Raw genomic sequence first — 115,343 nt, 5'->3', positions numbered from 1 at the left:
AGCGCACATCTCGGCCCGTTCAAAACGCTTGCTCGCGAGACAGAACCAAACCATATGCGCCCGATTTCTATGTTGATCAGTAAGATTTCTTGAACAAAAACAAAATGGTAAAAATCGGACTTGGTCGGCGTTTCATCCTTCTGCAGTCTGCGGCTTTTCGCTTGGAAGTCCGATGAACTTCTCTATGGTTATTGCGATTTACGCCTCAATTTAGAAGGATCTTGGAATTCCGTTGCTGTTTCCTGGCAAGCCGGGTGCTTACGATAGCCTCATGGAGTTGACAGATCGCGAAGGCAACATAGCGTGATGCCAATCAAGTGTTTAACATAACAAACGGCGATCTATTCCGTTTAAATGAATTATGGCCGAAGATCGCTAACTACTTCGGCTTGGGGCCGGCGCCTCCGCTGCAGATGTCACTGGACATTGTCATGATGAACAAGGAGCAGCTTTGGAACAAAATGGTCGAGGATCTAAGGCTTGCTCTCGTAAACGCAATGATCATCCCATATACCTAATGCCGGCCTTATATTAGGCCGGCTTCTTATATATTTCGTACGTTATCAAGCAGCAGGTTTGCGAGAACGACATTCCCCCGTACTTTTTCCCTAAATGCGAATCCCCCAACCACTCCTCGGCTCCCTTTGTCGAATATTCCGACATAAATCACTGGTCGACATCGGAGTATGGGACCATAGCATTAAATTCCTTCGTTGAACATTATATCTGCAAGCAAGCTATTACGCTATCCTGCCCCCTTTCATTGAATAATTTATCATTCCATTTCTTACGAATAATCCCTTCTCTTAATGCCTTATCTCATACTTTTAATCGTGAAACCAGCTTGGTTTAAAGGTTGGTAATATTCTTCAATCGTTCGTTTAGGAGAAATGAATCAACCTATACATGAATAATATCCAAATTATATACAAAATATAAAAAGGTTAAAGGTTTAGCCTTTAGTAAATATAATGAAGGAGACTTTTTAAATGACACAAAAACAACAATATCAGCAAGCTATCAATGCGGCTCAACAAGCCAAACAGGCCATACAATCTGCCCAAGCTAATGATAATCCACAACTATTCCAACAAGCACAGCAACAGCTTGAAGAAGCTCAACAACAACTTCAAGAAGTTCAACAGTCTTGGTTCTAATCTCATGCGTAATGTAACGTTATGGCATCAGAATAAATAAAATCATGTTGAAGAGAATAAAGAAGAGGGATTAGTGAAAAACATTAGCATTGTCATAGACTTCTTGGAGCCATTCACGATATTCATGTCGGGGATTTTTTTTCGTGTCTATCCTAATATTTGACTTAAAAATATGCCTTGCTATTGGTCTATGCAGGCAAAAGCAAATTTGATTTCATTTCGACGTTTTTTCCTCTATTCGTACAAGAACCATATAAGATTCCTCGTCTATCTCACTGAATTCTACTGATGGCCTGACTCTGTTTTACCTTCTTCTACCAAACCATGGGCTATTACAAAAAAATATAGATCATCTCATATGCCGTTTATTTAATTTAGAAAGTTAAAGGGAATCCTTCTCTTTTTGGACTCCCTTTAGAAAAAATGTGCATTTATTTGGCTTTGGTAAGGCAGCTCGTGTTTCACACTTTCATCGCATTAATTAATAGGCCTAACTCATTTGCTCGCTGCAGCCCTGTCTGTTTAGTTTCCCGAGTTCGCCTCGTTAACCGGCTGCTGTACTTGAACCTTGTCCCCAATTTCAATGGTCAGCAAATCCTCACCTACTAAAACAGCTCCTTCATATGTTTTTTTTGTTCTTTCGAGCAAATCAGCTTTTTCTTCTGTTAATCCTCCCAATAATACAATATGTGAGTACACGGCAAGTTTTGGTTGTATTTGGCTAAAGACTTTACCTGCTTCCTCCGGTGTAGTGTGAAGATCAAGTATATTGGCTATTGATTCTGATTCATTATCTGGTTTTGCCGCTGCAACCTCATGAATAACCACATCAGCACCTTTGGCAAATTTAATTAGATTTTCATTATAGCGGGTGTCACCTGAGATAACTACTGAATGTCCTTTGTAATTAACCCGATAACCGAAAGCAGGCTCAATTGATTTATGGTCTACTTTGAAGGCTATTACTTCAATTCCGTTTTTCTTATAGACAATGCCCTCCTTGATATCATTTGCCGTAATACTTGCTCCTTCAACGTTGCCATTTCCAGAGTCATCCCTTGCATCCAAATCGGCTTTAAATGCTTTATTCATATGTAACATCATTTTCTCGGTTCCCTTAGGACCCCAAATGTTAAATGCTTGCTCTCTTTTCCCTCCTGTCGGTAAAGAACCTGTAAGCCATACGTCCGGTATGCCGATTGTATGATCCGAATGCAAATGAGTAAGAAATAACTTATCAACACTGCCTGGTAACATATTCGCTTTATATAATTGTAAAGCAGTTCCGCGCCCAGCATCAAAGAGGAGTTTTTCATCACCAATTTCTACAAGAGTAGCTGGACCGGAGCGGGAGGTACTTAATAGAGGGGAACCTGTTCCTAATAGAGTTACTTTAAAGTCCGGTTGCTTTACAGCAGTTTGGCCAAAAGAAGGTAGAAATATTGATATTGATAGAATTATGGAAACTACCAACAATAAACCAAAAGAAGTATTCCTTATTCTTTTCTTCACTAACAAAAACCTCCTGTCAGATAATTTGACTTTCCAAAAGGAAAACCTATTCGTTTTTAATATAAAACATCGTTTCGAAAATAAATGCACAAACTAAATATTACAATATTTATAATATTCAGTCAATAATGCCCAATTAATATTATGGATGTTGTTTCAATCTTCCATCAAGACTAGAGGTCTCAATTCGGGAAAGGTGCTGAAAATAATCTTAGTGAATATTGGATCAATGGTTCATACTAATTAAAAAATATCTGTTAAAGAAGGAGTTTATATGCCAAACAAAAAAAATAAAAACCAGGTTGATAAATTAAACAACGACGTAATGGAAGTGGATACAGATGTCAATGAAGATCCTAATCGGGAAAAATTATTAGATGAATCAGTTGATGCTTTTCTAAAATCGAAAGAAGGACGGGAATATTAGGGGCGAATTGTGGTCGCTAATTTCTTGTTTAAGAAATGCTTTTATTCTAATTCAAACGGGCCCCTCATGAAGCTTTTGAGCGGCCCTTTTTATATCTTAGTGCACTAAAGCTCCCCATTAGTTGAAAATGACGATACAATGTTAGTGGAATAATTATATTCGAAAAAAGGAGGTTCGTTTCTATGAATATTTTAATTTTGGGTGCAACTGGACGAGTTGGGGGTCAATTAGTTACTTATGGTCTGCAGGACAGGCACCATGTTACTGTTTTAGTTCGCACTCCAGAGAAGATTGGAATAAACAATGCCAATTTAACCATTATTCAAGGTAATGTTTTAAATAAAGATGATATCGTACGTGCCATGCATGGAATTGATGTAGTGATTAGTGCACTGAATACTGATGGGACAACCACTTTATCAGCAAGTATGCCACTAATTATCGAAGCAATGGAAAATGAAGGTATTCAACGAATTATAACCATTGGAACGGCAGGTATCCTGCAAAGTAGAACAACCCCACAATCACTGCGTTATCAGTCAAGTGAATCAAGGCAGAAGTCTACCCGTGCAGCGAAAGAACATCATGTAGTTTTCGACTTGCTAAAACAATCAACACTTCAATGGACGATTGTCTGCCCAACGTATTTGCCGGATGGAGAAAGAGTTGGTACATATCGTGTAGAAGGTGATTTTTTGCCGCAGGATGGCGTTAAAATATCAGTTCCGGATACAGCAGAATTTGCATTTAGCCAAATAAAAAGTAACGATTATTTAAAATCACGTGTAGGCATCGCCTACTAAGAATTCCAATAAGCATTAATCCCCTTCGAAAAAGTTTGTTGAACCGAATAGAAAGCCGGTTCAATTTTCGTAAATGAACACTGTCAGGTGAACCATTGCCAAGAATATTTTCCGGTTTCTTTTGTGCGAAGATTTTGCCTGTACCTTGTTCATGGACTTTCTATTCCAATGTCTATATTTCCTCTCCAAAAATAGCCACATTCTGCCGATCAGGAGCAAACACTTTCCCGTTCCATTTCAATACGGTCTGTACAAATCCCAGTGAGTCGGCATTGTACCTACCTGCGATCCTCTGATACGCTTCGAGCTCATATATGCCATCCCTATTGTAATCAACCGGATATAAACCAGATAAAGGATTGACCCATCCTTCTATAGGGGCCTTCAATACACCATCCTTGTTATAAATTTCAGATAAATATTCCTTATCCTTATAAGTAAGGTCAATAATGTACCTTTCTTTTAGGTAATGGCTGATCACCTTTACTTTGTATCGGTTTTCATAATTAACATCGAATTTAAAGGTTTCGCTGAATGTATCTGAATTAAAAATGGTCATGAGTTGACCGTTAAGGTAGGAAAAAACATACGCATAAATGGAACCGCCGCTTCCTCCTGTATCAATGACCACTAAAATGTCATCCCTCTTATTACCTGTAAAATCACCAAGAAAAAGCGTTGGATTATATCCTGCGTTATTTTTCATGGGAACTTGTTCATATTGATTAGTCCTCCCATTTTGGATAACCAAAGTTATATTCCTCCAAAAGGGGCTATCAGGGGTTTTGATTGCAGTAAGAAAAACATTGTCCCTTGTCCCGTCCCCATCAATATCTCCTTGTTTTGAGGTCACTATGACTGATCTGTTGGAGTTCATTTGTCTTGAAAGAACGGTTTCGAGGTTCAATTGCATGTCTTGCAGTTCCTGCTTTGAAGGATAAGGATTTTGAAACGACAAGGCGTTATCAATCGTTTGCAGTGCTTCATTTGTTAAACCGGCCCTACTTTGGGCCTCAGCCAAACAGTACCAATAATAAGGGTGATTCGTTTCTTGTATTTTTGTGTAATAGTAATGAATCGCTTTTCTGATGTCATACGTATCCAACTTCATCCCACCTGCCTCTTTATTATCCATAAAGAATTATATGCGGGAATTTTGTGAATAGCCTTGAGTGCATATCTATTGCTGGTAACAACAATATTGCCCTTTTCAAATATAGCGTCATAATTATGAAGGATTTCAGGCATACTACCTTTTTATAAACATATTCGCTTGCATATATTTATTTAATTTGCTATGATAACTGACGAACGTTCGTTAAATTATGAGGTGATATTATTGAAAAGTAATGAAATTAAGGAAGCCGCTCTAAAATATTTCACGATTCATGGTTATGAAGGAGCGTCGCTTTCTCAAATAGCTGAAGAAGTCGGCATGAAAAAGCAATCCATTTACGCTCATTTTAAAGGCAAGGATGATCTTTTTCTCCAAGTTTTACGTGATGCGAAAGAGACGGAGCTATCTTCGAAACACCAATATTTCAATAAAGTGGATTCAAAAAATCCTGAAAAAGATTTATACGGATTCCTTCAATTGGTCATTGACCTTTTCCAAAAAAATGAGCATATAAAGTTTTGGCTGCGTATGTCCTTTTTTCCGCCAGCGCATCTTGAAAAAGAAATCGGGCAGGAAGTGATAGATATCGAGGAAAAGGTGCAGGCGATCCTGGAATGTAAATTCCAGGATTGGATCAATGCAAAATTAATCGTCGAAGACGAAGCCATAACGCCGACCTATGCATTCTTAGGAGTCGTGGATTCCATTTTGCTTGAACTTGTATACGGCAATGATGAGAAACGGCTTAAGGATAAATTAGCAGCCTCTTGGAAAGTGTTTTGGAGGGGTATTTCACAAAAATGATTCACAAAGAAAGTGGTGTTAAAACATGAATAAACCAATTAAAGAACAAAAGGCGGTATTAATTATTCTTCTAAGCAATATATTCATTGCTTTTCTGGGAATTGGACTGATCATTCCCGTTATGCCGTCATTTATGAATATCATGCATTTATCAGGAAGCACGATGGGCTATCTGGTTGCCGTTTTTGCAGTTTCACAGCTTGTTATGTCTCCATTCGCAGGTCGTTGGGTTGACCGTTACGGCAGAAAGAAAATCATCATCATCGGCTTATTCCTTTTTGGTGTTTCAGAATTAATCTTCGGTGTAGGGACAAACGTGTCGGCGTTTTATTTATCAAGGATCCTAGGCGGAATCAGTGCTGCTTTTATCATGCCAGGTGTTACTGCATATGTTGCGGATATTACATCCGTTCAAGAAAGGCCAAAAGCAATGGGCTATATTTCAGCCGCCATTAGCTTGGGCTTCATAATAGGACCAGGAATCGGTGGCTTTGTTGCAGAATATGGTATACGCTTGCCCTTCTTCCTTGCAGCGGCCATTGCTTTTATAGCATGCCTTTCATCAATATTCATTTTAAAAGAGCCCATGACAAAGGAACAGCTTGCAAAAGTTTCTGCTAATGCAAAGCAAACAAACTTTATGGGCGATTTAAAAAAATCACTGAATCCGGTTTATTTTATTGCGTTCATCATTGTATTTGTACTCGCTTTTGGTTTATCAGCCTATGAAACTGTTTTTAGCCTATTTTCTGATCATAAATTCGGCTTCACGCCGAAGGATATTGCAATTATCATTACAATAAGCTCTATTTTTGGAGTTGTTGTGCAAGTCTTCATGTTTGGAAAACTGGTAGATATTCTCGGCGAAAAGAAGCTTATCCAATTATGTTTAATCGTCGGTGCCATTTTTGCGGTAGCATCCACTATGATTTCCAGCTTTTTGGCAGTACTAGTGGTAACTTGCTTCATCTTCCTTGCATTTGACCTGCTTCGTCCGGCATTGACGACATTTTTATCAAAAGCGGCCGGTAAAGAACAAGGATTCGTTGCTGGAATGAACTCCACCTATACGAGCTTAGGGAATATCGCCGGGCCATCCATGGGAGGATTGCTTTTTGACGTAAACATCCATTACCCTTACCTTTTCGCTGCCGTCATTATCGTCATTGGGCTTGGTATTACAGTTATTTGGAAAGAAAACCGATTGACAGAAAGCCTGGCGAATAATTAAGGTCCCGGATTGTTATTCTCCTCCTATCTGGAAAATTCTCAAACTTTAAAAATGATATTCTACTAAAAACCCCCCTTGTCCATATTGGGCAAGGGGGGTTTTATTAATCTTTAAGAACGTGATTCTTACTACCATTTTATTTTTGCTCATGATAACCGCTCCAAATTGATTTTGAATTTATACCGATCAGCCCGGAAGACAGATCTGACAACCCCAAGTAGTTGATTGATGAGACTTTCCATGGTAATACAAGTAACGTTCCCAAGGCTACCGGTGCTGACTTCGATGTCATCCTTGGAAACATGACCTTTCTCCTTCATATCTGAAGGGATGTATAGATGCTTTTTAACCATTGAAAAAGAGTGGAAGGCACATCGTTATTTGATATGCCTTCCACTCTTTTTTTGCCTGAAGAATCATGGCGGACTCTTCTCTTTTATTTACTGGCCAAGCTGCATGGAGACATACTTCACTTCTAAATATTCATCCATGCCGTAGTGTCCCCCTTCCCTGCCTATACCGCTTTCCTTCATGCCTCCAAATGGTGCTTGGGCTGTGGATGGGGCACTGTCATTAATACCGACAATCCCATATTCAAGACCATCCGAATAGGCAACTGCCCTATTTAATGACTCGGTATACACATAAGCTGCCAAGCCAAAATTCGTGTTATTGGCTCGATCTATAGCTTCTTGATCGGTTTTGAATGTACTGACTGGCGCAATTGGCCCAAACGTTTCTTCCTGCATGCACAGCATATCATCCGTTACATTGGAAAGTATGGCCGGTGCTATAAAATGCCCTTGTTTTTCATCGACTTTTGAGGTGTGGATGATTGCCCCCTTATTTGCAGCATCCTCCAATTGAAGCTGAACTTTTTTAACTGCGGCTCCATCTATCAATGGACCAAGATCGGTTCCTTCCATTCCATTTCCAACCTTCAAAGTTAAAACGGCTTCTTTAAAAGCTTGTAAAAACGGCTGTTCAATTGTCTCATGGACGAATATCCTGTTCGCACAAATACATGTTTGTCCAGCATTCCTGAATTTCGATTGAATCAAACCATTAACTGCTTCTTCGATATTCGCATCCTCTGAAATGATGAACGGGGCCAATCCACCGAGTTCAAGCGAGACTTTTTTTACTGTTTCTGCCGCCTTTTTCATTAGATTTTTCCCTACAGGAGTGGAGCCGGTAAATGTGATCTTCTTAACACGTGAATCATTCATCCACACGTCTGATACATCTCCCGGTTTTTGTGTAGTTACAATATTTATCACACCAGCCGGAATTCCTGCTTCATGAGCACTTTCAACCAATAGCAAAGCGGTCAAAGGCGTTTGTTCCGCGGGTTTGATGACCACGGTACATCCCGCTGCAAGGGCTGGCGCCACTTTTCTCGTGATCATGGCAGCAGGAAAATTCCACGGGGTAATGGCAGCAACGACACCGACTGCCTGCTTTTGCACTAAAATACGCTTTGATGCAACGGAAGCTGGTATGATTTCCCCATAGTTGCGCTTTGCTTCTTCAGCGAACCATTTCACGAAGCTTGAGGCATATTTCATTTCACCTTTTGCTTCTGCCAACGGCTTACCTTGTTCCAGTGTCATGATCGTTGCGATTTCATCCAACCTGTTCTCAATGATCGTGTACCACTTCTCAAGTAATTCCGCCCTATGGTATGCACTGGCTTTCGACCAAGTCAGAAAAGCAGCTTGAGCTGCATCAACAGCAGCCTCAGCCTCTTTTTCGTTAGCATCCGGAACATAGCCCACAGGCTCCAATGTTGCTGGATTTTCCACTACAAAATGATTTTCTGTATGAATAGGTGCGCCGTTTATATAAATTGGCCATTTTTTCACTACTTTTTTCATGATGCTTTAATCTCCTCTTCTTCTCCATGATCTGTAAAAGTCTTATCATTCTCTCCTTTGAAAAAGTCCTTGCCATATAATAGGGCACATAATAGAATTCCTGCTGCAAACGCCATGCCAGCACCTTTTATAACAAGGATGGCAGCAACGACACCTGCAATTCCAAGGTCGCGTTGGCTCTTCGCCTGCATCACGCCAACTCGTACGCTAACATATCCTTGAACCAAAAGCGTCAAGGCCAAGGCGACACCGAGAATTGGTTCCACCAGGCTGACTACCGGCAATAAGAATAACCCTGTATTCGTACCCCAACGGAACGAGCCGGCACCGCCGAAGAAAGAATTCATGGCTTTCTTGCCATTCTTGAACCGTTCCACAACCACGACCTGCATGGCTGCCCACAACGGACCGCACATTGTTATATCAGGTCCGATAAAACTCATGATCACATTTCGGCCGCCAAAAATTAAATGAGCTCTGTTTGGGTTATAGTCCACTTTTTCATCTTCCCTGACCTCATCGGATTCAGAAAGCAGCGCTTTTGTTTTGAGCACATCCCCGAATACGACTAAATAAGTAGCAAAAACAGCTGGAATCGCACTTAAAAAGAAGGTCAAGGCAGGAAAACCTAAACCGAAAACAGTATAGTCTGACCAAAGCGTAGCAAAATCCGGACTGCTGAATCCCCATTGGATATCAGGCCATTTCGCTTCTCCAAAAATTGGGGCTACAAAGACTGCGAGCAAAATTGCCGGCAATATCCCTAAATTGCCTATGAATACCCAAACTTTATTTCGCATTTTCAATTTTCCAAAACTTTTCGAAAAAAGCAGATAAAAGGCAAAGCCGATACAAATGCTTATTGTATAAGGAAATAAATCAAACTTGCCACCCACTTCAAAAATGGAAACGACAGCACCAATACCCGCTCCTAAAATAATGCCTGATTTGATTGCATTCGGCACTAATCGCACGACCTTACTGGCAAGTCCGGTCATTCCCAGCAATATCGATAAAATACCTAATGTTAATTGAAACGCAACGAGTGCATAAACCCGATCAGGCCCCTCCGTAAATTGCCCGACGAACAATACTAGCAATGGAACCGCAGGTGTAATCCAACCTGGTATAACCGGGTCCCCGAGTAAATGATGCGCCAAGTATAATAATCCATTCAAGATAACGACGGCTAGAGCCACATCAAAAGGCATACCGAGGTGGTCTGCAAGCAGTGTTATCGCTCCAAGGTCCACTGCACACATCAATAATCCTTGAACGTAGTCAGGCCACTCAAAACGATAATGGACAAATGGGAGTCTAATCTTAAAAGGTCCCGCAGGTATATACGATGTCTCTTCTCCGTAGCGACGGTTTTTCCATTTCATATTGTTTCCTCCACTTAAGAACCATAGGCTGAACGGTATATTTTTTCGATATCCCGAACGTTTAATGCACGGGGATTATTGCGGAGTAAACGGACTTGTTTGATGGCCTCGGCAGCCATTTCACTTAAAGCCGATTCAGGAATCTCAAATTCACTTAGTGACTGTGGTATATCAACATAACGACATATTCTGGTCATCGCTTCTATAGCTTTATCCGCTGCCTCATCCTCATTTAAATGATTGACTTTCTCTCCAAGTGCTTCAGCAATGTCGCGGAACCTTTCCAAACATGCAATTTTATTCCACTTCATGACAAATGGCAGTAACAATGAATTGCTGACCCCATGTGATAAATGGAAGCGGCCTCCAAGCGGATAAGCTAAGGCATGAACAGCTCCAACACCGGCATTTCCAAAAGCTAACCCTGCCATTAGGCTTCCGGTGATCATGGCTTCCCGTGCTTCCAGATTATCCGGCGCAGCATAAGCCTTTGGTAAATGTACAGCGAGTAACTTCATGGCCCCAATTGCCAAGGCATCTGTAACGGGCGAAGCAAATTTGGAAATATAGGCCTCGACCGCATGAACTAGTGCATCCACTCCGCTCGCAGCAGTCACACTTGGCGGGCAAGTCAGCGTCATGACGGGTGATACAATCGCTACATCCGGTAAAAGATACGAACTTACAATTCCCTTCTTTACCTGTTCTTTTTTGTCCGATAAAATCGAAATATTCGTCACTTCTGACCCGGTCCCTGCCGTCGTCGGTATGGCTATTAAAGGTAGGCCTGGAACTTCAATCAAGTTCGTACCAAAATAGGTCTCGATGCTACCCGAATTCGTAGCCATGACGGAAGAGGCTTTCGCAATATCCATCGCACTTCCTCCGCCTACCGCAATCAGTCCATCATGATTTCCATCCCTGATTGACCGTACACAAAGCTCAACGATTTCAATTTCAGGTTCTGGATTCACATCCGAAAAAATACCATATGCTGATGGAAGTAAATCCTCAACCTTTTGCACAACCCCGGCACCCACTAAAACTTTATCTGTAACTATCAACGGATTCTTCATCCCTAATCGCGTAACCTCATCAGTCAGCTGCTGCAAAGAATCTGCTCCTGTCACCAATTTGTTAGCCATAGAAAATATAGAAATATTCATGGTTATCTCCCCTTTCATGTTTTTACTAATGCAGGAATCATGCCAAAGTGAAAACGCTTAATTTATAAGGGGGATAACCTTTTTATCATAGATAACAGCATAACTAATGAGTAGAAATCAAATCAAAAAAACTAATTCGATTCGTTTTCTAATCGAATGTGAAATTTTTTCATTTTTTGCACCAAAGCGCTTTGACTGATATCCAAAGAGATGGCCGCAGCCCTTGTGGTCCCATATTTTTTCATCGCATTCAGGATCAGTGAATGTTCCAGCTCGGAAACGGCCTCCTTCAAAGAATGTTTTGTAGTTTTTCTTGATAAGACCGGCTGGATGAAAGATGGTAAATTAGGTAAATCAATCGTATCATCATAAGTCGTGACGACCAGTCGCTCCGCAAGACTCGCAAGCTCACGTATATTACCAGGCCACGAATAGTTCGTCAGCCATTCATAGCATTCCGGTGTCATCTTTTTCTTTTCATTATATTTTTCATTGAATTTTTTCAAATACATTTCTAAAAGTGGTATCGTTTCTTCCTTTCGCTGTCGTAAAGGAGGGACTTCAAAGGAAACGATATTAAGCCGGTAATAAAGATCTTCGCGGAAAGATCCTTCTTGCACGAGGGAGGCCAGATCGCGATGGGTGGCTGTAATTAACCTGACATCGACCTCTTTCATTTCGGTGGAACCCACTCTCATGAACTTGTTTTCTTCTACCACTTTCAAAAGTTTCACTTGTAACTCTAAAGGTAAATCCCCAATTTCGTCCAAAAATAACGTGCCACCATTCACTTTCTCAAAAATCCCCATTTTCCCATTCTTAAGGGATCCGGTAAATGCCCCTGGTTCATATCCAAAAAGTTCAGATTCCACCAAGTTCGCTGGGATGGCTCCGCAATTTAATTCAAGGAAAATTTTTTCCTTCCTGGAGCTTTTGGCATGTATGTACTTGGCGATTAAACTCTTCCCTACTCCCGTTTCCCCCTGTAACAAGATCTTCGCATCCGTTTTAGCTACTTTATCAGCCAGTTTGAATAAAGGCGTTGTAGAAGGACCAATGATAATTTCCTGTAAATTCACCTGTTCCGAGCCAGGCAATAATTGAGAAATAGGTTGGAAAGATAATTTTTGGCTGTCAATCGTATACTTCATCCGGATTAATTCAGTAATATCCCTAACACTATTTATGACAAATATGACTTCATTCTGTGGCGATAGAATAGGTGTGGCCGATACGATAATCTTTCTTCCATTTCGAATTCTTTGTGTCAAAGTAACTTGATTCTTCGTTCGAATAGAATCCAATGAAGCTGAAACGGATATCATACCTTGCTCAATTAAATAACTCATCGGTTTTCCGATGATTTCCTCTTCTCTTATTCCAGTAATACGCTGATAAGCTTGATTGATAAATAATGTCGTTCCATCACCATCCGTGATATACACGCCATCATACAGGGCATTAAATACAACCCTGCATAAATCACTCTCAAAGAATGCTTGAAACTGTTCATATGGTATTGAGTAATTCCGCAAATTCTGCAGCGGTGCATTCACAGTAATGAAATGAGAAATAGGCTTCGTTAAATCACTCTGCTGCACTGCCGCAGATAAAGCCTCTATTGTCAAAAACCCGATGAAATTTTCTGAATCATCCAAAACTTCCGCTTCAGTGCTTCCGATGGGGAAACATGATATTGCTTCCTCCACTGTCATATCGGAATAAAACTTAGTCATCAATATCCACTCCCTGACTGGTCTTTACTATTTGATAGAGCACTTCCTCCTTGATTGAAGACTTTTTGAAAGTTCTGGCGGCTCCCTAGTCTTTTCAAATTAAAGAAGGCAATGAACTTATTAACTTATATTGTGAGCATTATGTAATGTTCATTTCTTTTTAATGATACTATGTACTACAACCAAAGGCACCAACATTAAGTGATACAGCGGTAAGAACAGAACTAATTCAATACTTTCGATTAAAAGCGATAAAAAAGCCTTATGTTATATAAGAAATAAGCTTGTAAAATGTCTGAATACCTTGACTCTAAGTTATATAAGCTTAGAATCAACAACATCTTTACCTTCTTTTAGAAGACTTAAAAGGTTTCTCGACAGTTTGAAAAAAACCTAATCCGCATTTGGATTAGGTTTCCGACTGTAGACAAACTCGATGAAAACTCAGTTTTGCCTGCAGTTTTTTAATTGAAAAAAGTTGCAGCTGATTTCAGAAATCCGCTCCCTTTCCGCCGACTGTCTGCCAAGCCTTATCAAAGCAAGCGCCTATGGGGTCTCGCCTAGCCAGTATTTCGGCAGGAGTGTCGCAAATCTCTTCAATCCAATGAGGATTACAGTAAAAAACATTCTCTCTATTCGGACTCCAAACCCCATTTTGTCGCCAAACTGAATCTTAATCCGTATTTGGATTAGTTTTTTTGGTTTGATTAAAGAAAGTAATTTGCTTCTTTCTAATCATATGCTTAATTTGGAAACCAGCCGACCGGTTTTACATCGAGATTAATGTTGATTTGTTTAATTTCTTGGTATTCGTCCAAGCCGTATTTTCCTAAACTGCGTCCAATCCCGCTCTGTTTGTAACCGCCCCATGGCGCCTCTACATATGTTGGATGATAATCATTTACCCATGTGATGCCTGCCCGTACCTTCTTGATCACACGTAATCCTTTTGCCCCATCGTTAGTGAAGACGCCGCCTGCAAGTCCGTAGTCTGTATCATTTGCCAGATTAATAGCTTCTTCTTCATCTTTGAACTTTTGAATGACAACGACTGGACCGAAGATTTCCTCTTGGACGATGCGCATGTCAGGTGTTACATCGGTGAAGACAGTCGGTGCAATGAAATATCCTTTGTCAAGACCGTCATCAACAAGACGGTAACCGCCTGCTGCAAGCGTCGCACCTTCCTGTTTCCCGATTTCAATATAGTTCAAAATGCTATTCATTTGCGCTTCACTGACAATGGCCCCCATGTTGCTGTCTTCTGCAAGTCCAGGTCCAACCTTGATTTTATTTGCGCGTTCAACATAGCGTTTTACATATTCATCATAAATACTTTCTTCAACTAGAATTCGGCTGCCTGATGAACAAACTTGGCCGGCACCAAAGAAGATGCCAAATAATCCATAATCGACGGCTGTCTCTAAATCTGCATCTGCAAAAACGATATTAGGTGATTTACCGCCTAGCTCAAGGGAAATTTTCTTTAAGTTGCCCGCGGCCGCCTTCATGATTGAGCGGCCAACATCCGTACTTCCTGTAAATGAAACAATGTCAACATCGTTGCTTTCCGCAATGGTTTGACCGACAACAGTGCCGCGGCCCATCACCATATTAGCCACACCTTTTGGGATGCCTACTTCCTCCAGGATTTCGAATAATTTCATTGCTGTTACAGGTGTCACTTCAGCCGGTTTATATACAATGGTGTTACCTGCCGCAAGGGCCGGTGCGATTTTCCAGACACTCATTAGAAGAGGGAAATTCCAAGGGACAATCAAACCGGCTACACCCACTGGCTCACGAACAACCATCGCTTGCACGGGAGCGGGAACTTGATAGGTTTCCCCTTCTGGATGAAGGACCAAACCAGCGTAGTAACGGAAACACGCGGCGGCATCGGCAATATCGAAACCTGCCTCTGCTTTAAGTTTCCCGTTGTCCATTGTTTCAAGAATCGTTAACTCTTCGGCACGTTCATCAATTTTATCAGCGATTTTATATAAGTAGGAAGCACGCTCCTGTGCTGTTAGGCCTGACCAGATCCCACTTTCAAAGGCTGCCTTCGCTACTGAGATTGCCCTTTCTGTATCTTCTTTGGTGGCACGTGGAGCTTTTGCAATGATTTCCTGTGTTGCAGGATTGATTACCGGGATTACTTCATTTGAAGATGAGGCCTGCCACTTACCGCCGATGTAATTTTTAAGCTCTAATACTGCCGTTTCTAAAATTGTCATGTTTCATTCCTCCGGTTTTCATTATTTTTTTATTAATCTGTACGGAATTTAATCGTTACAATTTTAAGACCAGTCTTTCGTCCTTCGCACGTGAGCAGCATGTCAGGATTGACTTCCGTGTTTGACGGTTTTCTTCGCTAAGGAAATAATCACGGTGATCCACTTCACCTTCTGCAACATCCACCTCACAACTTCCGCACCCGCCAACTTTACAAGAATAAGGCGCATCGATTCCTTCCCTTAAAAGCGCATCAAGCAGTGTTTCACCCTCATGAACGCGGATGGACCGATCGCTGTCTGTAAGGTCGACGATGAAAGGATCTCGCGCCCCATCATTTTTTGTCGCAAATAATTCGAAGTGGATCGCATGTTCCGGATAACCATAGGAACTGGCAGCTTTTCGATACTCTTGCACCATCTCGATTGGTCCGCAAAAATAGACATGCGTGCCAATGCGATGATCCATCATTGTCTCGGGCATCATTCTGCGTTTGTCTTCTGCCTGCGAAAAATAAAAGGTGCATTGATCAGGGTATTTGGCTTTCAGCAGATCATAAAAAGCACATAACTCCGGAGTGCGTGCTGCATAATGGAGTTCGAAGGTTTGCCCTTCGGCGGCCATGTCTTCCATCATTGCCAGAAATGGGGTTATGCCGATTCCAGCTGCATAAAAAGCATGATGCTTAGCTCGAAAGCTGAGAGGGAAATTGTTTTTTGGAAAACTTACTTCCAACCTGGAATCTACCTTTACATGATCATGCCAGAAAGCCGAACCTCCGCGTGATGCCTCATCGCGCCGAATGGAAATTGTATATTTATTGCGGTCCCTTGGATTGCTGATAAGGGAGTACTCTCTCTCGTAAATAGTCTTATCCCCAGCCGGCATGTAAGTAGTCAAATGCGAACCGCCTGTAAATGCAGGCAACGGCTTTCCATCAACTGGAATCAACTCGAACTGTTTAACGAATGGAGTTTCTTGAATGATCTTGTTTACTTTCATTTGAATATTTCCTACTACTCGCATGAGGATCAGCTCCCTACTTCTTCTTTTCCGATCGGGATGAATGGGTAACCAATATAACCTTCCCGTACGATTGAATAAAAAGGACCTATTTCAAGACTGGCTCTGCAATGGTCACATTCTGCAATTTCTGCTTCTTCTTCGACTTCCGACACTTCGAAACATTTCATGCAATATACGTATCGTCGTTTAGGCCCGATAATCACCGTCTGGATCTCAGCTTCAGATAGACCAGCCTCCACTCCGAGCGAGAAGATCATTACGGCATTGTTCCATGCAGCCGCAATATAAAATTGGGTGCCCATCTTTTGTGACAAGATGACTCTCTTAATCTCCTCTTTATCTTCCATTCCGTTAATCGATAGGCATTCAACAGGCACTGTACCTGCGATTTCAGAAGTGAAACTTTTCGCCTGATCATATCCGGCTTGATCGGAAATGACGACAAACTTTCTTCGATCATTCCGGGGGGTAAATTTATTTACGATCGTAATGGATTTATCAAACAATACTGGACTATTGTACAAGGTCCTATCCTCCTACTCATTGTTTTTCTTCGCTTTTTTGTTTTCATCAATACTCCTCAAATATTCGACCGATTGTGGAAGGAATGGGGCAATTCCTTTGTATTCAGCCATTGGTCCGGGAATATCCTGCAGTACGCTATATGTCAGATCAAACCACTCCTTGCGCAATGCCAAATCCTCTAGTGGCAGGAATTGAGTATTCAATACGAATAGAATGGCATTGCTTCGTGGCATGCGATAGAATTTTTGTTCTTCAACACGCAAACGAACAAGTTTACCTGCATTTTCCGGAGTTATTTCAGAACGTTGCGGTCCCCAGACATCCATCGTTTCATAGTTGACATCCCAACGGTCTGCCATCAGATTCCAGTTGATGCGTGTCCATGGCTTTCCTGGCTCGATGGATAATAAAAACTTACGAACGCGCTCTGCCAGTTCATCGCCTTTCCGCGATACAAATGGAACAGGTGCATGGATTTCATCAAAGGACATGCCTTTATTCCAGTTAGCCGAGAAGAGTGCGGCGTATGAAACTTGCCCCACTTCCAAATAGAAATTACTATCGCGGTGGACCATTAAAACAAAATCATTATGGAAGTGGCGGCCTATATAATCAAGCGGCTCATTTGGAAGCGTGCTGGCATCGCCATACACGAATGAATCGGTTTCCCCGAAAATGTGGTTCTTGAAAGTCCAGTTGTCCCCATCTTTACTGACCTCGAAATGCTCCGGATAGCGATCAGCTGCCATATCAATCAGCATTTCCAATACTTCCCATTGCATTTCCATTGTGTGTGGAAAAGATTGAAACCTAATATGCGGCTGTTCTTGAAGGAGACGACGCTTCGTTTCTACTTGGAGTTTGTATTCTGGTGTAACTTCAATACAGTTAATGTTTGAGAGTCTTTTCAAATCGTTTGAATAGCGATAGTTACCTGAAGTGAATGGAAATGGGAATGTATCTAAATCAGTTGTTTTGAAATCTAAACTTTGTGTAAACATTGAACAATCTCCTCTCGTACCCTAGATTCTTTAAAGTGAGTTTTTTTCTATTTAGCTTCCTTTAATTCCACGGATGGACGCTCCATGTCAACTTCAAAACGGAAAATGTATTTAGATGAAACATAATAAGTGACTAAAGCAACAAAGTATGTTGGAATTCCGGCAGCCGTATAAAGGAAAAAGTCACTTGCTTCAAAAGTCAATGGATTATAGAGTGCCCAGTAAACGATCGTTCCAATGACCACCGTGAGAACGGCAGACGGGTTAATGCCTTTCCAATAAGTATAAGAGCCTTGTGTGTCATACAAATCCCTTATTGAAATGCGTTGGCGCTTTACAAAAAAGTAATCTGCAACGACAATGCCGCCAAGTACAGCCATAATGAAGGAAATGACAGCAATGAATGAGCCAAATGCATCGTAGAACGTTGAGCTTAGAAGTAAGAATATAGTCGGTACGGTCGTTCCCATCGCAATCATCCATGATTTTTTCGGAAATACAGTTTTAAAGCTGACAGCTTGTGAGTACATAAGGAAAATGGCTGCCCCGACATTCCCTACCGAAAGTAAAATCAAGCCAATGAAGCCGCCCCAACTTCCTGCGATGGAAAACATCCAGTCAGAAGGATTAAGTGAACCAGCGACTAATGCAGCAAGGGCCCCAACTAAAGCAGCGATACAAACGATGATTCCATAGCTGTAGAATCCCGCTTTAAATGCGCCTCCTTCCGTTTTGGATAAACGGCTGTATTGGCCAAGATACGGAAGCCAGGAAAAGCCGAGACCGATATTTAATTCCAGGGCTGTCGCGAATGAACGAGAAGTCGTTTCAAAGGGTTCAGAAGGAAGTATATGGGCAACTTTCGTGAATCCCTGTCCAAACAAGACAATTGCGAGAAGGCCAAACATGAGAACCATAAAAACCGGTACGGCCACTGCGGTATATTTTTGAATCGCTACCGGTCCCCTCACGGTTACAAGAAATGCACAGATAAAGAGTAAAATCGAGAAAAACGGCGCCCCCATTGCTTGGCTTGAAAAAATGGCGGGCATACCCAACCAATTAGCAGCCTCTGCCAACGCCTGGCCGGACATAAAGAGCGCAATGGAAATGTAACCGAGAGTTAAAATAAGAAAAACAAAGAAAAAGATATTGGATCCTAAATACCCTAGTGAACTTCGAAACCCTACAAAAGTGTCTATGCCATAACGCGCAAAATAAAGGGTAATGGGAACAATCAACAGCATAGGGAAGGCGTTACCGAATAAAATCGCTGCAAGTGACTGCTTCGCGTCAAGCATTGTACCTGTATATCCGCCAGTCAACAGCCCAAAAGATGAGAGGCCAATAACAACTTGAACTAAAATTAAATCCCGTAGGTTAAAAATCCGGTCGTTTTTACTTGCCGGTAAGAACCCAAAGGCCACATCCTTTGAAATGGAGGAATTCTCTTTGCTCACACGCTTCTCTCCCAACTATTAAAATAATGATTGTATGGCTTGGAATAAGGCTGTCATTGTTCTTGGTGACCTAAACAACATTTCAGACAAATGAATAGATTAGGTAGGCGATGATTAAAATCATGAAAAAAATAGAACCTGTCGCATCACTCCATTTCATTTTTTCGATTTTCACGGCATCTTCCTGCTCATACGCATTGATCCGCTCATTCAAATCTGAATATAGATTTTTAATAAAGGGATCTTCAGAATTGATATTCTGTTGGAACTGATTCTCTTTATTCAAAATCGCTTCTCCCTCCTTTGCAATCATGCTTTCTAGTCCCTTCTCTTTACTTATTGCAATAACCATGCCAATCAGAAAACACCGTGCTAACAGGGTTTTCAAAAGGAAGAATATTCATTTTTGAAACTATTGAACAATTGTGAAATTTCTGTAATATAAAACTAGGAAGTTAAATGAAAGGCAGGTAGACATAAATGGATCACTTCACCTCTGCACTCTTGTCTATTTACGATCAGCTTATTGTGACAGATAAAAATGGCACCATCCTGAATTCGACAGGAACAGGGAATTCCTTATTCCATACAGTCAAATCCGCTAATGTCGGTGGTTCCATCAAGGATGTTGAACAAGATTTATTTTCTACTAGCTTGGCAGAAGAGATAATGGGCAAAAATGAGAAAAGATCTTTTATGCAGACCTCATGGCAGGGTCCAGAGCTGCTGATGACGGCATACCCGATTGAATCCGGTGCATGGGTCTGGGCTTACAAAGAAATTAAAGATTCCTATCCAGATACATCAAGGAGGCAATCGGGACCATTATTGGAATCGAAGAAGCCAACTTTTCCATTTGTGATCCGCAGTAAACCGATGCTTGATGTTCTGCATAAGATGCAAATGGTTTGTGATGTCAGCGCAACCGTCCTTTTATTGGGGGAATCCGGTGTAGGAAAGGAAATAGCCGCCAGGGCCATACATAATATGGGTAATAGAAGCGACGGACCATTTATTCCTGTCAATTGCGGCGCCATTCCGGAAAACCTGATTGAAAGCGAACTGTTTGGCTATGTAGAAGGGGCTTTTACCAGCGCACGGAAAGAAGGCGCCAAGGGAAAATTCACACTGGCCCATAAAGGTATCTTATTTTTGGATGAAGTGGGCGAGTTACCGCTTAACGTACAGGTAAAACTGCTTCGAGTCCTTCAGGAACGCGTTGTCACACCAATTGGAAGTACGACCTCACACCCTGTTGACATTCAAGTGATTGCCGCAACAAATAAATCGCTCGAAAAAATGGTGAAAAAAGGTGAATTCCGAGAAGACTTATATTATCGTCTTCATGTCGTGCCTATCCATCTTCCGCCGCTCAGGAATCGTGTGGATGAGATCCCCCACCTGGTTCAGTTTTTTTTACAAAAGTACAATACACTGTATAATCGAAAGGTAGCGTTCACCCCAGATGCAACCGACTTGCTTTGTATCTATCAATGGCCCGGTAACGTGCGCGAACTTGAAAATACAGTTGAGAGACTTGTAATTACTAGCGGAATACAGGAAGTGGATGTTGCTTTGGTTAAAGAGGTGCTTCCATTTAAAGGGCCCAAACCCCCTTCTCTACCTGTCATCGATTTCCTAATGCCTTTGCAGGAAGCAATTGACCTTGTGGAGGAACAACTCATCAACATGGCGATGGAACAATATAAATCATTGAAACTGGCTGCAAAGGTATTGGAAGTCAGCCAGCCGACGATGAGCAGGAAATATAAAAAATTACGAAATAAAATGGAAGAGGCACGCTTTTCCCCAGTGGATAAACGGGCCATTTTAGAAGAACAAATAAACCAGCGGCTTCGATCCATTGCCGTTGTAACCGCAGCTATCATTCCAGCTGAGGAGGTTATCAGTCTACAAAAAAATATGAACCGGCAAACTTCCTTTTCCCAGAAATTAAAACAAAAACTTACCATGATTCAAGAAAAGGAAGGCGTAATTGAATGGGTCTTTATATTTATCATGACGGAGGATGCACGTCTGATTCACCTCGTTGCAGACAAAGGCTTTGTAATTGAACCGGGGGAAGAATATATGGGTCCCCCGGAAATGGTCAATGTCGCTTACCAGGCGTTTAATGGTAAAGCAGGTGTTACCCCCATTTACGAAGACAGGTACGGTGAGTGGAAAACAAGCTTTGCGCCAATCATTGATGATGACGGCAATATCGTAGCTATTGTCGGATGTGATTACAGCAAAGCCTATTTCAATTCAGAAATGCAACGTCTCCGTAAGCAACTCAACATACATGTTTGATTTCAGAACTTGGGTAAAAAAAGAAAAGCTGATTACAGTAGCCGTTTTGAACGGGCTTCTGCAGTCAGCTTTTTCGTTATTATCAAACCATATATACATCATGAACGTTATGAAGGAATTAAAATGGCAGTAAGCTTATATAGGCATTATTGTATCCTGTTCCCCCTCAACCTCCCTTAAAAAGGAAACGGTTAAGAGGATTTGGCAGAGCATATGGATATTACAATGCTTTTAGGGAACAACCCAAAGACTTATTCCCATAATACAAATGAGTGCTATCAGCCTTTTTGCCATGAAATCTATATAATTTTCTCTTTGTTTTCTCTTTTTTTCACCAAAAAATAAGCAGTAATCAAGGCTGTAATAGGAATTATCAGGGCGACTCCTGTTCCAGCACAAAATATAGTGATCATTTCAGCACTGAATATTTTTGAGTTTACGATTTCTCCAACAGAATAGGATAAATCTTTAAACCATATAAGCAATGCCAAATAGCCTCCAAAGAAAGCAAAAAATAGTGTATTCGTAGATGTTCCTAAGATATCCCTTCCAATACTTAATCCAAATGCGAATAATTCTTTCTTACTAATGGATGGACGGTGATGATACATTTCTCGCATGGGAGATGCAATAGCCATGGCTGTATCGATAATCGCTCCAATAGTACTCATAATAATTACTGAAGCTCCAATTTTAACAAAATCTACCCCAATATAAAGGGAAAAGACGCTGAGCTCTTCTATTTCTTCTTCACCGAAACCTTGTATCATCGCATTTTCCGTCACAATGACAATAAAAAAGAGTACAATAACAATCGTGATAATAGTAGAAATGAATGCTGTTTTTGTTGTACTATTCACTTCGTTAATAAAAAATAAATTAATATAACTAATCACCGTACATGCAATCAATGTTACGATATACGGATCAATATTTGGATTAGTCATAAAAATGATGGTGAAAAGTAACACACCAAAGTTTAGGAACAAAGCAAAAAATGAACGTGCCCCTTTTTTTCCGCCAATCAAGATCATTAATATAAATAGTATAAACGCTAGCAACACTAATACATTCATTATCTTTCCCTCTTTCGATTAATGAAAAAAATAGAGACATATAGTCCGATTGGGATAGTTAACACGATTCCGATACCACCAGCTAGGGCACGGGCCAATTCCAATGTGAGGTTCATGGAAAGGGTAAATCCCAATGCAGAATCATTTTTCAAATACAAAATAATCATAGGAATGGAGCCACTTATATAGGCAAAAAACAAAATATTTGTCATGGTTCCCATTATGTCTTTTCCAATCTCTAATCCTGAAGTTTTAAGTGCTTTTACTGATATGTGGTTATTCTTTTCATACAACCCGAAAATCGAAGAAGACATGGTAATGGCTATATCCATGACAGCTCCTAAAGAACCGATAAATAACCCTGCCAAAAACACCATTTTATAAGGACGAGTGATAAATTGCATCTCTTCATATCGAAGGCCCTTTTCGGACGTTAACCACATAACAAGATAAGCAATGAGCAGAGATAAAAATGTCCCTAACAGTGTCGCAATAACGGCTGCATATGTTTTTTCATTAAAACCATTAACGAGTAAAAGGGAAAAAACCGTAAATAGTATGATGCTTATACTGCATATCAAAACCAAACCAATGTTTGATGTATTCAAATAAAAATCTAATGCATATGACAATAATATGGCATTGACTGCCAAACTAATAATTGAAAGCAGGCCTTGTTTTTTTCCAACGATAAGTAATGTCAAGATAAAAACCCATGCTACGATCAACACAAATTTATCCCGTTTTACGTCTTTTATGGTTCCAGTCAACTCTGAATTTCCTTTTGTCTTCGTATCAATCGAAACAAATAAATCATTTCCAACTCGATATTCTTGATCAAAAGCTCCGGATGAGGAATATTCATTCTTTAGATGAATAAGTTTTCCTTTTTCTTCTCCATTTTGTAATTCGGCTATTATACTCTGGGTAAATAGTCGATCTTCATTTTGATACATATCATTCAATTCAGTTGTATTTTCCAGATTTGTTTTAATGACTTTGGCTATTGGACGTTCATAGAATGAATAATTGTGATGAACAAAGAAAACAGACAAGACAAAACAAAGTGCTATGACGGCGTACAAAGAAACATGCTTGTTTCCCATTTTTTTAAATTTATTTACGATAACATTCAAAATAAAACCTCCAAATATCGGGTGGGCAAAAAAGGCAGGGAGGAGCCAGAATTGACTGACTCCACCCCGCCTTACTAGTATTTGATTTATTTATCTTATCATGAATGGATTTGGTTTGCGAAAACAAAGTCCGATTTACCTTCTTAACGTCTCCCCCGGTAAAATGGGAAGAAGCAAATTTCACAAAATACTTGTCAAGCCCCTCATTCCTATTTTTTCACTTCATTGTCAATATCATCAGTTGTGAAAAACTAAGGGCAGTACTACAATTCGTAAGTAGTATTGCCCTTAAATTCGTATAATAATCGTTTAATAAAATCGTGAATTTCAATAATACAATGAAAATCCTCTTCATTTAAATAGTGATGGGAAAAATGAAAATACCTAAATTCATTGCTTAGAGGGAAATTCCAAAGTTGGAGCAATGGAAGTAGTCATGCTCTAGATATCCACCATGCATCTCCCGCAAAAAAGGAGATACTAGATTTTATAATGACTACGATATTTATCACTTTTACTACCATCTTTTTCACTTTCTCCACCTAATTCATCATTAGAAAACGGTATTTCCTCTTCATTTTTTTTAACACAATACTTCAACGTTAAATCCTCCAGGCGCTTCTACGTAGAAAGTATATCTGTGTAAGTGTTGTGGAGGTTTTACCTTGAATCCATCATCCTTCAACAGCTGATTGATCCTGTCAACTTGTTCTTCATTTTCTTGTATGAATCCTACATGAAAAGTCTTGGGGTATTGTACATTGCTTCCTTTCATTAGTGTCAATATGGAACCATCATCATCTTTCATTGCGGCGAAACCATCTCCTCCACTTCCTGCACATGTCAATCCAAAATATGTTTCTAAAAACTCACGTGAAGCTGTAACATCATTAACTGTTAAATTTATGTGATTGATTTTCATTACTTCCCCCTATTCTTTTTTCCGTCTCCATCCGGTAAGATAGTTAGTCTTTCATATGCTTTCCCTCAGCATCATTAGAAAAGCGTTCCTGTTTAATAGAATTCTTATCACCCAATCTGCTGAAGCTTTTCCAGAAGGTAGTCGAGGCGGTAAAATTGTGAGGCACATCCTTGGACTACACCCATTTCCATTACTTGCTGAAGTCCCTCAACTGAAGCGAATCGAGAACGCATGATAAGTTTTGTCTTACCCTCGTGTTCAACAAACGTCAACGTTACCAGTGTAACTGGCATACCGTCGGCTGCGCTGCCTTCTTCATCTGCAAACATGTCCGTGAAGACAATCTTCTCCGGTACGATTATTTCTTGATAAACAGCTTTACCCCAAGATTCTTGGCCATAAAATTCACCTTGGGTTTCATCTGTGCACCGCATGCAATAATGCCATACACCGTCAGGCTTAAAATTAAACTCCCGATTTTCCGTTTGCCATCCACTCGGTCCCCACCATCCAGCCAAGTGCTCAGAATTTGAAAATGCTTTAAAAACATGTTCCCGCGGCCCGTCAAATATACGCTCCATGACAAGATCCCGCCCCTCTACGCTCGTTGTGATGTTATTAGTCACTTTGTTATCAGACATTTCAATTCCTCCTTCCTATTTTGTAAGATATTCCTTCTACTTCGTCACAATGTCAGTATTTTCCTCTCGATTCAGTAAATAATCATCCAAGTGACCGCAGCTACAAGAAAAAGGTCAACCAGTAAAGACTGGCTAACCTTTTAATACGAAGGAGCATCGATATAGCACTCTATTACAATATTTTTTCATTTTCAAAGTTAGTATTCGACTCCACTTTCTTAGCCAATTTAAATTTATAGAATAATATACAGGCTACCAAAAATCCTATTCCATAAAACAAACCAACTCGTTGGGTAGGGTCAAAGGCAAGGAATACTAAAATCAGCAAACAAAAGCCTAAACAAAACAACGGGACAAATGGGTAAAATGGTACTATGTATTGTAAGTCTTCCGTTTTACCACCTGCTTTAATAAATTTCTTTCTAAACATATATAGTGATAAAGCAATTCCCATCCATGAGATCGTTACGGAAATACCGGCTATGGACATAAGTATCACGAACACAGTATCCGCCGCAATGAAGCTAGTCAATAACGAGAGAAGCGAAAAGCATATCGTAAAAAGAAGGGCATTCAAAGGCACTTTCCTTTTGGACAATAGACCAAACACCTTTGGCGCCATCCCATCATGGGCCATCGACCAAAGCAACCTTGTAGATGCATAAAGACATGAATTCCCCACTGAAAGAATGGCTGTCAAAATAATGAAATTCATGATACCTGCTGCATAAGGAATCCCCGCAATCTTCATCAAAGTTACAAAAGGACTTTCCAATAAACCTAATTCCGAAGAAGGGAATATGGCGGAAAGGATGATAATGGACGAAATGTAAAAAACGATGATTCTAAATAATACGTTTCGAATGGCTTTAGGGATGTTTTCTTCAGGTTTTTCACTTTCACCTGCCGCTATTCCTATTAGTTCTGAGCCTTGATAAGAAAATATTACATTCATCATTGTTACAAAGATAATTGTAATGCCGCCTGCCGGAAAAAGACCGGAAGGAGCCAAATTCTCGAAGAATGGGGTCGGACGATCAGATAAAGAGACAAAACCAAAGATACCAGCGATTCCAATCAAGATAAACAAAATCACTGCAACGATTTTTATTCCAGCGAACCAATATTCCGCCTCTGCAAAACCTCTTGTCGTTAATGCATTCAATGTAAATAAAAGCACTATGAACGCAGCACACCAAATCCAGGTAGGACTATGGGGGAACCATTGTTTCATCAATATTCCTGCTGCCGTAAATTCAACTCCTGCAGTTGCGGCTGAACCTACGAAATACATCCATCCTAGAGAGAAACCGGCAGAAGGCCCAATATATTCGGTAGCATACTTTTGGAATGATCCTGTAACCGGCATATGAACGGCTAGCTCGCCCAGGCAAACCATGACCATATACAAAATAAGACCGCCGGCTAGGTAACCGACCAAGGCACCTCCTGGCCCCGCTTGGTTAATTGTATAGCCTGCATTTAAAAAAAGACCTGTACCAATTACGCCGCCAAGTGAAAGCATAAATAAATGGCGTCTTTTCATTGAGCGTTGCAGCTGATCATTATTCTCCAGTCCATACCCCATATAATCACGTCCTTATTTTATCTATTAAGCATATGCCTTCTCCCAAACCAACTTAGAACCTCAATGAAAGACAACTAAGCCCGCCATCTTGTTTTTGAAATTCTGACATTTCCACTTCAATCACTGTGTATCCCAAATCTTCAATTTTTTTCTTTGTACCCTCAAATCCTTTAGGGACAATAACGCAATCGTTCATTCTGACGCAGTTACCGGAATATTCTTCTTCCTGTTTTACGGTTATTTGATTGAAGCTAGTAAAAGCCTCGTGATTAATGAATTCCCCTGCCACTAATAAATTATTGTCTCCCAGGTAATTGACGCCCGTTTTTAAATGAAAGAATTTCTTAAGGGGAATGATGGTCGTGCCATAACCATATTTACCCATAATATCTTTGAACTGCAGAGCACCAGCTTCATTTGTTCTAGTTGAAAGACCAACATAGAAGTGATCTTCAACTTGCATTACATCTCCGCCATCTAACATACCTGGAGATTGAATATATTCGATTGTGTCATAAAAGTCCTTTAAAACTTCTTTCATTTCATTAATCTCACCATTCCGGCTTTCTGCACCAGGATTGGTTACAAGGGCACATTTTGGCGTCAACACCGCGGTATCTTCCACAAACGTGGAATCAGGGTATCTCTCATCCGATTCGAGAACGGTCACTTTCACACCGCAGCGTTTTAATGCTTCTACATAAGCCTCGTGTTGTACAAGCGCTTTTTCATAATCCGGGTTTCCTAAATCCGATGTTGTTAATCCATTTACAAAACTTTTTCCAATCTTTCTTACAATCGCGTGATTAAACATATATATTCCTCCTGAATAGGTAGCTTATTTTTTAAAAATTCGGTAAATTAACCTTTTTACTGTTCAAGCAGCTGCTTAACTATGACAAAAGCGAGAGAATAGGCAACCGAAAGCCTTTCTTAACTATAATGGGTGTCCCTTCTGAGCCCATGCTTTCTCAATTATTTTGATGACCGCATAATTTATCCGCTATTCCTACAAAATATCTTACTCCATACCCTAAAGCCTTCTCATCGATTTTAAATTTAGGATGGTGCAAGGGATAAGCTTTTCCAAACTCATTATCATGGACGCCTAGAAATTGCATGGAAGAGGGAACGATTTCGGAAAAAGCCGAAAAATCTTCTGTCCCAAACATAGGATCATCAACCTGGATGATATTATTTTCTTCAAAAATCCCCTCCATGACCGTTCTTGAAATATCAACGGCAGCTTTATCATTTACCACTGCTGGATACCCTAAATACCAAGTGACTTCACATTTTGCCCCATGCGCTTCTGAAATCCCCTTAACGATTTGCTCTAGATACTCCCTTGCTTTCACTCGGCTATCAGAGTCCAAGGAACGAATGGTTCCACCGATTTCTGCATATTCAGGTATGACATTGAGCGCACTTCCGGAATGGAACTGGGTGACTGAAATGACAGGTGTCCTAAGAGCTGAAATTTTTCTGGAAACGATATGTTGAATATTCGTCGTGATTTCTGCACCAATGATAAGCGGATCTACCGTTAATTCCGGAGTCGACGCATGACCGCCCTGACCAATAATTTTAATTTCAAAATCATCGGCTGCTGCACAAAATACCCCTTCCCTTAAACATATTGTTCCTGTTCGTTCATAAGGAGTAACATGCAGTGCGAATGCATAATCCACTCCTTCCATGACCCCTTTTTTCACCAATTCCTGAGCTCCTCCTGGCAGAACTTCTTCGGCGTGTTGGAAAATAAACCTGATTTCCCCATTAATTGCATCTTTTTTTCCAGAGAGGACTTTAGCAGCACCTAATAACATCGCAGCATGTGCATCATGTCCGCAAGCATGCATAACCCCAGGATTTTTTGATTTATATTCAATATCTGCTTCCTCTTCAATCGGGAGTGCATCAATATCTGCACGAAAGGAAATGGTATTCGATTTTCGGGGTGATTTTTTAGCTCCTTTGAGAACCGCTAAAACGCTCGTTTCGGTAGGTCTTGTCACTTCTAATCCTGTAAAGGTTTTTAATTTCCTATAGATGAATTCGGAAGTCTGGTGCTCCTGATACGAGAGCTCGGGATTTTCATGAAAATGACGCCTCCATGAAACCACTTCATCCACAACTGTCTCCTGTATTGTCTTCATCATAAATGCCTCCTCCATCCCATAGCGCCAATATTCTGATTTTTAATCTTTAAAAAGGGCCATACTGTATGCTTTGAGCAATGATCAAAAAGATAATCGCTATCGCAACCTGAATCAAAAGATAGGGAAATACCCATTTTACCCATTTCGTAAATGATATGCCTGCCACTGCCAGTCCAGCCAATAGCACTCCAGAAGTCGGAAATATCATATTCGATATCCCATCCCCTAATTGGAAAGCTAAAACTGCCGTTTGTCTTGTCACACCCATTATATCCGCTAATGGAGCCATGATCGGCATCGTCAATGCTGCTTGTCCACTTCCGGATGGAACAATGAAGTTAAGGAATAATTGGACAATGAACATTCCGATTGCATTTATGGCGGGAGGAAGCTGCTCAACCAATCCTGCAGCATAATATAAAATAGTATCAAGCAATCCGCCACTTGTAATGATGACCAAGATTGTCTGCGCAACGCCTATTATCAATGCCCCTGAAACCATATCGCCTGCTCCCGAAATAAAACCATTAGCCATCTTGGACGGAGTTAAGCCTCCAATTAGGCCCATTATGATCCCGCTTAATAAAAACAAGCCGCCAATTTCACTTATATACCATCCTAATTTAATAACTCCATATACTAATAGAATGAAATTCACCAATAAAATAATTAAAGCAGCGCAATGTCTTTTGCTCATCCTAAAGTTTTTATCAAGGTGTGCATGTTCTTCACGCCTGAATTTCCCATACTCCCCCAGTTCAGGGTTTCTTTTAACCTTCATGGCATGGAAATAGATGTACAATACTGTAACGACATAAAACACCGCAAGAAGAGCGATTCGTAATCCCATTCCTGAATACATGGGCAATTCAGCAATGCTTTGGGCAACTCCAACATTAAATGGGTTCGTAATGCCCGAAATGAATCCAGTCGCCAATGTTCCAAGGATGACGATCGCAAAACCAGTAAGTGCATCAAAGCCTAATGCAATCGTCATCGGAACAATGATTGCGATATAAACTAATGCATCTTCAGCAGACCCGATCAGTGTCCCTAACGATGCGAAGATTAATACCATCAACGGAATAAGCAATTTCTCTTTTGTTCCGAATCGGACAGCCACAAACTTAATGAAAGAATCCAGTGCCCCTGTTGCCTGCATGATTCCCAGTGCTCCGCCAAACAAAAAGACGAACAAGATTATTGACGCTCCTTCAATCATCCCTGCGTGAATACTGCTGAACATTTCCAATAATCCCACTGGTGTTGATTCAACGAATTCAAAAGAAGCAGGATCGACTACACTTCGGCCATCCTTTTCAATTCTCTCATATTGGCCAGCTGGTAAGATATATGTTAAAACCGTCACTATTACAATTACGATAAACATTAATACAAAAGGATTAATCCCATTTTCCGGTAACTGCGTTAGTTGGTTAAGTGGCTTATTATTCGGATTAAGCGGCTCGGAAGTGATTTGACCACCAGGCAGGTCATTCATATAAATACCCCCAGTTAAAGTTTTATACTTTTAATCCAGTTCTCCTGTCGGACCATCACTTCTCTACCAAACACTTAAACATACTCTTTATTAACTTTTCCAGCATAACCGGCGTATGGACGAAGGCGCTATCGATGTGAAGGCGCTCAGTACGCTGGTGTGCATCCTTGCCGAACGGACCCACATTAAGTACGGGTGCCTGAAGTTTTTGCATATCGGCAAAAGGAATGCTGTAAGTATCGCCCCAGACTGGTGTATTTTTTTCAAAAGCCGTCCAGCCATCGGACTCATCACTATATTGAACATAGCTTAAATCGCAAAGGCCATTAAAATAATGAATTTGGCTGACTTCACAATCAAGCAAGCTGGCAGTTTCCTTCATTAATTTCACAGATTTGATGATAAGCGGATCATCGGACGTATTGACGGCTGGATAATATGGCGGTGCAAACAACAATACAATGGCGGGTGAAAGCTCCTGACATTGTATCATCAATTTTTCAGCGATCCGCACTGATTTTTCCCGCTCATCCAAATCGGTGTTTCCTTTAACTTCACTCTTTATTTCCTCAACAAACCTCCCGCCAAATTTACCCTCGGCATATGAAAGTAACTTTTCATAGCGCAACACTTGTACTTCGCCTACACCTTCAATTTGTTCACGTAGACAAAGCTCTTTATAAGATTCATTGCATTTCATCGCTGCTTCGTTTGCAACCTGCTCGAATAGATCCATTATTTCTGCAGCTGTTCTTTTCATGATGAACACATTATAAAGCGCTGCTGCCCGATAAGGTGTCTGTGTTGAATATTGTAGTTTTAGATCTTTTTGCTGAAGCGATACTGGTAAAGGTGTTTCCTCGCCAAGGTCACTTTCCAGAAAAAGAGTGTTCCACTCCATGAGCTGCGTGAGGAACGAGGCTATATAGTTGGCCGTTATGCCCTTTAATGGCTCACCTACATGAGTTTCTTTCCCATAAAAAAGGGCAGCCGGCATGATTTTCCCCAAAGTTCCTGAATAAATATAATGTCTATTATCGCCCGGTTTCTGTGAAAAGGACGGTTCACTATTAAAAAACATTTTATAGGAAAGGTCATATTTATCACGTAAAGTCACAAGTTCTTTAACTGCAGCCCTCATTCCCGCAGAATTCACTTCCTCATCTGGAACCGTTAACAGCAGGAGATTGATCGGCCATTGTTCGATGCTTGCCTTTTCGATGATAGCCATATGAAGGGCAAGCCCCATTTTCATATCCATCGTTCCTCTGCCAAACAAGTACTTTCCTGATTCCAGATCAATGCGAGCTTCTTCCGGCAGTTCATCTTTCCTGTCATGAAGTTTTTTCGTGAGCTCCTCTGGTTGAAATGCAAGAGACTCAAGATCACCGTATTCTTCAGTATGAACCGTATCAAAATGGCTAATTAATACAACAGTCTCCTTGCTATCGGGATGTTTATAAAAGGCATTGACAAAATTCCTTCCTAAATCTGCCTCGTGAAGCGATAAGTATGCCGGATTCCTTTTAAAATAATCAAGCTCCCTTAATTTCTCTTGTACTTTATAAGGGAACATCCGCTCCCCTGGTGTAAGAGAACGGCTTTCCCAGCTAACAAGTTCACACAACAAAGCACGGAGCGTTTCTGGAGTACCCCATAGTAATTGACTCATTCCAATCCCCCTTCATCATTATTTGCACGCACCACCGGGCAGGTTAAACAGGTAGGACCGCCAGTGCCTTTGAAACTGATTTCAGTCCCTTTGTACTCATAAACTGTTGCTCCCGCATCAATAAGCCTTTGCTTCGTGTAAGCGTTCCCAGAAGATATCACGCAAACCCGCGGAGCGATGGCAAGCACATTACAACCCAAGTTCAAGTACTCATCAACCGGCACTTCGATAAGCTGAATGCCTCGTTCAATAAGCAGTTTTCTAAAAAAGACAGGCATAAGACGGGAATGAACTACCGCTAAATCATGGTCGACCATACTGATGAAAGACATAAGATGGAGACACTCTGCCTCTCCTTGATCATGCGGAAGCTGAACTACGATGAATTCATCCACAAGATGTGCGGTCATTTCCTTTAATTTCCGAATGGCTTCAGCGTTTGTACGATAACCATGTCCGACAACCAAGGTCTTATCATCAAGCCAAACGATATCACCCCCATCCGCGACCGCATCACCCGTTAAATACCCAATGATCGGGATGTTCTTTTCCTTACAAAATTCCTTGTATACATTCGCTTCAGGCTGCCTCGATTCTTTCCCGGACTTTAAAATGATGGCCCCTTGGCTTGTGAATTTGACCGGGTCATGCGCATATAAGGAATCAATGCCGACTACCGAAGATGCTGGCAAATAATCGATGTTTGGAACATATTTCTCCAAAATGGAAATAAAGTCACGATACTCCGTTAGCGCTTCGTTGAAATCTGGCTCTTCCAGAAAGTTGAAGTTCCGCCATGTTTGGCTTAAATGCTCTTGACTAATGAAAGCTTCTTTCGGATGTTTTACAATGACATGTTCCAATGGTTTGTACATGGACGAACAATAAGTCACTGCCTCCCCCTCCTTTTCCGCATATCGGAAAACGTTTCCGCTAATAGGAATTTTTTCTTTTATTATAAATTTAGTTTTGTTATAATGTCAATATGTTTTAAATTTTCAAATAAATTAATACTTCATTTAACTTGGATTGAAAGATAGGTGGTTTGTTTATGCAATCAATTGACCGTGCAATGAACGTTATAAAGGTGCTGGTATCCAATTCATCGGAAAACTGGCTGTCAATTACGGAACTTTCCCAAGAATGTGATCTTCCTGTCAGCTCCATGCATCGTTTGTTAAAAGCAATGTCCTTGCATGGATTAATTCAACAGGACGGGCAATCCAAACAATATGGTTTGGGGAATATTTGGCTCGAATATGGTTTACGTATGTATGACAAAATGGATTATATTAGCCAAATAAGGCCTGAACTGGAAAGGCTGATGAACAAAGTGGAAGAAAGCGTCTATCTTAGCCAACCAGTCGGGATGGAATCACTCGTAATCGAAAGAATCGACAGTGAAAAAAGCCAAATCCGGGTTTATGACCAGCTTGGCTCACGAGTACCTATGCATATCGGCGCTGCCAATAAAGCGATGCTCGCCTATATGCCATATAATCAAACAAAAAAAATCGTGGATACTCTTCTGCCACCTCAAGAAAGAGCAGCTTTTTGGGATATATTGCAAGAGACTAAAATGAAGGGACATGGAATCAGTCACAGTGAAAGAACAGAGGGAACATGTTCTGTTGCCGTGCCGATATTGAACCATTTTGGGGAAGTTCACGGTGCGGTGAGCATTGGTTTTGTCAGCTTTAACCTGACAGATGAAAGACTTGATTTCCTCATTAAGAATGTGATGGAAACTGGCAATAGGGTTTCTGCAAAATTGGGGTATAGGGGAACATGAAAATAAGAGAGCAGTGGAGGGTTATCGGATAAGCCGAAAAAGAAGATGAATCATTTCATCTTCTTTTCGTTTATATATCAATCGCTGCCGGTCACGAATAAATCTTCCCTGAAATAGGCGAGGACCTCGCCGGCCACCACTGGTTCGCCCTCCAATACCTCCAATGATTCTATTTTCCCGCTTACACCAATATCAATGATTTCCACACTTCCATCTGCCTTCTTAACCTGAAATAATTGTTCCCATTCGTAAAATCTGGAGTTTTTGGATATTGAAATTTTTTCAATCCTGCCATCACAAGGGCTAAGAATCACATCTACGTACATTTATATCATTCCTTCCTTCAGTATTCTTCAAAATGAAATGGGGTTTGTAAAACTAACTTGAGAAAGTTTTGGAACTCAGATATATCTTCTTGTTCAATGCCAAGGGTCGGAGCCCAGTATTGATCTAAATTAATATCATTGGCACAAAGCAGGATCATTCTTCCGCTTTTCATGGAAGTCACCATTGCTTTACCGAAAAACTGGGCCGAATATACAATGGTCACATCATATCGATAATCTTGTGACAATAAGCAATAATGATGAATGGCCTGGTTTTCTTTATTTTCGGAAAGAATATCAAAATTCAACGGATTGCCTCCTTTCTTGTAAGCCCTAAATTCGTTCAGAACCTGACCCACCCCCGAAGCTGGGATGCTTCTGCTATTTTGCGAATCCCTTCAATATATGCAGCCACTTTCATGTTCACGGAATATTTTTGGGAAGTATGGTAGACATTCAAAAAGCTGGCCGTTATCTTTTCCTTCAAACGTTCATCTACAAGCTCTTCCGTCCAGTAATAACCTTGGTTGTTCTGGCACCATTCAAAATACGAGACTATCACCCCTCCTGAATTCGCCAAAATATCCGGGACTAGCACTATACCTTTATCATCGAGAATTTTGATCGCTTCCTTTGTCGTCGGCCCATTTGCTGCTTCAATCAGGATTTCACATCTCAGTCGTTTTGCATTATCCTTATTCACAACTCCGCTAATAGCTGCGGGAATCAGCACATCACACTCTTTTTCCAATAATTCCTGATTGGATAATGAATCTTTGTATAAGTTCGAAACGACCCCAAAAGAGTCCCTGTTCTCCAAAAGGTAAGGAATGTCCAATCCATTCGGATCATATAAACCTCCAAGCTCATCCGCTATTCCGACAACTTTGGCCCCCATTTCATGTAAATACAATGCTAAATGACTGCCAACATTCCCGAATCCCTGGATGATTACCCGCATGCCTTCAATAGGAATCCCCTTTAAATCACATATCATTTGAAGTGTATATAATACTCCCTTGGAAGTGGCCTTTTCCCTGCCCTTCGATCCTCCTAATCTCAGAGGCTTTCCTGTAATGAAGCCTGGTGAATCGAATTCCCTGATGTGATCATATTCATCCAGCATCCAGGCCATGATTTGTGAATTCGTATACATATCAGGTGCCGGAATATCTTTTGTAGGGCCCACTATTTGACTTACTGCCCTGACATACCCTCTGCTTAATCGTTCAAGCTCAGATGAACTCATCTGTCTGGGATCACACACAATGCCGCCTTTTGCCCCTCCATATGGAAGATCGGTTATTCCGCATTTCAAGCTCATCCATCCGGCCAATGCCTTAACTTCTTCAGGAGTGACATCCGGGTGAAACCGAATCCCCCCTTTGGTAGGACCGGCTGCATCATTATGTTGAGCCCGATACCCTTGAAACATCCTTGTCTCGCCATTATCCATTTGAATAGGAATACAGACTTCCAGAAAACGCATTGGCGCTTTTAGAAAATCAAAAACCTGATCTGGATAGTCCAAAACTTCAATCGCTTCTTTTAAGATATCCTGGAATTCTTGCAGTGGATTATCCAATTGACGTTTTTCAATAACCTTAATTTCCGCTGTCATTTTAGCACCTCACTTTTATTCTTATTACTTATTAAGCAACTTTCATGCCAGCTTTGAGGATACAGTACGGATGGCAATACACCGCCATTTGAACACACATACAATCATCAGGATATATGTATTAATTCATAAGCAATTCAGGTTTGCATATGTAACAAGTGATGATTAAATACATAGAAAAAAACGCATCCTTTTAGGATGCGTCAGTCGGTGACAAACTGGATGACGCCTACTTTCGCTGTGATGAACTTAAAGAAGAAGGACAACTGGAGTTGGCAAAGGGGCCGAGGTCAACCATTCCCTATACCTGCTTCATTCAAATAAAAAACCAAAAAGGTTTTTGGAATGAAACGATTCCAAAACCTTTTTGGCTACAAACTGACTCATTCTTATCGGATGAGTTTTTACTTGCAAAGTCTCATAGCTGAATTTCTTCAACTTGGTATTGGGGCGGAGCCTTCCGGAATGCCTTTGTGATATATAATAGATAACAAAAACCAATAATGAACCAACTTGTCCCCATTATTAGGGAACTTGCCTCAAGGTTGATCCATAGAATGCCAATTGCTATAGCTCCAATTAAAGGCATTATTAAGTATTGAATACACCCCTTTATCGTTCGGTGCTTCTTTCCCCGAATGATAAAATGGCTGATCACTGACAGATTTACAAAGGTAAATGCCATTAATGCACCAAAGTTGATCAGTGACGTGGCTGTCACTAGATCAAAGAATAAAGCCGACATTGAAATGACTCCAACTATGAGTACATTAATGGCTGGTGTTTTCCACTTAGGATGAATAAATCCAATCCATTTTTCCGGAAACACTTTATCACGCCCCATAACATACAAAAGACGGGAAACGCTGGCATGCGATGCTAGTCCCGAGGCTAGCGTATTGACGAAAGTCGTACAAAGAAAAATGGATTGAAATAGCTTCCCACCTACATAAAGGGCGATTTCCGGTAATGCAGCATCCGGTTCCTTAAAACGGGAAATATCCGGGAAAAAGAGCTGAATAAAGAAAGATGCGGTAATGAAGATGATTCCACCCCAAAGTGCAGTTAAAAATATCGCTTTTGGAATCGTTTTTTTCGGATCCGGCGTTTCCTCAGATAGTGTCGTTACCGCATCAAATCCCAAAAAGGAAAAACAAAGGATCGTGGCCCCGGTAATTATTGCCGAAAAGTCCATTCCTTCATTTACAAAAGGCGTTATCGTAAACACTTCTCCTGTACCTTCGCCATCATTCAACCCTTGGACAACAAGAATGATGAACACTGCCATGATGGCAATCTGAATTAAAACAAATAGCGCATTAAAGTTAGCAAGTACATTGACGCTCCGGAGATTGAGTATGGTGACGATTGCTACGAATAATACTACCCAAATCCATGTAGGAACTCCTGGAAATAATGCTGTCAGATAAATTTTGGTTAACAATGCATTTACCATAGGTAAAAACAAATAGTCTAACAGCGAAGACCATCCTACAAGGAATCCTAAATGCGGGTTCATGGCCTTTTGCGTATAAGTGTAAGCAGAACCTGCAGCAGGAAAAACCTTTACAAGTTTTCCATAGCTTGCAGCTGTAAAAAGCATCCCCACCAATGCAACGATATAGGCAGTCGGCACATGGCCGCCCGTAATCCCAGATACAATGCCAAATGTATCAAATACGACCATGGGTGTCATATATGCTAACCCCATCATAACGATTTGCCATAATTTCAGTGATCTTTTCAATGTAACTTCATTTTCCACCTATCATTCCTCCTTGAAACCGCTTTCAAACTAGTAGGTTCAATTTCTTAACTAGAATAATCCCCATGCCTCCCTCTTTTTTAAAAGTTTTACCTGTTTACCTTTATGCAAATTCTGTGCCATATGATTAAGGTTTACTTCGAAAAACGAAATAAGCCAAAAACGCTACTTAATTCCTGTATTTTTAACGGTAAATGATTGATTCATAGATATGATGTCTTTCAGCAACTCTTATTTGGCGATTCAATTCCCCATAAATTATTCTTCTTTGCATACCCCAAGCCAATGTTTTTGGTTAAACCCCTCATAAAATCACTTACTGTAACTTGGCATGATAATTGCATAATAAATATTCTATAGGAATTCACCTATATGAGTTTCAAAACAATAATAGTTATAAGAAAATGGAGGAATAGAAAAAATGAAATATCCTTTATCCCCTGATGTAATGCCAGAGTTTTGTACCACCGGATCATTTATGCGCTTACCTTCTTCAAGAGAAAATGCCAAATTGGCAGTGATAGGTATGCCTTTTGATACAGCTGCTTCATTCAGGGTAGGAGCCCGGTTTGCTCCACAGGCAGTCCGCCAGGCATCGATGACGTTGTTTCCTTATCATCCCATTCACAAGGTATTTCCGTTTGACGAATGCAATGCAATTGATATTGGGGATGTTTCGGTGATTCCCCATAATATACATCGAAGCTATGAGTTAATTGAAAAAGCTATGGCAGACTTGATGAAAAACGGCATCATTCCAATAGGCATCGGAGGAGATCATTCAGTAACATTGGCTAATCTAAGAGCTGCCGCAAAAATACACGGTCCTGTTGCCCTTCTTCATTTTGATTCACATACAGATACTTGGGATACTTATTATGATGAAAAATACTGGCATGGTTCCCCGTTTATCCGTGCATATGAGGAAGGCTTGCTCCAAACAGATAAAGTTTTCCAGATTGGCATAAGAGGTACGCTCAATCATCCAGGAGATATAGATTCCAGTACGGATCTAGGCTACAATGTAATAACTACGCCCGAGCTGAAGAAAAGAGGAATCGAAGACGTCGTGAAGGAAGTCAAGAAAACCATTGGGGATACACCATGTTTCTTGACCTTTGATATTGATTTTGTCGATCCATCCTGTGCTCCTGGAACTGGCACCTTGGAGGTCGGCGGTCTAAATAGCTTTGAAACCCTGGAGATGATACGCTCACTGCATGGATTCAACTTTATTGGGTTCGACCTGGTGGAAGTCCTCCCACCGTACGATCCAACACAAATTACATCACTATTGGCAGCCACCATCATTCATGACTTTGCCAGTTTAGTAGCCTTACGACTAAAGGAAGAACAAAAAAAGGAGAATTCAGCCGAAAAAAGTTTATAGGAGCAAACACCGACAATTAATGTAGGGACATTTCAGGTCCAAACTGTAATCGTTCAAAAGGCATCTGCTATCAGTGAAAGCAGATGCCTTTTTTCTATGTAATCTTTATTCTTGTTCTGCTATTTCCACTATAAATCATTTCATATAACAAGTTCGTACTTCTATCGGTGTGGAAAAATAAAAAACACATCCCTCTGAAAATGGGATGTGTCATCATTTTATTCGTCTGCTTCTGCCCCAGGACGATTGGTTTGTGTTGGCAGGGTGTCCCAAAAGCTTGCATCAACAGTTTCAATTGAATCATCGGCAAGAGCTCTTACAGCTGCATCCAAAGTGGTTACTGTTTGCTTAATTAGATAGCCATTACTTTTTTGCCCAAGCGCTACTGACTCGACATTGTGGTCCGACATACCTCGCATCTCAAAGAGCAGTGTGGCAATATCATAACGGACGGCTGCACCATTACGGCCTATATTTTCTCCAGAACCGCCATCATACCTACCAATATGTCCCCAACCAGATGGTTCAATGGAGTTATATACGACAGCACCCAGTTTTTTTGACGCTTCTAACACTTCAGGCTTTACGTTAGCGTTTGTTGGATAAAGAATTGAACCTGAAACAAGTTCACCATATGTTTCGCTTAGCGTCCCTTGATGATGTAAATCTATCATGTAATCTATATCGTATTTCGCAAATACATTTTCGTGTAAAGCCTTTACCTCTACTTGCATCGAATCAGTTTTTTTATCATGCTCACGGTTTAAGTCGATCCCATTTGCATTTGCCCGTGTTAGATGTCGATCACCTTTTGCTAAATAGTCATCAAGAGGGAAATTAACATCTCCCATGGCCCCATCTGCATTTAGCATGGGAATGATCAGTATATTAACATTTTCCAAAATACCTTTAGTCTTGTTCGTGCCTAGATGTTTAATGAATTCGAGAGCACCCTCTGTAGTCAGTTGTTCATTTCCATGCTGTTGAGTTAAAAATAGTATTGTAGGATTCTTAGGATTTGAAATGTACTTCGCCAGGTAAATATCCCTCCCTTTTACCGTTTCCCCGATTACTTCCAGTGCCAGCCTTTCTTGTTTAGCGTCCTGCGTTTCAAGATAGCTTACCAGGCTTTCATATGTATGAAGATTTGAAGTTGTCACTTGACCATTTCCGGCACTTGGACCATTACCAACCGCTCCGACTGGTAGTGAAAAAGCCGTTACTGCACTTAACGTCATTAAACTAGATAATGAAACTGCTAGAACTTTCTTTTTTAAATTCAATAAAAACCCTCCTTATTAAATATGATAACCATAAAAAAATAACTATTAATACTATTCTGACATTTTTAACACTTTGTGTTAATAGTGAAAAATGACTATGTTTCCAAATAGTTTTCTTCTACACAATATAACTTGAAAGGAATTACTTCTACAAAGGCGATATTCAAAAAAACACTTTCTGGTTGCCGAAACCGATCATGAAGGAAAACCAGGCGGATTTCCGTCTGGTTACTTCAATCCAATCTATACTGGAAGTTGATAAAAATCATTTCCTCACTCAATTTTTGTTATTGCCTGCCCTCCGTCAGTGGAATTGACTCGTATTCTTCCGGATTGATTTTATATACAGAGCCATCAGTAACTCCATCAATAATTCCATATAACCCTCTTTCAACCGCTTTAATAAGGATGCCTTTTTTCTTTTGGCCAAAAGACTGTGTTTGACCTCTTACTTCAAAGAGTACTGTCCCACTTCCGTTTAAAGCAAAGGCACCTAAAGCCGTTCCAGGAAGGTTTTGGTTTTGCGGATATAAGGATATATTCCCATATGGGGAATTACCTTGTTCTTTCATAGCATTATATACCGCCACATTCAATTGTCTGGAAAAATCATAATTATAGTTTTTGGCATATTTGGCATAATCTTGTCCTGAAGGCGAGCTTGGATCAGGAACAAATTGAGCGGAAATCGAGTAGGTGACTAAATCATCCGTTCCATCAACTTCATAATAGGGAGCTTGGTGATGCAAGTCCACAAAAATCTCCACCTTTCCGAATTGCTTCAGTAGAGACTTGTAAACATCACGTGTTGTTTGTGATTCGGGTGTTATGAACCAACCAGGGGTGGATGATTTTCCAGGGAAGTCTTTAGCTTGGGGAATATAATTTAAATCAGGATTAAAGTCACGATTGACATCGAAACCAGGTTTGGACTCATAATCGAATGATTCATTTTTGTATGTCTAATAGTTCCAAGATGGATTCGCTCCTGCTAACTGTGGAAACTGCTTCGCGACCTCTGCCCATGTCATATCATTTCCCCGACGGTCCAATTCAGCAGCATCGGGATTCATTTTAGGCAAAGCGACCAGGGTAATTTCTTTACGAATTTTCTCCGCTTCAGGAGAATTGGTCCCCAAAAACTTCAAGACATTCAAGATGGCATCCGTACCAGTTTTCTCATTTCCATGGATCTCACTTTGAATTAAAACGACTTTCTCGCCTGTTCCCACGGTTGCTTTGTAGATTTCTCTATTTCTATTGGAATATCCAGCTACATCCACTTTTACTTTACCTTGGCTATCACTCGCAATTTGTTCCAGCTTTTTCCCTAGTTCAGTATGATCTGTAAAACCTGAAACCGAATAAGTTTGTTGAATGGGTGTTCCCGGGGATGTTTCATTGGCTGCAAATGTTGGTGTCGCAATACTCGCCGATAAAATGGCAACTCCTAGAGTCGAAATAACTTTCCTGTTTTTCATAATACAACAATCACTCCCTTAAAATATTTTTTATCTCATTATACAAAATGAAAAAGTAGAAATATGTTGGAATTTGATGTCGTATTATGGCTATTTTATGATGCGGGCACCTGCTTTAACTATAAGTTGGGTGCAAAAAATGCATATTTTCCCACAACAACGATCCCCGACATTGTTATCTCAGATCGTTGTTGCCGAATGCCTTTAACCATATATATATTGGCTATGCATTTAGTCGAATTGATGATTTGTACTATAACATCACATTACGTTATAATAAAAGAAAAAAATAAGAGAAAGGGGAAAATATGAAACTCAACACTCATAGTTCTACACCTTTATACATGCAATTAAAACAATCGATTATCGAAGATATTAACAAAGGAATATACTCTCCTGGCGAAAGATTACCAACCGAAACAGAATTATGTGACATATATGGGGTAAGTCGCATTACTGTTAGAAAAGCGGTTTTGGACTTAGTGGAAGAGGGTCTTCTAATACGCCAACAAGGAAAGGGAACATTTGTCCAATATCCTAAAGTAAAAAGGGAACTTTTTGCTGTTAATGGTCATGCTGAATATATGTCAGAACTAGGGAAGATACCTCAAACTAAAATCCTTTCATTTGGGATCATACCCGCACCGGCTAATATTTCTAAATCCTTGGAGATTACTCCTGAAAATGATGTTCTTGAATTACAACGGATCTTATACTATGATAAGCAACCTCTCACCTTAGAAATTTCTCATTATTCCTTAAAGGTCCTGCCTAATTTAAATCAACATGTCCATAACTCCGTTTCCATGTATGACATCATAAAGCATAAATATAATATAACTCCTGTTCATAACACGAAACTTTTAAATATGGTATTGGCAAATGCAGATGAAGCAAAATTTTTAGAGTGCGAAGTGGGAGATCCCCTTTTCAAAGTGGAGAAAGTGGCATACGACGCAAAGAAGCAGCCCATCCATTCCTCCTTCTTATATTATCCTGCCAATCGCGTGACCTTTACGATTGATAGTTCCATATCGCAAGAAAAAGGTAACGAATCCCCCTCCTAATCCGGGATCTCGTTACCTTTTTCCATCTATAAATCATGTTAAACCAGCATATGGTCAGGAATATATTCTTTACCATACCCAAAAGCTCCATAATCCTGACAGGTTTGGGAGGCAGCTAAAGCTCCTTTTTGTAATGCTTTATTTACATCTTGCCCTTGGACATACGATGAGAGAAAACCAGCAATAAATGAATCTCCCGCCCCCAATGTATCTATAACTTTAGTTTGGATAATAGCTTGTTCATATAATTGATTTTCAATTGATAAGAGTGCTCCCTTTTCCCCACGAGTAACACATACCACTTTTGAGCCGAACGAATGCACCTTTTGAATCAGTGCATGGCACTCTGCAGTGTTTAAATTACTTCCTGAAAAAAATGCATATGTCACATACGGACAAACTTTTTGTAAATAGTGATCCTTTTGATTTGTCGAAAAATCAAAAGAAATGTCAATGAGTTGGCTTAATTTTTGGAGGTTATGCTCTATATGGCTATAAACACTTGTATGTAGAAGGTCGTGTTGCCGAATATAATCCAGATCCTTGTCATTCAGTACAATTCCCAATCTGGATTGAATACCCCCTCTATTGGAACCAATAAATATTCGGTCCCCGTCCTTATCCAACGCGACCACTGCCATACCATTCTCTCCTACTGCTTGTCTTACTCTACTAATCTCTATCTTTTCCTTTTGCAATACCTCTAACACATGGTCTGCCGCCCCATCATTTCCTACAATGCCAATATATGAAGATTGCTCATCATTTAAACGATTATACATTACTGCCACGTTTAATGAATTGCCGCCGGGATATATCTTTCCTTGGTCTTTATAAAAATCCACTACATTATCTCCTACTCCAATTAACTTCATGCCGGTTCCTCCTGTTATCATTTTACACTTCCACTGGCAATTCCACGGATAAAATACTTCTGCATGAATAAAAATAAAATGACGATAGGCGCCGCTGAAATCGTTAATCCTGAAAGCAACACTCCCCAATCGGTTTGCAATGCATCTCGGAATTGCATTAAACCGGCAGGTATCGTACGTAAACTATCATCGTCTATAAAGATGATAGCGAACATGAATTCATTCCATGTATAGTAAGCTGTTAAAATTACCGTCGTTAATAAAATAGGCTTACTCATGGGAATGAAAATTCTAAAAAGGATTCCAAGGTTTGTGCATCCATCCAGCCGGGCAGCCTCTTCCAGTTCTTTCGGAATGGACAGGAAGTAGGCCCGAATCAACAAGATGGTTAGCGGAATTCTGTATGCTACATAAGGTAAGATTAACGCCCAATGGGTGTTATATATCCCTAGCTTCTGAATGATATTATACAAAGGGATCAGGCTTACTTGGGGAGATAGCATCAAACCGCCTAAGCATATGACCAAAATGAAAGCCTTTCCACGAAAATCAAAGCGAGATAATCCGTATGCACCTAACGCACTTACTAAAACCGTTAGAATACAAGTCATGCCAGTAACCATGACACTATTTAAAAAGTAGGAAGAAATCCCACTATTCCAAGCTGTAACATAATTTTCAAACAACCATGTATGAGGAAGTGACCAACTATGGTTGAAAATTTCCTCTGTGCTTTTGAAAGAACTGATGACCATCCATAATAAGGGATAAGCAACAACAAGAAAGTAGGCAATCAAACCTGCATAAACAAGCGCTATTCTCATATTATAGGCTTTTCTTTTCCTTACATACTTTAGATTTTCCCCAACTAATTCCGGTACTCTGATCGTTGATTTCGGCATCTCCATTATTAGTCCTCCTTTCCTGTTTTAAATATTTTCATTTGAACAAGAGAAATAAGTAACGTAATAATTAAGATAACCGTTGCAATGGCAGAAGCATAACCCATCATATCTTTTGAAAAAGCCGTTTTATATAAATAGGTACTCAGGACTTCCGAAGAAGTTCCCGGTCCCCCTCCGGTTAGGATATATGGCTCATTAAACACAGTAAAGGCACCTGTCAATGTTAATATTACGGCTACAAATGTCATTTCCTTGGTTACTGGAACCGTAATGTGAAAAAACGTCTTTATTTTATTCGCTCCATCCATTTCAGCTGCTTCATATAGTTCAGGTGAAATTTTTTGAATGGATACGATATATAACATGGCTATATAACCAATTGATTGCCACTGTGAGACAGCAATGACTGCATAGATTGCCGTTTCACTATCACCCAACCATGGCAGTGCTAAATTATTCAATCCAATCATTTTAAGAAACTGATTTAACAACCCTACTTCCGGGTTGTAAAAAAATGAAAACAGCAATGCGATGACTGTCATTGAAACGACGACTGGTAAAAAATAGACTGTTCGAAATATAGGTGAAAATTTACGGATTAATTTATCTTCTAAAACAGCTGCAACAATTAACCCTCCAAAAACCTGGAAAACAATTGAAATGACTGCATAAAGGATATTATTTTTTAAAGCTTCATAAAATACGGGATCTTTAAATAATGTAAAGTAGTTATCCATCCCTACAAATGCTTTATCTGGTGAAAATGTACTCCAATTATACATACTATCGCCAATATTCTGGAAAATGGGGATATAAACTAGCAATAAAAAAACTAAGGCTGGAAGAAGATATAGATAAGGTACAAATTTATCGAGTTTTATCATTAAAATATCACTCCCTTAATAAAACGGAAAAATGTTTTCCCTTATTTCCCCGCTTCAAATCTAACAGTATCAGCAGCTTTTTGAACATCACGCATAATTTGTTTAGGTGTTTTATCTCCATTTAACATCATTTGTGTTCCTGTTAAATAGGCATCTGCAATACGAGCATCAATGCTCATGTCAAACCATGGGGCCATTTCTTTTGCGTTTAATATACTTTGAACCGCTTCAAGCTGTTCTGGGGAAGAATTATTTTCATTCACCGTACCTTTAACTGCACTATACTTCCCCACATCAGTGACTAGTTTTTCCCCCATATTTTTAGTGGTTAGAAACTTTAAAAACTCCATCGCTTCTTTGGGATGCTTTGTCTTGGAAGAAATCATGAAGCCTTCAGGCGATCCCGTTAGATTTGTTTGATTACCCTTTCCGCCTTCTACCTCAGGAAAGTTAAACATTCCAAGTTCAAACTTAGTGGGTCCAAATAACATGATCTCTGCCGTTTCTGCATAAAACATAGGTGCTTTACCATTTGAAAATTGCTGCCTTGCATATTCATGATCTATTGAATTAGTATTCTTATTAAAATAAGGTAACAACTCTTGGAATTTCTCAAGCGCTTTTATGTAGTCGTCATCCTTGAATTTTCCGGTTTTTCGATTATAATCCATTGCCAGAACTTCCGGACTAACAAGACGTTGATTCAATGTGCCCACATAATGGGAAATTGTCCAAGTATCTTGACTGCCGAATTGAAGAGCTGTGTAGTTATTCTTTTTTAAAACTTTTAATACATCGATAAATTCATTCCAGGTTTTAGGTGGGTGTATGTTCAATCCTTCGAAGACATCCTTGTTATAGAAAAACATTTTCCCATCCATTGTTACGGGGACACCATATACCTTATTATTAAATGTATATGGTTTGACTTGGGATGGAACGAGTTGAGAAGACCATGTCGGGTCGTTTTTATAAAAAGAAGTTAAATCCAAAGCTTTATTGCCTCGCACAAACTGGCTTGCAAATTCATCACTCCATGAGAAATAAATATCAGGTGGATTATTTGTACCAGTCATTACTTTAATTTTGTCTTTATACGAATCGTTTAACACTGCTTCGGTTTTAATATGGATATCGGGGTTTTGTTTTTCAAATTCTTTTACAACTTCATTAAAGTAAGTTTTTTCAGGTTCCTTTGGCCACCTATGGAAAAATGTTAATGTAGTATTTCCAACATCTGATTCTGAAGATGTTCTTTCACCAGAACATCCCCCAAGCATTAAAGATAGACTTAAAAATGATGCGAATATGAGTTTTGTTTTTCTCATGAATACCCTCCTTTTTATAAATGCTTTTATCATCAGGAAATTATACTATAATGTTATAAAACATTATAGTATAATTCGTAAATAAAATATACAGAATATTAAGTTTTCTCTAACTGTCAGTATTCTACTTTCCACATATAACGCCTTTTGCTTAAGGGATGATTACGCGCTTCCGCTAATTCTTCTGCATATTGACGTAATACTCGATTTAAGATAAGCGGTGCAATATATCCTTTTACTTCTTCATCAATTCCATCAAGATCATACTGTTTTGCATCTAACACCGTTAGCTTTTTACCATACCGCTGAGAAAAAGATAATGCTCTTTCTTCCAACGGTCTTGTTTCATCCAATCCCAATAGAATGATAAACGGTACATTTTCGTCAATAATTTCGAATGGTCCATGGAAGTACTCACCAGCATGAATGGCATGTGAGTGTATCCATTGCATTTCCATTAAGATACAAATGCTGAAAGAATAGGCTGTCCCATAGTTTGAACCACTTGCCATTGTATAGATAACAGGTTCTTTTGCATGAGATTGCGCGAATACCCTGGCATGAGAAGCTTCTTGCTCCAGGGCTTTTTCATACACTGGCTGTAAGTTCTCTAAACTTGATACTAGTTTTCCAAACTTTTCATTGTTTTCCGCTATATGAAGTACACCAAAAACTAATTGATATAAAACACTGAGGTTTGTATCGAAGGCGTTTACACCGTTCCCCCAGTCATATTTAATATAAAGGTCCGCATTTTGGGCTAATGGTGATGCTGGTTCGTTCGTTAATGCCACTGTAAACGCACCTTTACTTTTTGCAAACTTAGCCGCTTCAGCTGTTTCAGGAGTTGTTCCAGACATAGAGCATAAAATTACTAAAGTTTCTTTCCCTAGTTGTTGCGGATTGCGATGTATAAACTCATTTGAACTATACAGATCGGAAGTTATATTTTTAGCTTCACGATCCAGTATATACTTAGCTGAATACATAATCGCAGAAGAGCCCCCACATGCTACCAAATAAATATTGTTAATTTTCCTCCCCTTTAATTGATCCAATACTGTTTTTACATTACTTTTTACATTAATAACCGATCTACTCATTTTCCCACTCCTTTAATATTTGATATACAACATCATGTAATGTTATATATTGTTATATTAAATCATCATCTTTCTTTAGTCAATGAATTTGTCAGAATATTTTATTTACTCCCTTCCTTGAAACAGTTATCTGCTGAATTGCCCATCAATTTTCATGACGTCCACTAGAACATCAAATATGATGCAACCCCTTCTTACTTTTTTCTAATTTTCCCAACCATTAATAATAACAATGGCAGAATAAAACAAATCGTTAAGGATAATGGTGTCCAAGCTGTAGCCATGAAGTTTTGATAATGCACGATATCGGGATGCGAAAAGATGGTAAAAGTGAGAATTAGAAAAGCTAATGGGAATAGAAGTATTTTGTAATTTTGCATACCCAGCAATTGAGCTAGTCCTAGGGCGAGTCCATAAAAGCATATGGTCAACTTAAAATACTCTGTAAAAACCCAAATGAAGGCCACAATGACCTCGACCCTTTCGAAAAAATTACCAATGCTTATCATCATTCCCAGTTTATAAGAAGGGTAAGTTAACCTTGCTGTATTATCAGCACCCAATACAAGGATACTGAAAACGATCACTAAGAATAGAACGCTGCCACCTAATATAGTCCCTAAATAAAAGTTTTTCTTTATTTCAGCCTTTTCATTTACATATGGGGTGATCATTAAAAAGAAAACAAGCTGAACATAAGGCAGTGCTAATGAGTGATATGATCCCCTCACTATCGGTTTCATGCCTTCTTCAAATACAGGTTGCATATTTTCGATTTTGATATCCGGGATAAGAAATACGAATAATATGAAAAGCAGCAGTACAAGCCAAGGAAAAAAGATTAATGCAGTCCTGCAGATAACTTCCAATCCTAGCCGTGCACCAAATAAGCTTGTTAATATAAACAAGATCATAATCATTTCCATAGGTGTCTCAACCAGAACCTGTGTTGAAAAAAAATTCCCAATTTCACTAAGTAACGCGGAAGAAAGGTAATATAAATAAAATAGGAATAGCAGGGCCGAGATTTTTCCGATCCATTTCCCAAATATTTTTTCATTAACTTCTATATAAGTCATGGATGGGTAGAGCGAGGCGAGCCGGATAAATAAGAAAACGAAACATAAACCGATGAGAGTAGCGATAATATAGGCAATCCAGCCATCCTGTTTTGCTAATGAAACAAGTACGGAAGGTAAAGTAAGTATCGCTCCTCCTATGGTGAATATGATGACCATTATAAGAAATTCACCAGAGCTGATTTTTCCTTTTTCGAGCATATCCGATACCCCCCTAGGATAAAATACGATCCATGAAATGAGCGAGTGGACTATATATTTTCGTTATCCAGTCTATAGGAGTAGGAATGGTAATATCCTTGATAATTAAAATACTCAACGTCATGCCAAGTAATAGTAATAAAATAAAAATGACAATTTCCTTCCAGCATTTTTTTTTAATAAGAGGAGGTATTTCGAAAAATGAAATAATAGCTCCAGTACACACTGTTCCAATAATTGCCCACATTGATCTTTACTCCTCGATTTCTTTTTGAAAGGATTCTGATATCGTTCCTAAATTGCGAATCTTTGCTTTAACGGTTACATTCACGTCTAAATTTGCGAATTCTTGCTCCCAATTTCCTTCTAAACGTTTCCATGCTTCAGGATCGGTTCTATGAATTTCTTCACCAAAACCGAAGATGTCACTTTGATACTTCTCTTGAAGCGTTTTTATCGATCCTTCTATTTTAGTTTTAATATCTTTTTCGTATCTTTTATTCAATTCTTCGATTTTTTCGGGTTTAGTTAAATCGATTGTGCATTCTACCTCACCTATACTCCCTTCTGTGGTGACATTTATATCAATTTTGGGATTTCCTTTTTCCATTTTCCCCTTGATTTTCGTTTTTGAACTAGTCGTGTTAACCGTAATTTGGTCACCTTCACATGGAATATTTACCGCAGTGGACTTAACATGATCTGTAATGTAACTAACACCTTTACTATCGTTCCTGTTTAACCAGCCGACAAGTTTATCCTTCTTGAATACTCCAAGATAATCCAAACGCAAGCCGGATTTCGGGGAAATATTTTGTGCATTCGTAACATTGCTTCCTGATTCGGGATCACCATAAACGTAAATCCCCGTTAGCATGGCCTGTCTACCTTTACTGACGATACTGCTGACCAGCTCATCCAAAGTGACCGTCCTTGTCGGTGCCCATCTTCTCTCTGAATTTTCCAAGGAGTCAAACACTTTATTTGCCGGTATTTTTTCAAGAGCCGTTTGCACATTAAGCGTATCATAAGCAGTAGAACCCTTCGCAACGGTCATATAGAAATCGGAACGTAACTCCTTTTGCCGGGAAAGAACATCCAGAGGTTTTGCAATTCCTGCCCTGGCCATTTCCTCACCAAAGACAATTTCACGAAGATGTGCGACATATAACCTTCTTGGTATATCAGTTGATAGGCTTCTAATTGCTTCAGCAATGGTTTTACCACTTTTCCTGAAGGTTACAACTTCCGTACGGCCGGACCTGGCATCACCTGCCAGCTCACTCGAATTTAGAACTTGGACGCTGACAAGATACCCATCTTCCGTTTTATCAATTCCCATGGCAGTAACGATGGCAAGTTCATTCAACTCAATGCTGCTCCAACAGCCGGATAAACAAATTATAGGTAACATTAAAAATACCTTTAGCATTTTTTTCATCGTAAAACCCTCATAATCCCATCAATTTTATCTAGGTGGTTTCGGAGAACTGACATCTCCTCTGTCTGTATCATTTTTACTGATCAATCGAGGCCGCTTTACTAATGACCAATGTGGCATACGAATGATGTTGTCTTTTTGATCTTGTAAAATGAATGGTGCATTTGGAGCTAAATATGGTAAACCAAAAGATCGTAAGCTATTTAAATGCAAGACCATCACGATCAGCCCCAAAATGATCCCGTATAATCCAAATGTAGCGGCAAGGATCATGAACAAGAAACGAAGCATCCGAAAAGCAATGGCCATACTATTGGATGGAAACACAAAACTACTGATGGCTGTTAATGCGACGATGATAACCATCGTTGCTGAAACGAACCCTGCTTCGACAGCAGCCTGCCCAATAACTAATGCACCAACGATGGAAATGGATGAACCGATTGCCCTAGGCATCCTCACACCTGCCTCACGCAAAATTTCAAACACTACCTCCATCAGCATCGCCTCCACAAAAGCAGGAAAAGGAACTCCCTCTCGTTGTGAGGCTAGACTTATGAGTAATGGAGTAGGAAGCATTTCTTGATGAAAAGTCGAGACAGCTACATAAAGTGACGGTGTAAGCAAAGCAAGGAAAAAGGATAAATACCGTAATACTCGAATTAATGTTGCAATGTCTGCCCGTTGATAATAGTCTTCACTCGACTGGAAAAAATGCACCATCAGTGCTGGAACGATAAGGACAAACGGCGTTCCGTCAACCAGTATCGCAATCCTTCCTTCTAAAATGGCAGCGGCTACAGCATCAGGACGTTCCGTATTATAAATGGTTGGAAATGGAGTGTATACTTCATCCTGAATAAGCTCTTCAATGTATCCACTCTCAAGAATCGCATCTATATTGATTCGATTTAACCGGCTTTGCAATTCTGAAACCGTTTTATCATTGGCAACACCTTTTAAATACATAATCGCAACGTCCGTTTGCGTTTTTTCTCCAATCTGCTTTGTTTCAAGCCATAGGCTAGGATCTTTTATTCTCCGTCGTATTAAAGCAGTATTTGTCCGCAGCGTTTCAGTAAACCCATCCTTTGGTCCTCTTACTACTGTTTGGGAGGAAGGTTCTTGAACCCCGCGATCGACCCAATTTCTTGAACCGAGTGCCATTCCTTTAGTGGAGCCGTCCAATAATAACATCGTGTCTCCCGATAAAACATGGTTAAAAAACTTTTGAAAATCAGTTATTTCAACTATTTCCCCTATAGGCAGAGTATGTGATTTTATCATTTCAAAACAATCAGGGACCTCCACGTCCAAGTCAGAGTTCCGAATTTCAACCATCAAAGTGTCGAGGATTAAATCTTGGATGGAAGCTGAATCCGTTAATCCATCTGTGTAAACGATGCCTAACTTAATTTCCCCATTTTTACCTGCTTGAAAATCCCTTATAATTATGTCTGAACTATTTCCTAACGTTTTCTTAATATGATCAAAATTATATTGAAGATCAGAGGATATAAGTTTGGTTTGATGATTCTTTGAGTCTTTACTTCTGTTTTGAGCATTTTGAACTGGATTTTGGCTTTGATTTTTAGTTTTGCTGGAGTTTGGATTTCCGCTTTGATTTAGCTCTTCTTGTTGTTTTTTATTTTTCACTGATTGTTTATCTTCAATTAACTTCCTCAATGGGATAGGAACTCGAGATTTCAATGCTAACCCCCTCATAACCATAAGCTAGTTAAAATTATGTTTTCACCTTGGCTGCAATTATATCCATCTAAGTAAAATAAATTGCAATTAATAAAGTGCTAAATCATTGTAGACATGATAATTTTTTTCTCCAACAATCACGCTCCATTCATCGATAATTTAAGTAAAGGTTGCTGAAGGTGGCTCGGATATTAACTTTCTGTACATAAACTATTTTCCAGAGAATTCAAAACACGATAAATACAAACCACTTTCCGCCATCTTTGCAAACTCTGACACTATTTGTCTTTTGGAGTCAGATCAGCAGGTATAATCCGGCATAAAAAAAGGATTATCTTAGCATCAATTGCAGGCAGTTTACGATGAAAATACTTAAGGTAATTTGGATGTTAATTTTCTTTTAATCCCAACTTTCTTGCCTATGGCGACAGTTGCCTCATCTAATCGTTTATAGGCATCCTGCAGTACAATCTAAATCAAATTCATTGAAAGTCATGTTTAAAAGTATCCTATGAGTAAATGCATAGATTGCCAATATTCGCATAATCTATTATCGGACTAAATTGACAGAAAATAGGATGGTTAGGGGCAAAAAAAGAAAAAACCCTGCAGACCTCCACAGAGTTTTTAAAAGCTTTCAACCAATTTTTGGATGGCAGGGCACCATTCCCTTAGATTAGGTGCATAGAACTTTTTTTCCTTTAACTTATTCAGATATATGTTTCATCCCAAGTTTCTTAAATACCTGGTTTCCTACTTAACTTTATGTTTTACCCCAATTTCCCCCACACTCTTGAAGTCGCAAAATTCCATCTCTGGTATATATATACGAAAAAAAGGCTACACCCAATAGATACCGTCTCCATCCAGAAAATTGTACATTTATGGATGTCAAAGGGCCGAATTTCAAGATTCCAATGTAATATATTCAGCTCCTTGTTCTTTCGCCCATTTATGTATATAACTGAGCAGATTATATCCAAGGCCACTAGGACGATGATTTACATCAGTAACCAAATCTTGTACATAAACATAGCGTTCATTATATGAATCTTCGCGCCAGCTAATACCTGCTAATGCTACGATGCTTGTATCATGATATAAAGCAAATAACTGTTTACCCTCCTTACGCATATCATTTAATAAATCTAGATAATCCTTTAAAGTCAAATCAGTACGTAACTGACTCAATATAGGATATGCCTGTAAAAATTGATGTTCAACAGTTAACTCTACTATATTTTCCACTGGTATTTTCATGCTAATACTCTCCTAACCTTTTTAAGTTTAATTGCTTCGCCGCCCTTTACGAACCCTGTTTATCTTCCTGACATATAAACCTGTCCAATTTGCTTACAAGGGCTTAAATGTTTTTCAATGATTGTGTGTCTAACAGTTTCCATTCCTTTCTCCATAAATTAGATATACCAATAAATCATATGCAAGGATCGTGCCATACCGAAGGAAATATACTACTTATAATACTAGTGCAATTAACATGCTTAAAAATTCATTCCTAACATTTGCACTAAACTCTAACCAATAACAAATCAGAAATTTAAAAACCTTCTCATGGACAGGAGTTCGAAGATTGTATAGTGAAGCTACATCAGGAAAAAGCCATAAAAAAATTGAGAAAAACGTAACGGGATGGATTGTTGAAGAAAGGCAATTGATTTCTGTGTGAATAACTTGAACATGAATAGCCAAAAATAAGGAGTATTAAGAAGGAGGGAACCAATAGGTGAATAATAATGCCTGGTAGTTTCAAAATTTCATCACATCAATTGATGATTTTAATCCTTTTGTACTCGGTAGGAACGGTTATTTTACATACCACTTCTCCTTTAGCTGGTTTTGCAAAACAGGATGCGTGGCTTGCTGCATTATTTGGAATTCATACCCGTATTAATATTACTGACTGTTTTTTTGATTTCCATCATTCCTCAAGCAAATATCCAAAACATTCAGCCGGTATTTGATGATGGAGCCAAACCTGTCATAAGGGCGACACTTTTTTATGTCAGTGTGTTCACGCTGTCCCCTGTTATGTTCTTAATGATTTTCCCTTCAAAAGTCAATGAAAGGAAAAAAGGGGGAAAAGCTTTTTATATTGGCACTTTGATCGGAGGAATCATTTTAATTCTGGTTATCATGTTGGATATCTTGGTTCTTGGTCCCGATACGACAGCAAGAAATATCGCTCCAAGTTATACGATGGCAAAAAAATAAATGTAGGGAATTTCCTAATGCGGATTGAAGCTATTATTGCCACGATTTGGATCTTTACAACCTATACCAGGACGGTTATGTATTTTTATGTATCGGTTGTTGTATTTTCAAACATATTTAATATAAAAGATTATCGCCCCTTTACTACAGCTTTAGGGATGATAATGGTTTTTTATTCATTGATTGTTTTTCCGACGGTCCCATCATCCGGGGAATTCAATAAGAATATATGGTTATTCTATGCATCGACTTATGGTCTGGTCATGCCTTTATTATTGTTTATTACGGCTAAATTTAAAGTCATCATTAAAAAGCTCCATCATAGCCAACAATGATAATACTTAAGTGAGTTGGGGAATTTAAAAAAGAACATCATAAAAATACCCTGAAAATTCAATTTTGCCGGATTCCATCTGGCTGAATTGGATATGATCGTAATGAATATTTACGAATGAGGTGAGTATATTGAAACATAAAATAATCATTATTTTTAGTCTGGTTTTTATTGTATTCATGACAGGTTTACTCATCTTTTACCTCAAAAAAGATGATTCTTCCCGATGGATGGTAGCTCTTGGGGGAATATTGGTTAGTGCTATACCCATTTCATTACTGTTTGTAAAAAATAATCCATTTAACATTCCAATCATCATCGGTTATTATGTTTTTGTTTTCTGTACGACATTTTTAGGGTCCATCGCAAATTTTTATGTTGATTTTAAATGGTGGGACTCTGGACTTCACTTCTACAAAGGTATTTTCGTTGGTTTTGTTGGGATTGCTCTTTATAAACTATACATCCCTCAAAAAGCGAGAAAAGATGTTTCAAGGTGGGTCATTTTCCTTTTTGTTCTCTCACTTTCAGTCACTTCCACTGTTTTTTGGGAAATATATGAGTTCGCAGGAGATCTCACTTTTACTCATACCATGCAGCGAGGCGGTAACAAAGATACCATGTACGATATACTTTTCGGTCTAACGGGCGGCCTGCTCATTTCCATTTATTCTAGTGTACAAAAATTAAAATTATGATGATTTGTTGAGGTAATCATATGAATCGTAAGCTAGTTATTTCATTAAGTTTGGTGTATGTACTTTTCATGGCAGCTTTATCTATTTATTACTTTACAGCCGATGAAACTTTCAAATCACTGGTTTCGATAGGCGGTGTAGTATGTGGGGCAATTCCCCTTTTACTGGCCCTATTTACCAAGCTTCAATTCAATTTGCCAATTATCATTTCCTATTTAATCTTCTTATTCGGTTCACAATTTTTAGGATCTATTTTAGGTTGGTATGGACTGGGGTGGTGGGACACATTTTTGCATTTACTAAGCGGTTCCCTCCTTGCTTTTACGGGAATTGCTTTATATGAACGATTGGTATACAGAGATGCAGGCAAAGAGATATCCCCTTGGTTCATCTTTTTGTTTACCCTCTCTTTCTCAGCACTTGGAGGCGTCATATGGGAGATTTACGAATTTAGTTCTGATCAATTATTCGGAATGACACTACAAGGCGGGGGAAATAAAGATACAATGATCGATTTAATCGCGGATACGATTGGAGGACTTATCATTGCAGTGTGGGCCGGTGTACGGACAAAGATTAAGTTAAAGAAACTATAAAAAAACATTCCAGTTGATTTCAGAAACCCGCTCCCTTTCCGCCGACTGGCTGCCAAGCCTCCTCGACGCAAACGTCTCCGGGGTCTCGGCTAGCCAGTTATTCGGCAGGAGTGTCGCAAATTTCTTCAATCCATTGAGGATTACGGTAAAAAACAGGAAGGGTAATCTAGTTTTTTCTAAACAAACGTTTCAGTTGATTGGAATGTAAGGTACGAGACTCCTGCGGGAAAAGCGTGGCCAAGGGAGACCCCGCAGGCGAGCGCCGAGGAGGCTCCCGGACCGCCCGCGGAAAGCGAGTGCCTGGAATGGAAATCAAAGGTCAGAATTACTAACCCTCAAAAAAACGTTCCAGTTGATTTCAGAAACCCGCTTCCTTTCCGACTGTCTGTCAAGCCTCCTCAGCGCCAAAAGTCTCCGGGTTCTCGGTCAATCCAGTGGGGGGAACAGTAAAAAGTAAGCATTCCCTCGATAAAATCGTGAAAGGGGTCCGGGATGAGACCGTACCCCTTTCATAGACAAACTGAAACGACCATCTTATCGATGGTCGTTTTCATGTTCATTTAAATATGATGGAAATTATTTTTTCCGTCGTCATCGCACTGTCCACCACATATGTTCCAGGTCTTAATCCGTTGGCCTTGCCTTTCTTTTCAACCGCGTCGGAAAACTCATTGGCATTTTTAATGACTTTTGCCTTTTGCAGGGTTTTACCCACATCGATACTTGTCGAGCCTTTAGACACAGTAAGAACTGTGCGGTATATGATTTTTTCCGTTGGTTCTTTTACCGTTTCTTTTTCCGCCTCCGCCTTATCTTTAACAGACTGTGCTTCAGCAATCTGATCTTCCCATTCTTTTTCGGAATGGATGACATACCCTTCTGAAGCCAGAGACTCTTTCATTTCATCTTCCGATAGTTTCTCGGATGTGCTGGTCGCTTCACCTTGACCAAAGAAGTACACTGCTCCGCATAAGCCTGCTGCAACAACAAGGCCTCCGGCAAAGCTGCGCATTGATTTAGATGTCATTGGCCACATTTCTCCTTTCATTCGTCGTTTTCATGTAAGGAGTAAGCATCCGTTCTATTTCTTCTTCCGGCTGTTTTGTCTTCAGTGCGATGCTTTCAAATGAATAGCCTCGCTTATGTAGGTCGAGTACCTCACGTAACATGTTTCGCTTTTCGGAAGACATTGCTAGAATGCCTGCCTCTTGCACCGTAATTTCAGCATCTATCTCGATGTTCCTGATTTTTTCCTGTAATACATTCATTTCATCTCCAAAAGTGCTGGCAATCTGTTCCAATTGACTGTCCACTTTTACAGAATCCTTTTTAATAAACGATAAAATGAACAGTAATACTGCTGCAGCAAACAAAATGACCAGAGCCCATTCCATCATTCTATGTCCCTCCTTAATCTTTGAATCTAATATCTCGCTTTCTAATTATATATGGATTTGTTCCAAAACTCGATTTAAAAGTACTAAATGCCACAATAGTCACGAATTTATGACAATAAAAGGCGCGAAAAGGCCATCCATAATTATTAATAATCAAAAAACGAAAAATACAGCTTCCATTTAAGGACCATTTTACCATAATCCATTCATCATTTATACCAATGTTAGCATATTAAGGCAACATACTGTAATAACGCTGTCTAACTAGGTAATTTAAACGTATAAATGGCATTCTTATTCACATCACTGCTTGTACTTTCCCTTTAAAAAAGTCCAAGGGTTATATTAAATGACAAACACGTTTCCGAACGATAAGATATATATTATTAGGTTCCTTTTCCTGTTTCATTTACTAGGTACGAATTTTCAGTGCCATTGATTTATTGGATACATGCAAGATAATAAGGAGGTAGCAATGAATATCAAAATAAATAATATACCGGGTTTCATGCAAGACGATATTGAACAACTTCAATCAAAATTGTCCCCCTTGTTGAAGAAAAATATGAAATACGGTTTTTTTTCGACGGTGATGATAGGCTTTTCCATCATTAATCTTTTTTTTCTATTATTTAAGAACGGCTCTTTACCCATCTCGAAAATCGCACTCGGAATCTATGCATTGGTGGGAGCTGTGGGATTTGCCTTATTAAAAGAAAATAAACACAACCAAAGAGAAATAGTGAAAATGAGTCAAAAATATATGTTGGAGAGAATCAAACAAAGCAGCTATTTAACAGATGCCCGAAAAAGTAATTACTTTAAAAGAGTTAATGAGCATCCGCTTACTGCCATGAATGTTTTTTTTGAGTTTCTTGCTGAAGAACAACAATGGAAGAACAAATCCTCACATCCGGAATAATATCTGTTGAAATAAGCAATAAAATTAGCACTAAAAAACAACTCAACCAGTGTGATCCGGTAAACTGCCGAATCACACTGGTTGGTTGCTAGACTATTGAATTCAAAAAATGTCTGGATCACGTTTCTTTTTTTAAGTACATTCAAATTGTCAACTCAGTTGTTAGTTCTGGAGCTTTTCATCAATGAGTTCATGAAAATAGACTGCAGCATGCTCAGTTGGAGAAAAGATACCATTTGTAAATGCCTCGGAACTTAATCCTTTTTGCAATTTTTCCACCAGTTCAAAATCTTCCTGCCGTACTTGATCAACAAATTTAAAATATTCTTCTTTTTCTATGGTTGGTTTTTCATCCAGGGAGTAATCACGATAAATACCTAACGACGTCACAGCATCAACAGGAATTACTTGAATGGTATTCACATTCCCGTCTCCTGGATAAACGTTAATCATCATATTTGGCCATACCCAATAAAATCGCGCTTGGTCCCCTTCGCCATTCTTGCTTGCTGTCATATATTGATAGGTGAATTTGTCGTGTGTCGTTGTGCAAAAGTTTGATAAATCAAAGGATTTTGCAAAGCCAGGATGAGCAATGGAACAATGATCACATTCAAGGTAATTGTCAACAACGGCTTTCCAATTAGCTTTTACTACACGGCGGGTTTCCCTGACTAGTTTCAGTGAATCAAAGAAAGGATACTCTTTCATTTCCTCTAAGAATTCCTGATATGCTTCTGCCATAGAAGGTGCATTTTTGTCAAGATTGACAAAAATCATGGCATTCTGAACTTCTAAGCGAATGGATTTCATACAGCTGTGTATTCCCAGTTCATTCGTTTTAAAATTAGGTGCTCTATGCACACTTCCGTCTAATTTGAACGTCCATCCATGGTATCCGCATTGTAAAATTTTCTTATTTCCTTTATCGGAGTTTTCTACTTTCATTCCGCGATGGGGGCAAATATTGTAGAAAGCACGCAGTTCACCATCGGTACCGTGAGAAACGATAATAGGCTCTCCGGCGATATCTAATGTCATGAAATCACCTACCTTTTCGACTTGGCTTGCATGCCCGGCCAATATCCAACTCTTTCTGAAGATTTTTTTACTTTCTTCATTGAATACCTCTGGATCGACATACCGTGAATAAGGCAGTGTAGGGCTGAACTGTACATTTTCTTTCGTGGACATATTGAAATCCCCTCCTGTTTTTGATCTAATTTAATAGTTTAAAAAACGTTTAGTACAATTTTAGTTATACCCGATCCATATAGACTGTCTTGACTTCTGTATAGAATTCAACTGCACTCTTCCCTTGTTCACGGCTGCCTGCACTTGAATTTTTACATCCGCCAAATGGCATTTGCGGTTCGGTTCCTGCTGTTTCCGAATTGACATGAACAAGACCCACTTCAACGTCTTCAATAAACCGTTGAGCCGAAGTTAAATTATTCGTACAAATGGCTGCGCTCAATCCATACTCTGTATCATTTGCCATCTTAACTGCTTCCTCATAATTTCCGGCCTTAAAAAGGGCGATGACTGGTCCAAAGACTTCTTCACGTGCAATGCGGGCATGTTGAGGAACATTTTCAAAGATAGCTGGCCTGACATAAAAACCATTCGCCAATTCCTCTTCTGCCGGAATCTCTCCTCCGCACAAAAGTGTAGCTTCTGATTTCCCAACATCAATCATTTCAAGCACGCCATCGCGTTGTGATTTAGATACAGCGGGACCGATATATGTTTCTTCGTTGAGCGGGTTGCCCACTTTTAATTCTTTCGTACGAGCCACCAGAAGTTCCCGGAATCCTTCATAAATTCCTTCCTCCACAATCACGCGGCTAGTGGCTGTGCACTTTTGCCCTGTGGATTTAAAAGCTCCGCCTATGGCTATTTCCACTGCTTTTTCAAGATCAGCATCAGCCAGGACGACGAGCGGGTTTTTCCCTCCCATTTCCACTTGCACTTTCTTACCATGTTCAATGGCTTGTTTTTGAATTTGCTGACCCACTTGATTCGAGCCCGTAAAAGATATAGCCTTCACATCAGGATGTTCCACTAATGCAGCACCAATGACGGAACCCCTTCCGAATACACAATTGATGACACCAGGCGGTAAACCCGCTTCATCAAATGCTTTTATCACATGATAGACAGACTTAGGTGTAAGATCAGCCGGTTTAATCACGACTGTATTCCCGTAAATCAGGGCCGGCGCCAATTTCCATACAGGGATGGCGATAGGAAAATTCCATGGTGTGATCAAACCCACCGGACCGAGCGGTGTACGGGTAGTGTATAAAAATGTATTGGCATTAGCTGAAGGAATTACTTCCCCTAGTGGCTGCCGAGCTTCAGCAGCATAATATTCAAGTATGCTGGCAGCCCGAGTGGCTTCCCCCATCCCTTCAAAGAATGTTTTCCCTTCTTCCTTTATCAAATCTTGACCTACTTCCTGTATACTCTTTTTCAAAATATCAGCTGCTTTTTGCAAGTATGAAGCACGTTGCTGAAACGACAGTTTTTTCCAGTACGGGAATGCATTTTTTGCGGCTGCCACTGCATCTTGTAAATCAGCTGCCGCACTAGATGGAAATTCTCCTAAATTTTCACCATCATGGGGACTAAGATTTTCTTTATACTCCCCTGTAGTGGGTTCTTGCCATTTTCCATTTATATAATTTAAGTAACGCATATCATTTCCTCCTTATTCTATTATTCTACTTCTCTAAATTATAGGTTTGCTTTTAACTCGAAACTTCTAGATGAACGACCGTTTTCTTTTTTCTGGCATATAAAATACTATTGAATAAAATCATTGGTCTGTTCATTTGTTAATGCTGGCACCTCGACGTTCCTTCTCGCATATCTAAAATAGTAAAATATATAACAAGCAACGACGAAACCCAATCCCCAATACAATGAAGTTCGCTGTGTCGGATCATAAGCGGTGAACACGAAAATACCTAGACACATCGTGATGCAGAGAATCGGGGCAAACGGGAAAAAAGGTACTCTAAACTTCAGATTTTCAACCTTTCCGCCTGCTCTGATATACTGCTTACGGAATCTGTACTGTGCAAACGCAATCGCCATCCAAGTAAGCACCCCTCCGACCCCGCTTATGGAAAGTAGCACAACGAATAACGTTTCTTCGGCTACTACACTAGTAAGTAGCGACAGCAAAGCAAAGACCATGGTTACGAGCAAGGCGTTAAAAGGTACACCGCGCCGATTAAGCTTTCCAAATGCAGAATGCGCCATACCATTTTGAGAAAGGGAGAAAAGGATCCTGGTACAAGCAAACAGACCCGTGTTCCCAACAGAGAGGACCGCAGTCAAAATTACAAAATTCATAATGTCGGCTGCATAAGGAATTCCAACCATTTCAAACACGGTGACAAATGGGCTTTCCAGTACCCCAACTTCTTGCCAAGGAACGATAGCCGATAGAACAAAGATTGCTAGTACATAGAAAAGCAGCACACGTATTACAATGTTTCGAATCGCTCTCGGAATGCTTTGCTGCGGGTTTTCCGTCTCTCCTGCTGCAACACCCATGATTTCCGATCCCTGGAATGCATATACGACTGTCATCATCGATATGAATACACCCGTGAATCCTGTTGGGAATAGTCCATCACCTATAAAATTGGAAAATAAAGGAGCGGGTTGTGCATCCTCCATATGAATCAATCCAAACATCGCTGCCGCACCGATAATTATGAAGAGAATGACGGCAAGTACTTTAATCCCGGAGAACCAATACTCTGTCTCTGCGAAACTCCTCGTAGTTAATGCATTTATAGTGAATAAAAGTACCGTAAATATCACACACCATATCCATACTGGTATATCGGGAAACCATCTAGTCATGAGCAAACCAGCCGCTACAAATTCCAAGCCTACGTAAAGTGCCCAGCTCAGCCAGTAAATCCAGCCAATGACAAAACCAGTGGCGGGTCCAATAAATTTCGTTGCATGAACCTGAAAGGAACCGGACACCGGCATCACTACCGATAATTCGCCGAGACAAATCATCGCCAAGTACATTAATAAACCACCTACCAAATAGGCAACAATCGCTCCTGTGGGTCCGGCTTCACCGATTGCATATCCTGATCCCAGGAAAAGACCTGTTCCAATTACCCCACCTAATGAGAGCATGAATAAATGTCTGCTCTTCATTGAACGCTGTAATTCTTTTGGCTGATTTTCATGTTCTGTTTGCATGAATTCCCCCCCTTTTCTGATCGATAAACTGCCTAAGCACCTTTATGGTTAACACAAGTTAACGAGAGTTCCCCGATAACGCTTCGGATGGCTCTTCATATTCCGGCAAGTCGCTGATTGTCGGTTTAAATATTTCATAAGCTACTTCTCTTTGATATTTATTTTCGTTTTTAGCCTGTTTAAACAAGTGATACGTATTTTTCCTGCATAGTTTTTCAATATCATCAACGACAGCTTGTGGATTTGGTTTAACTAGTCCGAAAATAATCGCATCATAAAATCTTATCGCACCCAGGTTGGCAACGAAATCATTGACAACATCAATTCCTCTTTGTTTTATGATTGCGTCTCCCTCGGAAGAAAGGGGAATGTTTGCCGCCTCCACAATCAAACTCGCTTTTACGCTTTTAGCATTGGATATGTGGATGACATCCTCCAGTGCGGACGGAATTAATATGTCGCAATCAATGTCGAGCCATTCCGTGTTGGGCCTTACATCATAACTCGGTTCAAAAAAGGCTTTATCCATTTCTCCGTACATATTCTTATGATCAATAAGCTTTTGGACATCTAATCCTTCTTCGCACGTTACCAAAAGAGCTGCATCAGAAATTCCAACAACTTTATAACCTAACTGGGACATTTTCAATGCACAGCTTGCTCCTACACAGCCGAACCCTTGAATGACAACTCTCGCTCCAGCTTTCCCGCTTTTAAATTTCCATGCCTCATCCGCGGAAAATGCCACACCATAGCCTGTTACGACATCGTTTAAAAACAACCCGTCGATTTTTGTCGTCAACAGTTCATCGAAGTCTTTTATCCCCTGCAGAACATCCGGATTCTGCTTCATTGATTTCGTTAGAGGGATATCAATGCCAAATTCATTGAATATTTTCAGCACATCTTCATATTTGGTGCCTAAATCACTGCCTAAAGATACCCCTATATCTATATAAGGCATCATCGCAATCAGAAATCTTCTTAACACTGCATATGCGTCTGGCGCTTTATAATCATAGGCAATGCCCGCTTTACAACCGCCAGTCGTCTCAGACTCACAGGCTACATACTTATAAGCCATAGCCTCGGCCAACCTTTCGACCTCTTCTCTTGTAACCGTTGGGTGCATTCTTGTACCGCCGCCTGTGTATCCTTTTACAAAGTTATGGACGACCAGCCAGCCTTTAGCATCTGTTTCAGTATCATTCCATTCCACAACTAAATATGGTTTTGACAACTATGAAACCTCCCTTAAATGACTTACTTTTATTGGTTTCCGTTAACTTCCAATGTTAATTGTTCGACACTAGCTTTTCGTGTACTTCCTTCTTGTCCTGACCTACGGATAGAATCTTTGGATTGACTGCAACTTCGATTACAGCCGGCAGCCCTGAATTAATCGCCCGTTGCAGCGCTGGCGCAAAATCGCTATTTTTTTCAACCTTTTCACCATGTGCCCCAAATAAGCGGGCCAATTCGGCAAAATCAGGATTAAATAAGTCAGTTCCAATGACCCGGTTTGGAAAATGCCTTTCTTGATGTGCTCGAATTGTTCCATAAATATTGTTGTTCACAACAATTGATATGGTCGGAATTTTATACCTTACTGCGGTTTCAATCTCTTGGAGAGTCATCATAAAGCCGCCATCTCCTGAAATAGAAACTACATGTTTGTGCGGCTGCGCCAGCTTTGCCCCAATAGCAGCAGGCAGTCCATATCCCATCGCACCCGACGTTGGCCCGACGTATGTGTTTTCTTGTTCAAAACGATAATATCTTGATAGCCATCCAAAAAAGTTGCCTGCATCATTTGTAATGATGGTATCCTTCGGCAGGCAGACAGCTAGATCATGCATCAATCCGTCCATATCCACGAAATCTTCTGTGTAGTCGGCCTTTGTTTCAGAAAATTCTAAATATTTATCATGCAATTCTTTCAAATGATCGCTTGAAATTAAAGATTCAGATTCTGGCGCCTGCAGTGCTTGTTCCAAAAAGCTCTTGGCATCTGCTTCAATGGCAAGAGAAGGAGCATACACTTTACCAAAAATATCGGGACAAATATCCACATGGATCAGCTTTGAATTTTTAGAAAGCAAGGTGTAATCTTGTGTTCCTACTTGAGAGAATCGTGTCCCTAATGCCAAAACTACATCTGCTTCCCGGATTGCATCAAGTAAATATTGAGGTGTCCCAAACCCAAGCCATCCTGTATAGCAAGGATGTGAGTTCGGAAACGCGTCAAATCGACGGAAGGCTGTAACGACAGGAAGTTTCATTGCCTCCACAAACTGTACAAGCAACCTGTTGGCCTTAGCATGAATCACACCTCCGCCAGCAATCAATACGGGGCGCTCCGCATTTCGTATCATATCCATCGCCTGCTTCACATCTTCCATATGTGGTTGAGGAGGAAGCGAGCGATAAGAAGGATTTATGTTCAACTCTGCCTCATCTTCTAACATGTCATGCGGCAAAGCCACTAATACAGGGCCCGGACGCCCCGATCGCGCAATATGGAAAGCCCGTTGCAATAATTCCGGGACTCTTTCCACACGATCGATCTCTACCGTCCATTTACATAAATGACTGAAAAAACCAGTCAAATTCACTTCCTGGAATGCTTCCTTTTCTTTAAAAGGGCGTTCGACTTGGCCAATAAGCGCAACCAAAGGGGTTGAATCTTGAGCAGCAGTATGAATGCCGATAGCTAAGTTTGTAGCACCCACTCCACGCGTTGCCATACAGACCCCTACCTCTCCTGAAGCCTTGGCATACCCTTCCGCCATAAAAGAGGCACCTCCTTCATGCCTGGCGGAAATAAGTTCTATTTCAGGATGTTGATATAGTGCATCCATCACACTAAGATAACTTTCACCTGGTACACAAAAGGCTTTTTTCACCCCTTCTATAGCCATTACTTCTACGACTGCTCTTCCTCCACTGACTTTCATAATCAAGCCTCCCGCTCTCAAAAACGTGTTTTTATTCTAGTAATTTATGATTATATTAATTTTGGACTCATTCCCACTGTCATTTAACAAGCTTTTCCATTCCCGAAGCCTGTTTATTATCTTCTTTCATCCCGATTGAAGTTTTTCGTGTAACGGCACTCACTCCCAAAGTTACTGCAATGTTGATGAATAATACAGCCAACCCTACATCAAGATCTTGTATTACTTGCGGCAGGGATGGAAATAATGTAGCAAGTGTCGTACCTGATTTAGTCGAGTATATGACAATTAGAATTCCAACGATCATTCCGGCAAAAGCTCCTTGAACGGTGACAGGATTCTTTTTCCACAAGCTGAAAAATAGCGCTGGAAACAACTGTGCCATGAAGCTATATGCCATAAGATACAACGTAAAAATTGACTCCCCTCCGTTGAACGTAAAATATAGAGTCACTATAGAAATGACAGGTACTAACATCCTGCTCAATCTTTGAAGCTGGTCATCTGATGCATTCGGCTTCCACACCTTATATACATTTTTGGAAAGTATCGTGGCCGTAGCCGTCAACACGAGTGAACTGGGAATAAGGGCGGCCATTGCCCCTGATGCTCCAATAACTCCAACAAACCAGGGATCAAATGACATCTTCGCCATTTTAAATAAAGCTAAATCTGCTTCTGCGCCCTGTAAATTCGGGATTTGGAGAATCGCAGAAAAACCAATAAATAACGAAAAAATGATGATTACTTGATAAATTGGCATAACCGCAGCATTCCAACGAAGTGATTTTGGACTTTTTGCAGAAAACACTCCCGCTAACATATGTGGAAACATATAGAATGCCAGTGCTGTCATGATCGTAGCTGAAATAAACCAAGAGATACTCAAACCTTGTTCCGGGAAAATCAAAAATCCTTGTTTTGCTGTATCGATTGCTTCAAACATCGGCTGTATACCACCGTAATAATGAAGTGGAAAATAAATCCCCATAAAGACGACGACAGTCAGAATCATGATATCTTTAATGACTGCGGTCCACGCTACTCCATGCATCCCTGAAGCAGTTACATAAATTGTGATTGCAATTACACTAACAACTATAGCTACATTCGGCGAAATGGACCCATAGGAGGCTTCCGATACGATTATTCCTAACCCTTTCAACTGCATGATCAAATATGGAATAATTGAAATGACGCTAATTACCGCCACAAGAACACCTAAAGCAGGACTGTTGTACTTTTTGTCATAAAAATCAGATTGAGAAATGACATTATTTTTTTTGGCATATCTCCAAATAGGCGGCAACAGCCAATAGGCGATTACAAAATAGAAGCAATTGAAAGCGTATAAGGCTGGAGGCATACCAGATCTATAAGCTCCGCCGCTTGCCCCCAAAAACGTATATGTCGTAAACATTTCACCTGCTATCAAGAAGAAGAGCAATAAGCTGCCGAAACCTCTTCCCCCTATAGCCCATTGTTCCAAACTCATATTTTTACCTTTTCGAGCTTGAAGCCCTAACCAAATACACAGAACCAGAAAGAAAAGGATAACGAGCAGGGCTTCATTCATCAGTCTTCTTCCTCCTCGGTTGCAGGATCAAGTTTATTAGCAATTATTAAAAACACGGATGTAAGACAAACCCATAATATAGCCCAAAAAAGAACAAATGGCATGCCTAACACATAAGGTTCAATTCGATTGATAACCACAAGCGAGCCAAGTGCCGGTATTGCACTTATCACATAGATTATTTTCTTCATTTGTTCACCATCCTTATCAACAAATGCCAAACTTGAACCTTCTGGAATTTTTCTGAAAAAACAGATAATTATTTCTGTTTCATTACATTGACAGCCTTTTAGTTAAGGGCTCATTTACAGCCCAATTCGGTTTCACGCCAGTAAGAACTTGTTCCACTTGCATTGCTGCATGTACAGCCATGCGTATCGAACCTTCCTTCGTCAATGCCGCATTATGAGGACTGACAATCACATTATCCAATTTAAAAAGGGGGTTCCATTTATCAGGAGGTTCAACCTCAAATACGTCTATTCCAGCACCAGCAATCTCCCCCGCTTGCAAAGCATTTACTAAATCAGCTTCCTTCACCACACCGCCTCTGGAAGCGTTTACAAAATAGGAGGAAGGTTTCATCCAGGAAAGCTCACGGCATCCAATTATTCCTTTTGTTGTTTTCGTTAACGGCAGGTGTAGACTAATTACATCAGAGTTCCTGAATACCCATTCTAAATCTGTTGCTATCTCCAACTCCGAATTCGTGCAGGCTGTAACATAGGGATCGTAGCCAATTACTTTCATATCAAAGCCTTTGGAAGCCTTTTTCGCCAGTATTCTGCCGATTCTCCCTAGTCCAATAATCCCCAAAGTCTTGCCTTCCAAGTCCATGCCGAAAAGTTGATTACGGATCGCAAAATTCCCGCTGCGCAGCTCTTTGTCAGCCAAGCTTAAGTTTTTGGACAATGATAAAATTAATGCCATTACATGTTCAGCTACAGAATTTGCATTTGCCTCTGGGGTATTTGTTACATAAATGCCACGCTCTGTAGCGGCTTCGATATCAATATTATCCAAGCCCACTCCATACTTGGCTATTACTTTGAGGTTTTCGGCTGCTGTAATGACTTCTTTATTTATCACAGCCGTTGATCTCGTTAGTACTGCATCACAATCTTTGATTTCTTCCATAATAATTTTTTGCGACAGATCTGACCCTACTTTAACCTTATAGCCTTTTTCTACTAAATAACGTTTCCCCTCTTTCTCAATATCTTGAGGAATATACACTAAATGACTCACATTGCCACCAACCTTTCATGTTAACCTTGAAGGAAAAATCTTTCCTGCACCATTGTATATATACAATTATTGTGCCAACATAAAAAACATCAGTTTATTCAAGAAAGAAGCCAATTAGTTCTCAAACTAAGACATAAATAAAGTTAACAAAATGTTTCAATATGAATTAATTAGTTTCATTACGTTTCAATTTGTTTCAATATTCAGATTTTTCATCTTTCTCCATAAAGTCGTGCGGCTCATCCCTAACTCAAAGGCAGCTTTTCCTTTGTTAAAATTCACCTTTATTAACGTTTGGACAATTCTTTCACGCTCGGATAAATGTATCCCAGGTGACAAATCCATCTCTTCGTCTTGTTCAGATAACAGTATTTTCTTTTTACTTTTATTCGGAAAATACATTTCGATATCGTACACATCAATCAATTTGTTCTTATAAAGAGCGCATAATCGCTCACAAAAATTTTGCAATTGGCGAATATTCCCTTCCCAATTCCCTTCACTTAGCTTTTTCATGGCAGTATCCGTAATCTTGATTTGTTTTTGATCCGACTGACCTTTCCGAATAAAGGCATTCACCAATAACGGAATATCCTCTCTGCGTTCCCGAAGCGGAGGCAATACAAGGTCCAGCACGCTCAAGCGATAATACAGATCCTCCCGAAAGTCATTGCTCTTTACCATTTGCATGAGGTCTTTGTTCGTTGCCGACACTATTCTCACATCAACCGGGATTACTTTATCATCACCGATGCGCATGATTTCACGCTCTTGCAGGACACGTAGCAGCCGGCTTTGCATTTTTGGGGAGATTTCTCCTATTTCATCTAAAAAAATCGTACCTCTATGAGCCAGTTCAAAAAATCCTTGCTTTCCGCCTTTCATTGCTCCCGTGAAAGCTCCTTCTGCATATCCGAAAAGCTCACTTTCCAATAAATTTTCGGGAAGCGCTGCGCAATTAATGGCAACAAACGGGTTATTTTTCCGGTTGCTATGATTATGTATGCTTTGGGCGAATATTTCCTTGCCCGTACCAGTTTCTCCAATTATAAGAATGTTTGAATCCACTTCACTATAACGTTGAGCTGTTTCAATCTTCCTCTTAATTTCCGAACTCCGGTACAATATATCATCAAATGTGTACTTAGCCACATGTCCGCGTGAATGAAGCTTTCTAAAGAACTTTCCTTCCATCTCCTGAATCCGTGTAACATCTTGAAAGGCGACCATATCCCCCACTTTTTTACCCTTTAAAAATATCCCAACCTTTTTTACCGATAATTGAATGGATTGGTAAGCAACGGTATCTTTTTCGTATTCATCGTCGCTTAAAAGCATATTACGAAATTTCCCGGGCTTTATTATATCGTTTACAGAATTTCCAATTAAGCTCCCCTTGGAAATGGATAATATCTCCTGAGCCGCCGTATTAAATACGGATATCTGTCCTTTTAAATCTATTGCAATAACCCCTTCATAGGCATAATTAAGAATCGTTTGGTAACGCTTGGTCTTCTCCTGTTCCCTTCTGCTGACAAGAGCCACTCTTTTCGCCTCAATCAACGCCTGCCGAAATGATTCCTTTCCAGTGTCAACAAGAATGGCTCCCAACCCTATCTCTTCAGCATATTTACAGGTGCTTAAACCACTTAACACAACCTCACAGCCATCTCTGGCGGCTAAATCCACTAGACTGACGGAGGACTCGATATCATTTAATATATAGGACTGAATTGGCAAATCCACGATATCCGAAAGGTTTTCCACGCCATAAATCATATTTAACGCTCCTATAACGGCCACTTTTTTACTGCCAAAACGTGCCTTGCAATCATGCAGGGAACGAATGAGGTCAATTCCTTGTACAGGTATATCAACGATAGGAATGAATTCATTGCATTCTTTTAATAGTTTCGTGATTAATCCCCTTGAGATGATTACATCAGCATCCAGCTTCAACTTCCCAATCTTATCGGCATCCTCAACTACTTCCTCTAAAACAAACTTCACTGAACCGTTATCATTGTTTTCCGATTCTTCCAACTTGTTGAACTCCTCAAATCTTTCAAAAGCATCCGTAATATACCCTTTTCGGGGAACAACTAGTTTAATTTTAATCAAAACACCCACCTCCAACGTAAAATCATTTTGGTTTATTGGAAATACTAGCAACCTGTTAATCTAGCCCCGGTCATAAAAGAAGGACAAGATATAATAAAGTTTGCCAAGAATGCCGTCAAAGTTTTCATTCAAAGCCGAGATTAGAAAAGTAAAAACCATAATACCCTTGAGACTTTCTAAAAAAGTAATTCTGTATTTTATTAAGATATTTCATATTTTACTTAGAAAAATAAAAAACCCTGTTACCCTGGGTTTTTAAAGGATTTCGATTGATATCAATTATAATTAATACAAAAATAATAAACATTCAAATCATATCATTAAAACTTACTTTTCATCGCTAGAATACGATTTTTCACATTAACATCAGTATAATGATTCTTAAGGTGAAAGGTCATCATGAATAAAATCCTCATTAATTTCTTAAAGTGGCAGTGTCATCTACTTCATTTTCCATAATTCCCCTTCCTCTCACGCTAACAGGACTATATTCCTTTTATTCTTCATACAAATGTAGAATTCCTTTTGATTTTATAGTTACTGACAATAAAATTAGTCTACAAACATATTAACCCCGTCCAAGAAATCCTGAACGGGGTTTTTCAATAAATAATAATGTTGAGTATTTGCGGGCTTGAGCTCAGTTGTCAAACTTCGTAAATCTGTTCATTCAAGTGGCTTTACTGACGAACTTAAAAAGGATCGGCGATGACAAGGATTTTCCCTGCCTTAATATCCTCCACATATTGATCGACTTCGGCTTCCTCCAGTCCAATGTCCAATAATGGCTTTCTCAATCCGCCTGCTCCCGATGCTGCTCCGGCTGCTGCTCCCCCAAAAGTGGTGAAAATCGGTCCTGCTGCCAATATCGGACCTATTCCTGGTGCGGCCAATGCACTCATTCCAATAAGCAGGCCTGTCAATCCGACAGCTCCGCCGGCTGCTGCCCCAGCTACTAATCCATCAGTCTTTGCCGGGCTGACTTCCTCGGCTTCATTTGGTAATTTATCAATGTTTTTTGCCACTACTGATATTTGATCGGATGTATATCCTTGTTCCTTTAAATTTTCGACTGCTGAAGTCGCTTCATTTTCAGTTTCATATATTGCTATAAACCTCTTGTCCATGGTATCTGCTCCTTTAAAAGTAATGTATTATACAATACCCTTAATTGAGTTTTAATAACCTACCATGAAAGAAATGAATTTCATTCCCGGATTTGCCCCTGGCCATAAATGAAGTACTTGCTTGATGTTAATGCAGGTAAACCCATTGGTCCACGCGCATGCAGCTTTTGTGTGGAAATGCCGATTTCTGCGCCATAACCGAATTCAAAGCCGTCGGTAAAACGGGTGGAAGCATTGTGATAAACTGCTGCGGCATCCACTTTATTCAAAAATGCGGAAGCATTTTGTTCATCCCTCGTTAGGATTGCTTCAGAATGCTTTGTACCGTAGCGGTTAATATGTTCAATCGCATCGAATACGCCTTTTACAGTTTTCACGCTGATTTTTAAAGCGAGGTACTCAGTTGACCAATCTTCCTCCGTAGCCGTTTTCGCTCTCGGAAAGGCGCTGCAAACCGCTTCATCTCCATATACTTCAATACCCTTTTCATCAAGGAGTTCCAAAATGCGCACTCCATTTTCTTCAAACCATTTTTCATGAATCAGAAGCCCTTCGATAGCATTGCATACGGATGGACGCTGAGTTTTACCGTTTAGGACAATTTTCTCGACCATCGTGATATCTGCAGTCTGATCGATGAAGATATGGCAATTGCCTGCACCTGTTTCAAGGACGGGAACAGTGGACTCCTTAATGACCGTTTCAATTAAATTCTTTCCGCCGCGCGGAATCAGGACATCTAAATAGTCATTAAGATGAAAAAGTTCCTTAGCGGTTTCACGATTCGTATCCTCGATCAACTGAACAGCTTCTACAGGAATTTCCGTATTCTCTAATGCCTTATGAATGGAAGAGACTAGTGCGATATTGGAGTTTTTGGCTGACGAGCTGCCTCTTAATAGGACGGCATTCCCCGTTTTCAAGGATAATGTAGCTGCATCGATGGTCACATTCGGCCTTGCTTCATAAATCATCCCGATTACCCCGATCGGCACCCGTAACTTTTTAATCAATAAACCATTTTCTTTTTCGATCGTCTCCAATTGTTCCCCAATTGGATCATTTAATTCGATTAGAAGCATAATGGCCGCTGCCATGTCATCAATACGGTTACCATTCAACATAATTCGATCTAATGTAGACTCACTGAAGCCTTTTTTCCTGCCTTCTTCCAGATCCTTTTGGTTTTCCTTTATCAAAAAATCTTTATCGATGATAAGTTGCTTAGCAATTTTTTCAAGTGCCTCATTCTTCTTTTCCGTACTCAATCCGATTAGCTGATAACTGGCTTTTTTGGCTTCCTTTCCTTTCGCCGTCACTTCACTCATTTCTAAATGCCCCCTTATCTTTCATGAAAATTGATTTTTTATGCTTTCACCCATTTATCACGATGGATCACTTCTATGGAAGTGATCACAAGCTCGGATGTCCTCTTTCCCATTGCCTGTTTTAATTCTTCGTCGGAATAAAGGACCTCACCCCTCCCTAATAATCCATTTGCACCAAAGACTTCGACAACATCCCCCTTATTGAATGCTCCTTTAATTTCATAAATCCCGGCTGGCAACAGACTGCTGCCATTTGAAACCAGAGCCCTTTCGGCACCTTCATCAACGAAAATTTTTCCGGAAACTTGTGAATGAAGGGATATCCATTGTTTGTTTTTCGTTACCGTCGTCATGTCTTCATTCCCTATATACGTGCCATCACCATTGCCTTCAAGGATCGTTAAAAGTTTATCACTCCCCAAACCAGATCCGATGAATACTTTCACCCCTAGAGACAATGCAGTTTGTGCTGCAATCAGCTTCGATTTCATCCCCCCGGTTCCGACATTAGATCCTGCACCTTCTGCCATTTGCAATAAATCCGCCGTTACTTCGGATAATTCATCAAATCGTTTCGCCCCCGGATTTGTCTGTGGATTGGAATCATAGAGCCCATTAATGTCCGTTAATATAATCAAGTTCGTCGCGTGGACCAACCCGCTTACTAAGGCGGATAGCATATCATTATCACCAAAAGTCAACTCCTCGACCGATACTGTATCATTTTCATTTATAATCGGAAGGATGCCGCGTTCAAGCAATTCCATCAATGTCGCATATGCATTTTTATATCTATCTTTTTTCGAGAAATCTTTCCTTGTTAATAAAATCTGCGCCGGAACGATTCCAAAATTACCTAATTGTTCCATATATGATTGAATCAATAGGCTTTGCCCTACCGCTGCAGCAGCTTGTTTTCCTTTGAGAGTGACAGGTCTCGTAGGGTAGCCGAGCTTGCGAAAACCTGTCGCTACCGCACCTGATGAAACAAGGACAACTTCATGTCCCGCTTTCCTTAATGCTGCCACTGCCTGGATATGATCGGAAAATTTGTTTTGGTCGATTTCACCTTGTGTGTTGGTCAAAGAACTACTTCCTATCTTTACAACGATGCGTTTCTTTTCCATCGATTACTTCCTCCAATAAATATCTAAGACATGAAAAAAAGCCCTTTTCATCCTCGAAATAAGGACGAAAAGGGCTGCTCTCCGTGGTACCACCTTCATTGAATGCAAGTTCATGCATTCCACTTTGCCTGATAACGCCAGGATTTGCGCCTATGTTTTGCATAGGACTCAAGAAGCAGGTTCTGCGCTTTCCTGTCGCGGGTCTTCCAGCAATTGACGCCGCTCTCTGTCACAGTGATTCTCGCATACTAATCTTCTCTCAACGTTCATTGTTTTAATATAGTATGCAAAATTATCTGCTTAATGTCAATAACATTCCTGCGATGAATGAACCTTATAACGCAATTGCCGGGCCGAAGAACTCATAATGAATTTTATCCGCATCTATCCCCAATTCTTTCAGGTAAGTGATGACCGCCTTCATGAAAGGAACAGGCCCACACACATAATAATCAGCTTCAGGTTTAATAAAACTGCTCAATAATTCCTTATCAATATACCCTTCCTTTTCAAAATTCAGCAGCTTCTTGTCATCCTCACTCGGATTTTTAAAGACAAAGGATAATTGATAGTTGGTAAGCTTGTGGGCTAGTTCTGTCAGTTCCATTCTGAACGGCTGTAAATTGCCATTATCGGTCGCATGAATGAATTGTACATCACGCTCAGGTGTTTGTTCAGCTACCGCATGGACCATGCTCATGAAAGGCGTTATGCCAACGCCTCCGCTCAAGAATACTGCCGGTGTTCGTTTTTCCAAATCGAAGGTGAAATCACCTGCAGGAGCCGTTACCTCAATACTGTCACCCATCTGAATGGATTCATGCAAGTAGTTAGAGACCCTTCCATCAGGAGAGGTTCCCGGCTTTTCTTTTTTAACGGAAATCCGGAAATAATCTTTTCCTGGAACATCAGACAAACTATACTGACGGTTGAATAAATAGCGTTCACCCGGTATCTCGATCCGAACAGTAATATATTGTCCTGGTAGAAATGCCGGAACCTTATCTCCATCTGATGGCTTTAAATAAAAGGATGTGATTACGTCACTTTCCCGTACTTTTTCCACCACTGTGAATCGTTTGAAATCAGACCATCCACCGGCCTGACTGGAAGCTTCGTCGTACATTTCTTTTTCGATGCTAATGAAAACATCCGCAATGACTCCATATGCCTCTCCCCAGGCTTGAAGGATTTCTTCTGTAGCCGAATCTTGTAACACTTCCTTGATTGCACCTAATAGATATTCTCCAACAATGGGATAATGTTCGGCTTTAACTGCAAGACTTCTATGTTTTTGTGCTATTTGCTTCACGACAGGTATTATCGTTTCAAGTTGATCTATATATTTAGCTGCTGCCAAAACCGTGTTGGCAAGTGCAGTTTGCTGGCGCCCCTTTTTTTGATTGGCATGATTAAAAACATTTAATAATTCAGGATGTGCTTCGAAAAGATTTTTATAGAATACAGTTGTGATAGTTGTACCATGCACTTCTAATACAGGTACGGTTGATTTGATAACATCGATAGTTTTCTGGGATAGCATAGGTAAACCCCTTTTCATAAACAAGTATTTTAAATACATGTTTATATTAGAACTTAAATGCGTTAAAAGCAATATTTTTTATACATCTTTTTCAAATAATAAGTTTTCATGTTTATAAAATGTTCACATTTATGATATAGTCAAATGGGGATAGAATGTGAGGCGATAAACATGAGGTTGACGAGTTATTCCGATTACTCACTTAGAGTGTTGATTTACCTGGCTTCCCACGACCAAAGCAAATTATCAAATATTAAAGAGATTTCTGAAGTCTATCAACTGTCTAAAAATCATTTGATGAAGATTGTTCATAATCTTGGAAAATTAGGCTATATTGAGACGATTCGTGGAAGAAATGGCGGTTTTCGGCTTGCAAAATCACCCGCTGAAATAAATGTAGGGGAATTGGTGCGGCGAACCGAAGAGGATTTTTACTTAGTGGAATGTTTTAAAGATCACGATAACTGTGTGATTTCTCCCGTTTGTTCATTGAAATTTGTCCTTAACAATGCCTTGGATGCTTTTCTAAAGGTCCTTGATCAATATACGATTGCAGACTTCAGCGAAAATAAAGTGATGCTCAAAACCTATTTCGATTCGGTAAAGCAGAATGACGAAGAGCCCGATTTATTATAATCGGGCTCTTTTTCCATTAACCGATGATTCGTTTGATCTGCCATTCTTTTTCCATTCGCAAATCTATGATCTCTGTACTGGTTTTCAATAAAACCTTAAGGGGATTGTAGGGATTGATCATGATGATCGTCCCAAATTGTCCATTGGTAAGCATGACTTCTTTTCCGACCAAAGTGGACATTAATCGGCTAACCAACACCAGCAGGATTTCTGGATTGAATTTACTGAACATATCACTGTTCATTTGCTCAATGACCTTATAAAACGGCATGGCCTGATGATATACACGATTTGAAGACATCGCATGGAATACGTCGGCTATAGCGACGATTTTCGCATGATGATGGATTTCATTCGCACCCAGTCCAAGTGGATAGCCTTGCCCATCTTCCCGTTCATGGTGCTGGAGGGCTGTTAATGCAATCGATGGGGGGATTCCAGGGATATTTTTAAGTAATTCATACCCATAAATGACATGGCGTTTCATTTCTTCATATTCTGCCTCAGTCAGTTTTCCCGGTTTTTCCAATATACTCTCCGAAATCCTTGTTTTACCCACGTCATGCAGTATGGCTGCCAATGTCAGGGCTGAAAGGTTTTCTTTAGATAATCCAAGCTTCATCCCCAGATAAGTGGCAATGATCCCGACACCGATATTATGCCTATACGTGTACTCGTTATTTGCTTGCACCCCATCGAAAAGGTAATAAATATCAGGATTCATTGCAGCTTCTGCAATGACTGGTGCAACTTTTGCTTTAATCAATTCAAACTTTTCAAGCTGTATTTTTCCTTCTTTACGTATTTCTTGAAAGATGTTTTTCATTTGAAGAGAAGCTTCGTTGATTCTTTCATGAATCTTTACGTTAGGTTGTGCATGATCTACCGTTAAAGGAGATGAACCTTTTTTCAATTCTTCCATTATAAAATCAATTTCAGGTATGGTAATAGGCGGTTTGGCATTATTTAGCTTCCCTCTTCTAGTTTTCATTGCTCTCACACTTTTCTCTATTTTTTACCTATAATACCATATCCTTCATTAGCTTGTATCTTAATGAAACCAACTTTTGGGCACTTAAGATCGGTCCCTAAGTTCATTGCCCAGCTGTTTTAATTTTTCACCAACCGTACATTCTGAAATACAGAACTGATGGGCATATGTACGCCCCTTCTCTTTTCGAAAATGCTTTCTTAAAAAACAATCTTGGCAAAATGAAATGAGGACATCTTCCACTTCTTCATATATTTTTTTCCTGTTCATTGTTGTTATGGCTCCTTTGACCCAGCAATTTCTATTTTGCTGAAAATGGCTTTTCCCTGCAGTGCAAGTGTGGCCAGGCGATCGGCTTCCTGGTTTTCCTTTCGAGAAATCGGCTTGCAGACAGGAATGATCTTTAATTTATCCAGTTTCGCTTCAATGCGGTCCAGCCATTTATTTAAGTTTTCTTCCATACAGGGCCATTCACCGGAGAGTTGATTTAAGACAACGAGAGAATCCCCTTTAAAGACACAGCTTTGATGGTGGATTCCAAGATCCTCCATCTGCCTGACCGCTTCATGAAAGGCCGCATATTCAGCTTCATTATTGGATTCGAATTGCTCCAATTTCACATTGGTGCGCAACCGCCAGAACTTCTTTCCTTGACGAAAATAAATCGCAACACCAATTCCTGCCACCTTTTCATCTTTTTGAAAACCTCCATCAAAAAAAACCGTCACATCCTGCGGTTCTTCTTCAACTTCCGTCAGGAGTTTCTTTAGCTCCTTCTTGGTCCATGTTGTATCGAATTCATCCTTGAATTCCACTTCTTTCAGCTTTCCTGCCTTTTCAAGATCTTCCGTAATGACCAGTGCAGTCCCGGCATCAAGCCAATCCGAAACGAAATCGGCAGATGGTTTTTTTGAAGCATGATATGTCCATTGCATAATTACCTTCAACGATTTCCAGCTCCTTATCCATTCACGATCCATACTGAACAGCTTACAATTTTCATACCTTTTTTTCGTCATACCCTTTATAATATATTGTAAGCATTTGAATCACTCTTTTTAATTATAGTTCCCATATCAGCCTGAAATTCTCATGTTTCAATCTTAATTTTATATATCGAACATTTTAATAGTTAAACTCGAGGAGGAGCACATCTTGATCGAAGTGTATATTGATGGTGCCAGTGCGGGCAATCCCGGTCCGAGCGGCGCAGGTGTTTTCATAAATAATAACGGTGTGGTCGAGAGGCATTCCTTTCCGCTTGGCAATATGGAAAACCATGAAGCGGAGTTCCATGCCTTAATCAAAGCATTGGAGATTTGTGTTGCCAATAAGTATCAAATCGTTTCTTTTCGTACTGACTCCCAAGCCATCAACCAGGCCATTGAAAAAAGATTTGCAAAAAATAAGTATGCCCTTTTGCTGGAACGGGCGTTAAAGCTTTCCGACGAACTTGATTTATTTTTCATGAAATGGATTCCAAATATCGAAAATAAGTCCGCGGATGAGTTGGCGCGACGGGCCATTCGATTGAATAAGGCTGAGGAAATTCATGAAGAAGACAGCTGATTTTTCATTATTATTCGTTGTATTCATCTGGGGCGTAACTTTTGTCATGGTCCAAAATGCGCTATCTTTTCTTGACCCCTTCACTTTTAATGCCGTCCGTTTCTTCATGGCGTTCGTATTCTTGCTCATCCCTTATATATCGACTCTACACAAAAAGGGGGAAAACTGGAATAAGGGCCTTATTATAGCCGGGTTTCATATTGGGGTTTGGCTTTTTCTGGGATATGGGCTTCAAACGATCGGATTGAATTATACAACGCCTGCGAAGACAGGCTTTATAACAGGATTAAGTGTTGTCATGGTACCTGTTTTTTCCCTGTTGCTATTAAAACATAGGCTTTCCCGCAATACAATAATAGGTGTCGCAGCCGCAACCATCGGGCTTTATTTAATGACTTTCGCTGACCGCTCCAATTTGAATATCGGTGATTTACTGGTATTTTTATGTGCAATCAGTTTTGCCATGCAAATCATTACTACCGCTAAATATGCCAAGACCCTTCCCGCTTTACCGCTGACGCTGATTCAGGTTTCCACCGTATCTCTATTATCATTTGTTTCAGCCTTCATTTTCAAAGAGAATCATTCCGTCATCTTCAGCTCGGAGGTTATGTTACAGAAGGATGTATGGACTGCTTTATTGGTTACGGCAGCCCTTGCCACGGCGTTCGCCTTTTTCGCACAAACCTTCTTCCAAGCCTATACGACACCTACAAGAGTGGCGCTTATCTTTTCAATGGAACCGGTTTTTGCTGCGTTATCCTCATACATATTGATAGGGGAAAAATTGACTTCCGCTTCCATCATCGGCTGCGCATTCATTTTTTTGGGAATGATATTTGCAGAACTGCCTGTTAAGAAAAAGAAACCGGTGACACAGGAGTTTTCTTGAAAAGGCCAATAAAATAAATCGGACTTCCAGTTATGAAGTCCGATTTATTTAAGCAGCCCCTGTTCTTTTGCAAACGATACCGCAGCACTACGCGTTTCAATGCCATTTTGTTTTAAGTTTTCCAAAAAGGAGATATAAAAACTGCCATCAAAATTCTTTTGTACCTTCAAAGTCAATTCTATTGCTGCATTGACTAAAACATCACTTGCATCCGTGTAGCGCTTACCAAAATAAATAAAACCAATCGCGTCATTACCAAAAGTGAACCCCTTACCCTCTAAAAAACTAACATACTCTTCAGTTGATTTCGCCACTTCTGCATCCACTCCATACTTCTTGCCTTATTTTTATCTTACCGTATATCAAAGATTTTGACTATCCATTTTTCGACAAAAAACTCACCGTGCAAAATAAAGGAGCTCCCATTTGGGAGCTCCGCTTGTTTGATTAAATCATTCGCAGTAAAGTCCTGAATTCATGATCTCTAGCCAGATTTTTGACCTTCTCGCGGTCATACTGATAGACGGCATCGTCCAAAGGACATGAAATTGGTACATCACATTTTATTTCTGCTAGCTTTCTGGATAAATGAAGCATATCGACGGCGGATTCAATTTTAGCCCGTTGCCCATTCGTCAATGAAGCAACATTTTCAAGAATGCCTTCGATACTTTGATACTGTATCAATAATTTCAATGCTGTCTTCTCCCCGATTCCTTTAACTCCGGGATAGTTATCAGCTGTATCACCCATTAAAGCTTTTAAATCGATCATTTGCCTTGGCGTGATCCCTTTCCATTCAAAAAAGCTATCGGGATTATGCACCTCATAGTTACCATACCCTTTTTTTAACAATAATACGGAAATGTTTTCATCTATTAACTGAAGCATATCTTGATCGCCAGTCAATATACCCACTCGGCTATGCTGTGCAGATGCCTTGGCAATTGTCCCGATACAGTCATCCGCCTCATATCCAGAGAGCCCTATGTTAGGGATATCGAATGCTTCAACCGCTTTTTTCGCTAAGTCGAATTGAGGGATCATTTCGACTGGAGCTTCTGATCGATTCGCCTTGTATCCATCAAATAATTCATTTCTGAAAGTCTTGCTGCCCATATCCCAACACACCGCTACATGACTGGGTGAAAAGTGATTCACCGCCGTCAGCATATGCTTCAAAAAACCCTGAACGGCATTGGTCGGGATGCCTTTGGAGTTAATCATGAATTGACCAGTAACGGCCGTTGCATAAAAAGCTCTAAATAAAAGCGCCATCCCATCGACAAGCATAAAGGAAGGATGCTGCTCATTTTCTTTCATTAACACATTATCACCTCTATCATGATGTACTTCCATTTTAACATAACTGTCCCCTTTTTTAAGGATCGTTTAATTGGAAATAATATTATTCAATTGGATTATCATCATACGAGATCCAGTCACTGAAACTGCCAATATAAATCTTCACATCTTTAAAGCCCGCTTCTTTCAAGGCGATATAATTGGGTGAAGCCGTTACACCTGAACCACAGTACACAATGATTTCCTTATCTTTACCGATACCCGTGAAATTCGACTGAAGATCTTCCTTCTTTTTAAAATAGCCATTTTCCAAAACGTTCGTCCACACCTTATTTACTGCACCAGGTATATGGCCGGCTTTTTTATCAATTGGCTCCTCGATTCCCTCGTAGCGCTTAGATTCCCTTGAATCCATTAATACGATATCCTCAGGTCTATTCATAGTGTAATCCTTCACTGTTCGAAAAGATGCAAAAACGGACTCATTTAAATCGATATGATATTCTGTTGGCATATAATTCATTTGATTCGAGTCAATCGGATAGCCCGCATCCCTCCAGGCGCGATATCCCCCGTTTAGAACAAATACTTTCTGATGCCCAAGGTAGCTGAGCAACCAGACAAACCTGGAAGCAAAAGAACCTTCCCCACCATCATAAGCAATAAGTACCGTATCATTATTGATTCCATTTGATTCCAGTTTATCTTTAAAGGTTTTCAGGTCAGGAAGAGGATGTCTTCCGCCATGTTCTTGAACCTGACCCGATAAGTCCTTTTCAAGGTCGAAATAAACAGCGCCTGAAATATGGTCTTTTTGGTATTCATTATACCCTGCATCAGGAAAACCTAGCTGAAAGCGGCAGTCACAAATTCGGATATCTCTAGAATTCAACAACGGCAGCAGTTCTTCTTTTTCGATTATGAAACTCATTCTGAATAACCCCCTATTCCAAAATGGCCCAAATTAATTCATTAAGCTCCATTTCCATGTTCTTGCCTTGATGTAGCCTAGTTATCTCATTCTTTATGGAAAGTGATTTCCCTTCTATTAGCGAAAGATTATTTTCACTTTCATTGTTGCTTATACATTCTTCCATTTGTTTTGCTTTAAATATCCGGGTCATCCTGTTTTTCATTCCTTGATCAATTGAAACCAAATCAAGTAATTCCCATACCGATAATGGTGGCAGCGAACCCCGTTGGAAGATATATTCCAGTATTAAATACGAACGGTACACTTGTATCCATATTTTTAGCTCTTTTCTTTCCGAATCCATTGTTTTTGTCAATTGTTGAAGATTGTCGCCCATCATCCGATGGTAATGGTGCCCCAGTGCCTTTTTGGAATAGCAATCCACTATCAAACCTTTCATCTTCCTATAATAATCAGGATGGGTTATCAACTTGATAGGCGACTGAAACAATTCAAATAGAGCAGGATTACTCTTTAAGGTAAGACGGGATGATTTAAATAGATCCCAGCCTTCCATGTCAAATCGGCCTTCTTTCACTTGAATGACTTCAACTGGCAGACTCAAGCTCAGGTATGATCGCTTATCATTATGAACATATATAAACCGAACATCGTAATCCGATTGGACCGATGATAAACCAAAAGAATGGCTGCCAGTAACAGCAGCCATCAATATGGTTATATCCTCTTTCTTTTCCAGGTATCTCAATCGGGAAATAAGGTTTTCTTTCATGAATGAACCCCGTTTCTATTTCGAATGCATTTTAGCCAATTCCGCTACAGCATTTTCATAATACGGCAAATCAACCGTTTCCTCCAATGCTGCACGTAAACCTGCAAAGATATCCGATACTTCCGTCTTAAATTCTTTTTGAATTGCGAGTAACTCTTGATTGAGGACATCATTATACATTTCGAAAATCCTCTCTCCCTGTTCTTTTACATATAAAAGGGCAGGTTCATCCAAACGCTTCTGAAGCCCTTCGCTCATTTTCGCTTTTTCATTTTTTTCAAAAAAAGATTTTGGATTCTTAAATAATGCCAATTCCTTTTTGAATTCCCCCGTATCCAATTGGGCAAAAGCTCCTGTAAATTCGAGGGACTCCCTCTCATTGGGTTCATATGGCTGTAATGAAAGGGTTCTTCTTATTTTTTGCATTTGCTGAAGCAAACTGCCCTGTTTCTCATTCAGTAATTTATTTACGAACATTTCCGTCCTTAAAGCCGTTGCCCGCATTTCCTGGGCAAGGTCAAAGCCTAACGCATCCAATAAGTTCTTCATCGATTGCTTGAGGACGATTTTCAGATCGCCTCCATCATCTTTTAAAACAGCTGGATTGAACGATTCTTTGAAGAAATCATTAAACCGGAAGAAGACCCGTTGTTTACTATAGAAAGTCAATTCGTCTATCTCTTTTTTCAACCGTTGCTTTTCGGCATCCCCTTTAATGACTGAAAGGAGTTCCGAAATGGCCTGTGACTCATGGGAAAGGGTCTCCAGGGCATTTCGTTTCGCTTTTTCATCCTGCCTGGAAGCTGTAATTACATCTCTTAGCAGTTCTTCGGTTCTTTTTACAGCCGCTTGAGCCGATTCAATTGCAAGTCCAGTTAAATCGTTTTCTATGAAAGAATCGAATTGGCCTTGGAATTCCATGATTCCGCTATTTGGAAGGAATGAATGCTTAAACGAACCAGGCGTTTGTTTTTCCATCAACGCCCCTTTACTCGTAAGCGGGAACAGTTTTGGAAAACGGATTCCGAATCCATTCAATTGATCTGTGACATAATCCATCACTTCGTCCAATTCGTCAGTCGTTTGTGCCAGGTCGACGGCATTGACGATGAAAAACATCTTATCCATAGCGAAAGAATCTTTCACACGTCCAAGCTGTATCAGGAACTCCCTGTCTGCCCGTGAAAATGGGTGATTATAATAGGTCACAAATAGGATGGCGTCCGAATTCTTAATATATTCGAAAGCAGCTCCTGTATGTCGTGCATTTATCGAATCGGCCCCAGGAGTGTCAACAAGGACCATCCCCTGCTTTGTCATTTCACAGTCATAACGCAATTCAATCAGATCAACAAGACATGACTTGGACTCTTCTGCAGCAAAACGTTTAAATCCTTCAAGGTCTACCGTAACCACATTTCCTAAATCATTCTGGTACTCGGGAAGCCCTTGATGAAATGCCCTAAGAAACGATAAATGCGTTTTACCCTTATCAACTTCCCCCGCCTTCGCAATGATTTGCCCTGCTAGTTGAAGAGCTTCATCTAGAGTCTTGGCCGATTTATCAAAAGCTGCCAACGCCAGGCTTACATCTTCCAACAGCATCGCTTCCGTCTTTAATTTGACGGTTGCCGTTCCATGTGGATGCTCAGCGTCCGAAGACATGATTTTGTTGATTGCGGCAGTTGTCGGATTTGGTGATACAGGAAGGACGCTTTCTCCCATCAACGCATTGGCAAAGGAAGATTTTCCCGCACTGAATGCACCGAAGAGGGCAACCGTGAATGTCTGTTGTTCCAAGCGATTTGCCTTCTCTTTCAATTCTTTATAAAGTGATTGAAACCCTCTCAGAGGTTGGATCAGCTTGGCCGCCTGTTTTAGACTCGTTGCAGTTTCCATCAGCTTTTCTTTTCCGCGTAAATCAGTAGCATCAGATGAAGAAACGGTCACGGTAGGTGCAGTTTCCTTGATTTCTTTAACATGATCCGTTTCAGGTTGTTCATTGACAGACCTTGAATTACTTTCTTTATCGGTTTTCATGATTTTGACTGTAATATTTTTTTCCTCTTCATTCCATTGCGTTAACAGCATATCGATATCGCGCTCATCGACTAATGATTCAGTTTGATGGGCGATGGCCTCTAAACGTTCCGTTTGGTACTGGATTTCCGCGTTCATTGCAGCAGTAACTTTAAGAGCTTCCGCAAATTCAGAAAAACCTTCAAGTTCCTTATCGATGGATATAGACTGCTGTTCCACTATTCCATCCATAACGGTAACCATATCATTCAAAAATCCTTCAGATACATCACGTGCTTTCTTTTTGATGGCTGATGCCAAATCATTCGTATAGTTTAAAACGTATTCACCCGTAATATCGACTTGAGGCTTCAAAGAGTTTTTTATGTAAGATTCCGTTACCTCGATCTGAAGTGCCTGAGCCTTACTTTCAAGCGTTGAATCATGGATTTCCGCTTGATTAAGCGTTTTAACCGCCAGTTCTTTAAGATGCCATTCAAGCTGGGTTTTTACCTTTTCTTGCAGATCGCTCAAGAACGCCTTGATGCGTGCCTCACGTTCGGCATCCGTTTTTTTCTTCGCAAATAATAGACCCATTTTAAAGTCTGGCTGAGCCGATTCCAAGAAAGATTTACCTAGGTCCCGTGTAGCCGCGGGCATGATGTATGCACCTTTCAAGATGGTTTCTAATGCATCAGCATATTGGACCTTGATTTCCCCTATGCGTCCAGTTAATGATTTTTTTTCTTTCAATAGGCTGTCCACCTGATTCGTCAGGTGTATTCTTTCTTCATGAGGAAGTTCTGATAATACTTCAAAATCATCGGCATGTTCCTCTTCATACTGCTCCTTCAGCCAATTAAGATGCCTTTCGACAAGGGCATTAGCCGATTGCATGATGGCATCTTTCCCATCATTCAAACCTTTGCCCGCCATTTCATATATGAATTGCTTGACCACTTCTATTTCATTTTCGCTATTGTTCAAGTCTCTTACGGATGTATAAAAAATACCATCAGGATATACATTCCAGTTCGCAAATGCTTCAGAAACAGAAAGCTTGAAGTCTTGAAAGCCAAGCTCGTTCTCATCATGCTTATCGATCATATTGATAATTAAGTATGTCGGTTTTTCAGCCTCTAACAATTCTTTCGTGAATAGGAAGTTCACTTCTGATTGGACGTGATTGTAGTCCATGACATAAAAGACGACATCAGCTAGATGCAAGGCGGATTCCGTAGAAACTCTATGTGCATCGTCTGTCGAATCGATTCCTGGCGTATCCATGATCGCACATGAATCCGGCAGTGAAAAATCATTGGAACTTATCGTTATTGCCGATACTGAATCTCCATCCTTGGCAAATTTCTTGACCTCTTTAAAATCATAAGGTGCAGGAAATAAGACTGGTGGCTGATGATGGTAAAAGACTTTGGCATAGTCTTCCCCTTTTTGTACTTTTACCGTATTTGCACTAGTTGGAATCGGACTTGAAGGCAAAACTTGATCACCAAGGAGAAAGTTGATCATACTAGATTTCCCCGCGGAAAAATGCCCGCAAAAAGCAATGATGAACTCCTCTTTATTCACTTTCATGATTAACTGTTTCATTTTATCTGCATTGCCTGTATCACCTGCCGATTGAAATTTCTCATACATGGCAGTCAAAATCCCCAATTTGGACTGTTGCTTTAATGTTTCTTGAATCATGAATCCATACCCCTTAATCTATCTTCATTTTGATATTCTTATTGTAAACGATTTCGTTTGTTATTCATACCGTCAGCTTTATTTTTACTATATGAATCATTACTTGCCATGTTCAAAAAAAAACCACCGATTGGTGGATTCATGCAGTTTGATCATATTGACTTCGAATGCAAAAAAAAAACCAGGATTTTTACCTGGTTGTTGGGGCGGGGTTAAAAGCAGCTCGGTTTTCCATTGGTGACTCGGTATAAGGTTTTACTGCCTTTGCCGGTTTTTGAATATTAGCCAATACATATTTCATCACAAAACCATATGTAGCGATTGTCAATAAAATGAATACCCAAACCATTACCAACACCATCCTCTTATATATTGATTAGCTTTTAGCTTTTAGTTTTAAAATAAATTATAGAAATCCGAATGAGAATAATTTTCATCTTCATTTAGAATCTTATCACGAACGATAATCATTTTCAATAAGTAATTAAATTTTTTTATTATTTTCCCTTAAAAACCGTAGAATATTCCGTATGTTCCTTTAATGCCTTCTCCTCCAGTGGGATTCTTACCGTCATCATCCAAACATTCAATAAACTAAAGATGATAGCAGTATAATATGCATTGAATAGTAAGGAAATAACTAAAATCTCAGTTGCCACTATGATATAGTTCGGATGTCTAAAAAATTTATAAGGACCTTTAATGACTACATCGGCATCAGGAACCACTATGATTTTTGTATTCCAATGTTTTCCCAATGAACGGATTACCCAAATCCTGCCTGACTGCATAATTAGAAAAAGGGTCAGCCAAATTGGCCAAAGTCCAGAAATATCCCTTTCAAGCGTGACCACTTCAATAATGAGAACGATAAAAAAACTAAGATGCATTAGAACCATCCATCTGTAATGGGACTTACCGTATTCTACTGCTCCTTCAGATTTCAGCTGTATTTCATTTTGTTTGGCGATATATAATTCAACAAGGCGCTGTATAGCGATCAAGATAATGAAAATGGCGAAGATCATCACTTCCACCTCATTAACACAAGTTCAGATGAAAACCCAGGCCCCAATGCAGCAGCCAGGCCTACCTCACCTTTATTCCCGCCCCGCTGCATGAACCTCTCCAGAACGTACAAAATAGTTGCTGAGGACATATTGCCAAATTCACGCAATACGCCCATTGACTCTGCCGTCATGCTTTCATCGAACCCGAGGGCTTCGTGATAAGCATCAATTACTTTCTTGCCTCCAGGATGGGCGATGAAATCTTTTATATCGTTTAGATCGAAACCATTCTCCATTAGGAACTCTTGGACATTCGGTTTAAGCCAATCCTTGATGATTGTAGGGATATCTTTCGAAAAGATGACGTATAACCCTTGATCTTTAACATCCCAACCCATTACATCCAATGAATCCGGCATAAGCGTCGATTGCGAATCCAAAAATTGCAAATGTCTTACTTTTTTTGAAAACTGTTCATTCGGCACTTCATCACCGCAAACCAAAATACAGCTTACCCCGTCGGAAAATAAGGAAGTTCCAATTAAATTGCTTTTGGAGATATCATTCCTTTGAAATGTCAGACTGCATAACTCCACGCTTAAAACAATGACCTTCGCATTCGGGTATGCTTTGCAATATTCAAAAGCACGCGATAGGCCACTCGCTCCCCCTGCACAGCCAAGCCCCCAAATCGGAATCCTTTTAGCATGCGGGCTAAATGGAAGTTCATTCATTATCCTGGCATCAATGGTCGGGGTGGCAATCCCCGTGCTTGAGATAAAAAAGAAAGCATCTAGCTCGTTTGCCTGCAGTTCTTCTTTTAAAAATTCTGTGTTGGCTAAGCATTTTTCTATTGCTTCTTTCCCAAACTTTACTGCCTGCTGTATATATAAATCATTCCGATCGGCAAAAGAATGATCCTCTTTAAACCAATCGAGATCATTTGAAAAATATCGATTTTTCACTTGTCCATTCTTAAATGCCTTTAGTAACCGTTCTATATTCTTAAATGATGCTCCAAATATTTCTCTCGAAAATTCCATGATTTTTTCCTGTGAAAGTAAATGTGGGAGCTTTACATGTGATGCAGATAATAAATACGGCATGATTCCACCCCTAATTATTCATGATATGGTTAATATACCCACCAGGATATCAATTATGCTTTATAGCTAAATGGTTATATTTATAGGCATTTAATAATATTTTTCTTTTTTTTCTAAAAAAATGGGTGAAAAAACCTATAAGAGAACATAACCATACAAGCGAAGGAACATCTCCCACGGATATCACCTGTCATGCCAATAATGACGCTAATGGATTCCTGTTCGAAAGGCTGTCTTATGAGGTACGGCTTTTGAATGTCCAAAAGAAAAAGGAATAACGGACTTAATGATTGAGGGTATAAACGGATGAGCAAAATAGGTGAAAGCATGTTTGGCATGCCGTTAGAAGGTGAAAAGCTTGAATCTTTTGCAGCAGTATTCGGCAGCATGCTTGCCGGTAACATTGCCACCTCTTTAGCAGAAACAAAGCATTGATTGATATTCCACCGCCAAACGTCATTGGGGGCACTAGCAAAATGAAAGGGTTCCATGAAGCAATCCATTTACAATTTCATTAAAAAGCGTGGGTACCCTTCATATCATCTTAATGATCGAATTGTATTCACGATATTATAAAACCCCCTTACCTATAATCGGTAAGGGGGCGCTTTCAGTCTTCTTTCTTCACTGAAGATTGATTTTGCACTTGTATAATGATATTTTGAAACTCCTCTTTTCCACACACACTGCACCTATACTCCTGACTTAGTATGGTCCGGCAATGAATACAATATTTTTTCTCCATCCCTATCACTACTTTCCTGAACATATACTATCAATATATTCAAAAAGTGAAGAGAGTTTCCTTTTATCTGACAAAACTCCAATTTCATTATTAATGATATTCTTCTGCCTAAACGAAAAAATGCCCAAAATCCTCATCACCTGAGGATTTTGGGCGTGTAAACGGGTGAATCTATCAAGATTACGAATCTATTTTTAATCAAGCTACATTTTGCCCTTCAATACGCCCTTCCTTCACTTTCCCTTTTGTAGGGACGATGTTAAAGACGATATTCAAGAAAATGGCTGTCAAACTTCCGGCTACAATACCATTTTCCGTTAAGATTTGAAAGCTTTCCGGAATTTGTGCAAATAGCTCAGGAACGACGGTCACCCCAAGTCCCATCCCTACTGAACAAGCGATGATCAATAAATTTTCTTGAGAAGCAAAATCCACTTTGCTCAACATCTTAATTCCAGCGGCAATTACCATCCCGAACATCGCAACCATTGCACCGCCAAGTACGGATGAAGGGATAATTGTCGTAAATGCACCGATTTTTGGAACAAATCCAATGAAAATGAGAATGCCCGCTGTTGTGTATATGACATTCCTTGTTTTAATGCCCGACAATTGAATCAAACCGACATTTTGTGAAAATGCCGTATAGGGAAACGAATTGAACAAGCCGCCAATCATGATGGCCAGACCTTCAGCACGATATCCGCGAGCTAGGTCGTCTTCTGAAATCTCTTTGTCCGTGATTTCACCAAGAGCATAATAAACACCAGTCGATTCCACCAAGCTGACGATCGCCACCAATGTCATTGTAATGATTGCCGTGACGTTGAATGTCGGAGTCCCAAAGTAGAAAAAATGTGGCATATGCAGCCAATTAGCACTGACAACCGAGCTAAAATCCACTTTTCCAAGGAAGAAGGCTGCAAAGGTTCCGACTAACAGCCCCAATAAAATTGAAATGGAGCGGACAAATCCCGTCGAGAATTTATACATGAATATGATGAATAACAAAGTTCCAAAACCAAGAGCTACGTTGTTCAAGTCTCCGAAATCAGCAGCTCCCTGGCCTCCACCGAGGTTGTTGATGGCAACAGGAATGAGCGTAATGCCAATAATCAAAACGACCGATCCAGTGACAATGGGCGGGAAGAACCTTGCCAGTTTTCCGAAGAACTTACTAATGATAATGACGATTAAACCCGACGCCAAAATAGATCCATAAATGGAATTGATTCCATATTGCGTACCAATTGCAATCATCGGGCTAACTGCTGTGAATGTGCAGCCCAGGACGACCGGAAGCCCAATTCCAAAGAATTTATTTTTCCACACTTGCAATAAAGTTGCTATCCCGCACATCAAAATGTCTATCGAAACTAAATAAGTCAACTGCGCAGCAGTCAATCCCAGCGCCCCACCGACTATCAATGGAATGACGACTGCACCGGCATACATGGCAAGAACATGTTGTAATCCTAATGAAGCAACTTTTAATGGTGATTGATTAGACATTGACTGCTGCTCCTTCCTTTTCATCGGCGAACGTTATCTCACCGAATTTCAACTCAGCAATTCGTGCAAGTGATTCCACTTGGAAACCTTGTTCCCTAAGATCCTTACCACCACTTTGGAATGCTTTTTCAATCACGATGCCGATTCCGGCCACTTCTGCTCCAACCTGCTTACAGATTTCCACCAAGCCCCTGGCAGCCTGTCCGACAGCAAGGAAGTCATCGATGATCAAAACCTTATCTCCAGCTTCAATATATTTATTGGATACGGTTATGGTATTGGTTTCTTTTTTTGTATAGGAATGAACGGACGCCGTCACTAAATCCTTTGTTAAAGTAAGTGATTTACGTTTACGGGCAAAAATGAGCGGAACTTCCATTTCCAGGGCAGCCATCAAACCAGGCCCAATGCCTGAAGATTCAATCGTCAGCACTTTCGTTATTTCCTTTTGTTCGAAACGTTTAACGAATTCTTTACCAATTTCTTTCATTAGCATAGGATCCATTTGATGATTTAAGAATGAATCTACTTTTAAAATGTCTTCCGATAAAGCTTGACCCTCGGACAAGATTTTTTCCTTTAAAAGTTGCATGAAGGTTCCTCCCAATCTTGGATGTATTACCCATAAACCAGGCAATTATTTTCCGGCATATAAAAAAGCCCAAGAAACATTGCGGCACTTTTTTGGAGTGAAGCAATACTTCTTGGGCATGAATGAAAAATGAATCAGCAAAAGCCTTCATTTACGCAACAAGATCTATTACTCACCCATAGTCGAATTATTTACGGTAATCCGGTAGAAACTTGCAGGCCATATCCCTGCTATTATACGAGTGAAACTTTATATTTTATTAATATATGAATTATAACAATGCTGGCTCTATTTGAAAAGTAATTTTTGATAAAAAAACCGAACTATCATTCAAAAAAATAAATCATCATTCGTATTATTAGAAAATTGGTAAAATCACAAGCATAAGTAACATGGGATATTCCCATTTAACCCCCCCACTTCATATAACATTTACTGGCATTTTGCTCATGCCCTTTTGTGGTGACCCATAAAAAAGAAGAAGGCTTTGACATTTAATGCAAGTCCTTCTTCCTTTGATTCATTTGATTTTATAAACTTCTTTATATTTATTTTCAAGATACTTTATTAAATACTGAACATTCAGGCCTTCCCCTGTCGTTTCTTTCAAAATCTCCATAGGTTTTTTGGTTTTTCCGTATTTATGTATCTTTTCATTAAGCCATTCCCTGATTGGCGCTATATTACCCGCTTCCAACAGTCCATCAAAATCAGGCAAATCTTTAAGCATAGCTTGCTTGATTTGGGCTGCATACATATATCCCAATGCATAAGAAGGGAAATAACCAAAGCTGCCATCTGCCCAGTGTACATCTTGCAACACGCCCATGGCATCATTTTCAGGAACAATTCCCAAATAATCCTTGTATTTTTCATTCCAGACTTCCGGTAAATTCTTCACTTCGAGTTCTCCATTAAAGAGAGCCTTTTCCAGTTCATACCGAATCATAATATGTAGAGGATACGTCAGTTCATCTGCTTCAATACGGATGAACGATGGTTTCGATTCGTTTATGCCCCGGTAAAATTCATCCAGCGTCACGTCATTGAATTGTTCGGGGGCATATTCTTTTAATAAGGAGAATTTATTTTTCCAGAAGCTATGGTTCCGTCCAATGAAGTTTTCGAAAAACAAAGATTGTGATTCATGGATTCCCATGGAGGTCCCGCAATCAAGAAGTGTTCCGGTTAACTCTTTGGCGATATTCTGCTCATAAATGGCATGTCCACATTCATGGATGGTACCAAAGATTGCCCCCCTAAAATCACTTTCATCGTAACGGGTCGTCACCCGGACATCGCCCCTATTCATTCTTATTTCAAAAGGGTGAACTGTTTCATCCAGCCTGCCAGCCTTGAAATCGTATCCTAGCTGTTTTAATATTTCCAAGTTGAGTTGATGCTGTTTTTCTTTTGGAAATTCTTTATAAAGGAACACTGTTTCAGGTTTATGTTCGCTTTTTGAAATCTGTTTTACCAAAGGGACGATGCTCGACCGAAGGTCACTGAATACGCTGTCAAGTATATCTACAGTCATGCCTGGTTCATACATATCCAAAAGGGTATTATATTTCGTCCCTTCATATCCCCAGTACTCTACGAACCTACGTGTATAAGCTACAATTTGCTCCAGATAAGGTTGAAATAAAGAAAAATCAGCTTTTTCCCTTGCCTCTTCCCATGCACTTTCAGAACGCGATTGTAAAATGACGAATTCCTTATATTCGTTTGCAGGAATTTTCTTATTCCTTTCAAACTCTTTTTTACACTCTTGCACCATTTTATTAGTAGTTTCACTAAGAGAGGCCTTCTCCATCGAAAGTTCTGCAATGAAGGATTCCATTTCTTTACTTGTGCTCATATTAAACACTTCGGAGGAAAGCACGCCGATAACTTCGGAACGCTGCTCAACTCCCTTTTTCGGTGCACCTGTACGCAAATCCCAAAAAATTAACGCGAGTGCTTCATTATACGCCGAGATTTTCTTTACATACTCTTTAAACTCTTTTTCCATCAGATCGATACCCTTTTTTGTCATATTCACTGCTCCTTCCAACTACACTTTACCATATTATACAAAAATCATTCATATCAGAACCACTCCGATTAATAAATTAAAATAAAATAAGAGCCAAGGGGCGCCTTGGCTCTTATTTTGGATAGGATTTAGTTAAAGCGTTACAGGAAGAATGGATACAATCTTCTCTTTCACCTGTTCCGAAAGATCCTTATCAATCAAAATCTGGACTGTCCCCGAATCATTGCTCGTCCTGATCAAACGCCCTATTCCCTGGCGCAATCGAAGGAGCATGTAAGGAAGGTCCACTTCTTCAAATGGGTCGTTAACCGAATTGCGTTTTGCCTCGAAAACTGGATCGCGTGGCGGGAATGGCAGGGAGTGTATCACAACATTTTGTAGTGAAGGTCCTGGAACATCAAGCCCTTCCCATAAATGATAGGAGAAAAGGACAGATTGCTCATCCTCTTGGAACTTCTTAACAAGCTCGCTGATTTCCGCTTCCCCTTCAAAATAAAATGGATAAGAAGATATTGGGCAGTTTTCCTTGAACCAATGCAATTCTTCTTTTGACTGGAACAACACTAGTGTTCGACCTTCATTTTCCTCAATTGTCTTCATCGTATATTGAAGTTTAGCCAATTGATCTCCATTTTCGAAGGCCGGCATGTTCATTTTCATGACTTCATCGTAATCAAATGGTGATTCAACGGAGAAGCTGTCATACTTTTCTATCCCTAAACTATCTGCAATATATTGGAAGGATTTATTATCCGATAATGTAGCCGATGAAAAAATGTAAGGGATTTTTTTAGAGAATACCTGTTCAGACAAAATATCCTGTACGAGTCTTGGCATGATGACCAATGTTTTGGTCATTTCATTTTCTTCAAACCAGGATACGGCCTGTTCATCCTTTACAAATAGAGAAAGGGAGTAGCCCAGCTGCTCTAAATATTCTTCCGTCACTTTTAAATCATAATCATTGATCGTGTACATTTCCGCTTCAAAAACCAGGTTCTCCTCTAACTCTTCAACCTTTTTGTGAAGCTTATGGGCAAAGCTTGTTATTTCTTTGGACATTGGGATTTCATAACGATTAGATCCGCTGACATGTATCGCTTTTTCACCCAACAAATCAAAAAATTCCTCATTGATATCAATTAAATCCTCAATGATGTATAAGGTTTCTTCACGAACCTGATTGGCTGTAAGCAATTCTAAAACCGAGGCAAGGGTTTGTTCCCCAACTTTATAAGTTAAAGCCTTTTGAGCAGCAAATTCCAGTAAGTGACCTTCATCAAAGACAACGCAGCTATGATCAGGCAGCAATGGTAGCTGTCCTTCACGCTTACGCTTTTCCTTAGTCCATACATGCTCCATGAAGAAGTCATGTGAACAAATGATCAAATCACTTGATTTTCGATAGTGGTCCCGTGAAAGGGTTTGCCCACATCGATGGCGTTTATCACATGTAAAACAGTTTTGGAGTTGATCCCAGCCAACTTTAGACCAGTCTTCATCATTTAAATATGGGTATTGCTTACGGTCCCCATATGCTGTATAGGCGTTCATGGATGAGTTATCATGGACAAACTTGGGAAGTTCATCATAGAGCTGATCTATTCCCTCTGAATCCTCATGATTCACTGCATAATCCAACTTCTTAAGACATACATATTGATCGTGATATTTGGCAAGCCGAACATCCACTTCAATACCTAAAGCATTCTTGATTTTTTGGATGTCGCCTTCCTCTTTGACAAGCTGTTCAATCAACGTTTCATCTGCACACGAAATAATTGCCGGTTTATTCGTATATCTCGCATAACAAATCGCATATAGTAAATAGACCAATGTCTTACCGGTCCCTACCCCTGCTTCAGCAAAACTTACATTCTTTTCCTTAAAGGCTTTTTCTAACTGAAAAGCCATGAAAATTTGTTCGTCACGCAGCTCAAATCCTTTTTCGGGAAGAATATCGTAAAAAACATCACCGATCCATTCTGAGAGCTTATCGTAAAAAGAATCTTCCTTTGTTACCGAAAAAGGCAGTGTTTTAAGCATCCTGGTCTCCCCTTTTATCTATCATCAGTATATAGAATCCGAATCATTATAATCTTAGGCAAAAGTATATTATCCTTTATTTCACATTAATAGTCAAGGTATTTACCAACCATTAGAAAATGAAACGTATTATGTATGTTTTCTATGTATGCTGCCTGGTTGCCCAATTCGTAAAATAAAAGACAGGCTCCAAAAGAGAGCCTGTCTGTAAATAATATAGGGTTGAATTAAGCTTTGTTTACGTTTGATGCTTGTGGTCCACGTTGACCTTGTTCTACATCAAATGTAACATCTTGGCCTTCTTCAAGTGTTTTGAAACCTTCGCCTTGGATAGCTGAGAAATGTACGAATACATCGTCTCCACCTTCACGTTCGATGAATCCAAAACCTTTTTCTGCGTTAAACCATTTTACTTTACCTTGTTCCATTTTTGTTGCCTCCTAGTGTGTTCTCCACACATTATATTACTATCCTTGCTCAAAAGAATATTAAGGTATTCCTTAAATCTGAACAAAAATAATTCATTATTAGAATAACAGAAAAGGAAATGATAAGCAAGACTGGAACCTATTATGAATAATTCGTCCTGAGTAGCAAAATCCTCCGTTATATTCTACCTACTTATTCACCTTGAGGCTGTCTTGGCGGCCTTTTCCCCCAATATTGATAAAGGTCCGCACGGATGAAACCATTGAACAATTTCCTTTTTTTCGTTGCAGGCTTACCGTAATGCTGTTCGAAGTCAGGATTCGAGGTAATCATGTATACTGACCATGTATCAAGCTTCTTGAAGGCCTGGCCCATTTCTCTATACATCTGCTCAACCGCTTTTTTCTCACCAAGACGTTCTCCATAAGGCGGGTTCCCGACAATGACACCATACTCTTTCCTGGTCGAGATATCCCTCACCTGCATTTGTTTGAATTCAATCAAATCACCAAGACCGGCTTCAAAACTATTCGCTTTAGCTATATCGACCATTCGATGGTCAATATCACAACCGGTTATGTCCAGGTACTGATCATAATCGGCTAAATCTTCAGCCTCGATTCGTGCTTCATCCCAAACCTTGCTGTCCATCCATGACCAAGTTTCAGATACGAATTCCCTGTTAAACCCAGGTGCTATATTCTGTCCAATTAAGGCCGCCTCGATGGGAATCGTTCCAGATCCACAAAATGGATCTATGAAAGGTTTATCCGGTTTCCAATTGGTCAGCATGATTAACGCAGCCGCCAATGTTTCTTTAAGGGGTGCCTCCCCCTGCCCGGTTCGATATCCCCGTTTATGCAAACCTGCACCTGAAGTGTCTATGGTAAGTGTCACAACATCTTTTAAAATAGACACTTCAATTTTAAACAAAGGACCAGTCTCTGCAAACCAAGACACTTGCTTATATTTACTTTTCAATCTATCAACAATCGCCTTTTTGACAATAGCCTGACAATCAGGGACACTGTAAAGCTTTGACTTGACGGATTTTCCACTCACGGGGAACTCGACATCGGCTGATAAGTAATCTTCCCAATTCAATGCCTTTGTTTTTTCAAACAACTCATCAAATGAATATGCTTTAAACTCAGCGACTTTTATTTTCACCCTATCGGCACTGCGCAGCCATAAATTAGAGCGGGCAATGGCTGATTGGTCCCCTTTATAGGTAATTTTACCATTTTCAACTTGACAATCGTAACCAAGATCTCGAACCTCCTTGGCAACAATTGATTCCAATCCCATTGCTGATGTTGCGATAATATCGAATTGTTTCATTAACTCTGCACCTTCTTTCCATTAATCCAAATCAATGGCACCTTTTCCGAATTTTTTCATTTATGTATATAAGAATCAGGCATTGATTTTTTACATGTAAACCTTATTTAAAAGGTCCACCGCCTTTTTATATTTAGTTAGAATTCTTCATTGTTTGCCTAGCTTATATCATGATCATATAGCGGGAACATTTATTAACTACCATGAAATAACGCTTTATTCAATTATCACTGCATCTTAAGATACACGTTGCAACTATATGATTGAAATCACAACCAATTATGTATGATCCTCATCCATTATCCTGTGATTTGAAGTTATCTGGCTTGTTACCTTCATTTTAGGGCTAACAGAAGAGTTAAGGAACCTTTATAAATAGGATACCCAGAATCAAGGAAATGCTTAACATTCCAACACTATTTTTAAAAACGTTTCCGTCGGCCCTCATTCAAGCCATTTTCTTTCCTCTTGACCCTTTTCGAATGGAATGAAAAACTTGCCAAGTTCTAAGTTTAACACAGCGGTGTTTAAGAATACGAAAAATAAATGGTAATGCCCAATTTTTTTATAAATAGGGCAATCTCCATAAACAAAAACTCCCCTTTAAAAAGGAGAGTTGTGCTTTTGGTGTTATATGATAACGTTTTGTAAGCCATGTTTTGTTCCTCAGTACTGCAAGCGACTCGCGTCTCGTACTTCGGCGGTAATCATCTATCTACAGAAGCATGTGCTTCTGTCCTTCTCCTCGTTCATTTCCAAGGAAGAAAGCGCCCCTACCATTAATTTGGGTTTCTCGCTCGTGGGGTTTACCTCGTTCCACCCTTTACATTTCTGTAAAGGCTACGTCACTGTGGCACTTTTATAGGTATTCATACCATATCCAAAAGGACTTAGGCATTTTCCCAGCCGTCAGCAATCCAAGATTGCTGCCCAAGCTTATTTTTTCGCCAGGCACGAACACTACGGACATCGCAGTCCGTGCGAGCATGGACTTTCCTCTACTGCATAAATGCAGCAGCAATTACCCAAACGTTAACATAACATAATTGATTATACTCCATTATTCATGAAAACACAATACCAAAATAATATTCACTTTTACAATGCAAAACCTCAGTCAAAAAGCTTGTTACCAAAAACGTGCTTTTCCAAGTTGGATAACCGTTTTAGGATGTCAAAATTAGTGGTTCCCGGAGTGGCACTTGGAGCAGGTTGATTTGGACGTTTTGTACTCTCTTCGGCTTGTTTTTTCAATTTAAGATTTTCTTGTTTAAGATCTTCAATTTCCTGATGGAACACTTCATAATCTTTAATGATCAAATCCAGGAATTGATCCACATCTTCAGGTTTATAACCGCGCATGGCTGTTTTAAAATCTTTTTCAAGAATATCTTTAGCCGTTAATTTTATCTTATCGGATAGCATAAGACTTCACCTCAATACTTTCGCCAATACAATCGACTTTTTATTATTTTTTCAAATCTGTTTGGGTTTGTCAATGAAACACCTTTTTGTATGCTTACTGTTTCAGTGAACGATATGTATTCCCATTAAATCTGTATCTAAATTTCATAATAATATGAATATGCTTTAGAAACAACTTTTAATCCATAATTATTTTCACTCCGTCATTCTTCGGACCAGCTCGCTTCTTCCGCAGCCAGTTGCAGATCATCAAAGTTTATCTGAAAGATGGGGTATGGCTGTGTTTCGGCTTTTTTCATCGCCTCGAAATATGGATATCGGGCTGACCCTTCTTTTTCGGCTTCGAAAATGATGAGCATGGCATCGCTTTTATGGACCATGTACCTATTTTTGATTTTAAGCTGTTCCGGCCCTTCATAAGGTTTGTTGAAAATGGACTCAACAAAATCTGCACGGGCCAATATGGATCGGTAAAACTCTTGATTCGTCTCGTTCCATGACTCTTCCTGTTTCAGGAAAGGAGTAAGCACCCCTAATTTAAGCTGATGATAATCTTCCTGTAATTCGAAAACCACTTCGGCACCCCATAATTCCGTACCCAACTGACCTGAGATGATCACCCATTCCAGCCCATCTTCCACCAATGGCAGGAGACGCTGTTTCATCGCTTTTTTTATATATTTTACGGCTTCATGGTCATTTTTGAATATCCCGAATTCAAAAGCTTTGTAGCCCGTCATATACAAAACCTTCATTGCATAGTCAATCTCCCTTTTAACATGTTATGTAAGAAAACAAGGGCTTAATAAGCCCTTATTTTTTAGTATCCGAAATGCCTAGGTGGACAGCATGGGTTTTGCGGCGGCCTTCCACATATCAAGTGTTGATTATAGCACTCATTCACCACGGATTGAGTATGTGGGAAATAATGCTTAAACGTGTTCACATGTTTATTGACATTTGTAGTATGTGATGGATGAACGACAGGAATCACTGTGTTCGATACATTCGTATTGACATATTGCTGTGTTGGAGAGACTTGCACTGGGGCAACTTGAGATGGAGATGTTTGTGTTGGGCCATATTGCGCTGGAGACACAGCCATCGGACTAAAGGCTCCCATTACGTTAGAGTTTTTACCGGTTGTCGCTCCCATTACGTTGTTGGGGTGTTTACCGGTTGATGCGCCCATTACTCCAGGTGCGTTCCCGTATGCTCCCATTACATTGTCGGATGCGCCCATTACATGGGGTTTATTTCCTCCACAATTACGAAAATACATTTATAATTCGTCCCCTTTCATCATGATAAGTTTAGCCTTACCATTACAGACTATGAAAAAAAGGGGATACGTGTACTGATGAAATGACCTAATTATACAGAATAAGTATAAAACGATGTATGGCTGTCGATAAGTACACTATTTATATTAATGCTATCTTCAAATGTACAGAGGATAATTTTCTACAAAAAGGAATAGAGACTGTCTTTTAATGAAGTAAATAAAACAATCGTTAAACAAAGGACAACAAAAAATAGAAATAAAGTCGTTTTATACATTTCTCCGCTCCGCTTTCACCTTAATTTTATTTGATGTAAAGGTATGAAATGAACGCTTGGAATTTCACCCTCAACTCTTTCCATTTTACACACAATAGTTGAAGGCTACAATAATTGTATACATATTTTTTATTTTCAGCCTTTTGCACTAAAAGACCATTCTCATTCCTTTATTTTATACAGAAATATCCTTTGAATCCTCTTTCATTTCAAGCCGCCGAATCCTCTTTTCCAATTCCAATTGTTTTTTTCCCGGAGCGATCCCTTCCCTTACCATCTCTTGATGGGCGATCATTGAACATTTTAGAGCTTGACCGACTTCTTTAAATTGATGTTCGTATAATTTTGCACATTCAATCTGTGCCTGTATCCTCATTTGCACATTCCCTTTTAAGGCGACATCCTTCCAAATCTCCAAAGCTTCATTGAATTGTTTTAGCCTCTTTTTCTGGAAGGCTAAAGCATGGCCAGCCATTATCCGATCTTCCTGACTGCCCGCTTCCAATATTTTTTGATATGTCTCTACTGACTCCTCTTTTTTCCCCAAATAATCGAGCCATCGTGCAATTTCCATGGACTCTTCCGTATATCCATCGATTTGGAGGATTTTTCGGGACAAATGAATATACAATGTGATCAGTGATAAGATATCCAATTCATTATGTTTCATGATCCCAAACAGAATTTCCGGATTCTTCCTCTCAACAAAATCAAAATAAATCATCGGCGCCAAATATCCAGGAATATCATTTTCTCTATGTACACCTAGAATATCTGTTTCGACCGCTGATAATTTCACTCGCTCCAATTTGTTTCTCCAAAGGCGTCTTGAAGCATGATACAAATCGAAATGTCCGAACTCCGGTAATTTTGGTACATGTTCTTTTATCAAGGTATGTCTTGTTTTTAGCTGGGGCCAATCAAAGGATTTACCATTATATGTGACAAGCGTTTCGTAATTTATATTTTCAAGAAAGCTTTGATAAAGCGGGATTTCACTTCCGGGCTGTGGAAGGATATGTTGTTTCACGACAACTTCTTCACCTTCTAAATACGCATAACCAAGTAAAAAAATGGTATTGCCCGCTCCGCCTCCAAGGCCTGTCGTTTCCGTATCGAAGAAAAACAGATCTTCACATTTAACGCCCCTGGCGGAGAGTGGATGCTCCAGTGAAGTTTGATTCCACTCTTTTACGACCTTTTTCAGTTCGGAAAATGCATATAACCCGTGTTTGTGATTTATAGGGTAGCGGACTTCCCTAATGAAACAATAGTCACCATCGAAATGAAAGGAAACGGTATCGTTCTCCAGCCACTTTTCAAAGTAGGGAATTTCTTCATTCTCTTTCTGGTCATTCACTTGTATAGGAGAAGGATGTTTCCCTAGGTTCATATGGGTTTTCATACGGTTTAATTTATTTTTTAAAGACATAAAATTACACCTCTTTTCACTTATCACTACAACCTATTAATGTTTTTGCTTACAAAATTGACCTAATAATTGTTTGGCATCACTCTTGGCTGTTTTCGTTGCGGATTCCGTACCGATACAGGAAGGACAGCCGCTTTCACATGTGCAATTTTCGATCATTGATATTGTTTCCAGCAGGATGACTTCAGAGTTTTCATATACTTTATCACTTAACCCTATGCCACCCGGATAACTATCATAGATGAAAATGGTCGGTTTTTCATTATGCGCTGCCTTAACCTGAGGATACACATGAATATCATGCGGATCGCACATGACATATAGCGGAATCATGTAATTTAGCGCATGGGAGGCACCTATCATTCCTTGTTCTATTCGATTTTCGTCCCAATTGAATATATCAGGATCCATGGAAAGCATGGCCGAACTCGTATGCAGTTCCATCTCCGGGAGACTGATTGGCCCTGAACCAATATTTTCATGAGTTTCGAATTTGATTTTCTTGAAGATCGTAGGCATTGCCCGAATTGCGACATCACCAAAAGCAGCTGCTGTGGAAGCGAAAGTTCGCTGTTTATCCACTTCCAATACAGACAACTGAACAGCAAGGTTAGCATCCGTATAATAGTCCACATTGACTTCACGTACATAAGCTTTCTTTTCATCCCAATCAAGTTCTTCCACCTGAAATTGAATTCCCTGGTGCAAATAAATGGCTTCATCGTGAAGAAGGGTCATTGCACTGAACGTATCCATTTCCCCGATGACCCGATTAACCGGTGCATTCGTTTGGTCGATGATCACGACATTTTCCTGTGCTGCTGAACGCAGGCTGATATTGCTTGCGGGAAAAGCATCATTCATCCAATGCCATCTGTCCCCATTCAGGTGTAAGACCCTTTCTTCTGTAAGGAATTCAAGAACGTCCATAATCTCTGTTCCCCCAAAGGTATCGCCTTTTTTAAATGGCAGTTCATATGCTGCACATTTTACATGATCAACCAAGATCAAAAGATTATCCGGATTGATTCTTGCCGTTTCTGGATTTCTGGTAAAGAAATAATCGGGATGCTGTACGATATATTGATCAAGGGCACTGGAACTGCCGACCATTATGATCAACGCTTCCCCATGCCTTCTTCCTGCCCTTCCCGCCTGTTGCCAGGCACTCGATATGGATCCAGGGTAACCAGTCATTATGCAAACCTGAAGCTGGCCGATATCGACACCCAACTCAAGTGCATTTGTGGAAACCACTCCATAAATGGAACCATCCCTGAGGCCTTGTTCAATTTCCCTGCGCTGTGTTGGCAGATATCCACCGCGATAGCCCCTGATCGATTTTGGCCCCAATTGCTTTGACACAAGCTCCTGTAAATATGTCAATAGAATTTCCACACGAACCCTGCTTCGCGCAAAAACGATGGTTTGAATTTTATTTTTCAAAAATTCATTTGCCAGCTTCCTGACTTCCAAAACCGCACTCCTTCGTATGTTCAGCGGTTTATTGACTATTGGGGGATTGTAAAACACAAAATGCTTTTTCCCACTCGGGGCTCCGTTATTATCGATAAGGACCATTTGTTTTTCCGTAAGCTCTTCTGCCAACTCTTTTGGATTATTGATCGTAGCGGAAGTACAGATGAATACAGGGTCGCTTCCATAAAAATTACAAATCCTTTTTAACCTTCTTATGACGTTGGCTGTATGACTTCCGAAAACGCCGCGGTAAATATGGAGTTCATCGATGACCACATACTTCAAGTTTTCAAACAAAGAGACCCATTTCGTATGATGGGGCAAGATTCCGGAATGGAGCATATCAGGATTGGTGATCACGATATGCCCTGCCTGGCGGATTTTTTGCCTGATATTTGAAGGTGTGTCCCCGTCGTATGTATAACTATTTATCTCAGCATCCATTTCATGGATCATTTCATTCAATTCGCTTTTTTGATCATTGCTTAGCGCTTTTGTCGGAAAAATATAAAGCGCCCTGGTTTTTTCATCTTCCAGTATTTTTTGAAGGACCGGCAAATTATAGCATAATGTTTTACCAGAAGCTGTAGGCGTGACCGCTACAAGGCTATTGCCACTGACAGCAGCATCAAATGCAGTTGCCTGATGGGTATACAACCCATTTATCCCCCGTATTTCAAGAGCATGCTTGATTTTATCATTCATTGCATCGGGAAAAGGAACATGTTTTGCCTCTTTTGCTTCAATTACTTGCCAATGTACTATATTATCTTTAAAGTCTTCATTTGTTTTTAAATCCTTGATGATTTCTTGTAAATTTTTTCGCAGTTTCATTTAACCACCTCATACTCCTATTCTACCGAATGAACGTTCTATGCAAAAGGGAAACTATTTCCTATTCAAAAAAAAAGCTGGAAACGTCGACATCTCGTTTCCAGCCCGGTCATTTTTTCATTAATTCTTCTCGACAAAGCGAATGATTTCTTCGATTAGCCTTCCTGGAGCTTCCAACATTCCCATATGGCCGCTGCCCTTAAGTATAACTTCATTGATATGGCTTCCTTTTACAGAAAAAGTTTTTTCAACGGGAATCACCTTATCCTGTTCACCTGCAACTAAAAGGACAGGCAACTTCGTATCTTTGAGAACATGATTTCTGTCTATTCTGTTCCTCATGGCATGTAAAGACCCTATCGCACCAATTTCACTTGTTTTATATCCAATTTCCTTTGTATGCTCAATATTGGGATCATCTGAATTAGCAAAAAGCTTTGGTATAAGTCCGTCAATGAAAGCAGGGATTCCCTCACTTTCGATTTTCTCGACAGATTTTAAGCGCCCTGCCTTTCCAGACTCATCGTCTGGGAAAGCGGTAGAATGTACCAATGAAAAACCAGACAATTTCCCAGGAAACCTTTCTGCGAATGCCAAGGTGATATATCCCCCAAGCGAATGACCAAACATATATACCTGTCCGATTTCCAGTTCTTCCAAAAATGACGCAATATCAGCAGCCATATCTTCAATCGAGAAAGATCCCCCTATTTCCTCACTTGCACCATGTCCCCGTAAATCAACGGCAATAACCCTGTATTCTTCCTTTAATCCAGCAATGATGTCACTCCAATATTCATGGCTTCCGCAAAATCCATGGATAAACAACAATGTTTCATTACCTTTCCCGGTATCTATGTAGGAAAGTTTGCTATCTGTCATATTAAACCCTCATTTCCTTTATTAATCATTCAGTAACGTTATTCCCTATGAAACTGTATCTGAAACCCAACAGTGGATTCACATTTCTTCATTCCTCACATAGCTTATAGGCAAAGGAATTTTTTAGAAAGGAGCACCGTGATGACCTCTTCTGAAAAAAATAATAATCGGAATCGAATAGAACCCTTTTCCCATTTCATAAACAAAATGGATCGGCTGTTTTCCGAAAGGCCCCCAAAAGGCATGCTGAAATCTCTTGACGATTTCTTCGGTTCGGCGAAAGAACGCAGCTTTCCGGTTGATATTCACGAAACGCATTCAGAATATATAATTACTGCAACCTTACCCGGAATTGCACGCAGCCAAATATCAATTGATGTTCTGGCCCATGCAGTAACCATATCTGCAAACCATGTAGATAGAAAGCATAAAAATCAAGGATTGTTCCAAAAGGAAGTTTCAGCCGGTACTTTTTCAAGAACCATTTCTTTTCCAAAACCGATTGATGAAGCAAAAGTGACCGCTCGACATCGCGATGGCATCCTCACGCTTCACCTACCCAAAATCAGAGGGAATCGGATTGAAATCCATTAGGCATGAATAAAAGCAGACTTAAAAAAGTGGCTGGTCACTTGTAAGTCTGCTTTTCCTTTATTCACAACCATCTATGATTTAAAGAAGCCCCCTACTCCTTTGACCATTGAAGATACTTGAGAAACTGTATTCATCATTTGTCCAGCTGTGTTCATCATCTTCGTTATATCCATGGAGCCATCTTGTGTTTTGAATTGATTCATGACCGATTTAAAACCCGATGGCTGGGGTTTTTGCATGAATTGCTGCTTAGGATATGGATTATGAGCCTGCTGCTGACTTTGCGGAGGCCTTTTAGCTGGCTGTAACGGATTGGCGAACGGACTAAAAGCTTGCGGTGGAAGATTGGACTGGATTGGCTGCATTTGTGTCATTGGCTGCATTACACTGTTGCCCGGATAAGCTCCTACAGGCATCGCCTGCTGCTGGACTGGTTGGAATGGGTGATAGGCCGCCTGCTGATAAGGATCATGATATGGCGTCATATAGCCCCCTGTATCCTGGTGATGATATGGATACATAAATGGTTGTTCAAGATTATGATTATTTGGCGGAGGATACGGCATAGGCTGTTGGTATCCTCCCCAATTTTCCGGCATTGATTGAGGAAACTGTCCTTGATTTGGGGAGATTTGGTTATAACCGGATCTCATCATGTCAATGAGCCCTCCTCTTTTTTCATTACATGGTTCTGATAATATATGAAAAAAGAGATAATAAAGTGTAGGTGTTTTTATGATAAAATCCGATCGATTTCCGTTTTTACATTATTAAGGATGAATTCAATCGACTGGACATGGCTTTTAAATCGCTTATAACTTGTTTTAGGAAAAAATGCCTGAACGGCCACATCGGAAAGGTTATGGGCGGTTTGTTCGATTTGCTCGGGGAAAAGATGCCTAAATTCGGTTTCTTTCATCCACTCCTTCATTCCGGTTTCCCATTCGATGCATACGGCCCTGACCTGATCTGCAAACGGCTTTACTTCCGAAAAGAAATCCATTTCCTTTCCTTCCTTCCGTACACCTTCATAAATATCATCCGCTTGGTCCGTATATTTAATTAATTGTTCTGTTAATAGCTGCAGTTTTTCTTTTTGCACAATATATTCCTCCGTACATTTGTTTCCCTTAGTATAATCCAGTTCTTTATAAAATGATATTCCTGGGATTATACGTGCAATTCAGTGAAAACCTTGTGTTTTATAATTGTTTTTTCCGGAATAATGGAAAAGGAATGGTTCACACCTTCAGCATTCACCCAATAATCCTCGGCTTTCTCAATGGCTTCCTGGGCTTCATTAACTAATGTATATTGCTCCGCCCATAGTTTACACCGCACTGTATTTACAGTTTCCCCATATGAAATTTCCAAACGATCCAGGCTGGTACTGATCTCAGCTATCATCCTTAATATCTCTTCTGTTGCGACACTTTTATTGACCATTCTGATCCCTCCCATTCTTTACCTGTACTATTCTTTTTTTTATCTGAAAGCCCTTCATGACTGACAAAACTAGAAGCGAATCGGCAAAGAAAGTGCAATTCACTTAATTTATTATGCCCTTCGACAACAATGGCAGAATGAAGAATGAAGTTTTAAACAAGAATACAGACAGGAGGTGATTTTATGCAGTCGAATGAAAGCAGACAGCAAAAAAACGAAAAACGACAAAAGCCGCCCACTAAAAAGGCAGGAATGGGAAACCCGAAACTTAGTGGAGAAAACCGCCCCTCTACGTAAGACATAAATGCTGAACGATAAACAGGGAAGGCTTCATCGACGCCTTCCCTGTTTCCTATTATAAAATCCATTTTTTGATTATTGCTGCCGTATGCAGCTGCTTTTGTTTATGATCATACCATTCGGTCAAATGCGGGTCTTCTTCCCATTTGGGTTCAATGAACCATTTCTTTTTAACCTTTTTTTTCATATCCCATTGCTCTGTCTCCCCTGCTTGATGATGAATCAATGGATATACTCCCCTCAGCATCGGGGTTTCATGGTACCTAGGCTTTTTTCGATATTGTTCATAATCATATCTGGCACCCGTTGGTTCTGTCCTGCAGGAAAATTCATAAAATAGCGGAAATAGATCTTCAGAAAATAAAAGCCCAGCCAATCTTTTCCCCAATTCAATCCTTTTATCGATATTCCTAAAATGCGAAACGGACGAGCCATACAGTTCTCCATTGCAAGTAGGAAATAAAACGGTGCTAAAATGCATCCAGTCCTGCAGGAAAAATAATAGAGAATGAAAAACGAAGGATTGCTTTTTAATAACCGGTTCTTCAATGATGTTTTGTTCATTTATGATAAGCGCAGTGACTAATTTTTCACGATTTCCATGTTTCCAAAAGGAATACCATTCGTTCTTCATGAATTTGGTAATAAAAAAATAATGACATAAGTGAAACAATGGACGTCCATACTTCGTCGAATAATGATAGAGAAGCAATTGCGGATACGCATCTTGGAATATTCTCCAGTTGGCTTCTTCATACGTTAGGAATAAGTGATGCCTGTATTTAAGGCCAAGTAAATCGGAAAACCAAATCCCTTCAAGATCACACATATTCCAGCCTGCATTCCTGGAAACCATCCCAGCTAAAAAAGACCATTGTATTTCTGGATGGATTCTGAAAAATTGTTCATATGCTTTTGTTCTTGATATATTATCCCTATTCCCTTTTGCAGTTTGGGCTTTTATGGATTGGAGCAATTGCTTTTCCGTCTTTAACATTCGCATCTAGCCTTTCTATAGCGATGAATTGTGACATATAGTTGTACATAAATCCTATCGTTCTAAGAAACAATTCTTTTTATTCACATATTGGATTCTTTTTTTGCTAATATAGATAAGTGAAAAAAAGGAGGGGTAAAAGTGGCATTTCATTATCCCAACGGACGAAGATTTGTACCGCAGGCTATGGAAGAAAAGAAAAGTCCACTAAAAAAAATCAGTTACAGCAACCGGGGAAAAACATTGGAAGACGATTTGAACGAAACCAATCAGTATTATTTAGCACACGGCATTGCCGTCATCCATAAAAAACCGACACCCATTCAAATTGTCGATGTCCACTATCCGAAAAGAAGTGCTGCTGTCATTAAAGAAGCTTATTTCAAACAAGCATCGACCACCGATTATAATGGTGTTTATAAAGGAAAGTACATTGATTTTGAGGCAAAGGAAACGAAAAACAGCAGTTCGTTCCCGCTGAAGAATTTTCATGACCATCAAATTGAACATATGAAGCATATCGTTCAGCATGACGGAATTGCGTTTGTCATCATCCGGTTTTCCGCAATGGATGATATATATCTAATGAGTTCCGAACAACTGAGTTTTTATTGGAAGAGAATGAAAGAAGGCGGACGCAAATCTATAACTCTTCAAGAGGTTGAAAACAGTTCACGAAAGATTACTCTTGGCTTTCAACCGAGAATTGACTATATTAAAGTAGTAGATTCGCTCATCGCAGAAAATTTTTAGTTTTTTAGAAAGGCAGGTTAGCTGTAATGGCTGAAAAATATAATACTAGAGAAGAACGCCGAAAGCAGGGGCAGACTCAAAAAAAGGGACAGAAGAATGGTCCTAAAAAGCCAACCAATATGCTTAAGCGGATTTTCCTTATACTTGTTACAATCGGAATAATTGGCCTGGTTGCCGGAGGAGCAGCAATGGCTTACTTTATAAGCGACGCTCCAGAACTTGACGAAAAGCTTTTGAAAGATCCGGTCACATCCAAGATTCTCGATGAAAATGGTAAATTGCTTGCTGAAATCGGAAAGGAAAACCGGGATTATGTAAATTATGAAGACATACCCGATCTTGTCGAAGAAGCTTTCCTGGCAACGGAAGATTCCCGCTTTTATGAGCACCACGGGGTCGATTTCTTACGTCTGGGCAGTGCCGTAATAGCCAACTTCAAAAACGGATTCGGCTCAGAGGGTGCAAGTACATTGACCCAGCAGGTCATCAAGCGTTCTTATTTAACGCCTGATAAGACCATTAAAAGGAAAGTCCAGGAAATGTGGCTATCCATACAGCTTGAAAGAAAATATACAAAAGAAGAAATTTTCGAAATGTATGTGAATAAGATTTTCTTTGCAAACCGTGCCAACGGGATCTTAACTGCATCGCAAACTTATTATGGTAAAGATCTTAACGAATTGAAATTGAACGAAGCGGCCATGCTTGTAGGATTACCGCAAAGCCCGAGCAGGTATGACCCGTATAAATACCCTGAACGTGCGAAAGAACGCCGTGATATTGTCCTGCACTTAATGAATAAACATGGATATATCACTGAAACGGAAATGAAAAATGCACAAAGCATCGATATAACAGAAGGACTTCAAGAAATCGATAAGAGCCAAATCGATACCACCGCATACGATGCATTCATCGATTTGGTAATTGAGGAAGTCGGAGATATGGGTGACTATAACGTATTTACCGATGGTTTGGAAATCCAAACGACCATTGATAAAGATGCCCAAGAATATGTTTATAACATGTTGAACAGTGATGAAATCATCAATTATCCAAGTGAAGATCTCCAAGCCGGTGTCACATTACTCGATACAGAAACTGGTGAAATTAAAGCAGTGGGCGGCGGCAGGAACACGACGGTTAAACGCGGCTGGAATTATGCAACGGATGCCAAGCGATCACCTGGTTCTACCATTAAGCCGATTCTGGATTACGGTCCTGCCGTGGAATATTTAAATTGGTCCACCTACCACCAAATCAAGGATGAGGAATACACTTACAGTAATGGAACACCGCTTAAAAATGCTTCCGGACGACATTATGGCACTGTAACGACTCGCGAAGCACTGGCACGGTCATTAAATATTCCTGCCTTAAAAACGCTTCAAGCAGTCGGCTTGGACCGGGCACGTGATTTTGCCACTGATCTTGGCATTCCTTTCGACAAGGAAATTACCGAATCGGCAGCATTGGGGGGCGGTAAGGATGTCTCTACGCTTGAACTTGCCGGTGCATACAGTTCATTCGGAAACAATGGTATTTATAATGAACCGCATAGTGTGAAAAAGATTGTTTTACGTGATAAAACAACCATCAAAAACAAGACGGAATCAAAACCGGTCATGAAAGATTCGACAGCTTTCATCGTGACGGACATGTTGAAAAGCGTCATGAAAGAAGCTTATGGAACAGGAAGGTTAGCCAATATACCTAGCCTCCCGGTAGCCGGTAAGACCGGGTCAACCAATTTCACGCCTGAACAGCGTGCAAAGAACAACATCCCATCTTCCGGTGTAAAGGATAGCTGGATGGCAGGTTATACAACCAATTATACAGTCGCAGTTTGGGCTGGTTATGATAACGCATCTGGTGAGAAAATGGAATATCTGGGTGAATCATCTCAAAGAATCCCTAAATACATCTTTAAGAATTTAATGGAACATATGGCCCAATCAAAAGAAACGAAAGACTTTGATCAACCTGATAGTGTTGTCAAGGTCGGAGTCATCAAAGGTTCGAATCCAGCTGTTAAAGCCAATGAATATACACCAAGCAGTAAAATCACTTATGAATATTATGTTAAAGGTCACGAGCCTACACAAGTGACGACAGAATATGAAAAAATCGACTCTCCTGGCATTAACGCTTCTTACAACCAGGAAAGCAATGAAATCAATCTATCTTGGTCATATCCTAAAGGTAATGGGAATACCCAATTCGAGGTTAAGATGTCCGTTGACGGCGGAGGACAGAGCGTATTGAAAAAATCGAAGGATACTAGTTTAACGATCCCTAATCCAACACCTGGAAGTAAATATACTTTCTCAGTGGTAGCTCTAGTGGATAACCAACAAAGTGATCCTGCAAGTACATCTGTCAAAATACCTGCTGTAGCGGAAGTCCCTGAGGATACTGAGGACGTGGAAATTGAAGATCCGGCCGAAGGTGAGGATACGGAACAAGAAACCCCTCCTGAAGGCGAAGAAGATAAACAAGATGAAGACAAAAATAACAATGCCGAAAACGGCGAAAACGTTAATAACGACAATAATGGCAATAACGGCAATGATGGCAATGATGGCAATGGCAACAATGATAATAATGGTAATGGCAATGGCAACAACACGGATGACGGAAATGGCAATAAGGGTGATGAGGACGTCGAAGGCGGGGATGATACCACTGACCCTGGTACGGTAGAAGAGGAAAAACCAGGCGAGACCCCTGATCCCGACCCTAACCCGGACCCAGATCCAAACAAAGATACGGAATAAATATATATAAAGATTGACTTAAAAAAACGTCTAAGCTTTTGGCTTAGACGTTTTTTTGGCTGTTCTTATTTTTGATCATGAACTTCACATATTGTTTTTCAAATTCCCGGAACAACTCACTAAGCTGTCTATAAGAATGAAAAAAAGCGGGTCTTGCAAGGATGAAGGAAAGCCTTTCATCCATGTTCACCGGAATATTGTTACAGGATTGTATGTGGAAGCGGAAATCATTCAATACCACTGGCTTCCCATGCATCCAGAAGACTGCGGTTAAAAATAAACCGATCCCCTGCTTCATGAGTCCCAAAGTCTGTCCCGCTTTTCGCTCAGAAAATAGCAAACTGCATTCCGAATCAATTCCCTTCCATCTCTCCAGCAGTTCCTTTACATGCATTGCCCCCTTTGTCCAAGGAGCATACGCCTCTACATTATTATAATAAAGTAACTCATACGGGAAAGCCTCGAATGGAATCGTTTCACTCCAACCTGCATATCGTTCTTTTTCCAAGATGGTTTCCTTTTCAGGAAAAAACAAATGATGGTCCAATTCTTCAGGGACTTTTAATGATATGGACTGTGTCAATTGGCTTCTTTCCTTTTCATTCTTTTTTTTCCTTCACGGCATAATTCGAGAAGCGGGCAGGTTTCACATCTTGGTGACTGTGCCTTGCAATGATAGCGTCCAAAGAATATCAGGCGGTGATGCGTAACGGACCATTCATCCTTTGGTATCTTAGCCATCAACGTTTTCTCAACATCGAGGACACTATCCTTCCAACGGCATATACCCAAGCGCTTGGAAACACGCTCTACATGGGTATCCACAGCGATCGCTGGCACATCAAAAGCAACAGAAACGACCACATTCGCCGTCTTTCTGCCAACGCCAGGCAATTTAACAAGCTCATCACGCTCTCTCGGAACTTCCTTACCGTATTCTTCGATCAGCATGCGCGACAGCTTTTGTATATTCTTAGCCTTGTTACGAAACAAACCGATTGAGCGAATGTCATTTTCCAACTCTTCTATCGGAACGCTTATGTAATCCTCAGGCGTTTTATATTTCTGAAATAAATCCTTCGTCACTTTATTGACTAATACATCCGTACACTGAGCTGACAGGGCAACAGCAACCACCAATTCAAATGGATTGGAGTGATTCAGCTCACAATGGGCATCCGGAAACATTTCACCCATCGTATCCAGACAATATCGAATTTGTGCTTTATTCAACATATTGGTTCTCCTTCAATTAACATTACTGCTCGAGCCAATTATAGAAAGGCACATCTTTCAATGGTTGTGCAGTTTCCATCTTTCGGTCCCTCTTTTGATGAACTCTAAATTTTTGTCCTTGCTCCCTTGCCTGTTCCAAGGTTTTAATTCCATTCTTTTTCCACTCGAATAAAATTCGATCAATATATCGGAAATTCAATTTTCCGGAAATGACAGACTCCCTCAGAGCTGACTTAATGATTTCAGGTTGATGGTCATCCTCCATCCACATTGCCAATGTCTCACATTCAAATGGAGATAAAGGGCGGCCGAACTCCTGTTCAAAAATCGTATAAAGGCTCTCCCCCGCTTTTTGGATTTCAGCAGACTCTGACTGTTTCAAAGTTTTCAAGAAACAGTCCATCATTTTTTCATAAAGTGGAGACAACGAATATTTTTCCTGGCCGATTTCTTGGCTCCCCTCAACCACCATTTCCACAAATCCCCTTTGGACCAAGCGCTGGATCAAGAATAGACATTCCGTTTCCTGCAATGTCATTCGGTCAGAAAGTTGGGATGGTGCAGGGAAATGGTTACCTTTATCGATGAAGCTTTGCAATTGTAATAATAGGACCATTTCTTGTTCATTCAGTCCCATTGTACTATAGTTAGTCAACAAAAAGGATGGAATCGTTATCGTTCCTTCCTTAAACCACGCATATAAATGTTCTTTATTCATGTTTTTGGACACCTCTGATTCAGTATAACATGAATACGGCTCTCCGAATAAGTTTATAATTTTAACAAAAAACGGTTATCTGCCAAAAATGGCAAGATAACCGCTTCATTACGGAATCAAGGATATAATCGATTTAATAGACGTGGGAACGGGATGGTTTCACGGACATGCTCGACTCCACTGATCCATGCTACGGTGCGTTCTAATCCCAAACCGAAGCCTGAATGCGGTACAGATCCATATTTTCTTAATTCCATATACCACTTGTAAGCATCTTCGCTCAAGCCATGCTCATTGATTCTCTGTTCAAGCAATTCCTGATCATGAATCCGCTCTGAACCGCCAATTATTTCTCCATATCCTTCCGGAGCGATCAAATCGGCACAAAGAACGACTTCTTCCCTGTCAGGATCTGGCTGCATATAAAAAGGTTTGATTTTGGTCGGGTAATGAGTTATGAAAACGGGCTTATCATAACTTTCCGCTATCGCAGTTTCATGCGGAGCTCCAAAATCATCACCCCATTGAATATCATCAAATCCTTGTTCATGAAGGAACTTAATGGCTTCATCATATGTAATACGCGGGAAAGGAGCTTGGATTTGTTCAAGCTTCGCTGTATCACGGCCAAGTGTATTCAACTCAAGCTGACAGTTTTTCAATACGGATTGAATGATGGAAGAAACGAATTTCTCCTGGACCTCCAGGTTTTCTTTAAATTCGATAAAAGCCATTTCTGGTTCAATCATCCAGAACTCGATTAAGTGTCTTCTTGTTTTCGATTTTTCTGCCCTGAAGGTCGGACCAAAGGAAAATACCTTCCCAAGTGCCATGGCAGCCGCTTCCATATAGAGCTGACCACTTTGTGAAAGGTAAGCATCCTCATCAAAGTATTTAGTCGCGAACAATTCACTCGTTCCCTCTGGTGCGCTTCCAGTTAAAATTGGGGGATCCACTTTAACGAAACCTTCTTCATTAAAGAATTCATATGTAGCACGGATTATTTCATTCCGGATTTTCATGACTGCATGCTGCCGTTTTGAACGCAGCCACAAATGGCGGTTATCCATTAAAAATTCAGGACCATGCGCTTT

General features: G+C 39.9%; 106 protein-coding genes, 1 other RNA gene, 1 pseudogene and 1 riboswitch (1 of these 109 cut by a window edge). Of the genes and pseudogenes, 21 read left to right on the top strand and 87 right to left on the bottom strand.

Translation table 11 applies throughout. From position 1 onward, the window contains the following. Positions 1–317 precede the first annotated feature (317 nt). Both ACIQ0C_RS03835 and ACIQ0C_RS03830 read left to right on the top strand, forming a co-directional pair. A complete protein-coding gene (locus tag ACIQ0C_RS03835) occupies positions 318–518 on the top strand; it encodes a hypothetical protein (protein WP_403057042.1) in 201 nt (66 codons plus the stop codon). A 471-nt stretch (positions 519–989) separates the two neighbouring features. Next, a complete protein-coding gene (locus tag ACIQ0C_RS03830) occupies positions 990–1,157 on the top strand; it encodes a hypothetical protein (protein ID WP_202316424.1) in 168 nt (55 codons plus the stop codon). Between the two features lie 522 nt (positions 1,158–1,679). On the opposite strand, the gene ACIQ0C_RS03825 is transcribed toward ACIQ0C_RS03830, so the two are convergent. After that, complete coding sequence (locus ACIQ0C_RS03825; protein WP_402843241.1) at positions 1,680–2,669, bottom strand: MBL fold metallo-hydrolase; 990 nt, start codon at positions 2,667–2,669, stop codon at positions 1,680–1,682. A gap of 274 nt (positions 2,670–2,943) precedes the next feature. Here ACIQ0C_RS03825 and ACIQ0C_RS03820 point away from each other — a divergent pair, with 274 nt between their 5' ends. Together ACIQ0C_RS03820 and ACIQ0C_RS03815 are read left to right on the top strand one after the other, a co-directional pair. Next, on the top strand, positions 2,944–3,096 hold the full coding sequence (locus ACIQ0C_RS03820; protein WP_403057038.1) for a hypothetical protein: 153 nt from the start codon (positions 2,944–2,946) through the stop codon (positions 3,094–3,096). A 182-nt stretch (positions 3,097–3,278) separates the two neighbouring features. Then, a complete protein-coding gene (locus ACIQ0C_RS03815) occupies positions 3,279–3,899 on the top strand; it encodes an NAD(P)-dependent oxidoreductase (protein ID WP_402843246.1) in 621 nt (206 codons plus the stop codon). A gap of 172 nt (positions 3,900–4,071) precedes the next feature. Here ACIQ0C_RS03815 and ACIQ0C_RS03810 read toward each other — a convergent pair whose 3' ends face one another. Next, positions 4,072–4,812: a VCBS repeat-containing protein gene (locus ACIQ0C_RS03810; RefSeq protein ID WP_403057125.1), complete on the bottom strand. Its 741-nt coding sequence runs from the start codon at positions 4,810–4,812 to the stop codon at positions 4,072–4,074. Positions 4,813–5,238: 426 nt separating this feature from the next. Between ACIQ0C_RS03810 and ACIQ0C_RS03805 the strand changes: the two genes are divergently transcribed. Together ACIQ0C_RS03805 and ACIQ0C_RS03800 are read left to right on the top strand one after the other, a co-directional pair. Then, entirely contained in the window at positions 5,239–5,820 is a 582-nt protein-coding gene (locus tag ACIQ0C_RS03805) for a TetR/AcrR family transcriptional regulator (RefSeq protein WP_403057035.1), read from the top strand. A gap of 25 nt (positions 5,821–5,845) precedes the next feature. Continuing rightward, entirely contained in the window at positions 5,846–7,051 is a 1,206-nt protein-coding gene (locus ACIQ0C_RS03800; RefSeq protein ID WP_403057032.1) for an MFS transporter, read from the top strand. A gap of 136 nt (positions 7,052–7,187) precedes the next feature. Here ACIQ0C_RS03800 and ACIQ0C_RS03795 read toward each other — a convergent pair whose 3' ends face one another. From ACIQ0C_RS03795 to ACIQ0C_RS03745, 11 genes are all read right to left on the bottom strand, one after another. Continuing rightward, positions 7,188–7,355: a hypothetical protein gene (locus ACIQ0C_RS03795; protein WP_403057029.1), complete on the bottom strand. Its 168-nt coding sequence runs from the start codon at positions 7,353–7,355 to the stop codon at positions 7,188–7,190. A gap of 136 nt (positions 7,356–7,491) precedes the next feature. Then, positions 7,492–8,928, bottom strand: a complete 1,437-nt coding sequence (locus ACIQ0C_RS03790) for an NAD-dependent succinate-semialdehyde dehydrogenase (RefSeq protein WP_403057026.1) — start codon at positions 8,926–8,928, stop codon at positions 7,492–7,494. Continuing rightward, positions 8,925–10,313 carry a hypothetical protein gene (locus ACIQ0C_RS03785; protein WP_403057023.1) on the bottom strand — a complete coding sequence of 463 codons (1,389 nt, stop codon included), beginning with the start codon at positions 10,311–10,313 and terminating at the stop codon, positions 8,925–8,927. Before ACIQ0C_RS03785 ends, ACIQ0C_RS03790 begins: the two co-directional genes overlap by 4 nt. 14 nt (positions 10,314–10,327) lie before the next feature. After that, positions 10,328–11,479 (bottom strand): iron-containing alcohol dehydrogenase, encoded by a 1,152-nt coding sequence (locus tag ACIQ0C_RS03780; RefSeq protein WP_403057020.1) that lies wholly within the window; start codon positions 11,477–11,479, stop codon positions 10,328–10,330. Between the two features lie 131 nt (positions 11,480–11,610). Further along, on the bottom strand, positions 11,611–13,215 hold the full coding sequence (locus tag ACIQ0C_RS03775; protein ID WP_403057017.1) for a sigma-54 interaction domain-containing protein: 1,605 nt from the start codon (positions 13,213–13,215) through the stop codon (positions 11,611–11,613). A 743-nt stretch (positions 13,216–13,958) separates the two neighbouring features. Continuing rightward, a complete protein-coding gene (locus tag ACIQ0C_RS03770) occupies positions 13,959–15,452 on the bottom strand; it encodes an aldehyde dehydrogenase family protein (RefSeq protein ID WP_403057014.1) in 1,494 nt (497 codons plus the stop codon). A gap of 55 nt (positions 15,453–15,507) precedes the next feature. Continuing rightward, positions 15,508–16,476, bottom strand: a complete 969-nt coding sequence (locus tag ACIQ0C_RS03765) for a PDR/VanB family oxidoreductase (RefSeq protein ID WP_403057011.1) — start codon at positions 16,474–16,476, stop codon at positions 15,508–15,510. 5 nt (positions 16,477–16,481) lie between these two features. Beyond that, positions 16,482–17,000 (bottom strand): hypothetical protein, encoded by a 519-nt coding sequence (locus ACIQ0C_RS03760; protein ID WP_403057008.1) that lies wholly within the window; start codon positions 16,998–17,000, stop codon positions 16,482–16,484. Positions 17,001–17,012: 12 nt separating this feature from the next. Beyond that, entirely contained in the window at positions 17,013–18,002 is a 990-nt protein-coding gene (locus ACIQ0C_RS03755) for a heme-dependent oxidative N-demethylase family protein (RefSeq protein WP_403057005.1), read from the bottom strand. A gap of 47 nt (positions 18,003–18,049) precedes the next feature. Then, a complete protein-coding gene (locus ACIQ0C_RS03750; RefSeq protein ID WP_403057002.1) occupies positions 18,050–19,462 on the bottom strand; it encodes a purine-cytosine permease family protein in 1,413 nt (470 codons plus the stop codon). Between the two features lie 82 nt (positions 19,463–19,544). Next, positions 19,545–19,775, bottom strand: a complete 231-nt coding sequence (locus ACIQ0C_RS03745) for a hypothetical protein (protein WP_034307744.1) — start codon at positions 19,773–19,775, stop codon at positions 19,545–19,547. A 167-nt stretch (positions 19,776–19,942) separates the two neighbouring features. Between ACIQ0C_RS03745 and ACIQ0C_RS03740 the strand changes: the two genes are divergently transcribed. Then, the gene (locus ACIQ0C_RS03740) at positions 19,943–21,775 is read left to right on the top strand and encodes a sigma-54 interaction domain-containing protein (RefSeq protein ID WP_403056998.1); all 1,833 of its coding nucleotides are present in this window, start codon (positions 19,943–19,945) and stop codon (positions 21,773–21,775) included. Between the two features lie 299 nt (positions 21,776–22,074). Here ACIQ0C_RS03740 and ACIQ0C_RS03735 read toward each other — a convergent pair whose 3' ends face one another. From ACIQ0C_RS03735 to ACIQ0C_RS03690, 10 genes are all read right to left on the bottom strand, one after another. Continuing rightward, positions 22,075–22,851: a YibE/F family protein gene (locus tag ACIQ0C_RS03735; RefSeq protein ID WP_403056995.1), complete on the bottom strand. Its 777-nt coding sequence runs from the start codon at positions 22,849–22,851 to the stop codon at positions 22,075–22,077. Continuing rightward, on the bottom strand, positions 22,851–23,987 hold the full coding sequence (locus ACIQ0C_RS03730; protein ID WP_403056992.1) for a YibE/F family protein: 1,137 nt from the start codon (positions 23,985–23,987) through the stop codon (positions 22,851–22,853). Before ACIQ0C_RS03730 ends, ACIQ0C_RS03735 begins: the two co-directional genes overlap by 1 nt. A gap of 583 nt (positions 23,988–24,570) precedes the next feature. Next, a complete protein-coding gene (locus ACIQ0C_RS03725) occupies positions 24,571–24,909 on the bottom strand; it encodes a VOC family protein (protein ID WP_403056989.1) in 339 nt (112 codons plus the stop codon). 107 nt (positions 24,910–25,016) lie between these two features. Next, on the bottom strand, positions 25,017–25,550 hold the full coding sequence (locus tag ACIQ0C_RS03720) for an SRPBCC family protein (protein ID WP_403056986.1): 534 nt from the start codon (positions 25,548–25,550) through the stop codon (positions 25,017–25,019). A 172-nt stretch (positions 25,551–25,722) separates the two neighbouring features. After that, positions 25,723–27,138 (bottom strand): amino acid permease, encoded by a 1,416-nt coding sequence (locus ACIQ0C_RS03715; protein ID WP_403056983.1) that lies wholly within the window; start codon positions 27,136–27,138, stop codon positions 25,723–25,725. Between the two features lie 52 nt (positions 27,139–27,190). Further along, positions 27,191–27,952 carry a dimethylarginine dimethylaminohydrolase family protein gene (locus tag ACIQ0C_RS03710; RefSeq protein WP_402840234.1) on the bottom strand — a complete coding sequence of 254 codons (762 nt, stop codon included), beginning with the start codon at positions 27,950–27,952 and terminating at the stop codon, positions 27,191–27,193. 157 nt (positions 27,953–28,109) lie between these two features. Continuing rightward, entirely contained in the window at positions 28,110–29,300 is a 1,191-nt protein-coding gene (locus tag ACIQ0C_RS03705) for an amidohydrolase (protein WP_403056980.1), read from the bottom strand. A gap of 46 nt (positions 29,301–29,346) precedes the next feature. Beyond that, positions 29,347–30,690, bottom strand: coding sequence for a YfcC family protein (locus tag ACIQ0C_RS03700; RefSeq protein ID WP_402840273.1), 1,344 nt, complete (start codon positions 30,688–30,690; stop codon positions 29,347–29,349). 166 nt (positions 30,691–30,856) lie between these two features. After that, a complete protein-coding gene (locus tag ACIQ0C_RS03695) occupies positions 30,857–32,473 on the bottom strand; it encodes a M20/M25/M40 family metallo-hydrolase (protein WP_403056977.1) in 1,617 nt (538 codons plus the stop codon). Next, a complete protein-coding gene (locus ACIQ0C_RS03690; protein WP_403057122.1) occupies positions 32,470–33,348 on the bottom strand; it encodes a dimethylarginine dimethylaminohydrolase family protein in 879 nt (292 codons plus the stop codon). The genes ACIQ0C_RS03695 and ACIQ0C_RS03690 overlap by 4 nt, the downstream gene beginning before the upstream one ends. 176 nt (positions 33,349–33,524) lie before the next feature. Between ACIQ0C_RS03690 and ACIQ0C_RS03685 the strand changes: the two genes are divergently transcribed. Beyond that, positions 33,525–34,265, top strand: coding sequence for an IclR family transcriptional regulator (locus tag ACIQ0C_RS03685; protein WP_402840226.1), 741 nt, complete (start codon positions 33,525–33,527; stop codon positions 34,263–34,265). A gap of 77 nt (positions 34,266–34,342) precedes the next feature. Here ACIQ0C_RS03685 and ACIQ0C_RS03680 read toward each other — a convergent pair whose 3' ends face one another. The 4 genes from ACIQ0C_RS03680 to ACIQ0C_RS03665 all read right to left on the bottom strand — a co-directional run bounded on the left by ACIQ0C_RS03680 (position 34,343) and on the right by ACIQ0C_RS03665 (position 37,977). After that, a complete protein-coding gene (locus ACIQ0C_RS03680; protein ID WP_402840224.1) occupies positions 34,343–34,591 on the bottom strand; it encodes a biotin/lipoyl attachment domain-containing protein in 249 nt (82 codons plus the stop codon). 17 nt (positions 34,592–34,608) lie between these two features. Beyond that, on the bottom strand, positions 34,609–34,899 hold the full coding sequence (locus tag ACIQ0C_RS03675) for an SAV0927 family protein (RefSeq protein ID WP_403056973.1): 291 nt from the start codon (positions 34,897–34,899) through the stop codon (positions 34,609–34,611). 35 nt (positions 34,900–34,934) lie between these two features. After that, a complete protein-coding gene (locus ACIQ0C_RS03670; protein WP_403056970.1) occupies positions 34,935–36,212 on the bottom strand; it encodes a Glu/Leu/Phe/Val family dehydrogenase in 1,278 nt (425 codons plus the stop codon). Between the two features lie 418 nt (positions 36,213–36,630). Next, positions 36,631–37,977 (bottom strand): APC family permease, encoded by a 1,347-nt coding sequence (locus tag ACIQ0C_RS03665; RefSeq protein WP_403056967.1) that lies wholly within the window; start codon positions 37,975–37,977, stop codon positions 36,631–36,633. A gap of 421 nt (positions 37,978–38,398) precedes the next feature. Here ACIQ0C_RS03665 and speB point away from each other — a divergent pair, with 421 nt between their 5' ends. Beyond that, a complete protein-coding gene (gene speB, locus ACIQ0C_RS03660; protein ID WP_403056964.1) occupies positions 38,399–39,367 on the top strand; it encodes an agmatinase in 969 nt (322 codons plus the stop codon). Between the two features lie 218 nt (positions 39,368–39,585). Here the strand turns inward: speB and ACIQ0C_RS03655 are convergent, their stop codons facing one another. From ACIQ0C_RS03655 to ACIQ0C_RS03645, 3 genes are all read right to left on the bottom strand, one after another. Next, a complete protein-coding gene (locus ACIQ0C_RS03655) occupies positions 39,586–40,650 on the bottom strand; it encodes a M14 family zinc carboxypeptidase (protein WP_402840209.1) in 1,065 nt (354 codons plus the stop codon). Positions 40,651–40,937: 287 nt separating this feature from the next. Next, entirely contained in the window at positions 40,938–41,405 is a 468-nt protein-coding gene (locus ACIQ0C_RS03650) for a hypothetical protein (RefSeq protein WP_403056959.1), read from the bottom strand. Positions 41,406–41,612: 207 nt separating this feature from the next. After that, complete coding sequence (locus tag ACIQ0C_RS03645; RefSeq protein ID WP_403056956.1) at positions 41,613–42,131, bottom strand: M14 family zinc carboxypeptidase; 519 nt, start codon at positions 42,129–42,131, stop codon at positions 41,613–41,615. Between the two features lie 308 nt (positions 42,132–42,439). On the opposite strand from ACIQ0C_RS03645, the gene ACIQ0C_RS03640 reads away from it, so the two are divergent. Then, positions 42,440–43,198, top strand: a complete 759-nt coding sequence (locus tag ACIQ0C_RS03640; RefSeq protein ID WP_403056953.1) for a GntR family transcriptional regulator — start codon at positions 42,440–42,442, stop codon at positions 43,196–43,198. Positions 43,199–43,236: 38 nt separating this feature from the next. On the opposite strand, the gene ACIQ0C_RS03635 is transcribed toward ACIQ0C_RS03640, so the two are convergent. From ACIQ0C_RS03635 to ACIQ0C_RS03590, 10 genes are all read right to left on the bottom strand, one after another. Next, complete coding sequence (locus ACIQ0C_RS03635) at positions 43,237–44,073, bottom strand: PfkB family carbohydrate kinase (RefSeq protein WP_403056950.1); 837 nt, start codon at positions 44,071–44,073, stop codon at positions 43,237–43,239. A 17-nt stretch (positions 44,074–44,090) separates the two neighbouring features. Next, positions 44,091–44,897: a carbohydrate ABC transporter permease gene (locus ACIQ0C_RS03630; RefSeq protein WP_250211001.1), complete on the bottom strand. Its 807-nt coding sequence runs from the start codon at positions 44,895–44,897 to the stop codon at positions 44,091–44,093. A gap of 86 nt (positions 44,898–44,983) precedes the next feature. Further along, on the bottom strand, positions 44,984–45,862 hold the full coding sequence (locus tag ACIQ0C_RS03625; RefSeq protein WP_403056947.1) for a carbohydrate ABC transporter permease: 879 nt from the start codon (positions 45,860–45,862) through the stop codon (positions 44,984–44,986). 41 nt (positions 45,863–45,903) lie between these two features. Beyond that, a complete protein-coding gene (locus ACIQ0C_RS03620) occupies positions 45,904–47,190 on the bottom strand; it encodes an ABC transporter substrate-binding protein (RefSeq protein WP_403056944.1) in 1,287 nt (428 codons plus the stop codon). A 116-nt stretch (positions 47,191–47,306) separates the two neighbouring features. Beyond that, positions 47,307–48,293 carry an SIS domain-containing protein gene (locus ACIQ0C_RS03615; protein WP_403056941.1) on the bottom strand — a complete coding sequence of 329 codons (987 nt, stop codon included), beginning with the start codon at positions 48,291–48,293 and terminating at the stop codon, positions 47,307–47,309. Between the two features lie 194 nt (positions 48,294–48,487). Further along, on the bottom strand, positions 48,488–49,573 hold the full coding sequence (locus tag ACIQ0C_RS03610; protein WP_403056938.1) for a GerAB/ArcD/ProY family transporter: 1,086 nt from the start codon (positions 49,571–49,573) through the stop codon (positions 48,488–48,490). A gap of 13 nt (positions 49,574–49,586) precedes the next feature. Beyond that, positions 49,587–49,820, bottom strand: a complete 234-nt coding sequence (locus ACIQ0C_RS03605; RefSeq protein ID WP_402840205.1) for a hypothetical protein — start codon at positions 49,818–49,820, stop codon at positions 49,587–49,589. Positions 49,821–49,826: 6 nt separating this feature from the next. After that, a complete protein-coding gene (locus ACIQ0C_RS03600; RefSeq protein ID WP_403056934.1) occupies positions 49,827–51,014 on the bottom strand; it encodes a Ger(x)C family spore germination protein in 1,188 nt (395 codons plus the stop codon). 27 nt (positions 51,015–51,041) lie between these two features. Next, entirely contained in the window at positions 51,042–52,532 is a 1,491-nt protein-coding gene (locus tag ACIQ0C_RS03595) for a spore germination protein (RefSeq protein ID WP_403057117.1), read from the bottom strand. Positions 52,533–53,630: 1,098 nt separating this feature from the next. Further along, a complete protein-coding gene (locus ACIQ0C_RS03590; RefSeq protein ID WP_403056931.1) occupies positions 53,631–53,984 on the bottom strand; it encodes a GNAT family N-acetyltransferase in 354 nt (117 codons plus the stop codon). Positions 53,985–54,593: 609 nt separating this feature from the next. Between ACIQ0C_RS03590 and ACIQ0C_RS03585 the strand changes: the two are divergent. From ACIQ0C_RS03585 to ACIQ0C_RS03575, 3 genes and pseudogenes are all read left to right on the top strand, one after another. Next, positions 54,594–55,291, top strand: a pseudogene (locus tag ACIQ0C_RS03585) (GerAB/ArcD/ProY family transporter). A 130-nt stretch (positions 55,292–55,421) separates the two neighbouring features. Further along, on the top strand, positions 55,422–55,988 hold the full coding sequence (locus tag ACIQ0C_RS03580) for a DUF2238 domain-containing protein (protein ID WP_403056928.1): 567 nt from the start codon (positions 55,422–55,424) through the stop codon (positions 55,986–55,988). A 20-nt stretch (positions 55,989–56,008) separates the two neighbouring features. After that, positions 56,009–56,584, top strand: a complete 576-nt coding sequence (locus ACIQ0C_RS03575) for a DUF2238 domain-containing protein (RefSeq protein ID WP_402840192.1) — start codon at positions 56,009–56,011, stop codon at positions 56,582–56,584. Between the two features lie 556 nt (positions 56,585–57,140). Here the strand turns inward: ACIQ0C_RS03575 and ACIQ0C_RS03570 are convergent. Further along, on the bottom strand, positions 57,141–57,611 hold the full coding sequence (locus ACIQ0C_RS03570) for a hypothetical protein (RefSeq protein WP_403056925.1): 471 nt from the start codon (positions 57,609–57,611) through the stop codon (positions 57,141–57,143). Beyond that, positions 57,601–57,981, bottom strand: coding sequence for a hypothetical protein (locus ACIQ0C_RS03565; RefSeq protein WP_403056922.1), 381 nt, complete (start codon positions 57,979–57,981; stop codon positions 57,601–57,603). Before ACIQ0C_RS03565 ends, ACIQ0C_RS03570 begins: the two co-directional genes overlap by 11 nt. 475 nt (positions 57,982–58,456) lie before the next feature. On the opposite strand from ACIQ0C_RS03565, the gene ACIQ0C_RS03560 reads away from it, so the two are divergent. Next, positions 58,457–58,903 carry a DUF5392 family protein gene (locus tag ACIQ0C_RS03560; RefSeq protein WP_403056919.1) on the top strand — a complete coding sequence of 149 codons (447 nt, stop codon included), beginning with the start codon at positions 58,457–58,459 and terminating at the stop codon, positions 58,901–58,903. A gap of 162 nt (positions 58,904–59,065) precedes the next feature. Here ACIQ0C_RS03560 and ACIQ0C_RS03555 read toward each other — a convergent pair whose 3' ends face one another. The 13 genes from ACIQ0C_RS03555 to hmpA all read right to left on the bottom strand — a co-directional run bounded on the left by ACIQ0C_RS03555 (position 59,066) and on the right by hmpA (position 76,169). Then, entirely contained in the window at positions 59,066–60,097 is a 1,032-nt protein-coding gene (locus ACIQ0C_RS03555; protein ID WP_403056916.1) for an aromatic ring-hydroxylating oxygenase subunit alpha, read from the bottom strand. Positions 60,098–60,161: 64 nt separating this feature from the next. Next, the gene (locus ACIQ0C_RS03550) at positions 60,162–61,604 is read right to left on the bottom strand and encodes an aldehyde dehydrogenase family protein (protein ID WP_403056913.1); all 1,443 of its coding nucleotides are present in this window, start codon (positions 61,602–61,604) and stop codon (positions 60,162–60,164) included. A gap of 107 nt (positions 61,605–61,711) precedes the next feature. Beyond that, the gene (locus ACIQ0C_RS03545) at positions 61,712–63,142 is read right to left on the bottom strand and encodes an amino acid permease (RefSeq protein ID WP_403056910.1); all 1,431 of its coding nucleotides are present in this window, start codon (positions 63,140–63,142) and stop codon (positions 61,712–61,714) included. 58 nt (positions 63,143–63,200) lie between these two features. Next, on the bottom strand, positions 63,201–64,382 hold the full coding sequence (locus ACIQ0C_RS03540) for a Glu/Leu/Phe/Val family dehydrogenase (protein ID WP_403056907.1): 1,182 nt from the start codon (positions 64,380–64,382) through the stop codon (positions 63,201–63,203). 55 nt (positions 64,383–64,437) lie between these two features. Continuing rightward, the gene (locus tag ACIQ0C_RS03535; protein WP_403056904.1) at positions 64,438–66,099 is read right to left on the bottom strand and encodes a thiamine pyrophosphate-dependent enzyme; all 1,662 of its coding nucleotides are present in this window, start codon (positions 66,097–66,099) and stop codon (positions 64,438–64,440) included. A gap of 79 nt (positions 66,100–66,178) precedes the next feature. Further along, the gene (locus ACIQ0C_RS03530) at positions 66,179–67,675 is read right to left on the bottom strand and encodes a sodium:solute symporter family protein (protein ID WP_403056901.1); all 1,497 of its coding nucleotides are present in this window, start codon (positions 67,673–67,675) and stop codon (positions 66,179–66,181) included. Next, positions 67,675–67,896 (bottom strand): DUF3311 domain-containing protein, encoded by a 222-nt coding sequence (locus ACIQ0C_RS03525; protein WP_375794211.1) that lies wholly within the window; start codon positions 67,894–67,896, stop codon positions 67,675–67,677. The genes ACIQ0C_RS03530 and ACIQ0C_RS03525 overlap by 1 nt, the downstream gene beginning before the upstream one ends. A 52-nt stretch (positions 67,897–67,948) precedes the next feature. Further along, entirely contained in the window at positions 67,949–68,923 is a 975-nt protein-coding gene (locus ACIQ0C_RS03520; RefSeq protein WP_403056898.1) for a hydroxyacid dehydrogenase, read from the bottom strand. Positions 68,924–69,109: 186 nt separating this feature from the next. Further along, complete coding sequence (locus ACIQ0C_RS03515; protein ID WP_403056895.1) at positions 69,110–71,044, bottom strand: sigma 54-interacting transcriptional regulator; 1,935 nt, start codon at positions 71,042–71,044, stop codon at positions 69,110–69,112. 692 nt (positions 71,045–71,736) lie between these two features. Beyond that, on the bottom strand, positions 71,737–72,171 hold the full coding sequence (locus ACIQ0C_RS03510; protein WP_403056892.1) for a general stress protein: 435 nt from the start codon (positions 72,169–72,171) through the stop codon (positions 71,737–71,739). Between the two features lie 80 nt (positions 72,172–72,251). Beyond that, positions 72,252–73,499: a glutamate-5-semialdehyde dehydrogenase gene (locus ACIQ0C_RS03505; protein WP_403056889.1), complete on the bottom strand. Its 1,248-nt coding sequence runs from the start codon at positions 73,497–73,499 to the stop codon at positions 72,252–72,254. A 38-nt stretch (positions 73,500–73,537) separates the two neighbouring features. Then, the gene (gene proB / locus ACIQ0C_RS03500; protein WP_403056886.1) at positions 73,538–74,626 is read right to left on the bottom strand and encodes a glutamate 5-kinase; all 1,089 of its coding nucleotides are present in this window, start codon (positions 74,624–74,626) and stop codon (positions 73,538–73,540) included. Between the two features lie 334 nt (positions 74,627–74,960). Further along, positions 74,961–76,169 carry an NO-inducible flavohemoprotein gene (gene hmpA / locus ACIQ0C_RS03495; protein WP_403056883.1) on the bottom strand — a complete coding sequence of 403 codons (1,209 nt, stop codon included), beginning with the start codon at positions 76,167–76,169 and terminating at the stop codon, positions 74,961–74,963. Positions 76,170–76,340: 171 nt separating this feature from the next. On the opposite strand from hmpA, the gene ACIQ0C_RS03490 reads away from it, so the two are divergent. Continuing rightward, entirely contained in the window at positions 76,341–76,805 is a 465-nt protein-coding gene (locus ACIQ0C_RS03490) for an RrF2 family transcriptional regulator (RefSeq protein WP_403056880.1), read from the top strand. Positions 76,806–76,821: 16 nt separating this feature from the next. Here the strand turns inward: ACIQ0C_RS03490 and ACIQ0C_RS03485 are convergent, their stop codons facing one another. From ACIQ0C_RS03485 to ACIQ0C_RS03475, 3 genes are all read right to left on the bottom strand, one after another. Beyond that, positions 76,822–77,796 carry an HD-GYP domain-containing protein gene (locus ACIQ0C_RS03485; RefSeq protein ID WP_403056877.1) on the bottom strand — a complete coding sequence of 325 codons (975 nt, stop codon included), beginning with the start codon at positions 77,794–77,796 and terminating at the stop codon, positions 76,822–76,824. An 84-nt stretch (positions 77,797–77,880) separates the two neighbouring features. Then, the gene (locus ACIQ0C_RS03480; RefSeq protein WP_403056874.1) at positions 77,881–78,066 is read right to left on the bottom strand and encodes a zinc-finger domain-containing protein; all 186 of its coding nucleotides are present in this window, start codon (positions 78,064–78,066) and stop codon (positions 77,881–77,883) included. 5 nt (positions 78,067–78,071) lie between these two features. Continuing rightward, positions 78,072–78,743, bottom strand: a complete 672-nt coding sequence (locus ACIQ0C_RS03475) for a reverse transcriptase-like protein (protein ID WP_403056871.1) — start codon at positions 78,741–78,743, stop codon at positions 78,072–78,074. Between the two features lie 208 nt (positions 78,744–78,951). On the opposite strand from ACIQ0C_RS03475, the gene ACIQ0C_RS03470 reads away from it, so the two are divergent. Then, a complete protein-coding gene (locus ACIQ0C_RS03470; RefSeq protein WP_403056868.1) occupies positions 78,952–79,365 on the top strand; it encodes a reverse transcriptase-like protein in 414 nt (137 codons plus the stop codon). Further along, the gene (locus ACIQ0C_RS03465) at positions 79,349–80,257 is read left to right on the top strand and encodes a DMT family transporter (protein WP_403056865.1); all 909 of its coding nucleotides are present in this window, start codon (positions 79,349–79,351) and stop codon (positions 80,255–80,257) included. Before ACIQ0C_RS03470 ends, ACIQ0C_RS03465 begins: the two co-directional genes overlap by 17 nt. 44 nt (positions 80,258–80,301) lie before the next feature. On the opposite strand, the gene ACIQ0C_RS03460 is transcribed toward ACIQ0C_RS03465, so the two are convergent. The 8 genes from ACIQ0C_RS03460 to ACIQ0C_RS03425 all read right to left on the bottom strand — a co-directional run bounded on the left by ACIQ0C_RS03460 (position 80,302) and on the right by ACIQ0C_RS03425 (position 89,113). After that, the gene (locus tag ACIQ0C_RS03460; protein ID WP_402840131.1) at positions 80,302–80,583 is read right to left on the bottom strand and encodes a DUF6123 family protein; all 282 of its coding nucleotides are present in this window, start codon (positions 80,581–80,583) and stop codon (positions 80,302–80,304) included. 121 nt (positions 80,584–80,704) lie between these two features. Further along, entirely contained in the window at positions 80,705–81,580 is an 876-nt protein-coding gene (locus tag ACIQ0C_RS03455; RefSeq protein WP_053535539.1) for a 5'-3' exonuclease, read from the bottom strand. 85 nt (positions 81,581–81,665) lie between these two features. After that, a complete protein-coding gene (locus tag ACIQ0C_RS03450; protein ID WP_403056862.1) occupies positions 81,666–82,493 on the bottom strand; it encodes a sulfurtransferase in 828 nt (275 codons plus the stop codon). A 13-nt stretch (positions 82,494–82,506) separates the two neighbouring features. Continuing rightward, positions 82,507–83,268 (bottom strand): nucleotidyltransferase domain-containing protein, encoded by a 762-nt coding sequence (locus ACIQ0C_RS03445; protein ID WP_403056859.1) that lies wholly within the window; start codon positions 83,266–83,268, stop codon positions 82,507–82,509. Between the two features lie 15 nt (positions 83,269–83,283). After that, a complete protein-coding gene (locus ACIQ0C_RS03440) occupies positions 83,284–86,997 on the bottom strand; it encodes a dynamin family protein (RefSeq protein ID WP_403056856.1) in 3,714 nt (1,237 codons plus the stop codon). 190 nt (positions 86,998–87,187) lie between these two features. Then, the gene (locus tag ACIQ0C_RS03435; RefSeq protein WP_403056853.1) at positions 87,188–87,352 is read right to left on the bottom strand and encodes a hypothetical protein; all 165 of its coding nucleotides are present in this window, start codon (positions 87,350–87,352) and stop codon (positions 87,188–87,190) included. Positions 87,353–87,494: 142 nt separating this feature from the next. Beyond that, on the bottom strand, positions 87,495–88,025 hold the full coding sequence (locus tag ACIQ0C_RS03430; RefSeq protein WP_403056850.1) for an isoprenylcysteine carboxyl methyltransferase family protein: 531 nt from the start codon (positions 88,023–88,025) through the stop codon (positions 87,495–87,497). Then, positions 88,025–89,113 (bottom strand): type III polyketide synthase, encoded by a 1,089-nt coding sequence (locus tag ACIQ0C_RS03425; RefSeq protein ID WP_402840115.1) that lies wholly within the window; start codon positions 89,111–89,113, stop codon positions 88,025–88,027. The genes ACIQ0C_RS03430 and ACIQ0C_RS03425 overlap by 1 nt, the downstream gene beginning before the upstream one ends. Before the next feature lie 306 nt (positions 89,114–89,419). Here ACIQ0C_RS03425 and ACIQ0C_RS03420 point away from each other — a divergent pair, with 306 nt between their 5' ends. Beyond that, positions 89,420–89,548: a hypothetical protein gene (locus ACIQ0C_RS03420; protein WP_403056847.1), complete on the top strand. Its 129-nt coding sequence runs from the start codon at positions 89,420–89,422 to the stop codon at positions 89,546–89,548. Positions 89,549–90,056: 508 nt separating this feature from the next. Here the strand turns inward: ACIQ0C_RS03420 and ACIQ0C_RS03415 are convergent. From ACIQ0C_RS03415 to ACIQ0C_RS03355, 13 genes are all read right to left on the bottom strand, one after another. Next, a complete protein-coding gene (locus ACIQ0C_RS03415; RefSeq protein WP_403056844.1) occupies positions 90,057–91,370 on the bottom strand; it encodes a nucleobase:cation symporter-2 family protein in 1,314 nt (437 codons plus the stop codon). Further along, a complete protein-coding gene (locus ACIQ0C_RS03410; RefSeq protein WP_403056841.1) occupies positions 91,363–91,962 on the bottom strand; it encodes a xanthine phosphoribosyltransferase in 600 nt (199 codons plus the stop codon). The genes ACIQ0C_RS03415 and ACIQ0C_RS03410 overlap by 8 nt, the downstream gene beginning before the upstream one ends. Positions 91,963–92,121: 159 nt before the next feature. After that, positions 92,122–92,223: riboswitch (purine riboswitch) on the bottom strand. 259 nt (positions 92,224–92,482) lie between these two features. Then, the gene (locus ACIQ0C_RS03405) at positions 92,483–94,000 is read right to left on the bottom strand and encodes a carboxypeptidase M32 (protein WP_403056838.1); all 1,518 of its coding nucleotides are present in this window, start codon (positions 93,998–94,000) and stop codon (positions 92,483–92,485) included. A gap of 132 nt (positions 94,001–94,132) precedes the next feature. Next, positions 94,133–96,046 carry an ATP-dependent DNA helicase gene (locus ACIQ0C_RS03400; protein WP_403056835.1) on the bottom strand — a complete coding sequence of 638 codons (1,914 nt, stop codon included), beginning with the start codon at positions 96,044–96,046 and terminating at the stop codon, positions 94,133–94,135. A 227-nt stretch (positions 96,047–96,273) separates the two neighbouring features. Beyond that, positions 96,274–96,474: a cold-shock protein gene (locus ACIQ0C_RS03395; protein ID WP_034307871.1), complete on the bottom strand. Its 201-nt coding sequence runs from the start codon at positions 96,472–96,474 to the stop codon at positions 96,274–96,276. 193 nt (positions 96,475–96,667) lie between these two features. Further along, positions 96,668–97,816 carry a THUMP domain-containing class I SAM-dependent RNA methyltransferase gene (locus ACIQ0C_RS03390; protein ID WP_403056832.1) on the bottom strand — a complete coding sequence of 383 codons (1,149 nt, stop codon included), beginning with the start codon at positions 97,814–97,816 and terminating at the stop codon, positions 96,668–96,670. A 643-nt stretch (positions 97,817–98,459) separates the two neighbouring features. Further along, positions 98,460–98,849, bottom strand: an RNA gene (gene rnpB, locus ACIQ0C_RS03385) — RNase P RNA component class B. 80 nt (positions 98,850–98,929) lie between these two features. Further along, a complete protein-coding gene (gene gpsB, locus ACIQ0C_RS03380; RefSeq protein ID WP_061463822.1) occupies positions 98,930–99,241 on the bottom strand; it encodes a cell division regulator GpsB in 312 nt (103 codons plus the stop codon). 203 nt (positions 99,242–99,444) lie between these two features. Continuing rightward, positions 99,445–99,996 (bottom strand): SLOG family protein, encoded by a 552-nt coding sequence (locus tag ACIQ0C_RS03375; protein ID WP_402840096.1) that lies wholly within the window; start codon positions 99,994–99,996, stop codon positions 99,445–99,447. 65 nt (positions 99,997–100,061) lie between these two features. After that, the gene (locus tag ACIQ0C_RS03370) at positions 100,062–100,523 is read right to left on the bottom strand and encodes a CotD family spore coat protein (RefSeq protein ID WP_403056829.1); all 462 of its coding nucleotides are present in this window, start codon (positions 100,521–100,523) and stop codon (positions 100,062–100,064) included. A gap of 453 nt (positions 100,524–100,976) precedes the next feature. Beyond that, positions 100,977–102,233 carry a ribonuclease H-like domain-containing protein gene (locus tag ACIQ0C_RS03365; protein WP_403056826.1) on the bottom strand — a complete coding sequence of 419 codons (1,257 nt, stop codon included), beginning with the start codon at positions 102,231–102,233 and terminating at the stop codon, positions 100,977–100,979. A 36-nt stretch (positions 102,234–102,269) separates the two neighbouring features. Further along, positions 102,270–104,546, bottom strand: a complete 2,277-nt coding sequence (locus ACIQ0C_RS03360; protein WP_403056823.1) for a DEAD/DEAH box helicase — start codon at positions 104,544–104,546, stop codon at positions 102,270–102,272. 120 nt (positions 104,547–104,666) lie between these two features. After that, positions 104,667–105,428 (bottom strand): alpha/beta fold hydrolase, encoded by a 762-nt coding sequence (locus ACIQ0C_RS03355; RefSeq protein ID WP_403056820.1) that lies wholly within the window; start codon positions 105,426–105,428, stop codon positions 104,667–104,669. A 141-nt stretch (positions 105,429–105,569) separates the two neighbouring features. Here ACIQ0C_RS03355 and ACIQ0C_RS03350 point away from each other — a divergent pair, with 141 nt between their 5' ends. Beyond that, positions 105,570–106,022 (top strand): Hsp20/alpha crystallin family protein, encoded by a 453-nt coding sequence (locus ACIQ0C_RS03350; protein WP_403056817.1) that lies wholly within the window; start codon positions 105,570–105,572, stop codon positions 106,020–106,022. A 71-nt stretch (positions 106,023–106,093) separates the two neighbouring features. Here the strand turns inward: ACIQ0C_RS03350 and ACIQ0C_RS03345 are convergent, their stop codons facing one another. The 4 genes from ACIQ0C_RS03345 to ACIQ0C_RS03330 all read right to left on the bottom strand — a co-directional run bounded on the left by ACIQ0C_RS03345 (position 106,094) and on the right by ACIQ0C_RS03330 (position 108,765). Further along, positions 106,094–106,678, bottom strand: a complete 585-nt coding sequence (locus tag ACIQ0C_RS03345) for a YppG family protein (protein ID WP_403056814.1) — start codon at positions 106,676–106,678, stop codon at positions 106,094–106,096. 77 nt (positions 106,679–106,755) lie between these two features. Beyond that, positions 106,756–107,124 (bottom strand): YppE family protein, encoded by a 369-nt coding sequence (locus ACIQ0C_RS03340; RefSeq protein WP_402840077.1) that lies wholly within the window; start codon positions 107,122–107,124, stop codon positions 106,756–106,758. A gap of 68 nt (positions 107,125–107,192) precedes the next feature. Continuing rightward, a complete protein-coding gene (locus ACIQ0C_RS03335) occupies positions 107,193–107,468 on the bottom strand; it encodes a hypothetical protein (protein ID WP_402840074.1) in 276 nt (91 codons plus the stop codon). Positions 107,469–107,823: 355 nt separating this feature from the next. Then, positions 107,824–108,765: a DUF2515 family protein gene (locus tag ACIQ0C_RS03330; RefSeq protein WP_402840072.1), complete on the bottom strand. Its 942-nt coding sequence runs from the start codon at positions 108,763–108,765 to the stop codon at positions 107,824–107,826. Between the two features lie 141 nt (positions 108,766–108,906). Here ACIQ0C_RS03330 and recU point away from each other — a divergent pair, with 141 nt between their 5' ends. Together recU and ACIQ0C_RS03320 are read left to right on the top strand one after the other, a co-directional pair. Beyond that, on the top strand, positions 108,907–109,518 hold the full coding sequence (gene recU, locus ACIQ0C_RS03325) for a Holliday junction resolvase RecU (RefSeq protein WP_403056811.1): 612 nt from the start codon (positions 108,907–108,909) through the stop codon (positions 109,516–109,518). 26 nt (positions 109,519–109,544) lie between these two features. Next, on the top strand, positions 109,545–112,295 hold the full coding sequence (locus ACIQ0C_RS03320) for a PBP1A family penicillin-binding protein (protein WP_403056808.1): 2,751 nt from the start codon (positions 109,545–109,547) through the stop codon (positions 112,293–112,295). 43 nt (positions 112,296–112,338) lie between these two features. Here the strand turns inward: ACIQ0C_RS03320 and ACIQ0C_RS03315 are convergent, their stop codons facing one another. The 4 genes from ACIQ0C_RS03315 to asnS form a co-directional block, all read right to left on the bottom strand. Further along, positions 112,339–112,878 (bottom strand): YpoC family protein, encoded by a 540-nt coding sequence (locus ACIQ0C_RS03315; RefSeq protein WP_403056805.1) that lies wholly within the window; start codon positions 112,876–112,878, stop codon positions 112,339–112,341. Continuing rightward, on the bottom strand, positions 112,875–113,531 hold the full coding sequence (gene nth / locus ACIQ0C_RS03310) for an endonuclease III (RefSeq protein ID WP_403056802.1): 657 nt from the start codon (positions 113,529–113,531) through the stop codon (positions 112,875–112,877). Before nth ends, ACIQ0C_RS03315 begins: the two co-directional genes overlap by 4 nt. Positions 113,532–113,553: 22 nt before the next feature. Next, positions 113,554–114,249: a DnaD domain-containing protein gene (locus ACIQ0C_RS03305; protein WP_402840060.1), complete on the bottom strand. Its 696-nt coding sequence runs from the start codon at positions 114,247–114,249 to the stop codon at positions 113,554–113,556. Positions 114,250–114,365: 116 nt separating this feature from the next. Beyond that, a protein-coding gene (gene asnS / locus ACIQ0C_RS03300; protein ID WP_403056799.1) for an asparagine--tRNA ligase crosses the window boundary here: on the bottom strand, positions 114,366–115,343 show its 3' portion. 315 nt of this gene lie beyond the right edge of the window; the window shows 978 of its 1,293 coding nt (coding positions 316–1,293); its start codon lies beyond the right edge, outside the window — the gene reads right to left on this strand; it ends in the stop codon at positions 114,366–114,368.

The sequence above is a fragment of the Peribacillus sp. NPDC096448 genome (genome assembly GCF_044762675.1).
Classification (GTDB): domain Bacteria; phylum Bacillota; class Bacilli; order Bacillales; family DSM-1321; genus Peribacillus; species Peribacillus frigoritolerans_B.
This window is presented reverse-complemented; position numbering and strand designations above follow the sequence as displayed.

What these genes read in the sequence shown, in the direction of transcription:
- ACIQ0C_RS03830 (WP_202316424.1), top strand. Translation starts at nt 990, where the DNA reads ATGACACAAAAACAACAATATCAGCAAGCTATCAATGCGGCTCAACAA.
- ACIQ0C_RS03820 (WP_403057038.1), top strand. Translation starts at nt 2,944, where the DNA reads ATGCCAAACAAAAAAAATAAAAACCAGGTTGATAAATTAAACAACGAC.
- ACIQ0C_RS03815 (WP_402843246.1), top strand. Translation starts at nt 3,279, where the DNA reads ATGAATATTTTAATTTTGGGTGCAACTGGACGAGTTGGGGGTCAATTA.
- ACIQ0C_RS03810 (WP_403057125.1), bottom strand. Translation starts at nt 4,812, where the DNA reads ATGCAATTGAACCTCGAAACCGTTCTTTCAAGACAAATGAACTCCAAC.
- ACIQ0C_RS03800 (WP_403057032.1), top strand. Translation starts at nt 5,846, where the DNA reads ATGAATAAACCAATTAAAGAACAAAAGGCGGTATTAATTATTCTTCTA.
- ACIQ0C_RS03795 (WP_403057029.1), bottom strand. Translation starts at nt 7,355, where the DNA reads ATGTTTCCAAGGATGACATCGAAGTCAGCACCGGTAGCCTTGGGAACG.
- ACIQ0C_RS03790 (WP_403057026.1), bottom strand. Translation starts at nt 8,928, where the DNA reads ATGAAAAAAGTAGTGAAAAAATGGCCAATTTATATAAACGGCGCACCT.
- ACIQ0C_RS03785 (WP_403057023.1), bottom strand. Translation starts at nt 10,313, where the DNA reads ATGAAATGGAAAAACCGTCGCTACGGAGAAGAGACATCGTATATACCT.
- ACIQ0C_RS03780 (WP_403057020.1), bottom strand. Translation starts at nt 11,479, where the DNA reads ATGAATATTTCTATATTTTCTATGGCTAACAAATTGGTGACAGGAGCA.
- ACIQ0C_RS03775 (WP_403057017.1), bottom strand. Translation starts at nt 13,215, where the DNA reads ATGACTAAGTTTTATTCCGATATGACAGTGGAGGAAGCAATATCATGT.
- ACIQ0C_RS03770 (WP_403057014.1), bottom strand. Translation starts at nt 15,452, where the DNA reads ATGACAATTTTAGAAACGGCAGTATTAGAGCTTAAAAATTACATCGGC.
- ACIQ0C_RS03765 (WP_403057011.1), bottom strand. Translation starts at nt 16,476, where the DNA reads ATGCGAGTAGTAGGAAATATTCAAATGAAAGTAAACAAGATCATTCAA.
- ACIQ0C_RS03755 (WP_403057005.1), bottom strand. Translation starts at nt 18,002, where the DNA reads ATGTTTACACAAAGTTTAGATTTCAAAACAACTGATTTAGATACATTC.
- ACIQ0C_RS03745 (WP_034307744.1), bottom strand. Translation starts at nt 19,775, where the DNA reads ATGATTGCAAAGGAGGGAGAAGCGATTTTGAATAAAGAGAATCAGTTC.
- ACIQ0C_RS03740 (WP_403056998.1), top strand. Translation starts at nt 19,943, where the DNA reads ATGGATCACTTCACCTCTGCACTCTTGTCTATTTACGATCAGCTTATT.
- ACIQ0C_RS03735 (WP_403056995.1), bottom strand. Translation starts at nt 22,851, where the DNA reads ATGAATGTATTAGTGTTGCTAGCGTTTATACTATTTATATTAATGATC.
- ACIQ0C_RS03725 (WP_403056989.1), bottom strand. Translation starts at nt 24,909, where the DNA reads ATGAAAATCAATCACATAAATTTAACAGTTAATGATGTTACAGCTTCA.
- ACIQ0C_RS03720 (WP_403056986.1), bottom strand. Translation starts at nt 25,550, where the DNA reads ATGTCTGATAACAAAGTGACTAATAACATCACAACGAGCGTAGAGGGG.
- ACIQ0C_RS03715 (WP_403056983.1), bottom strand. Translation starts at nt 27,138, where the DNA reads ATGGGGTATGGACTGGAGAATAATGATCAGCTGCAACGCTCAATGAAA.
- ACIQ0C_RS03710 (WP_402840234.1), bottom strand. Translation starts at nt 27,952, where the DNA reads ATGTTTAATCACGCGATTGTAAGAAAGATTGGAAAAAGTTTTGTAAAT.
- ACIQ0C_RS03705 (WP_403056980.1), bottom strand. Translation starts at nt 29,300, where the DNA reads ATGATGAAGACAATACAGGAGACAGTTGTGGATGAAGTGGTTTCATGG.
- ACIQ0C_RS03700 (WP_402840273.1), bottom strand. Translation starts at nt 30,690, where the DNA reads ATGTTTATCGTAATTGTAATAGTGACGGTTTTAACATATATCTTACCA.
- ACIQ0C_RS03695 (WP_403056977.1), bottom strand. Translation starts at nt 32,473, where the DNA reads ATGAGTCAATTACTATGGGGTACTCCAGAAACGCTCCGTGCTTTGTTG.
- ACIQ0C_RS03690 (WP_403057122.1), bottom strand. Translation starts at nt 33,348, where the DNA reads ATGTACAAACCATTGGAACATGTCATTGTAAAACATCCGAAAGAAGCT.
- ACIQ0C_RS03685 (WP_402840226.1), top strand. Translation starts at nt 33,525, where the DNA reads ATGCAATCAATTGACCGTGCAATGAACGTTATAAAGGTGCTGGTATCC.
- ACIQ0C_RS03680 (WP_402840224.1), bottom strand. Translation starts at nt 34,591, where the DNA reads ATGTACGTAGATGTGATTCTTAGCCCTTGTGATGGCAGGATTGAAAAA.
- ACIQ0C_RS03670 (WP_403056970.1), bottom strand. Translation starts at nt 36,212, where the DNA reads ATGACAGCGGAAATTAAGGTTATTGAAAAACGTCAATTGGATAATCCA.
- speB (WP_403056964.1), top strand. Translation starts at nt 38,399, where the DNA reads ATGAAATATCCTTTATCCCCTGATGTAATGCCAGAGTTTTGTACCACC.
- ACIQ0C_RS03645 (WP_403056956.1), bottom strand. Translation starts at nt 42,131, where the DNA reads ATGAAAAACAGGAAAGTTATTTCGACTCTAGGAGTTGCCATTTTATCG.
- ACIQ0C_RS03640 (WP_403056953.1), top strand. Translation starts at nt 42,440, where the DNA reads ATGAAACTCAACACTCATAGTTCTACACCTTTATACATGCAATTAAAA.
- ACIQ0C_RS03635 (WP_403056950.1), bottom strand. Translation starts at nt 44,073, where the DNA reads ATGAAGTTAATTGGAGTAGGAGATAATGTAGTGGATTTTTATAAAGAC.
- ACIQ0C_RS03630 (WP_250211001.1), bottom strand. Translation starts at nt 44,897, where the DNA reads ATGAGAATAGCGCTTGTTTATGCAGGTTTGATTGCCTACTTTCTTGTT.
- ACIQ0C_RS03625 (WP_403056947.1), bottom strand. Translation starts at nt 45,862, where the DNA reads ATGATAAAACTCGATAAATTTGTACCTTATCTATATCTTCTTCCAGCC.
- ACIQ0C_RS03620 (WP_403056944.1), bottom strand. Translation starts at nt 47,190, where the DNA reads ATGAGAAAAACAAAACTCATATTCGCATCATTTTTAAGTCTATCTTTA.
- ACIQ0C_RS03615 (WP_403056941.1), bottom strand. Translation starts at nt 48,293, where the DNA reads ATGAGTAGATCGGTTATTAATGTAAAAAGTAATGTAAAAACAGTATTG.
- ACIQ0C_RS03610 (WP_403056938.1), bottom strand. Translation starts at nt 49,573, where the DNA reads ATGCTCGAAAAAGGAAAAATCAGCTCTGGTGAATTTCTTATAATGGTC.
- ACIQ0C_RS03605 (WP_402840205.1), bottom strand. Translation starts at nt 49,820, where the DNA reads ATGTGGGCAATTATTGGAACAGTGTGTACTGGAGCTATTATTTCATTT.
- ACIQ0C_RS03600 (WP_403056934.1), bottom strand. Translation starts at nt 51,014, where the DNA reads ATGAAAAAAATGCTAAAGGTATTTTTAATGTTACCTATAATTTGTTTA.
- ACIQ0C_RS03590 (WP_403056931.1), bottom strand. Translation starts at nt 53,984, where the DNA reads ATGAAAATACCAGTGGAAAATATAGTAGAGTTAACTGTTGAACATCAA.
- ACIQ0C_RS03575 (WP_402840192.1), top strand. Translation starts at nt 56,009, where the DNA reads ATGAATCGTAAGCTAGTTATTTCATTAAGTTTGGTGTATGTACTTTTC.
- ACIQ0C_RS03570 (WP_403056925.1), bottom strand. Translation starts at nt 57,611, where the DNA reads ATGACATCTAAATCAATGCGCAGCTTTGCCGGAGGCCTTGTTGTTGCA.
- ACIQ0C_RS03565 (WP_403056922.1), bottom strand. Translation starts at nt 57,981, where the DNA reads ATGATGGAATGGGCTCTGGTCATTTTGTTTGCTGCAGCAGTATTACTG.
- ACIQ0C_RS03560 (WP_403056919.1), top strand. Translation starts at nt 58,457, where the DNA reads ATGAATATCAAAATAAATAATATACCGGGTTTCATGCAAGACGATATT.
- ACIQ0C_RS03555 (WP_403056916.1), bottom strand. Translation starts at nt 60,097, where the DNA reads ATGTCCACGAAAGAAAATGTACAGTTCAGCCCTACACTGCCTTATTCA.
- ACIQ0C_RS03550 (WP_403056913.1), bottom strand. Translation starts at nt 61,604, where the DNA reads ATGCGTTACTTAAATTATATAAATGGAAAATGGCAAGAACCCACTACA.
- ACIQ0C_RS03545 (WP_403056910.1), bottom strand. Translation starts at nt 63,142, where the DNA reads ATGCAAACAGAACATGAAAATCAGCCAAAAGAATTACAGCGTTCAATG.
- ACIQ0C_RS03535 (WP_403056904.1), bottom strand. Translation starts at nt 66,099, where the DNA reads ATGAAAGTCAGTGGAGGAAGAGCAGTCGTAGAAGTAATGGCTATAGAA.
- ACIQ0C_RS03530 (WP_403056901.1), bottom strand. Translation starts at nt 67,675, where the DNA reads ATGAATGAAGCCCTGCTCGTTATCCTTTTCTTTCTGGTTCTGTGTATT.
- ACIQ0C_RS03510 (WP_403056892.1), bottom strand. Translation starts at nt 72,171, where the DNA reads ATGGACAAGAGGTTTATAGCAATATATGAAACTGAAAATGAAGCGACT.
- ACIQ0C_RS03505 (WP_403056889.1), bottom strand. Translation starts at nt 73,499, where the DNA reads ATGAGTGAAGTGACGGCGAAAGGAAAGGAAGCCAAAAAAGCCAGTTAT.
- proB (WP_403056886.1), bottom strand. Translation starts at nt 74,626, where the DNA reads ATGGAAAAGAAACGCATCGTTGTAAAGATAGGAAGTAGTTCTTTGACC.
- hmpA (WP_403056883.1), bottom strand. Translation starts at nt 76,169, where the DNA reads ATGCTATCCCAGAAAACTATCGATGTTATCAAATCAACCGTACCTGTA.
- ACIQ0C_RS03490 (WP_403056880.1), top strand. Translation starts at nt 76,341, where the DNA reads ATGAGGTTGACGAGTTATTCCGATTACTCACTTAGAGTGTTGATTTAC.
- ACIQ0C_RS03485 (WP_403056877.1), bottom strand. Translation starts at nt 77,796, where the DNA reads ATGAAAACTAGAAGAGGGAAGCTAAATAATGCCAAACCGCCTATTACC.
- ACIQ0C_RS03480 (WP_403056874.1), bottom strand. Translation starts at nt 78,066, where the DNA reads ATGAACAGGAAAAAAATATATGAAGAAGTGGAAGATGTCCTCATTTCA.
- ACIQ0C_RS03465 (WP_403056865.1), top strand. Translation starts at nt 79,349, where the DNA reads ATGAAGAAGACAGCTGATTTTTCATTATTATTCGTTGTATTCATCTGG.
- ACIQ0C_RS03455 (WP_053535539.1), bottom strand. Translation starts at nt 81,580, where the DNA reads ATGAAAGAAAATGAGCAGCATCCTTCCTTTATGCTTGTCGATGGGATG.
- ACIQ0C_RS03450 (WP_403056862.1), bottom strand. Translation starts at nt 82,493, where the DNA reads ATGAGTTTCATAATCGAAAAAGAAGAACTGCTGCCGTTGTTGAATTCT.
- ACIQ0C_RS03445 (WP_403056859.1), bottom strand. Translation starts at nt 83,268, where the DNA reads ATGAAAGAAAACCTTATTTCCCGATTGAGATACCTGGAAAAGAAAGAG.
- ACIQ0C_RS03440 (WP_403056856.1), bottom strand. Translation starts at nt 86,997, where the DNA reads ATGATTCAAGAAACATTAAAGCAACAGTCCAAATTGGGGATTTTGACT.
- ACIQ0C_RS03430 (WP_403056850.1), bottom strand. Translation starts at nt 88,025, where the DNA reads ATGATCTTCGCCATTTTCATTATCTTGATCGCTATACAGCGCCTTGTT.
- ACIQ0C_RS03425 (WP_402840115.1), bottom strand. Translation starts at nt 89,113, where the DNA reads ATGCCGTATTTATTATCTGCATCACATGTAAAGCTCCCACATTTACTT.
- ACIQ0C_RS03420 (WP_403056847.1), top strand. Translation starts at nt 89,420, where the DNA reads ATGAGCAAAATAGGTGAAAGCATGTTTGGCATGCCGTTAGAAGGTGAA.
- ACIQ0C_RS03415 (WP_403056844.1), bottom strand. Translation starts at nt 91,370, where the DNA reads ATGTCTAATCAATCACCATTAAAAGTTGCTTCATTAGGATTACAACAT.
- ACIQ0C_RS03410 (WP_403056841.1), bottom strand. Translation starts at nt 91,962, where the DNA reads ATGCAACTTTTAAAGGAAAAAATCTTGTCCGAGGGTCAAGCTTTATCG.
- ACIQ0C_RS03405 (WP_403056838.1), bottom strand. Translation starts at nt 94,000, where the DNA reads ATGACAAAAAAGGGTATCGATCTGATGGAAAAAGAGTTTAAAGAGTAT.
- ACIQ0C_RS03400 (WP_403056835.1), bottom strand. Translation starts at nt 96,046, where the DNA reads ATGCTTAAAACACTGCCTTTTTCGGTAACAAAGGAAGATTCTTTTTAC.
- ACIQ0C_RS03395 (WP_034307871.1), bottom strand. Translation starts at nt 96,474, where the DNA reads ATGGAACAAGGTAAAGTAAAATGGTTTAACGCAGAAAAAGGTTTTGGA.
- ACIQ0C_RS03390 (WP_403056832.1), bottom strand. Translation starts at nt 97,816, where the DNA reads ATGAAACAATTCGATATTATCGCAACATCAGCAATGGGATTGGAATCA.
- gpsB (WP_061463822.1), bottom strand. Translation starts at nt 99,241, where the DNA reads ATGCTATCCGATAAGATAAAATTAACGGCTAAAGATATTCTTGAAAAA.
- ACIQ0C_RS03375 (WP_402840096.1), bottom strand. Translation starts at nt 99,996, where the DNA reads ATGAAGGTTTTGTATATGACGGGCTACAAAGCTTTTGAATTCGGGATA.
- ACIQ0C_RS03370 (WP_403056829.1), bottom strand. Translation starts at nt 100,523, where the DNA reads ATGTATTTTCGTAATTGTGGAGGAAATAAACCCCATGTAATGGGCGCA.
- ACIQ0C_RS03365 (WP_403056826.1), bottom strand. Translation starts at nt 102,233, where the DNA reads ATGTCTTTAAAAAATAAATTAAACCGTATGAAAACCCATATGAACCTA.
- ACIQ0C_RS03360 (WP_403056823.1), bottom strand. Translation starts at nt 104,546, where the DNA reads ATGAAACTGCGAAAAAATTTACAAGAAATCATCAAGGATTTAAAAACA.
- ACIQ0C_RS03355 (WP_403056820.1), bottom strand. Translation starts at nt 105,428, where the DNA reads ATGACAGATAGCAAACTTTCCTACATAGATACCGGGAAAGGTAATGAA.
- ACIQ0C_RS03350 (WP_403056817.1), top strand. Translation starts at nt 105,570, where the DNA reads ATGACCTCTTCTGAAAAAAATAATAATCGGAATCGAATAGAACCCTTT.
- ACIQ0C_RS03345 (WP_403056814.1), bottom strand. Translation starts at nt 106,678, where the DNA reads ATGATGAGATCCGGTTATAACCAAATCTCCCCAAATCAAGGACAGTTT.
- ACIQ0C_RS03335 (WP_402840074.1), bottom strand. Translation starts at nt 107,468, where the DNA reads ATGGTCAATAAAAGTGTCGCAACAGAAGAGATATTAAGGATGATAGCT.
- ACIQ0C_RS03330 (WP_402840072.1), bottom strand. Translation starts at nt 108,765, where the DNA reads ATGTTAAAGACGGAAAAGCAATTGCTCCAATCCATAAAAGCCCAAACT.
- ACIQ0C_RS03320 (WP_403056808.1), top strand. Translation starts at nt 109,545, where the DNA reads ATGGCTGAAAAATATAATACTAGAGAAGAACGCCGAAAGCAGGGGCAG.
- nth (WP_403056802.1), bottom strand. Translation starts at nt 113,531, where the DNA reads ATGTTGAATAAAGCACAAATTCGATATTGTCTGGATACGATGGGTGAA.
- ACIQ0C_RS03305 (WP_402840060.1), bottom strand. Translation starts at nt 114,249, where the DNA reads ATGAATAAAGAACATTTATATGCGTGGTTTAAGGAAGGAACGATAACG.